General features: G+C 47.2%; 73 protein-coding genes (1 of these 73 only partly in view). 49 read left to right on the top strand and 24 right to left on the bottom strand.

Features of this window, described 5'->3' with window-relative positions; genetic code table 11:
- From OCU21_RS03260 to OCU21_RS03240, 5 genes are all read left to right on the top strand, one after another.
- Positions 1 to 206: hypothetical protein (locus OCU21_RS03260; RefSeq protein WP_261806076.1), on the top strand; the 206-nt coding region annotated here is incomplete at its 5' end.
- A gap of 408 nt (positions 207 to 614) precedes the next feature.
- Positions 615 to 1901, top strand: a complete 1287-nt coding sequence (locus OCU21_RS03255; protein WP_261806075.1) for a replication initiation factor domain-containing protein — start codon at positions 615 to 617, stop codon at positions 1899 to 1901.
- Entirely contained in the window at positions 1898 to 2242 is a 345-nt protein-coding gene (locus OCU21_RS03250) for a DUF3173 family protein (protein WP_261806074.1), read from the top strand. The genes OCU21_RS03255 and OCU21_RS03250 overlap by 4 nt, the downstream gene beginning before the upstream one ends.
- A complete protein-coding gene (locus OCU21_RS03245; protein ID WP_261806073.1) occupies positions 2239 to 3372 on the top strand; it encodes a site-specific integrase in 1134 nt (377 codons plus the stop codon). Before OCU21_RS03250 ends, OCU21_RS03245 begins: the two co-directional genes overlap by 4 nt.
- Positions 3373 to 3988: 616 nt before the next feature.
- On the top strand, positions 3989 to 5278 hold the full coding sequence (locus tag OCU21_RS03240; RefSeq protein ID WP_261806072.1) for an adenylosuccinate synthase: 1290 nt from the start codon (positions 3989 to 3991) through the stop codon (positions 5276 to 5278).
- Between the two features lie 131 nt (positions 5279 to 5409).
- Here OCU21_RS03240 and OCU21_RS03235 read toward each other — a convergent pair whose 3' ends face one another.
- Complete coding sequence (locus tag OCU21_RS03235; protein WP_261806071.1) at positions 5410 to 5574, bottom strand: hypothetical protein; 165 nt, start codon at positions 5572 to 5574, stop codon at positions 5410 to 5412.
- 610 nt (positions 5575 to 6184) lie between these two features.
- Here OCU21_RS03235 and OCU21_RS03230 point away from each other — a divergent pair.
- Positions 6185 to 7258, top strand: coding sequence for a M42 family metallopeptidase (locus OCU21_RS03230; RefSeq protein ID WP_261806070.1), 1074 nt, complete (start codon positions 6185 to 6187; stop codon positions 7256 to 7258).
- 54 nt (positions 7259 to 7312) lie between these two features.
- On the opposite strand, the gene OCU21_RS03225 is transcribed toward OCU21_RS03230, so the two are convergent.
- On the bottom strand, positions 7313 to 8758 hold the full coding sequence (locus OCU21_RS03225; RefSeq protein ID WP_261806069.1) for an APC family permease: 1446 nt from the start codon (positions 8756 to 8758) through the stop codon (positions 7313 to 7315).
- A 403-nt stretch (positions 8759 to 9161) separates the two neighbouring features.
- Positions 9162 to 11003, bottom strand: coding sequence for a type 1 glycerol-3-phosphate oxidase (gene glpO, locus OCU21_RS03220; RefSeq protein ID WP_261806068.1), 1842 nt, complete (start codon positions 11001 to 11003; stop codon positions 9162 to 9164).
- 221 nt (positions 11004 to 11224) lie between these two features.
- On the opposite strand from glpO, the gene OCU21_RS03215 reads away from it, so the two are divergent.
- Positions 11225 to 12271 carry an oxidoreductase gene (locus OCU21_RS03215; protein WP_261806067.1) on the top strand — a complete coding sequence of 349 codons (1047 nt, stop codon included), beginning with the start codon at positions 11225 to 11227 and terminating at the stop codon, positions 12269 to 12271.
- A gap of 177 nt (positions 12272 to 12448) precedes the next feature.
- On the opposite strand, the gene OCU21_RS03210 is transcribed toward OCU21_RS03215, so the two are convergent.
- The 4 genes from OCU21_RS03210 to OCU21_RS03195 all read right to left on the bottom strand — a co-directional run bounded on the left by OCU21_RS03210 (position 12449) and on the right by OCU21_RS03195 (position 16399).
- Positions 12449 to 13582: a site-specific integrase gene (locus OCU21_RS03210; protein WP_261806066.1), complete on the bottom strand. Its 1134-nt coding sequence runs from the start codon at positions 13580 to 13582 to the stop codon at positions 12449 to 12451.
- On the bottom strand, positions 13579 to 13821 hold the full coding sequence (locus OCU21_RS03205) for a DUF3173 family protein (RefSeq protein WP_261806065.1): 243 nt from the start codon (positions 13819 to 13821) through the stop codon (positions 13579 to 13581). Before OCU21_RS03205 ends, OCU21_RS03210 begins: the two co-directional genes overlap by 4 nt.
- 182 nt (positions 13822 to 14003) lie before the next feature.
- A complete protein-coding gene (locus OCU21_RS03200) occupies positions 14004 to 15020 on the bottom strand; it encodes an IS30 family transposase (protein WP_125766670.1) in 1017 nt (338 codons plus the stop codon).
- A 47-nt stretch (positions 15021 to 15067) separates the two neighbouring features.
- Positions 15068 to 16399 carry a replication initiation factor domain-containing protein gene (locus OCU21_RS03195; RefSeq protein ID WP_261806064.1) on the bottom strand — a complete coding sequence of 444 codons (1332 nt, stop codon included), beginning with the start codon at positions 16397 to 16399 and terminating at the stop codon, positions 15068 to 15070.
- A 618-nt stretch (positions 16400 to 17017) separates the two neighbouring features.
- On the opposite strand from OCU21_RS03195, the gene OCU21_RS03190 reads away from it, so the two are divergent.
- Positions 17018 to 18070 carry an IS30 family transposase gene (locus OCU21_RS03190; protein WP_010620018.1) on the top strand — a complete coding sequence of 351 codons (1053 nt, stop codon included), beginning with the start codon at positions 17018 to 17020 and terminating at the stop codon, positions 18068 to 18070.
- 355 nt (positions 18071 to 18425) lie between these two features.
- Here the strand turns inward: OCU21_RS03190 and OCU21_RS03185 are convergent, their stop codons facing one another.
- Positions 18426 to 23189: a SpaA isopeptide-forming pilin-related protein gene (locus OCU21_RS03185; protein WP_261806063.1), complete on the bottom strand. Its 4764-nt coding sequence runs from the start codon at positions 23187 to 23189 to the stop codon at positions 18426 to 18428.
- A gap of 381 nt (positions 23190 to 23570) precedes the next feature.
- Positions 23571 to 25013: an ISLre2 family transposase gene (locus tag OCU21_RS03180; protein ID WP_261806062.1), complete on the bottom strand. Its 1443-nt coding sequence runs from the start codon at positions 25011 to 25013 to the stop codon at positions 23571 to 23573.
- Positions 25014 to 25986: 973 nt separating this feature from the next.
- On the opposite strand from OCU21_RS03180, the gene istA reads away from it, so the two are divergent.
- From istA to OCU21_RS03155, 5 genes are all read left to right on the top strand, one after another.
- The gene (istA, locus tag OCU21_RS03175) at positions 25987 to 27222 is read left to right on the top strand and encodes an IS21 family transposase (RefSeq protein WP_261806061.1); all 1236 of its coding nucleotides are present in this window, start codon (positions 25987 to 25989) and stop codon (positions 27220 to 27222) included.
- A gap of 11 nt (positions 27223 to 27233) precedes the next feature.
- The gene (istB, locus tag OCU21_RS03170) at positions 27234 to 27956 is read left to right on the top strand and encodes an IS21-like element helper ATPase IstB (RefSeq protein ID WP_261806060.1); all 723 of its coding nucleotides are present in this window, start codon (positions 27234 to 27236) and stop codon (positions 27954 to 27956) included.
- A 562-nt stretch (positions 27957 to 28518) separates the two neighbouring features.
- Entirely contained in the window at positions 28519 to 30183 is a 1665-nt protein-coding gene (locus OCU21_RS03165) for a peptide ABC transporter substrate-binding protein (RefSeq protein ID WP_261806059.1), read from the top strand.
- A gap of 171 nt (positions 30184 to 30354) precedes the next feature.
- Positions 30355 to 31023 carry a PAQR family membrane homeostasis protein TrhA gene (trhA, locus tag OCU21_RS03160; protein WP_261806058.1) on the top strand — a complete coding sequence of 223 codons (669 nt, stop codon included), beginning with the start codon at positions 30355 to 30357 and terminating at the stop codon, positions 31021 to 31023.
- A gap of 213 nt (positions 31024 to 31236) precedes the next feature.
- Positions 31237 to 31830 carry a lipoprotein BA_5634 family protein gene (locus OCU21_RS03155; RefSeq protein ID WP_261806057.1) on the top strand — a complete coding sequence of 198 codons (594 nt, stop codon included), beginning with the start codon at positions 31237 to 31239 and terminating at the stop codon, positions 31828 to 31830.
- Between the two features lie 185 nt (positions 31831 to 32015).
- On the opposite strand, the gene OCU21_RS03150 is transcribed toward OCU21_RS03155, so the two are convergent.
- Positions 32016 to 32399, bottom strand: a complete 384-nt coding sequence (locus OCU21_RS03150; RefSeq protein WP_261806056.1) for an OsmC family protein — start codon at positions 32397 to 32399, stop codon at positions 32016 to 32018.
- A gap of 423 nt (positions 32400 to 32822) precedes the next feature.
- On the opposite strand from OCU21_RS03150, the gene OCU21_RS03145 reads away from it, so the two are divergent.
- The 3 genes from OCU21_RS03145 to OCU21_RS03135 all read left to right on the top strand — a co-directional run bounded on the left by OCU21_RS03145 (position 32823) and on the right by OCU21_RS03135 (position 39587).
- Positions 32823 to 34490, top strand: coding sequence for a glycoside hydrolase family 13 protein (locus tag OCU21_RS03145; RefSeq protein WP_261806055.1), 1668 nt, complete (start codon positions 32823 to 32825; stop codon positions 34488 to 34490).
- A 409-nt stretch (positions 34491 to 34899) separates the two neighbouring features.
- Positions 34900 to 37242: a glycoside hydrolase family 65 protein gene (locus tag OCU21_RS03140; protein WP_261806054.1), complete on the top strand. Its 2343-nt coding sequence runs from the start codon at positions 34900 to 34902 to the stop codon at positions 37240 to 37242.
- 170 nt (positions 37243 to 37412) lie between these two features.
- Positions 37413 to 39587, top strand: a complete 2175-nt coding sequence (locus OCU21_RS03135) for a glycoside hydrolase family 65 protein (protein WP_261806053.1) — start codon at positions 37413 to 37415, stop codon at positions 39585 to 39587.
- Between the two features lie 458 nt (positions 39588 to 40045).
- Here the strand turns inward: OCU21_RS03135 and OCU21_RS03130 are convergent, their stop codons facing one another.
- Positions 40046 to 40453 carry a hypothetical protein gene (locus tag OCU21_RS03130; RefSeq protein ID WP_261806052.1) on the bottom strand — a complete coding sequence of 136 codons (408 nt, stop codon included), beginning with the start codon at positions 40451 to 40453 and terminating at the stop codon, positions 40046 to 40048.
- 274 nt (positions 40454 to 40727) lie between these two features.
- Between OCU21_RS03130 and OCU21_RS03125 the strand changes: the two genes are divergently transcribed.
- The 6 genes from OCU21_RS03125 (at position 40728) to OCU21_RS03100 (ending at position 48469) form a co-directional block, all read left to right on the top strand.
- Positions 40728 to 40973 carry a hypothetical protein gene (locus OCU21_RS03125; protein ID WP_261806051.1) on the top strand — a complete coding sequence of 82 codons (246 nt, stop codon included), beginning with the start codon at positions 40728 to 40730 and terminating at the stop codon, positions 40971 to 40973.
- A 944-nt stretch (positions 40974 to 41917) separates the two neighbouring features.
- Positions 41918 to 42814 carry an ABC transporter ATP-binding protein gene (locus tag OCU21_RS03120; RefSeq protein WP_261806050.1) on the top strand — a complete coding sequence of 299 codons (897 nt, stop codon included), beginning with the start codon at positions 41918 to 41920 and terminating at the stop codon, positions 42812 to 42814.
- Entirely contained in the window at positions 42807 to 44099 is a 1293-nt protein-coding gene (locus tag OCU21_RS03115; protein ID WP_261806049.1) for an ABC transporter permease, read from the top strand. The genes OCU21_RS03120 and OCU21_RS03115 overlap by 8 nt, the downstream gene beginning before the upstream one ends.
- A 1056-nt stretch (positions 44100 to 45155) precedes the next feature.
- Entirely contained in the window at positions 45156 to 46085 is a 930-nt protein-coding gene (locus tag OCU21_RS03110) for an alpha/beta hydrolase (protein ID WP_261806048.1), read from the top strand.
- Between the two features lie 254 nt (positions 46086 to 46339).
- Positions 46340 to 47398, top strand: coding sequence for an AEC family transporter (locus tag OCU21_RS03105; protein ID WP_261806047.1), 1059 nt, complete (start codon positions 46340 to 46342; stop codon positions 47396 to 47398).
- A gap of 69 nt (positions 47399 to 47467) precedes the next feature.
- Positions 47468 to 48469, top strand: coding sequence for an NAD(P)-dependent oxidoreductase (locus OCU21_RS03100; protein ID WP_125599603.1), 1002 nt, complete (start codon positions 47468 to 47470; stop codon positions 48467 to 48469).
- 1640 nt (positions 48470 to 50109) lie between these two features.
- Here the strand turns inward: OCU21_RS03100 and OCU21_RS03095 are convergent.
- A complete protein-coding gene (locus tag OCU21_RS03095) occupies positions 50110 to 51120 on the bottom strand; it encodes a zinc-binding alcohol dehydrogenase family protein (protein WP_261806046.1) in 1011 nt (336 codons plus the stop codon).
- Between the two features lie 170 nt (positions 51121 to 51290).
- Between OCU21_RS03095 and OCU21_RS03090 the strand changes: the two genes are divergently transcribed.
- The 9 genes from OCU21_RS03090 to OCU21_RS03050 all read left to right on the top strand — a co-directional run bounded on the left by OCU21_RS03090 (position 51291) and on the right by OCU21_RS03050 (position 62420).
- Positions 51291 to 51488 (top strand): hypothetical protein, encoded by a 198-nt coding sequence (locus tag OCU21_RS03090; RefSeq protein WP_261806045.1) that lies wholly within the window; start codon positions 51291 to 51293, stop codon positions 51486 to 51488.
- Between the two features lie 305 nt (positions 51489 to 51793).
- Positions 51794 to 53773 (top strand): peptide ABC transporter substrate-binding protein, encoded by a 1980-nt coding sequence (locus OCU21_RS03085; protein WP_261806044.1) that lies wholly within the window; start codon positions 51794 to 51796, stop codon positions 53771 to 53773.
- An 89-nt stretch (positions 53774 to 53862) separates the two neighbouring features.
- The gene (locus OCU21_RS03080) at positions 53863 to 55353 is read left to right on the top strand and encodes an ABC transporter permease (RefSeq protein ID WP_261806043.1); all 1491 of its coding nucleotides are present in this window, start codon (positions 53863 to 53865) and stop codon (positions 55351 to 55353) included.
- A gap of 3 nt (positions 55354 to 55356) precedes the next feature.
- Entirely contained in the window at positions 55357 to 56328 is a 972-nt protein-coding gene (gene oppC, locus OCU21_RS03075; protein ID WP_261806042.1) for an oligopeptide ABC transporter permease OppC, read from the top strand.
- 11 nt (positions 56329 to 56339) lie between these two features.
- A complete protein-coding gene (locus OCU21_RS03070) occupies positions 56340 to 57449 on the top strand; it encodes an ABC transporter ATP-binding protein (RefSeq protein ID WP_261806041.1) in 1110 nt (369 codons plus the stop codon).
- Positions 57436 to 58395: an ATP-binding cassette domain-containing protein gene (locus tag OCU21_RS03065; RefSeq protein ID WP_261806040.1), complete on the top strand. Its 960-nt coding sequence runs from the start codon at positions 57436 to 57438 to the stop codon at positions 58393 to 58395. Before OCU21_RS03070 ends, OCU21_RS03065 begins: the two co-directional genes overlap by 14 nt.
- Before the next feature lie 587 nt (positions 58396 to 58982).
- Positions 58983 to 59816: a MetQ/NlpA family ABC transporter substrate-binding protein gene (locus tag OCU21_RS03060; protein WP_261806039.1), complete on the top strand. Its 834-nt coding sequence runs from the start codon at positions 58983 to 58985 to the stop codon at positions 59814 to 59816.
- Positions 59817 to 60655: 839 nt separating this feature from the next.
- Positions 60656 to 61735, top strand: a complete 1080-nt coding sequence (locus OCU21_RS03055) for a methionine ABC transporter ATP-binding protein (protein WP_261806038.1) — start codon at positions 60656 to 60658, stop codon at positions 61733 to 61735.
- Positions 61728 to 62420, top strand: a complete 693-nt coding sequence (locus tag OCU21_RS03050; RefSeq protein ID WP_125599644.1) for a methionine ABC transporter permease — start codon at positions 61728 to 61730, stop codon at positions 62418 to 62420. The genes OCU21_RS03055 and OCU21_RS03050 overlap by 8 nt, the downstream gene beginning before the upstream one ends.
- Before the next feature lie 171 nt (positions 62421 to 62591).
- Here OCU21_RS03050 and OCU21_RS03045 read toward each other — a convergent pair whose 3' ends face one another.
- The 5 genes from OCU21_RS03045 to OCU21_RS03025 form a co-directional block, all read right to left on the bottom strand.
- Positions 62592 to 63260 carry a YdeI/OmpD-associated family protein gene (locus OCU21_RS03045; RefSeq protein WP_261806037.1) on the bottom strand — a complete coding sequence of 223 codons (669 nt, stop codon included), beginning with the start codon at positions 63258 to 63260 and terminating at the stop codon, positions 62592 to 62594.
- Between the two features lie 22 nt (positions 63261 to 63282).
- Positions 63283 to 63636 (bottom strand): iron chaperone, encoded by a 354-nt coding sequence (locus tag OCU21_RS03040; RefSeq protein ID WP_125599664.1) that lies wholly within the window; start codon positions 63634 to 63636, stop codon positions 63283 to 63285.
- Positions 63637 to 64243: 607 nt separating this feature from the next.
- Positions 64244 to 64981: an endonuclease III domain-containing protein gene (locus OCU21_RS03035; RefSeq protein WP_261806036.1), complete on the bottom strand. Its 738-nt coding sequence runs from the start codon at positions 64979 to 64981 to the stop codon at positions 64244 to 64246.
- Complete coding sequence (locus OCU21_RS03030) at positions 64974 to 65654, bottom strand: type 1 glutamine amidotransferase (RefSeq protein WP_261806035.1); 681 nt, start codon at positions 65652 to 65654, stop codon at positions 64974 to 64976. Before OCU21_RS03030 ends, OCU21_RS03035 begins: the two co-directional genes overlap by 8 nt.
- Positions 65655 to 65666: 12 nt before the next feature.
- Complete coding sequence (locus tag OCU21_RS03025) at positions 65667 to 66593, bottom strand: AAA family ATPase (RefSeq protein ID WP_261806034.1); 927 nt, start codon at positions 66591 to 66593, stop codon at positions 65667 to 65669.
- Positions 66594 to 66918: 325 nt separating this feature from the next.
- Between OCU21_RS03025 and OCU21_RS03020 the strand changes: the two genes are divergently transcribed.
- The 4 genes from OCU21_RS03020 to OCU21_RS03005 all read left to right on the top strand — a co-directional run bounded on the left by OCU21_RS03020 (position 66919) and on the right by OCU21_RS03005 (position 72669).
- Complete coding sequence (locus OCU21_RS03020) at positions 66919 to 68292, top strand: glycoside hydrolase family 1 protein (RefSeq protein ID WP_261806033.1); 1374 nt, start codon at positions 66919 to 66921, stop codon at positions 68290 to 68292.
- 841 nt (positions 68293 to 69133) lie between these two features.
- Positions 69134 to 70102: a mannose-6-phosphate isomerase, class I gene (gene manA / locus OCU21_RS03015; RefSeq protein ID WP_261806032.1), complete on the top strand. Its 969-nt coding sequence runs from the start codon at positions 69134 to 69136 to the stop codon at positions 70100 to 70102.
- Positions 70103 to 70468: 366 nt separating this feature from the next.
- Positions 70469 to 71014 (top strand): hypothetical protein, encoded by a 546-nt coding sequence (locus tag OCU21_RS03010; protein ID WP_261806031.1) that lies wholly within the window; start codon positions 70469 to 70471, stop codon positions 71012 to 71014.
- Positions 71015 to 72132: 1118 nt separating this feature from the next.
- Positions 72133 to 72669: a CvpA family protein gene (locus tag OCU21_RS03005; RefSeq protein ID WP_261806030.1), complete on the top strand. Its 537-nt coding sequence runs from the start codon at positions 72133 to 72135 to the stop codon at positions 72667 to 72669.
- Between the two features lie 119 nt (positions 72670 to 72788).
- On the opposite strand, the gene OCU21_RS03000 is transcribed toward OCU21_RS03005, so the two are convergent.
- Positions 72789 to 73103 carry a hypothetical protein gene (locus OCU21_RS03000; protein WP_261806029.1) on the bottom strand — a complete coding sequence of 105 codons (315 nt, stop codon included), beginning with the start codon at positions 73101 to 73103 and terminating at the stop codon, positions 72789 to 72791.
- Positions 73104 to 73888: 785 nt separating this feature from the next.
- On the opposite strand from OCU21_RS03000, the gene OCU21_RS02995 reads away from it, so the two are divergent.
- Both OCU21_RS02995 and OCU21_RS02990 read left to right on the top strand, forming a co-directional pair.
- Complete coding sequence (locus OCU21_RS02995) at positions 73889 to 74752, top strand: AraC family transcriptional regulator (protein WP_261806078.1); 864 nt, start codon at positions 73889 to 73891, stop codon at positions 74750 to 74752.
- A 351-nt stretch (positions 74753 to 75103) separates the two neighbouring features.
- Positions 75104 to 75922 (top strand): Cof-type HAD-IIB family hydrolase, encoded by an 819-nt coding sequence (locus OCU21_RS02990; RefSeq protein ID WP_261806028.1) that lies wholly within the window; start codon positions 75104 to 75106, stop codon positions 75920 to 75922.
- A gap of 268 nt (positions 75923 to 76190) precedes the next feature.
- On the opposite strand, the gene OCU21_RS02985 is transcribed toward OCU21_RS02990, so the two are convergent.
- Genes OCU21_RS02985 through OCU21_RS02970 form a run of 4 tightly spaced genes read right to left on the bottom strand, consistent with a single transcriptional unit; the run spans position 76191 to position 79604 of the window.
- The gene (locus tag OCU21_RS02985; RefSeq protein ID WP_261806027.1) at positions 76191 to 76388 is read right to left on the bottom strand and encodes a hypothetical protein; all 198 of its coding nucleotides are present in this window, start codon (positions 76386 to 76388) and stop codon (positions 76191 to 76193) included.
- An 18-nt stretch (positions 76389 to 76406) separates the two neighbouring features.
- Positions 76407 to 77054: a TetR/AcrR family transcriptional regulator gene (locus OCU21_RS02980; protein ID WP_261806026.1), complete on the bottom strand. Its 648-nt coding sequence runs from the start codon at positions 77052 to 77054 to the stop codon at positions 76407 to 76409.
- Positions 77055 to 77068: 14 nt separating this feature from the next.
- The gene (locus OCU21_RS02975; RefSeq protein WP_261806025.1) at positions 77069 to 78685 is read right to left on the bottom strand and encodes an ABC transporter permease; all 1617 of its coding nucleotides are present in this window, start codon (positions 78683 to 78685) and stop codon (positions 77069 to 77071) included.
- Positions 78672 to 79604 (bottom strand): ABC transporter ATP-binding protein, encoded by a 933-nt coding sequence (locus tag OCU21_RS02970; RefSeq protein WP_261806024.1) that lies wholly within the window; start codon positions 79602 to 79604, stop codon positions 78672 to 78674. The genes OCU21_RS02975 and OCU21_RS02970 overlap by 14 nt, the downstream gene beginning before the upstream one ends.
- A gap of 812 nt (positions 79605 to 80416) precedes the next feature.
- Here OCU21_RS02970 and OCU21_RS02965 point away from each other — a divergent pair.
- A complete protein-coding gene (locus tag OCU21_RS02965; RefSeq protein ID WP_261806023.1) occupies positions 80417 to 82750 on the top strand; it encodes an ABC transporter ATP-binding protein/permease in 2334 nt (777 codons plus the stop codon).
- A 358-nt stretch (positions 82751 to 83108) separates the two neighbouring features.
- On the opposite strand, the gene OCU21_RS02960 is transcribed toward OCU21_RS02965, so the two are convergent.
- Positions 83109 to 84767, bottom strand: a complete 1659-nt coding sequence (locus OCU21_RS02960) for an ABC transporter ATP-binding protein (RefSeq protein ID WP_261806022.1) — start codon at positions 84765 to 84767, stop codon at positions 83109 to 83111.
- Positions 84768 to 85771: 1004 nt separating this feature from the next.
- Between OCU21_RS02960 and OCU21_RS02955 the strand changes: the two genes are divergently transcribed.
- From OCU21_RS02955 to OCU21_RS02935, 5 genes are all read left to right on the top strand, one after another.
- A complete protein-coding gene (locus OCU21_RS02955) occupies positions 85772 to 86236 on the top strand; it encodes a hypothetical protein (protein ID WP_261806021.1) in 465 nt (154 codons plus the stop codon).
- A gap of 132 nt (positions 86237 to 86368) precedes the next feature.
- Positions 86369 to 87724: a TPM domain-containing protein gene (locus OCU21_RS02950; protein ID WP_261806020.1), complete on the top strand. Its 1356-nt coding sequence runs from the start codon at positions 86369 to 86371 to the stop codon at positions 87722 to 87724.
- Between the two features lie 53 nt (positions 87725 to 87777).
- The gene (locus OCU21_RS02945; RefSeq protein WP_261806019.1) at positions 87778 to 88461 is read left to right on the top strand and encodes a hypothetical protein; all 684 of its coding nucleotides are present in this window, start codon (positions 87778 to 87780) and stop codon (positions 88459 to 88461) included.
- A gap of 224 nt (positions 88462 to 88685) precedes the next feature.
- The gene (locus tag OCU21_RS02940) at positions 88686 to 89504 is read left to right on the top strand and encodes a ZIP family metal transporter (RefSeq protein ID WP_261806018.1); all 819 of its coding nucleotides are present in this window, start codon (positions 88686 to 88688) and stop codon (positions 89502 to 89504) included.
- A 63-nt stretch (positions 89505 to 89567) separates the two neighbouring features.
- A complete protein-coding gene (locus OCU21_RS02935) occupies positions 89568 to 90386 on the top strand; it encodes an AraC family transcriptional regulator (RefSeq protein ID WP_261806017.1) in 819 nt (272 codons plus the stop codon).
- Positions 90387 to 90441: 55 nt separating this feature from the next.
- Here the strand turns inward: OCU21_RS02935 and OCU21_RS02930 are convergent, their stop codons facing one another.
- Entirely contained in the window at positions 90442 to 91254 is an 813-nt protein-coding gene (locus tag OCU21_RS02930) for an alkaline phosphatase family protein (RefSeq protein WP_261806016.1), read from the bottom strand.
- Positions 91255 to 91550: 296 nt separating this feature from the next.
- Here OCU21_RS02930 and OCU21_RS02925 point away from each other — a divergent pair, with 296 nt between their 5' ends.
- From OCU21_RS02925 to OCU21_RS02900, 6 genes are all read left to right on the top strand, one after another.
- Positions 91551 to 92900: an ABC transporter substrate-binding protein gene (locus tag OCU21_RS02925; protein ID WP_261806015.1), complete on the top strand. Its 1350-nt coding sequence runs from the start codon at positions 91551 to 91553 to the stop codon at positions 92898 to 92900.
- Between the two features lie 80 nt (positions 92901 to 92980).
- Positions 92981 to 93865: a carbohydrate ABC transporter permease gene (locus tag OCU21_RS02920; RefSeq protein ID WP_261806014.1), complete on the top strand. Its 885-nt coding sequence runs from the start codon at positions 92981 to 92983 to the stop codon at positions 93863 to 93865.
- Positions 93855 to 94682 (top strand): carbohydrate ABC transporter permease, encoded by an 828-nt coding sequence (locus tag OCU21_RS02915; protein ID WP_261806013.1) that lies wholly within the window; start codon positions 93855 to 93857, stop codon positions 94680 to 94682. Before OCU21_RS02920 ends, OCU21_RS02915 begins: the two co-directional genes overlap by 11 nt.
- 76 nt (positions 94683 to 94758) lie before the next feature.
- Positions 94759 to 96537: a glycoside hydrolase family 35 protein gene (locus OCU21_RS02910; protein ID WP_261806012.1), complete on the top strand. Its 1779-nt coding sequence runs from the start codon at positions 94759 to 94761 to the stop codon at positions 96535 to 96537.
- Positions 96538 to 96542: 5 nt separating this feature from the next.
- Positions 96543 to 97157, top strand: coding sequence for a YitT family protein (locus tag OCU21_RS02905; protein WP_261806011.1), 615 nt, complete (start codon positions 96543 to 96545; stop codon positions 97155 to 97157).
- Positions 97150 to 98186, top strand: the 5' portion of a protein-coding gene (locus tag OCU21_RS02900; protein ID WP_261806010.1) for a glycoside hydrolase family 88 protein. The gene runs 106 nt beyond the window's last position; only the first 1037 of its 1143 coding nucleotides appear in the window; it begins with the start codon at positions 97150 to 97152; its stop codon lies beyond the right edge, outside the window. Before OCU21_RS02905 ends, OCU21_RS02900 begins: the two co-directional genes overlap by 8 nt.

Below are 98186 nucleotides of genomic sequence, written 5' to 3'. Positions count from 1 at the left end.
GGTGCCTTTTTTGTTATTCAAAAAGGTCTAGAACTTCTAGTGTGGAAGTATCTTCCAACACCAAAAATTCTAGACCCAGTTTTAGAGCCCATATCGCGACTTTCCTTGTTGATGGTATGGGCTTTTTTGCGGGGACGGAGAAAAGACAAATTTCTCCAGCAAATTATTTATGGTATCAGCTAGCAACAAATCAAATTGTTGCATAGTCGTCCAAAAATATGGAGGCAACGCGAATGCAGCAGTGGTCGCAGGGTAATCATGTTCAAGCAATGGGAGAAGTCTTCATGTTAAGATCCTGTTAAAGTTCAACTTTCAGTTTCAAAATACGTCCTACAAACAGTCTGTATATGTTGAGAGCGAAAGTTCTCACAGACCTTCCGGAGGGGTCTTGCAACGCATCGCCGCCGTGCGCGGCGTGCCGCGCGAAAGCCGATAGCGCGAGCGGCGGCGGTCGGCGTTAGTCGGCCGCCTCAAGCCCCCAGTGTCTAATAGGGGGGCGATAGTATGACAGGATAAACCTTCTAGGCAGAAATAAACCGCGTAAGACCGGCGTTTTGCCAGAAATATGACGCAGAATTGACGCCCGATTAGTTTACATCGAAAGGAATGACAAAATGAAAAATGATCTAACGCTTGCTAATCCACAGAACTACTCGTGGCTAGACGAGCTGAAAGAATTCCAAGATGCCTATGGCATCACACAGCAACAATTAGCCGATACAACAGGATATAGTCGCGAGTACATCAACGCCTTGCTTAAAAGCCGAAAACAGCTCACAGCGCAAGCTAGGGCCAAATTAACGACTGCGATGCGCGTGTTGACCAAGCGGAACAATCTAGACTTCTGCATCGACTACTTCCGCGTCACCTTCAAGTCACACGATGCCGAAAATATCATTCAGAAGGTATTTCAGATTAAGCCCGGACACTTCCGCCGTGAAAATTGGGCATTTTACGGCTATACGCAGAAACTGCTCTGTGGTGAGCTAACGGTAATGCTCTCAAAACAGCCAACTCGCCGCCGCGATGAATCAGAAGACGACTGGTTAAAGCGGGATAAGGGCACGATGATTGAGCTTAGCGGCAAAGGTTGTCGCTACCTAGAAAACTACCTTAGAGGGCAAAAACGCTCGTGGTATGACGTCTTCATGATCTGCCAAGAACTAGGTGGCCACTTCAAGCGCATTGACCTCGCTATCAATGACCGTCACGGTGTCCTCGATATTCCAGAATTGATTGAGAAGTATCGAAACGGTGAATACCGCTCACGGTTCAAAGGTGGCAAAATTCATCGCTCAGATCGCGATCACAAAGAGGGAAACACGCTCGAGCTTGGCTCGCGTCAAAGTGGTGTCCACATGGTGATTTACGAAAAGGACTTTGAGCAGTGGCGGAAACAAAACGGGTTGCTGGAAGACAAATTGCCGATTGAAGAACAGCCGATCAAGAATCGCTTTGAAGTGCGGCTGACGAATGAACGAGCTGATTCAGGCATTGATGCGCTGCTGGCAACTCGCGATCCAGAAAAGGTCATCTTTGGCATCATCAACCACTATATTTGCTTTCTCACCCCGACCAAAAGCAAAAGTAAACAAAGCTGGCCGATTGACCCAAGGTGGGCAACCTTTATTGGTGCCAATCGGGACAAGTTGGCGCTGACCGTTGATCCCCAACCTCTTGATTTCAAGACGACTGTGGCTTGGCTCAAGAAACAAGTGAGTTCCTCACTGAAACTGATCGTGACTTTGGACAAGATGTTAAAAACAAACAAACTCGGCGAAATCATTGACGCTGGTGTGCTAAGCCCGCAACAAATCGATCTGATTCTTCATTACAAAGACGGCAACCAAGGTGCTTTCCTAGACGCTTTTGAGCCAAAAGAAAAACAAAGCAACGAATGAACGCGATTGCCGCGCTGACCCGAAACTTTGCCCTAGACAAGCTAAGTATATCATGGTCAGCAAATGGCGGCGATCTCCAATTTGAAAAGGAGAATATTATGCCAGCATATCTGACCCTGACACGGGCTGATTTGGTGAAGCTGGGATATAGTCCATCGCAAGCAAGTCGTATCATCAAAATGACCAAAGAGTTGTTGCTCAAACAAGGCCTCGGATGGTACGGTAAGAAAGGCGTAGACCGTGTTCCAGTGGAAGCAGTAGACGCAGTATTAGGCTTGAAACTAAGCCAACTTGAGGGTGCACCAAGTGGCCTTTCCGCAGTTAAGGAGGAACTATCTTGACTACGAAAGACCATATTACCAAGCAAGCGGACGGCACTTTTAGCTTCCGTGTAAGCTTAGGAACTGACAAACGGACTGGCAAGCGAATTCAAAAGCGTGCCAGCGGCTTCAAAACGAAAACGGAGGCGAAAAAAGCAAGACTAGCCATGTTGGCGGCTGGCGTTACTGATGACCAAGACATCAAGCAGACCCGCTTCGGAACATTCATGATCGACGTGTTCAAACCTTGGTACAAAACCCAAGTCAAGCCACGGACTTACCGGCAACGCGTAAACATGATGGGCAGTGAGCATCTCAAGATGTTTACCGAGATCTCGATTGACCAAATTCGCCCGATCGATATTCAAAGATGGCAAGTGCAGATTCTAAAAGTCTGCAAGCAATCTTATGCGCGAACCGTCAATATTCTGATTGGTCAAGTGTTAGAACGTGCCAAAACCTTAGGCATCATCTCCGAGAATGCAGTGCGCATCGTCGGTTTGATTCCTAAGAAGAAAGCGAAGATCAAGTTCTGGACACGGGAAGACTTCCAAAAAGTGATCGCAAAAACTAGCACGGACACCTATGAGAAACACTTTCAGCGCACAATGTTATGGTTCATGTTCATGTCAGGCTTACGAAGCGGTGAAGCAAGGGCGTTAAAGTGGACAGACGTTGATCTCAAAGCTAAGACTGTGAACATCAACAAGACCATGGACTATCACAATCGCAACTGGTTTGAAACGCCAGAGCCAAAGACTGCGGCTAGTCGCCGAACAGTCGCGCTTGATGATGATACGGTTGCGTGTCTAAGCGTGTGGCAAGCCGCACAAGCGACGATGGTGCAATCCGAGTGGGTATTCTCACTCAATGGGATTCCCTGTCCTGACCGGCGTTTCTTGAGTATCGTGAGCGCTTATAGCACACTCGCAGAAGTTGAGCGAATTACTGTGCACGGCCTCCGCCACTCGCATGTGTCGCTGTTGATCAGCCTCGGTGAAAATCCGCTCCAGATCAAAGAACGTCTGGGGCATGAGGACATCGAAACGACGCTCGGCACTTACGGTCATCTCTACCCCAACAGTAACTTTGAAGTCGCAAAAAAGCTCAACGGGATCTTCTCCAAGGAGGCGCCCGATGAGCCAAAATAATTTGAAAAGGGTCAAAACTGTGCCACCGTAAAATCGGTGGTGCTAGAAACGTTGATATTACGGGACATGCACGAGATGTGTCATTGTTCCCGGGAAATAATTTGCCTCAATCAGTTTTCCTAACCAAACGGATCAAGTTACTGCGATTTTTTTGTTCAACGACCTTTTAATGAAGGGACGAGTCAAGCGCGCGGTAACAATTAAGTTGAAAAAAGTCTATTCGCTGAAAATAACGAATAGACTTTTTTGTTAAGATTACTGGATCAGTGCGGGTTACTTAACCGATCCTCGCGCCGATTCGATTGAGCAACCTTGTTTGACTCAAAACAGCTTTACTTTTGCGATAATGAGGATGCAGTGATTCCTAAAATCTTGAACGTAAAAATAAGGACTGCCCACCCGTAAAACGTTAGCTAGCTGCGGCTTAACCTAAGTAAGAGCATAAAATGATGATCTGTGGGCGGACACGACTTTGTTGACCGTCGAATAATGTTCGCTTATGAAACGCTTACTTATCGTATTGACTGCTGATCGTTTGATTTTTTCGTTGTAAATGACTATCAAACATGATAACATATGTTCTGTTGTTAACGTTTATGAAAGAGGAGCTGCTGGTATGACGGGTGTAATCGTTGTTGGAACACAATGGGGTGATGAAGGAAAGGGGAAGATTACCGATTTCCTGAGTCAGAAGGCCGAAATGATCGTTCGTTATCAAGGCGGCGATAATGCTGGCCATACGATCAAGTCAGAGGGTCAGGTTTACAAGCTTCGTTTGATTCCTTCAGGGATCCTTTATTCAGAAAAGACGTCGGTTCTGGGAAATGGGGTCGTTGTTAACCCGCAATCATTGGTTGCGGAGATCGACCGCGTTCATCAGCAGGGGTTATCGACCGCTAACTTGCGGATCTCGAACCGCTGCCATCTGATCCTTCCTTATCATATTGCCATGGATCATGCTCTGGAACAATATCGGGGCAGCGAAAAAATCGGCACCACTAATCGGGGGATCGGACCTGCGTACACAGATAAGGCGACGCGTTCGGGGATCCGCATGGCCGATTTGTTAGAAAAAGATGTTTTTGCGGAGAAACTTCAGCAAAATCTTGAGTTAAAAAATGAGATCCTAACTAAAATCTACCATCAAGAGCCTTTAAAGTTTGACGATATTTTTGAACCATTCTACGAGTACGGTCAAAAGCTAGCAAAATATGTTTGTGATACTTCCGTATTGATCGATGAAGTCGTTCAAAAAAAAGGGCACGTTCTTTTTGAAGGAGCGCAAGGTGTGATGTTGGATCTTGATCAAGGGACCTATCCGTATGTGACCTCGTCTAATCCTGCTGGCGGCGTGAGTGTAGGCGCTGGTGTGGGCCCGACAGCGATCGATCGGGTGGTTGGCGTTGCTAAGGCGTACACGTCACGCGTGGGTGACGGTCCTTTTCCTACAGAACTTCTGAATGAAACAGGCGACTTTATTCGCGAGGCTGGTCATGAATATGGGGTTGTTACTAAGCGTCCCCGGCGAATTGGCTGGTTTGATTCCGTAGTGGTGCGGCATGCGAAACGGGTGGCGGGGTTAACCGATATCTGCTTGAACTCGATCGATGTCTTGACTGGTTTAGATGTGGTCAAGATCTGTGTTGCCTACCAATTAAATGGCGCCACGATCGATCGTTACCCGGCTAGTCTCAAAGAACTTGATCAGTGTGAACCGGTCTATGAAGAATTGCCTGGTTGGCATGAAGATATCACCCAGGCCCAAAGTTGGTCAGACCTGCCATTAAACGCTCAAAATTATTTAAAACGAATTGCGGAATTGACCGGGGTTTCCTTGGCAACCTTTGCAGTTGGCCCGGATCGCCAACAAACCGTGATCTTAAATGATGTTTGGATCGATAACTAAGTAATTGTCCACTTAAAAAACGGATCTCACAGTCTTTTTGACTGAAAGATCCGTTTTTTTGGTCTCACTGTTGAGTGCCCAGAGCCAGCTTGTAAAAAGGCCAGCTGAACTATCAAAAGGTCGTTGTAAATTTATTTAGACTGATGCCAGTTACTGATCAACCCGTAAACTGCCTCACCGAGCATGCCGAAGCCCATCAAATACATTGATAACATACTCTTTCCGACCAACAAGCAAATAACTACCAGCGCGTAAACGATCACTAGCAAAATACTTAACCAACGTGGATTATTCATCACGATCATCTCCAATTAGAGCTTAGCATGTCTTGACTGGAAAGACTAACGATAGCGCTTTTTCAAGCGCAGATTGATCGAACGAATTTTGCCGTATCCGTAATCAGAAATCTGCAGACGAGAGCCACTTTAGAAACTTATCGTGGCTAAATACAGGCGCCAAATCGAGAAACCGTGTTTCAAAACTCATACATTTTATCAACGAGTGGTAAAAAAAGAGAACACAAGACTGTTTTCAAAACGTTTTGCAACGCCAGCAGTCTCTGTTCTCAGGGTTTGGCACCCGAAAACATTATAGCATTTCTGGGGCCTCTTGGGTAGTAATGATTTCGTTTAAAGGAAATCATTACTAACTACCTAATCATGAAAACAGTCTTGCTTGAGCGGACAAGCACTGATTCTGGGGTCTTCTGTGCCGCCAAATCAGCAGCCATCAGCTTGAAAATGTTCCACATGAAACATTTTGTACGCACTGCTGGATCACGAGTAAATACAGATAAAGTCGAGAAAGACAAAACCGTTCATTTAGCCTATAATAATAGAGGTAAGCAACGTGGGCCAGCGCTTCAGCAAGTTGTTCCACATGAAACAATTGGAAGGAATGAAATTAATGGAGAAAAAAAGTTCGATCGAATTGATTCAAAAACTCTCAAATGTTTATGGTATCTCGGCTTTTGAAGATGATGTCACGCGTCTGTTCCGTGAAGAAGTTGCCGGGACAGGTAAGATCACCGAGGACCATATGCGTAATGTTTTCGTTGAACATCACCATAACAATGGGCAACGTCCTATTGTTGAACTGGACGCGCATTCTGATGAAGTTGGCTTTATGATCCGGGCAATCAAACCTGACGGACAAATGCTTTTCGTTCAGGTCGGTGGTTGGGCGTTGGTCACGATCCCTGCACAAAAAGTAAAAGTTCGCAATCGAAATGGTGAATGGATCTCAGGAATCATTAGTAGCACACCACCGCACTTCATGACTGCAGAAGAGCGGACACGGCTACCAAAAATGGATGAGCTGAAGATCGATGTCGGTGCAAGCTCGGCGCAAGAAATAAAAGAAGATTATCAAATCGAAGTCGGCGCGCCTGTGGTTCCTGATGTCACCTGTGAATATAATGAACGGACCGGGCTATTTTTAGGCAAGGCCTTTGACAATCGTATCGGGACAGCTTTGCTGGCGGCGACGATGAAAGATCTGGCGCAAACAAGCTTAGATATTGATTTGATTGCTGGCTTATCCGCTCAAGAGGAAGTCGGTGATCGCGGTGCTGAAGTCGTTGTCCGTAAAATCAAGCCGGATTTGGCGATCGTTTTTGAAGGTGCGCCAGCAGATGATACGGTCATGCCAGACTATCTGATCCAAGCTGGCTTGGGTCGGGGCCCAATGCTACGTGATTTTGATTCAACGATCGTCACGAACCCACATTTCCAACGCTATGCTTTGGATGTTGCCAAAGAAAATGAAATCCCAGTGCAACGGTCAGTTCGGACTGGTGGCGGTCAAGACGGCGCGATCATCAACCGGTATAATGGTGCCCCAACGATCGTGATCAGCGTACCCGTTCGTTATGCGCACACACCTTATTGCTTTATCGCGTATCAAGATTACGCACACGCTCTCGACTTGGCTAAGAAAATCATCTGTCAGTTAACTGCCGATGTGATCAGTAACTTTTAAAAAATGGTCCAAAGAAAAAAGCCGCGATTTGCGGCTTTTTTTGTGTGGTCAGGCTTATGCTTTCTCTTGGCGATTGCGTCGAGCTAAAGCGGGAAGGATGAAGCCAATGCCAATCAGTACGATCGGAGTCAAGATGTTGAGGATCAATTGGAATAACCAAGCGCTGGGACTCTGGGCAAAATCAATTTTCGGTACCATGCCCAGGATGCAGGCAAAAGCCGTAAAGAGAAAACACCAGAGGCCAAAACCAAAGCCGACTTTAGCATTCTTAACGAACATATAATCGGAATGAAACTTATCCAGGTGGCGATTGAGCATCATGAAGGCGAAGAATACCCAAAGATAGCGAAGTGGCATGACGACAGAATTTAAATTCAGGAGCCAATTGTATAGACTGTTGGTCCCACCGATCCCTAACGCGGGGATAATAATGATCAGACTAACTAAGATCCCGGTTAAACGATAACCATTGATCGGAGTTCCTTTTTTATTGCGTTTCCGTAATGCGGCGGGAATGTAATCAGGATCAGCATCATCTAACAAAATTCGTAAAGGCGCGTCAATGGAGACTGCTAAGGCCGCGATCGAGGCCATCGCATTAGCGATAGCATAGATCCAAAGCAAGAAATTACCCATGTGGAAATAATGACCTAATTGTTGGAAGGCGATATAAGCGCCATTAGCCATTAAATCATCAGGTAGGTTGTTGGCATCGAAGATCATTCCCATCGCAAACGACCCCATAATTGCGGAGACTGCGACCATGATCGCTAGGGCGATCATGCCTTTAGGAAAATTCTTGCTGGGATTTTTCGTAGAATTAACATAGGGAGAGATTTTTTCGGAACCACCAACGGCGAAGACTAACATGGAGATGGTGGTGAAATATTTAAAATCAAACTTAGGGATATAATTGCTCAGATGATCCATGTTTTGCGTCGCAATCCCTGACCCAGTCATTGCAGGCGCGGCCAATCCAAGGACAATAAAAAGTAGTGACATGATGAACATTGACATCCCAGCAATCGTACCGATCCGGTTCAACGTTGTGATCCCACGAGAAGCCAGATAGAGAAAAATCAGAAAGAGGATCAAGCAAAGCGACTGGACGATAATCGAAGGCATCGTCTTAACGAAGTTACCATTGCTTTGGAAGAGCCAACTACCAGCAATCATGATCGCTTGCGGTTTCTGCGCCAAATAGGGAATATGCACGACCCAGTAAGTCCAAGCCGCGAAATAAGCTAATCTTCGCGTTGAGACCTCTTTGATCCAGCTAGAAACACCGCCTTCCGCGTCCTTAAACGTGGCGCCCATTTGTCCAACCATCAACGTATATGGTACGAAGTAGAAAATCATGATCAAGATCCAAGAGACAACAACGACCAAGCCCTGCTGCGCAAAGTTATTGACGACGTTTCCTAAGCCCCAAACACTGACAAATCCAAGTAAGGCAATGTTATACCAAAAAAGTTGTTTTGATTTATTTTCATCTGCCATGATGAACCCCCTTGTTTATTATGAAAACTAATATCGTTACTATAACGCCTTTTTAAAGCTTCTGCATGAGATATAAATGAGGATAGAGCGTAAAAGACGGACAGCTTATCAACCCACACATGGCAAAGAATACCAGTACAATTAGCCGAAATTAAATGAGAATATGTTCTTAAAGCTCATTCTTTGTTCATAAAAAACCTGAATTTTTTTTGAAAAAAACGACTTTTTGCCGAGCCTAAACGAGTGTTGTCAATAGTGCCGATTATATTTCTGTTAATGTAGTCAAATCGAGTCAGACAATCGGCTCGTGATTTTAAGGTAATCAAAAAGCCTAGCCAACTATGTGAGTTAAACATAGTTGGCTAGGCTTGCTTTCATTTAAGGTAGGGAGGTCCATAGGTGCTTAGGCGTGGCTTTGGCCCGCTTTGAGATAGATCAAGTCGCTTTCTTGGCAGACTTGATCGAGATGCTGGCGCATCCGTTTAGTTTGACCCTCGTCCCAGTTGAGCTGACGTGCCATTTCTTGGATGATCGGCTCACGGATCGCGGCCAATTTATCTGCCGCAAATAAAATGTGATTGGTGCGACGTAGTAGATAGTCAACGGGGGTCAAAACCATTTCCTCACTCAGGCAATAGTTTAACATCAAGGTCTCTGCTAAGCTGAGTCCTGGCGCCGGTTGAGTGGTCCGCGTCAAAGTGAAGATCTGAAGCGCATTGGAGCCAAAAAGGTGCGCGATCAGACGGGCGGAGTTTGCGTCCAGACCTAAGGCTTCACCTTGGTCGCTGATCATTTGCAATTCAACAGGAACATTGCTGGGATTGATATCGCCTCCAGAGACGCGTAGTTTAGTGGAGTCGACTGGTTGAAATCGTTGGTGGAACAGTTCTTTCATTTGTTGAATGATCAACTCTAAAGCGCCGGCGGCCATTCGACGATAGTCCGTGATTTTTCCACCAGAGAGGACGATCAGACCATCCTCTTTAAGATGCAGCGAGCTACCCCGAGAAACTTGGGACGGTTTCAGGATCTTTTCGGAAAGTGTTTGTTCACTGGCAACGATCGCTTCAGCAATATCATCACGAGTCGCCCGACCTTGATTGTAGTTGTTGACGCTGCCGATCACTTGGTCGACGCTTTGATCCGTGATATGACCGCCACCGCCGCCGTTATAATCAGAGCTCCCGTTTGAGGCGATCAACGGTCGGATCCCTGCCCAACTGGCCTCGATATCGGCCAAGGTTATTTTTACCGCGGGGAAGCGTTGATTGATCGAAGTCAAAAGATAATCCAGATCAGATTGGGTGATCTGCGGATGGCGTAGATCACTGCGATAGTCTGTATCGGTCGTGCCAAAGTAGGTTTTGCCATCTCGCGGAATGACAAAAATCATGCGATCATCATGGTGCTGACTATCAAAATAAAGGGGCTGGGGCACAGGTAACCGCTGCCAATCAACCACAACATGGATCCCCTTCGTTGGCCGAAGTTGTTTCATGAAGGGGACTTGATCGTCCAGACTGTCAATATTATCGACCCAAGGCCCTGCTGCGTTAAGCACGATCTTCGCGTGGATCGTTAGACTTTCATCGCTAAGTAGATCATCGGCGGTCACACCGCAGACTTTACCAGCATGATCGTGAAGAAAATTCGTGACTTTGATCCGACTAGTCATCACCCCACCAAAGGCCGCCGCCTTTTTGATATTCTCGATCACTAGGCGGGCGTCGTTGTTGGTGTAATCCAAATAGGAACCAGCGCCAAGGAGGTGCTCAGGGTTCAGATCGGGGACTTGGGCCAGGACTTCTTCTCGCGTCATGGTGAAACTGGTCAGTCGGGGATCATGGATCCGCGCTAATTGGTCATAAAGCTTCATGGCAACATTGACCGAGAACATATCGTAAGTCGCGTCAGGTTCTTGATAAATAGGAAGTAGCATTCTGATCGGTTGCGGAATATGTGGGGCGATCTGTTGGACTTTAGCCCGCTCTTGGACCGTATCAGCGACCACACCGACATCAAAATTCTTTAAGTAGCGGATCCCGCCATGGACCATCTTGGTTGAGCGCGAAGAAGTGCCCTCTGCGAAATCCTGCATTTCTAGCAGGGCGGTTTTGAGCCCAGAAGCAGCGGCCTGTAGAGCCACACCAGCTCCAGTGATCCCGCCACCAATGATGACGAGATCGAACATCTCGTTGGCAAGTTTTTCTAAGTTATCTTGTCGTGTTTGTGCGGAAAACGTCATCGTAATGCCCCCAAATGTTTTTTTGTCTACTTTAATTCTAAGTCACTAGGGAAAAATTGCAAGCAACCTTTTAAGTTTTTAAGGAAGAGAGTTAGCCGAGTCCGGCGAGTTTTGGAAAATAAGGCTGTAAAAAACAGTTGAGCCTTTTTTTCTACGGGTTGAAAACGTACAATGGAGGTAGCGTTAAATGAAATCAAAATCTGATGAAGTGGGTGGCGGAGATGCAATTAACGATCGCGATGGTAGGCTTTGGCAAAAGTGCGAATCGGTATCATTTACCTTATTTGAAAATACGGTCTGAGATCACAGTGAAAGCGATCTACGATCATGGCTTTCGACATTATCCTGAGGCGCAACAAGAGTGGCGCCAGCGCGGTGCGGTGTTGACGACAGACTATCAACAGATTTTGGCTGATCCGGAGATCCAAATGGTCACGATCACCACCCCAGCGGCGACCCATTATCAATTGGCAAAAGCCGCTTTAAATCAGGGCAAGCACGTTTTGGTGGAAAAGCCTTTTTGCCAAACCAAGGCTGAGGCGCGCGAACTATTGGATCTAGCGCGGAGTAAAGGCTTAGTCGCGATGCCTTTTCAAAATCGGCGTTTTGATAGTGATTACTTGGCTCTGAAGCAAGTGTTGACGATCGGTTATTTAGGCCGCCCTTTGGAGATCGAGTCCCACATGGATCATTATCGTTTGCAGGAGACGGTGGTCAATAGTGCGCCGATCAATGGCCAATTTTATGGGCTGGGGATCCATACGATCGATCAGATGATCGCACTTTTCGGCGCGCCGCAACAAGTCTACTATGATATCCGACCGCAACAAAACCAAGGAAACATGGATGATTACTATGAGGTGGATCTATTCTATGAAGGATTCAAAGCCAAGGTCAAATCCAGTAATCTGGTGGCGCGACCTTATCCTAAATTCCTATTACTAGGGACTTTGGGTAGTTTCGTCAAGGCGGAGATCGATCAGCAAGAAAACGATTTGAAGGCGCAGATCATGCCGGGGACATGGGGCTTCGGCCAAGATACGGCCGATGCTTATGGGCAGCTGCATTATCAAAATGGGAACGGCGATTGGATCGAAAAAAGTCTACCGACTCCTTTGGGAGACTATGGCCGGGTCTATGACGCGATGGCTGCGACGATTTTGCGCGGCGAACCTAAATTAGTCAGTGATGAGGAGTTATTGACGGCCTTGGCGATTCTTGAAGCCGGAGTTGCGACTAAGGGCCCACATGTGGTCGATTTTCGCTGAAAAGCAGGTGCCAAAGTTGGCTGGACCGTGTTCAGGGGATCAGCAAAACGAAATCAACCCAAAAAATTGATGAGAAATTATTTCCCGGGAACAATGGCACATCTCGCGCCCGTCCCGTGGTATCAAGGTTTCTAGCACCACCGATTTTATGGTGGCACAATTTTGACCCTTTTCAAATTATTTTGGCTCATCGGGTACCTCCTTGGAGAAGATCCCGTTGAGCTTTTTTGCGACTTCAAAGTTACTGTTGGGGTAAAGATGACCGTAAGTGCCGAGCGTCGTTTCGATGTCTTCATGCCCCAGACGTTCTTTAATCTGGAGTGGATTTTCACCGAGGCTGATCAACAGCGACACATGCGAGTGGCGGAGGCCGTGCACGGTAATTCGCTGAACTTTAGCGAGTGTGCTGTACGCGTCCACAATATCAATGAATTGCTGGTCAGAGCACGGAATCCCATCACGTGAGAATACCCACTCGGAATTCACCATCGCCGCTTGTGCGGTCTGCCACGCGCCTAAGCACGCAACGGTATCATCATCAAGTGCCACAGTACGGCGACTAGCGGCGGTCTTTGGCGCTGGTGTTTCAAACCAGTTGCGGTTGTGATAGTCCATCGTCTTATTGACGTTCACGGTCTTAGCTTCGAGATCAACGTCTGTCCACTTCAACGCTCGTGCTTCACCACTACGCAAGCCAGACATAAACATGAACCACAACATCGTGTAATCAAAGCGGCCCGAGTACGTGTCGGTATTTGTCTTAGCGAGCACCTTTTGGAAGTCAGCTTGTGTCCAGAACTGGATCTTCGCTTTCTTCTTTTTGATGAGGCCAACAACACGCACTGGATTCTCGGTGATGATGCCCAGCGCCTTAGCACGTTCTAGCACTTGACCTAACATAATGTTGATAGTACGCGCATAAGATTGCTTACAGTCTTTGAGTACGCTGACTTGCCAATGTTGCACATCAATCGGCCGAATTTGGTCAATGATGATGTCGTTGAACCTAGTCAGATACTCACTGTTCATCAAGACTAGCCGCTGACGGTAGGTGCGTGGCTTTACTTGGGTTTTGTACCAAGGCTTGAACACGTCTTCCATAAAGTCGCCAAACTTAGTCTGCTTGATGTCCTCATCATCGGCGATCCCCGCCGCCAACATTGCAACTCTTGCTTTTTTCGCCTCCGTTTTCGTTTTGAAGCCGCTGGCACGCTTTTGAATTCGCTTGCCAGTCCGTTTGTCAGTTCCTAAGCTTACGCGGAAGCTGAAAGTGCCGTCCGCTTGTTTTGTAATTGGGTCTTTCGTAGTCAAGATAGTTCCTCCTTAACTGCGGAAAGGCCACTTGGTGCACCCTCAAGTTGGCTTAGTTTCAAGCCTAATACTGCGTCTACTGCTTCCACCGGAACACGGTCTACGCCTTTCTTACCGTACCATCCAAAGCCTTGTTTGAGCAACTGTTCTTTGGTCAATTTGACGATACGGCTTGCTTGCGATAGACTGTATCCCAGCTTCACTAAATCAGCCCGTGTCAGGGTCAGATATGCTGGCATAAAATTCTCCTTTTTCAGATTGGAGATCGCCGCGATTTGCTGACCGTGATATACTTAGCTTGTCTAGGGCAAAGTTTCGGGTCAGCGCGGCAATCGCGTTCATTCGTTGCTTTGTTTTTCTTTCCTCAATTTTCAAGTCAAGTGCAACGATGATAACGAATTCTTGATAGTGGTCTAGGCTGTTACGCCATGCATCGGTAGTAATCGCATGGGCGAAGATAGTTCAGAATACGTCTGGGACGATGGTTCAGTGCGGATTGGACTGCTTGAATTTCAACCAGGGTAACTGCTCTGAGAGACTTCCCTTTCGGGAAGAATTCCCTAAGCAGTCCATTGGCGTTCTCGTTTGTGCCACGCTCCCAAGGCGAGTACGGATGTGCGAAGTAAATCTGGGTTCCAACAATCTCTGATAACTTGGCAAACTCGGAACCATTGTCAAAAGTGATACTCTCAAATTCCTTGGCCCCGTAGTCGTCGATCGTGTCTTGCAAGGCTTTAAGGCAGGTGCCCGCATGATAGTCAGGAATCTTGACGATGATCTCAGTCCGGCTGTACCGTTCTGTGAGCGTCATTAATGCTGGCTCATCAGCTAAGCGAATACCTTTGACCAAGTCGCCTTCCCAATGTCCCACGCCTGTGCGGTCATTCACGGCCGCAGGACGCAACTCGATTGAGTCGCCGTATATCTTCTTATTCTTGCGCTTGTGGGCGTTCTTATAGCCTTTGATGCGGCGTCGGAGCTTCTTGGGAAGTGTCATGTTGTCTAGCTCAAGCAGCCCGGCGTCGATGTAGCGATACACAGTTGTCGTTGAAGGGCAAGCCTTGCCCTGGTCGCGATAGAAGTGTACGAAGCTATCAACGCTGTGTACGCGCGGCTTACGAGTAAGCTCCCTGGCGAGAGCCTTGAAGAACGCACGGCCAGTCTTAAGAAAGGCGTAGTGACCGGTTCTATCGCGTTTACGGTCGTGCATGGCTTGGGCAGTTTCCGCAAGATAGACTTGATGCGAGTGACGCTTCGAGTCGAGCTGAGTTACAGATCCACGCGTGATTTCTCGTGAGATTGTCGCTTTACTGCGATGAAGCTTCTGTGCAATCACGGTCGCGGTGTCACTAGCAGCCCGAAGGGCCTGAATTGTAGCACGGTCGCTAAAACTGAGTTGTTGGTAATGCTTGTGGGTGTTAGTCTGAGAGTGGGTCATGAAGATTCCTGCTTTCTTGTTTAGCTAGTACTAACAAGAATAGGTCTTCATGGCCTTTTTGGTCTAGTCGTCAGGGTGTTGCACTTGAATTGTAAACTGGGGCTTTGTTTTTCTTTTGCTTCAAAATTGTCTAGGTAGGCGCCACAGTTGCCATTTTGATAATGCTGGATCAAATCAACTTGCCGTGGACTTAGTTTGCCAGCGTCAATAATTTCATCAAGCGTGTGCGTTCCTAACATCTCATCTAAAATCACGATCAGTTTCAGCGAGGAACTCACTTGCTTCTTGAGCCAGCCAACAGTTGTCGTAAAGTCGAAGGGTTGCGGGTCAACGGTTAGGGATAACTTATCCCGATTAGCACCAATAAAGGTTGCCCATCGTGGGTCAATCGGCCAGCTTTGCTTACTCTTGCTTTTGGTAGGGGTGAGAAAGCAAATATAATGGTTGATGATGCCGAAGATAACTTTTTCAGGGTCGCGAGTTGACAGTAATGCATCAATACCTGAATCAGCCCGTTCATCAGTTAGCCGCACTTCAAAACGATTCTTAATGGGTTGTTCTTCAATCGGTAACTTGTCTTCCAATAATACGTTTTGCTTTTGCCACTGCTCAAAGTCCTTTTCATAAATCACCATGTGGACACCACTTTGGCGCGAGCCTAACTCTAAGGTATTTCCCTCCTTGTGGTCACGATCCGAGCGATGAATTTTGCCACCTTTGAAACGCGAACGGTATTCGTCGTTTCGATACTTCTCAATCAATTCTGGAATGTCGAGGACGCCATGACGGTCATTGATAGCGAGGTCAATTCGCTTGAAGCGACCATGCAATTCTTGGCAAGCTATGAAGACGTCATACCATGAGCGCTTTTGCCCGCTAAGGTATTTTTCCAAATAGCGACAGCCTTGACCGCTCAACTCAATCATTGTGCCCTTGTCCCGTTTTAGCCACGCTTCTTCTGATTCACCGTGACGGCGTTCTGGTTGTTGTGAGAGCATCACCGTTAGCTCACCACAGACCAGCTTATGCGTGTAGCCGTAAAACGCCCAGTCCTCACGATAGAAATGTTCTGGACTAATCTGAAATATCTTTTGAATGATGTTTTCGGCATCGTGTGATTTAAAGGTGACGCGGAAGTAGTCGATACAGCAATCTAGGTTGTTCCGTTTGGTCAGTACGCGCATTGCGGTCGTCAATTTGGCCTTAGCTTGCGCTGTGAGCTGTTTTCGGCCTCTGATTAAGGCGTTGATGTACTCGCGACGATATCCCGTTGTATCGGCTAATTGTTGCTGTGTGATGCCATAGGCATCTTTGAATTCTTCCAGCTCGTCTAACCACGAGTAGTTTTGTGGATTAACAAGCGTTAAATCCTTTTGCATTTTGTCATTCCTTTCGATGTGAACTAATCGGGCGCTAATGTTGCGTCATATTTCTAGCAAAACGCCGGTCTTACGCGGTTTATTTCTGTCTAGCAGGTTTATTCTGTCATACTATCGCCCCCCTATTAGATACTGGGGGGCTTGAGGCGGCCGGCTAACGCCGACCGCCGCCGCTCGCGCTAGCGGCTTTCGCGCTGCACGCCGCGCACGGCGGCGATGCGTTGCAAGACCCCTCCAGAAGGTCTGTGAGAACTTTCGCTCTCAACATATACAGACTGTTTGTAGGACGTATTTTGAAACTGAAAGTTGAACTGTAACAGGATCTTAACATGAAGACTTCTCCCATTGCTTGAACATGATTACCCTGCGACCACTGCTGTATTCGCGTTGCCTCCATATTTTTGGACGACTATGCAACAATTTGATTTGTTGCTAGCTGATACCATAAATAATTTACTGGAGAAATTTGTCTTTTCTCCGCCCTACATAAAAAAGCCGCGCATTTTAGAATCAAGTTAGCCACTGTCTCAAAATTTTTTGGACAATAAAAAACATCAAGAACAGATATCCTGTATCATTGAAGTTCCTACACAAACAATGGAAGAGGATATTGTCTTGATGCAGAAACAGGATAGCACACACCGCCAAAAAGGTCAGCACTTAACATCACTCGAGCGCGGAAAAGTGGCCGGATTCCGCCAAGCTGGGAAGTCCAATCGTTGGATTGCTGCTGAAATTGGCGTCTGCCCGCAGACCATTAATAATGAAATCAAGCGAGGTACAGTAGATCAGGTCAAGAAGAGTAATGGCAAGCGCGTCTACCATCGACAATACCTGCCAGAGGCTGCTCAGGCACGTTACGAGACTGCACGCTTGAGCTGCCATCGTCCTGACAAGTTCGCCAGCGTACAGGTCTTCTTAGCCTGGTACGTACAGCGAGCTAAGCAGGACAAATGGTCGCCGGATGCTTCAATCGGCTATGCCAAGCGACACAAGCTGTTTACTCCTGAAGAGCTTGTTTGTGCCTCGACTTTGTACCAGTACATTGACGACCAACGCCTAGAGATTCGAAATATCGACCTGTTGGAGAAGACTAAGCGGAAGACCTCTCACCAGCACCACACCAAGGCTAAGCGCCTGGCTGGCCGCAGTATCGAGGAACGGCCTAAGGTCGTTGAACGACGCAGGCAGTTCGGTCACTGGGAGATGGATACCATTGTCGGTAAACGCAATGGCAAGGAGAGCGTCATCTTGACTCTGATTGAGCGCAAGACCCGTTGCCAACTTCTCCGCTTGATCGAAGGACGAGATGCAGACTCTGTGAGCTATGCATTGCGTGGAATCAAGCGCGAATGGGGAGCTTGCATCAAGACCATCACAGCCGACAACGGACCCGAGTTCACCGCCTTAAATACTGCTTTTGCTGGGACGGAAACTGAGATTTTCTACGCCCATCCTTACACGTCCTGCGACCGTGGCACCAACGAGGCACATAACCGGATGATCCGCCAGGACTTCCCTAAGGGCATGTCCCTAGATGACATTAGCCCTAGTCAAGTGCAGGCCACGCAAGACCGCTTGAATCAGTTGCCTCGCAAACAACAGGGCTACTGCACACCCCAGCAAAACTTTGAGGCCGAAGCTCGGCGCGTTCGCCGCATGGCCCAGTAGTCTCTCTAGCGCCACAACTTCTATTTGATAACGGCCTGTTCTGGGATTGTCCTCAACGACTGGCTAACTTGTTCTTGCAATTTACGTACATAAAAAAGCTCTGAGAATCCGAAATATTCGGATTCTCAGAGCTTTTTACTTGGGCCGAGAATTATGTCTCGGTCTCGCTTCTGAAAAATTCTATCAATTCTACTTGACGAAGAGCCATTTTTTGAGATTGTGGGGTTCCTTCGTGTGGTTGATTATTAGGTGCAGACTGATCATTAGCGGTTTACTGACGCTCTAAAAATTTGAGTCGAAGTTCTTTTACTTCACTGAATAATCATTTGGCACCAGAGACCAGCATTCTCTATCTCTACTGGCGTTCTCGTCTGTAAAGATTGAAAAGACCGTAGGTGAACATACTGAGCAACAAAACTACTCCCATCAGTGTCGTTACTGAACTATTGGCATCTCCTGTAGCAGGCATGTTTTGGTCGCCTTTGTGCTTATCGTTGTTAGTTTGTGATGAACTCTTCTTAAAATTCTTGACCATAACCACAGCCTGTTTTCCAATAACTTGTAGGTCAACAGTAAATGAAAGCTTACCATCATTCAGTTCATAACCAGCAGGGGCAGCAGTTTCAACAAAGTAGTAGTCGCCTGGCTTTAGGTCATCAACTTTAATCTGACCCTTGGCATCGGTGGTCAAGCCACTAGCAACTTTCGTCCCGTCCTTCTTATGAAGATCAAACACAGCGCCCGCCAGGGCTTTACCTGTATCACCATCGGTCTTATTCAGGACAACGGAACCGGTCTTTTCGGCATTTGTGGCCGAGACGGTCGCGACCTTGGTGGTTGTTTGTAGTTCAACCGTGAAGCTCAGCTGACTGTCATTTAGTTCATAACCAGCAGGGGTGGCAGTTTCAACAAAGTAGTAGTCGCCTGGCTTCAGGTCATCAACCTTAATTTGACCCTTGGCATCAGTGGTCAACCCACTGGCAATCTTTGTCCCGTCCTTCTTATGAAGATCAAACACAGCGCCCGCCAGGGCTTTACCTGTATCACCGTCGGTCTTATTCAGGACAACGGAACCGGTCTTTTGAGCATTCGTAGCTGAAACGGTCGCAACTTTGGTGGTTGTTTGCAATTCAACCGTGAAGCTCAGATGGCTGTCATTCAATTCATAACCAGCAGGGGCGGCAGTTTCAACAAAGTAGTAGTCGCCTGGCTTCAGGTCATCAACCTTAATTTGACCCTTGGCATCGGTGGTCAAGCCACTGACAACCTTCGTCCCGTCCTTCTTATACAGATTGAACACGGCGCCTGCCAGGACTTTATCTGTATCACCATCAGTCTTCGTTAGAAGAACGCTTCCCAATGCTTTCTCATCCGTTATTGAAACCTTTAATTGGATATTGTTTCTATTGATAGTAAAAGCATGCTGTGTTGCATCTAGCTTATATCCAGCAGGTGCCTTTGTCTCAATAACATAATAGTCACCAGAATTAAGACCAGTGTAACTTACAGTGCCATCTGATTCTGTCTTAAGATCTGAAGCAACCTTAGTCCCATCTTTCTTGTAAAGATCAAATACCGCTCCAGCTAAAGGGCCTGAGCCATCAGCATCAGACTTCTCAACCGTAACTTTTCCTTTTTGATTAGTTTCCGAAATAGAAACGTTATTATCATCGTTTGCATCACTATACTGAAGGTTAATTTCCTTACCATTGGCCAAAATGGTAGAGATTACATACCCATCTGGGGCCTTTGTTTCAACTAAAATATACTTCCCAGATTTAAGATTGTTCCAAGTAATACTGCCAGATGCATCTGTTGTGCCTTTGCGAAGCAACTGTCCCTTTTGTCCAGAAACATCAGACCAAAGTTCAAAAGAAGCTCCAGAAATTGACTTTTTGGTATCAGCATCACTCTTGGTGAGAACAAGATTGGTGTTCTTACCAGTTGCCGACCCGCTATTGTTTACTACTGCCGTCGATCCACTGGTATTGTTATCAACATCTTTTTCACCCTTACCGGATATCGATGCTGTATTGGTCAACGTATCATTAATCTTTGACGAGTTAATCAATGAACGATAATGAATTGAGTAAGCCGAACTGATTTCGTTTGCAAAAGAAATCTTCAATGTCTGCTTACCCGTCGCATTATCAGTTTGTAGGTCCAGCGAGTAGTCCTTATCAAGTACTAATGGATTGCTCGTATCTTCAGTAAAGGTCCCATTAGAAGATACCTTTCCTGGATAGACTACAATTGAACTTTCATCGATGATCTGGTTGTCAGAAGGCTCATCGGTAACAACCGCATTACTGAAGGTTGACTGTGCCTTGTTGACCCATAAAGTCCATAAAGCATAAGCAGAGTTTGCTGGATCTTGTTTACCGCTTTTATCCAGAACATTGCCACTGTTCGGCACTGTCACCTTAGCCGTCAAATCACTAGACTTCCCGCTGTTTGTGTAGGTTGCTGTATTGTCATAGGACTTCTGATCAATCACCTTACCTGAAAGGCTAGTCTGGTAAGTCAATACATAAGCTTTAGCGCTATCCTCTGGTAATTTTGCACTAAGTTGTTTCTTATTATTGTCAAAGGAAATATTAGCAGAAGTAACTTGTGCACCTAAAACATATGAACCATCTACCTTAATAGAAGCTTCGTATAGCTTGGCACTATCTGCAACATAGTCTTGGTCACCAATGATTGGATCAGTGATGGAAGCGTTGCTAAGTTTACGTTGATTGTAGTTAACAACCACAGTCCAAGTAATTTGTTTTGAAACGGCATTGTAACTTCCGGACTTGGTACCATCATTTTTAAACTCAGTCTTAGGAGTAAAGTGGCCTTTCCCTTCATTAGTGTGTTTGCCACCATCTTTGTCTTTCCAAGTCGCCTTAGCAGTATTAGTCCATGTACCACTAGCTGGAAGGCTATTCGTTTCAAAGGTAGTTTTATAGCTCAACGTATACCAATTTTTAGCATGGTCTTTGAGCGCGCCTTCAAAAGTAACTTTAAACCCGTTACCATCGGGGTTAACAGTATAGTCTTCGCCTTCTTTCAGAACCTTTTTAGTATCTTTGTCTGTTAGAACAAAAGAGCTATAGTCCACAGTCAGTCCATCCGGAACCGGATCAGTCATCGTCCAGTCACTCATATCCTGACGAGCCTTATTGATATCGAAATTCCACGTTACAGTCTTGGCGTTATAATCAACGGCTCCACGAGACTTAGTTAGGCCCTGCTGGTCGGCTTGCTTTTCCCCAGGATTCGAAGTTTTGCCATTGCTTTCTACAGAGTTACTAATTTTTTCTCCATCAGCGTCTATTGATTTTGTGACTTGCGATTGATATGAAATCTTGACTCCCATGTTGAGCCCATTGGGGAAGGTAATCGTCATTTCGGTTCTAGCTTCGTTGTAAGCTACCTGATATTGATCGGAACTGATAGCATTACCAGCCTCATCAACTATTGAAAGCTTGTTGTCAGTAGGGAATATTTGACCTTCAGATAACTTATCTACTAATTTGGTGTTGGCAGGCAGTGCCTTCTCACCATAATTGTAGTCAATATGCCAGTTATACTTCTGACTGCCATTGCTATCCGGACCATCATAGCTCTTACTTAAAAGTTTACCGTAGTTTGCATTGACAGTCGCACTTGCTGGATAGTCTTTACCGTTATTAGTTAAAGTAGCCTTGTTCGTAAAGGTTACTTTTCCACCATCATCAGGCAACTTGCTCGAGTCAATGTCGCTAGTGTATTCGATCTTGAAAGCCTGATAGGTATCCGCATATGCACCAATAAACGTAATTTTTCCATTTTCAACCTTGTAATCTGTACCTTCTTTAAGAGGATCGCCAGTTTTAGTCACATTCCCATTCAGATCAACTGTTAAGGGATATACACTAACCGATTTCAGCGTGGTTGGCACAGTGTTGGTAGTATCACTTGGCATAGGATCAGAAATCGTTGCATTCTCTAGCTCTTGACCATTGGTATTAATTGTAACGTTCCACGTAATCCCAGTCGGATTATTTCCAGATGTGTTAGCGCCAGTTAGTTGACCAGTCTTTGCGATGTCGTTACCACCTGATGGCTGAACAACAATTGGTATCGTTACCGGCCCAGTAGTCGTGTCAATGACAATGTCTTCTTTGCCAGACGATGAATCACTGCTGATGGTAGAAGTATAACTAAATGTCCCTTCAATGTGGTTCACGTTTTCAACATCACTGTTAAAGGTGAACTTAACTGTGCCATCAGCAGTTATGCTATAAGTTCCATAGTCACCGAGGGTTCCCGTACCTGGTTTATAGGTAACTCCTTCAGGTAACTTAAATGAGAAATAGTCACCATCTTTTACTTGGTATCCGTCTTTCAGCTCATCCGGAATTGCCCACGTATATTGAAAATTAAGATTGGTATCTTTTCTCACTTGTGTGGGATCAACAGTATTACCTTTGCTATCTGTGAATTCAATATTTGCTCCGGTAATGATTGTTCCTTTGGAGTCATCTGGCAAATATTGTGAGATATCATTGCCCTCAGCACTCTCAGAAATTGTCTTTGCGGTTTGGCTCTTCGACGCAACACTAGATGCAGCCTTGCTGCTAACATTGGCTGAAGGTTTATCATCTTTTGCTACTGAGGTAGTATCAGACAGTTTTGCAGTAACGTTTTGACCATCCGTTGAGAAATTGACAGATCCTTCTAAGGATGAAGTGTCTGTGAGGCCTAGTTGGATCGTTGCTGTTCCAGAAATATTGCCAGCCAAATATAGCTGTAAGTGGCTGTTTGAATAGGAGTATTGTCCAACAACCCTATGCGCATCATCAACAATGTTGGCATCGGCGGTCTCTTGTAGTTGCTGATCACCTGAGAAGGATACTGAAACTTGCTCTTGAACAATTTCATCCGTTGAGTTGTTTAGCGAAAGTTTCAGTCCAATTGTTCGCAATCCAGGTGTTTCCTGAGTAGCCTCTAAAAGTTGAACAGTCTTGGGATCATTAGTACCGCTAGAGCTAGCCGTCACCGCCCCTACAACTTGTGCCGAGGATTGTAAGAACAGCAGAAGCACTAAAACTAAAGCATATATTTGCTGTCCAATTTTCCTTTTATCCATGTTTTTTACCTCTTTCCATGATTGAGTTTCTACTCCTCAATTTATACGTGATAATGTGAACACCCCACTTTCTTGAAATTCGAGTTTCCGCGTCTAACCATATGTTAATTTATATTACTAACCTGATGTGGTTTTGATTACGGTTACACACTTTAAATATACCAGGCTTCCACCGTTTATTCCACTTGTATAACAATGCGTTCAAACGTAACCTAAAAACAGACGCTCCATGTGTTCGACTGAAAAACTGGTTATTCAGTATAAGTCCAAAAGGCGCAACAGCACCCAAGACTTAAACGGCATCGATTGAAAGCTGCAAACCAAACACGTATGTGTCAAGTTTTTCTCGGTTCCAGTTAATTGAGTTTGTAATGATAAGTTCTAGCCAATCAGATTTAGGTTGTTCAACGAGTGCGCCATCCGACCGAATGAGGTTCCGCTCAACCCTTGCGCGTCAATCACACCACGTCGTGCGCCAACGTGTTCCGCGTGTTCGCCATCTGCTCGAGCGAAACCTCCAAATAATGTCTTCAAGCTGAAGTCTTTGGGGATCTGAACGCCGTCTGAATCAACGCTTGGAAGCGGTGTGTCGAAGACGGTGGTTTGGCTTAACGATTCGGCGAGTTCGTGATTTTGAACGGCATCGATGATCTCAAGCATTGCGGTTAGCCCGGGCACGCTCCAACTACGACCTTGTTTCTTCAAGCGGTAAGTATAGGCGCGGTGATTGCTCTCGCAGCTCCCCAAACCTGTATGGTGCCAATCTACGGTCGCTAAAGGCGCAATGCTGGTCCAATTACAATCAAGGTAGTTACGCAAGCTCTCGACGTTCTCAACGTCGTCTTGGTCGTATTCGTTACCGCCGGTCACGATTGCTTCGACGGTGTCCATCACTGTATTCACTCGTTTATGATCACCGGTGAAAATCGCCTTGCGGAGACGTTGTTTAAGCTCAACTGGCATCATGTTGAAACGTTCTTTGAGCTTGCTGTTCAAATGGTAAACGTCCAAGATGTGCGTGTGTTGCTTCCGAGTCTTGGCAAACACCTGAAAAACATTGGGTTCATAACCGCTACCGTTGTCGCTGCCTGTGATGATCTCGGTGATTCTGTTGTCGTAGTGCGCATCCAAATAAGCTGACATCTGATCAAAGACCTTCTCGCGATCAAGACCGCTGAATACCTTGCGATTGATCAACTGATGTCGCTTGCCATTTTTTTCGACACCTTCGCTGACCTGTAGGCGATGCACGTAGATTCGCCGGCCACCTTTGAGCTTGATCTGGAAGGCGTCGCCTTCAATAAACAAGCGCGATACAACGCGTTTGGGTTCATTGCTCGTCGCTGCGGCGGCCGCTTTGGCAGCTTCAACTTCCTTCAGGTCAGCGCCTACTTGTTGGTAAATTTTGTCGACGGTCTGAAAGCTGATTGAGCCTGGGGTGAAAGCATCCACGGCCATTGAGACTGTGCGCAATACCGCATGCGAAGCGAGGTTGGCGACCTGTGCCATCATCATCGGTGAATAACGTCGTCCGCAGGCTAAGCCAAGCAACGTGTCCAGTGGATAACTTTGTTTTCCATCTTTGCTTCGAACTAACCGGCGGTGAAATTGTAACGTGCCAAACAAACACTGCACTGTTCGCTTATCCCGCCTGAGAATCTCCCAATCTTTTCCCAGACACAGCTGATCATCAAGTTCTTCGAATGCCTCGGCAACTTGAGTACAAACTAGCTCCGCCAACACAGGAATAAACTTAGCTTCGAACTGAATAAACGATTCTGTTTTCTTCAAAATATCACGAGTTACTGCTACAATAGATTCCATGGAAGACTGCTTCTCTCTACTTGTTGTGTGGTAACTCAATTAGAGGACTAGCAGTCTTCTTTTGTCAATTTTGTCTTGTGGACAATTTATTCTTTTGACTTTGACCTCCCGAGGAAAACTTTACACTAAGACCAAACACGCTTACGGCCATCTAACAATTTAAAGACCTGCTTCAAAAAATCAAAACTATAGACATTCGCAAAGGATAAAGAACTGGAAGCTTGTTTGCCACGAAATTTAATTCACAAAGAGTAGCCATGTTACGGATAGCGCATACAAAAATGCCGCAAAGCATCCGAAAAGGTTTGGCTCCATCCTAATTTTGGAAAATGATGGGTGGCTTCATCGGTAGATCACCGTTAAGCACCTCTAAGAGGCTCTTGTCGATGTCGCGCTAAACCGGCATGGCAGTTCTGGATGTACCCGCTTATATCTGTGCACAAAGCTATCAACGCTGCGGATTCGAGGAGACACTCTGAGCACCACCATAAGCTCTGCGTAGAATTCTGAGCACTGCTCTAAGTGTGTGCCTGGGCAACACGAAGCACTGTTCTTCTCGTATACGGTAACACCGATTTCGGCAAAGTAACGCCGGTAGTGTCTGCCAGCACCACGGATCTGTTCGGTATTGCCACGCCTGAGTTCACGGCTAACCGTAAACTTGTTGCGATAAATCTGCTCGGCGGTTTGAACGATGACAAAAGCAGCTTGATGGAGTGCTTAAAGCTTCCCCCCGTTCGTCTAAACTGAGTTATTGATGTTGTCCTGTCGTGCTAATCTGAGAGTGGGTCATGATGACTCCTTGCTTATATGCATAAGGTGCTTATAAGCAAGGTTATCATGGCCTTTTTGGCCTAGTCTATCAGCTTTTGCACTTCAAGTGTAAATGGCAATCGAAAATGGCATTTCAAAAATGTCGGTTTTCCTACATTTTTTAGTATGATTAGTCTCATGTATTTGAGGAGGAACCAGCATGAGACTAGATGTATACGGAAAGGTTTCAATAATAGTGAAGGATGAAATCAAGCCGAATTTTGCGGCTATTGCCAGGGAGATGGGGTGTGATTATCGGACAGCGAAACGCCATTACGAGCAATCACTTTTAACACAATCAGGTAAGCAGGTCGCACACGCGCCCACAACACAACGAGTAAGCATTCTGGAAGAATATAAGCCACTCATTCAAGACAAGGTGGAGCGGTTTAACGCGTCGGCGATGAGTATCCTCAAATTCATACAGAAGCGCGGGTACACCGGCCAGTACGGCCTCGTCAAGCGATTCTGTGGTCAATTTAGAGAGGAACAGATTCACAAAGCGACAATCCGTGTCGAGCATACACCTGGCCTATCGGCGCAAATTGATTGGAAAGAAGATCTGCGCATGGTTAACAGCGACGGAGAGGAATTCAAATTCAATATCTATCTCTACGTGTTGCCATATTCAAAACTGAAGTACATGACCCTCACCTACGACCGTTCGCAGGACACAATTCTTGAATGCTTGAACAATGCGTTCAAAGCAACAGGTGGTGTTCCCGAAGAGATATGGTGTGACAACGCGAAAACACTCATCAATCATGCCAAGTCCAACTTTGGTCACGCGGTGTTTAACGAACGATTCTGGAGATTCGCAAAAGATGCGGGACTCAATCCAATTGCGTGTCGACCGTTTAGGCCACAGACAAAGGACTGCGTAGAGGCTTTATCTCGCACCACAAAGCGTCTGGCACCCTACAACATGGAATTTACCGCACGAGAGGAATTAATCACATTGGTCAATGATTTGAATGACGAGTTGAATCATGAGGTCTCGCAAGCAACCGACGAAGTACCACAAGATAAATGGCTTTACCAAGAAAAAGAGTACCTACACTCCGTTGCGGAAAACCTATTACGACCGTACTTTAGCAACGATATTCACCGTATCGTGACCAAGGAGGCAATGGTTAACTTTCGGAAGAGTAGGTACTCAGTAAATCCCCGCTACATCGGACGCACCGTCGACATCGAAGTGTCCAATGATGAGCAGTCAATTCATATTTATTATAACGGAGAAAAAATCAGTAAGCACGTCCTTAGTGCTAAACGTCTCAACTACCATCCAAATGACATGATGGAAATTCTAAAGTCAGATTTACTCAGCGACTATTCCAACGACGAAATCCGTGAATATGTGAAGCGACATCTTCAAGAATATGATCAACTTTAGGAGGAACCAAAATGACAAGCCTGAGCCAAACCCTTTTTAGCAACTTGGAAAAATTGGAATTAACCAGAATGAGTGCCTTCTTGCCTAACTTCATGACTGAGATTGAACAAAAGCAACTAACATTCACGGAAGCGATGGTGACCCTAACCAACGAAGAGATTCGTTTCCGCCAGCAACAAGCAGTAGCTCGTCTGATTGAGCGCGCTCATTTTCCTGTATTACGCCGACTAGGCGAATTCAACTTTGACTTCCAACCAAACCTGAATCGAACCCAGATAATGGAGTTCAAGAATCTGGTCTTCCTTGATAACCGCGAAAACATTGTCTTAATTGGGAATCCTGGGGTGGGTAAGACCCACCTTGCGATTGGGATTGGGATTGGCATTGAAGCTTGTGAGCAAGGCAAGCGGGTGTTCTTCACCGCCTGCCACAATCTCCTCGCACAGCTTCGCACTGCGTACGAGAAGGGCTACATCGAGCGGATTATGCGCCGATTTGCCCGGTACGATCTGTTAATCATTGACGAAATTAGCTACTTACCAATCGAACATGACGAAGCCAACCTGTTGTTCCAACTCATTAATGCGAGATATGAACAAAAATCGACCATCATCACTAGCAACAGTGAGTTCTCTAGCTGGGTAGATATTTTCCAGAATCCGACCGTCACAACGGCAATCCTTGATCGCCTGGTTCATCATGTGAGCGTAGTAAAAATCACCGGGAAATCATAACGACTAAATGGTCCTCGGTGAGTGCCAAACACAAGAAGCCCGAACTCAGTATAACGTTTTGCTAGTAAAAAAAAGAAGCCAACACGCTTCTCTTTTTTCGTGGGGTGGCACGTTTGTGGCACATTCCATCAGCACATTATATAATATTGATTTAGCAAAGTGTCCTAAAGGGCAGTTTACACCGCGATTCTGAATTTCATTCGTTTGAGACGTTTATTTCCCGGGAAATAATTTGCAGTTAAAGATGGTTATCGGTTGACAGGCTTACTATTACCAAGTATGATAAAGTCAATTATGAAACGGGAGGTCCTTACTATGACAAATCAACAAAATAATTCAGTTGAATGTTGCGCATGTTGTTGCTTGAACGCGAACTGGATGCATAGTTGGGACCGCAGTAAATCGGTTCGGCGGTGATGTTGCTGAACACAACTGATTTAGTCTGGGATGAACTGTGCATGAAACCATTTCGTGCACAGTTTTTTTAACGCAATTTTTTGTTTTATGTTTCAATTTTATGTTTCAATAGATTGATTGAAGATTTTTAAAAGGTGGAGAAAAAATGACAGGGCGAAAATTAAAAGCAGTAGTCGGTAGTTTGATCGTGGTACTCGGGATCGCGGGGTTAGCTGCTTGCGGGCAAAAACAAGACACTAAGACTAGTAAGACTGCAGAGCAGGTCTTGCGTTTACCCGTAGCATCGCAAATGAATACGATCGATATTTCGGCTTCCAGTGGTTATGGTCAGACAGGGAATATTTTTGAGAGTTTCTATCGTCTGGGCAAGAATGGTCAAGTAGCGCCAGGTTTGGCCAAGTCAGTTAAGACTAGCGCTGATGGTTTGACTTATACATTCACATTGCGCAATGCTAAATGGAGTAACGGTGACCAGATCACGGCGCAGGATTTTGTTTATTCTTGGCGGCGAACGGTGACCCCAGCAACTAAGTCACAGTACGCTTATCTATTTGAAGGTATCAAGAATGCGGCGGAGATCAACGCAGGGAAGAAAGAACCAGCGACGCTGGGGATCGCGGCGCCTGATGATAAAACCGTTGTGGTGCAACTGGATAAAGAGATCCCTTATTTTAAAGTGCTGATGGCTTACCCTTTATTTGGGCCACAAAGTGAAAAAATCGTCAAAAAATATGGTAAGAAATACGGAACGAATTCTAAATATATGGTTTATAGTGGTCCCTTCAAGATGACTGGCTGGAGGGGGACGAACAATAGTTGGCAATTTGTCCGTAATGACCAATATTGGGACGCTGACAAAGTTAAATTAGATAAAATCACTTACGCGGTGGTTACCAACGCTCAAACTAGTTTGGATCTGTACCAAAGCGATAAATTGGATCTTAGTAAATTGTCGAATGAACAAGTTCCTACCTATGAGAATGACCCTGAGTATACCCAATATCCGTACTCTTACGTTAGCTATTTAAGTTATAACTATGAAAGTAGCGATGCTGCGAAGCGGGAATTATTGAGTAATCGTGATGCGCGGTTGGCGATCTCCTTGGCGATCGATCGTAAGCAGTTGACCAAGAAAGTTTTAGGAAATGGTTCCTTGGTCCCAACAGGATTTGTTTCAACGGATCTTGCTAAGAGCCCTAGTGATGGTTCGGATTTCTCTAAGGATCAGCAAACAGCGGGAACGATCGACTATGATCTTAGCGCCGCTAAAGAACACTGGGCCGCAGCTCAAAAGGCGACCGGCACCAAGAAGATCACCTTAACGTTATTGGCAGGAAATGATAATGGTGATGATCCTTCGACCAATATCGTGATCCAGTATCTAAAGGGGCAACTCGAAAAAGAATTGTCAGGGTTAACGATCAAGATCCGCGCCGTGCCATCGACCGTTGCATCAAGCGAACGCGAAGCTGGTAATTTTGATATCGCCTTAGCTGGTTGGGGCGCCGATTTCAACGATCCAATCTCATTCTTGCAGATCCCCGAAACAGGGACCCCATATAACTATGGCAAGTATAGCAATTCAGCCTATGATGCTTTGGTTGCCAAAGCATCGAACGCGGATGCTAATGACGCTGAAAAACGGTGGCAAGATCTGGTGGACGCTAGTCAGTTATTAATGAAAGAGCAAGGCGTTACGCCGTTATATCAAAGCGTCTATTCCTACTTGCAGAAATCGCAGGTCAAAGGGATCATTCATAACACGGCCGGTACGCAATGGAACTATAAGTATGCATCTATCAGTAAATAAAGCATTGACTGTTTAAAAAATAATCTTACGATAATCAATAAACCCGCAAGTGGCTGATCACTTGTGGGTTTATTTTTTGACACTATCTAGTTTTAAAAACTAGATAGTATGCTATAATAACTTTTGACAGAATACTTATAATTATTTCTAAACTGAATCGAGGTTGAGTTCATGTCAACAGCAAAAAAATTATTTACAGCGCCCCAACATCCAACCCGACGCTATCTGGTCTTAAATGAAATCTTTTCGGCGATCACTCATGGTATCGGCGTGGGATTGGCAATTACAGCATTGGTTTTACTGGTGCTCAAGGCTGGTGGGACTCATGATACGTTGAGGATCGTCACGTTTTCAGTCTATGGCGCCTCGCTGGTCGTTTTATACCTTTGTTCGACGCTTTACCATAGTTTGATTTTCACCCGAGCCCGGCACGTTTTTCAAATTTTTGACCATAGTTCGATCTTTATTTTGATCGCAGGGACTTACACCCCGTATACATTGGTCGCGATCGGCGGGTGGCAAGGTTGGACGATGTTTGGCGCGATCTGGGGATTGGCCTTATTAGGTATCTTATATAAGATCTTTGTTGTGGGTAAGCATCCCATTTTTGAGACGGTCCTTTATGTCGTGATGGGCTGGATCGTGATTATTTCCGCGAAGCCTTTAGCAGCAACGATCGGCCAGACAGGACTTTGGTTATTGATCGCTGGTGGGATTGCCTACACCTTTGGCGCCTTGCTTTATAGCATGCGTGGGATCAAATTCATTCATGTGATCTGGCATTTGTTCGTGTTGCTGGGTTCGATCCTAATGTTTTTCTCCGTTTATCTATATGTTTGATCAGTTTAAATCAGGCGCGCTCATGAATTAGCCGGCCTAAAAGCCAGTCATCAGCGGGTTTAAGTGCTAGAGGGTCAAGCGGATCATCTAGTTGACTGGTTGGGATAAGTTGATCATCTAACAATTTTGTTCGTGACTTGTTAGTCAGGTCAATGGCTGAACGGTTGATTTTCCGGTTTAATAGAGACAACAAAGCTCAGCTGGAGGTCTCTAATGAAAAAACTTTTGACTTTGATCGTCACGATAACCGCGGCGGTCGTGGGTGGCTACTTCCTTTATGCCAAATTTGGTCATCAACCTGTTCATGGATTAGTGATCGTGGATCCACAACAAGAACGCTTAAATACGACTTTAAAAACACAACAGCAGGAGATCGCGACTAAGCTGATCTTGACTGCAAAATATCAAAAATCAACCGATACTTTGGTGATCTCGGCGCAACAGGCACAACAGTTGGTAGCTCGAAAAGGCTTGAAAAAGGTCACGAAGAAAGGTAAAGATGATTATCGATTCAAGGCGTTGACGCAAGCGCCGGCGACACTACCGGTGATCTATTCGAAAAACGGCAGCACCGATAAACTCATTGATCAACAGGGTGTTATTTATCGAGCTAAAGTCCGTGATTATGTTGTTTTAGGACAAACATCTGCGTTTACTAAAAATATCTTGATCTTGACCAATTCAGATTTTCAACAGTTCCATGGCACGAAGACTCAAGTAGCGGTGTTGACTTTGAAAGATGATGCGGCAAAGAAAATCAGTAGTTTTGACGGTGAATCACTGCAGATTTTTGATCAAGACTTGTAGGTGATCGGCACGTTTCAAAAAAGACCGGCCAGTGATGATAATGCCTCGGGATTAAATTTAGTTGTTTAATCTGCAGAGAGGATTATCAAAACTGGTCGGTCTTTTTTGCTGGGGTCATCTGGTGGGGGCTAACGTTAAATTATTTATGGAGCTAAGGGTATGCCGCCTTGTTCAGATGGTGTCGATCAGATCAATTGCAACTGTTCACTGAGCTTGATCGCGGGGTCCAAGGATTGCGTGACCGGACAATTGGCTTGTACTAAGCGTAAAGCACGGGTCGCTAAGCCTTGTTTGGCTTCAGGGATCTGGACATAGAAAGTGACGGTCACTGTTTTGAGCGGGTTGACGGAACCGGTGGTAACGCGTTCATAACTGACCGTCGTTTTTTGAAAAGTGAAGGGGATTTTTGAATTAGTGAGGATTTCTTGATAAACATAACTTTCGCAGACAGCAATTGCCGAAACCAGTGCTTGGACTGGGGCATAACCAATGCCCCGCCTAAACGTCCAAGTTTCTGTTTGCGTATTCTGTAATCCTTGTTCGGTTTGATTGAAGGTCAAAGTCTCCATGTTAAAAATCAGATCCTTTCATTAGATGAAATGAGAATTAATGGTGCTGAGAATTAGTAGCTACGGATTCGCTACTCGAGAGGTACCTGAGCCTTGACTTAGCTATGATTGGGGAAGTGGGCTCTTGCTTCTAGGAGAATAGCGCCAGCACAGTTTGCCACGAGATGTTGGGCCATGACGAATACGAATCACTTCTCTATTTTAGCAGGTTTGCGCAGGAAAAGGGCGGTATTCTGATCAAGGACTGTGTGACGCTATAACGGCGTTGTAGAAATTGATTTTGGCTTTCATTAAGCGTAACGCTGGACTGGAGGATCCACCGGATTTTCTTAGGCGAAAGCCACAGTTTTGGCTTGCAAAGCCGTACCAATTCAACTAATCTTAAGATAACGAACACTTAGAATTCGACATGGAGGTTTTTGTATGCAAAAGCATTGGTGGCAAGAGGCTGTCGTTTATCAGGTTTATCCCCGTAGTTTTCAGGATACGAACCGCGATGGCATTGGTGACTTGCAAGGGATCATTCAACATTTGGATTACATCAAGACGCTTGGAGTCGATGTGATCTGGCTCAACCCAATTTACAAATCTCCGAATGATGATAATGGTTATGATATTTCGGATTATCAAGCGATCATGCAGGATTTTGGCACGATGGCTGACTTTGAAGAACTGTTGAAAAAGGCTCATCACCGCGGTTTGAAGATCATGATGGATCTGGTGGTCAATCATACTTCCGATGAGCATCATTGGTTTGCTGAAAGCAAAAAGGGCCGCGACAATAAGTATCGGGATTACTATATTTGGCATGATCCGGTCGATGGGCATGAACCCAATGATTGGCAGTCATCTTTCAGTGGTTCGGCCTGGCAGTTTGATGAGGCTAGTGGTCAATACTATTTGCATCTATTCTCGAAGAAACAGCCCGACTTGAATTGGAAAAATCCTGATGTGCGCCAATCGATTTTCACGATGATGGCGTGGTGGTTGAACAAGGGAATCGATGGCTTCCGGATGGACGTGATCAACTTGATCTCGAAACCGGATAGCTTCTTGCCAGACAGCGCCGGCTATTTGCCGCCAGTGGCCAATGGTCCCTATGTCCACGATTATTTATTGGAAATGAACAAGAAAGTATTATCGAAATATGACATCATTACTGTTGGCGAAACGCCTGATGTGAAGCCTTATGACGCGATCAATTACGCTGGGTTCGATCGGCATGAGTTGGAGATGGTTTTCCAATTCGAGCATATGGGTGTGGATCAGGATCCGAAATTTGGTAAATGGAAGCCACGGCAGTTTAGTTTACCTGAATTGAAACGGATCATGAGTAAGTGGCAGATGGAGTTGAACAATAAGGCTTGGAATTCACTTTATTGGAATAATCATGACCAGCCCCGGGTGGTTTCCCGCTTCGGCGATGATTCCACGCCCGAATATCGGGTGTTATCCGCGAAGATGTTGGCGATCGCGCTACATTTTCTCCAAGGAACGCCGTATATTTATCAAGGCGAAGAACTGGGCATGACCAACGATTATGACTTTAATTCGATCTCAGATTATCGGGATATCGAAGTGGTCAACGCTTATCGCGATTTGGTTGAGCAACGTCATGAATTGACCAATCAGGAGTTCATCACGGCCGCTCACAAAATGTCGCGAGATAACGCGCGGACACCAATGCAGTGGGATGGCTCGCTGAACGCTGGTTTTACTGGCGAAGGCGTCGATCCATGGATCGCAGTCAATTCCAACTATACCGAAATCAATGCGGAGAAGGCGTTGGCTGACCCCAATTCGATCTATTATTTCTACCAACGGATCAATGGATTGCGTCATCAGTATCCTGTGATCGTTTATGGAAACTATCAACTATTGTTGCCTGACGATGAGCGGATCTGGGCTTATCACCGTCATGACAGTAAGCAATCCCTGTTGGTCGTGACGAACTTTAGCGCCGACACGGTTCAGGTTGATTTGCCTGATTTGAAGAATGAAGCGAATATTTGTTTGATCAAGAACTATCCGGATGATCAAGGACAGACGTTACGACCGTATGAAGCCAAGGCTTATTTGTTGGTAAAATAGGTGCTGTGGTAGCAGGTTGATCATTGGTGGTCAACCGACTGCGACCATGAACGTTAGAGTGGATAATTAAAAATTTTTGAAACGCGTGTGCCAGCCAAGGCTAATGCTTGGAAGCTATCCGGGCTAGTTCACACGCTGTTTCTTTGAGAGACTTGCTGATTGTAAGAGCAAGTCTCTTTTGCTATGCGTTCATGGACTTACGTAGCTAATCCTGTGCCGACTTTTGGGAGTAGGCGACATTGCGAGTGTTTAAAAAAACTTGTCTGGTTTTGGGACCGCTTTATTTGAAGGTCGGCTGATCTGCGCCGTATGATGAAACAAAGAGCAGGTGCCGGCGTTATGTCTAGACGTAGCGTTATAACGCAAACGGCGTCGGTGAACACGTTTCAAAACAAATGAGGCGAACGCAATGCATAGCACGATCAAATATTATCCCGATGATCCTTGGCGGCTGTCAGAGGCTTGTTTTGACCCCCGTAATCTAAATAAATATGAATCGATTTTTGCGCTAGGCAATGGCTACTTGGGGACCCGCGCGGCCACGGAAGAATCCTATTTGGGTGAGCAGCGCGACACCTTTATTGCAGGTAGCTTTGATAAGTTTGGCAGTGAAGCCAGCGAATTGCCTAATCTGGCCGATATTTTCCAATTGAAGATCCTCTTGAATGGGCAATTGCTGGATCTGACTAGTGGGACCGTGACCGCCTATTTGCGGACGCTGAACTTGAAGACAGGAGAGCTGACCCGGGAATTCGTGTGGACGATCGGCGGTGCAGCTTATCAGTTCCATTTTTCCCGCTTCGTTTCTTTGGCGAATCGGCATCTTTTGGGAGAAAAGGTCCAGATCACGCCCTTAACAGCGGCGGCGCAACTGAAAATGACGGTGGGGATCGATGGGCAGGTGACCAATCGGGGGACGCAGCATTTCAATGACGATATCAAGCGGCTTTATCCGGAGCACACGTTGCAATTGCTGACCCAGACCAACACCTCGCAGATCAATTTCGTGATCACTTCTAGTCATCGCTTCGACGGCGAAGACTCGCAGATGATCGATGCCAAAACGGCGATGCTCCGGCGGAAACTGGTCTCCACCTACCATTTGACCTTGGCGGCCAAGCAGACCTTGAATTTTGAAAACATTTCGACGATCTACACGTCGCGAGACAATGATTGCGTTTATCATGATCGCCAAAGTTTGCAGCAGCGGGGGCTGGATCAGGCCAAGAGCTTGCGGGACCAAAACTATGATCAACTTGTTCAAGCGTCAGCCCAGGCTTGGCATGATCAAGTTTGGGGGCCATTGCCGTTGGTGATCACCTCCACGGATTTCCGGGATCAGTTAGCGCTAAATTTCGCGCGCTATCACTTGCAGATCATGACACCGGCTCATGACGCCCGGATGAATATCGGCGCGAAAGGCTTGTCTGGCGAAGGTTATAAGGGTCATACCTTTTGGGATACTGATCTATTTATGCTGCCCTATTTTATTTTCACGGCGCCGGCTGTGGCCCGCAGTTTGGTCACTTATCGGTACTTGACCTTGCCTGGCGCCCGACAAAAAGCGGCGGCGGATGGTTACACGGGCGCCCAGTATCCTTGGGAGTCTGCCTGGATCACGGAGGGCGAAACCGCGTCGGTGTGGGGCGCCACCGACATTGTCACGGGCAAGGCGACGAAGATCTGGTCAGGTTTCATTGAGCAACACATTACCGCCGACGTGGCTTTTGGCGTGAATGAATATATCGAAGCGACCCAAGATCAACAATTCGCCCAGGAGATGGGAACGGAGATCATTTTGGATACGGGGCGGTTTTGGGCCAGTCGGCTGGATTGGCAGGGGGCCAAGCAGCGTTATGAGATCCGCGATGTGATCGGGCCTGACGAGTACAAGGAGCACGCCAACAATAATGCCTTCACCAATTACATGGCTCACTGGAATATGGCGTTGGCCTTGGACTTGGTCAAAAAATTGCCGCAAACGGATCCGGCGTTGTACGCTCGCTTGGATCAGCAAATGAATCTGCATAAGTTGCATGAGGATTTGGGGACCAAGTTGCCTTTGCTGTACGTACCGGAGCCTAATCAAGACGAGATTATTCCGCAAGATGACGCTTATTTAAGCAAGCAAAAGATCGACCTGAGTAAATACTTGACTTTGGGCACGGTGGATGAATTGTTTGATCATTTCAGTTTGGATCAGATCAATGAATTGCAGGTGACCAAGCAAGCCGATGTGATCTTATTGCTGTACATGTTCGAGGACAAATTCGCCAAGTCGGTCAAACAGAAGAATTGGGATTATTATGAGCCGCGCACCACCCATGATTCTTCGCTGTCCCGGTGCACCTACACGGATTTCGCCGCCGATCTGGGGTTGGACGATAAGGCCTATTGGTATTACCAACAAGCACGCGATATCGATTTGGGTCCCAATATGAAAAGCAGCGATGCCGGCGTTCATGCCGCTTCGCTCGCCGGGATCTGGTTGATGACGATCTTCGGCTTCGGCGGCGTGCGTTACCTTAACGGCAAGTTGCGGGTCGCGCCGAATTTACCGGCCGCCTGGCAACGGCTGGATTTCTACCTCTGGTGGCATGGCCAAAAGCTACATTTCGTTGAAGACGCCAACCAAGTCACGGTGCTCAACGTCACCGCGACAGCCAACGTTTCCATCTGCGCCAACGAACAAAATTATCCCGTGCCCACCGACCAACCTTTGGTGATCAAGCGGCGTGGGATCAACGAGTAGGGGCACATCGACGCGCGATAGGAATAGGCTTATCACAGACTAATGAAAGCGGTGTCAATAATTGCCAGGTGGGAACCTAAATGCTATGCTGAAAGAGCATTAATCGCCGTACAAATTCGACTCATTTGAATGTGTGCGGGCGTGATCAAGAATTTTGGGAGGGCGAGCAAGTGGCAAATCCATTTGTATTGAAATTGCAGGATCTGAAGAATCAGTCGGCGGCGAATGTGGCGACGATTTTCTCACAGGGGAATGGGAGTTTTGGCGTGCAGGCGACGGATCCGTTGGTGGCCAGCGCGGGCACGATCATCAATGGGTTCTACGAGCAGGCGCCGATCACTTATGGCGAGACGGCTTACGGCTACGCCAAAAATCACCAAACGATCATCGCGTTACCGTCATTGCGGCAATTACAACTTGAAGATCAGGCGGGACGTCCGGCGGTCAGTTTAGGCGCGCAGAGTGTGGCGTTGGATATGGCCACTGGGATTTTGACGGCGGTTTATGGCGTGAGCTTCGCGGCGGCTGAACCGGCGGCGTTGACGTTAACGGTGCGCTCGCTAATTGGTGAGGCGGATGCTGATCTATCCGCTTATTTATTGGATTATCAGGTGAAATCGTTGACTTACCAAGGCGAACTGACGTTGACCAAACCAGGGTTGTCCTTGGCTGCGGCAGCGGCGGCCGCTGTGGATCCTGACGATCCGCGGGTGGTCGATCGGGGTAGCCAATTGACCAGCGCAACTTTGGCGTCGACTGCGCAGACGCTCACGCAGACTGTCACGACGCAAACCAGTCAGTTAACGGCCCAGGTGCAAATGGCGGGGATCGGGACCGACTTGCGCCGGGTGGTGCAATTATTGCCTGGGGCGCAGCTTGAGCTGACTTATTTGGCCCAACTTGATTTCGGTCCGCACCGGGAGTTACTACCCGCGACGGCTGCGACAGTCACAGCGTTGCGGCAACGAACGGCGACGTACTGGCGTGATTTCTGGGCGGCGGGTGAAGTCAAGATCAGCGGCGATGAGCAATTGGATCGCGGCCTCCATTTCAATTTGTATCAACTGTGTCAGTCGGCGAATCGGACCGGCGCGTACAGTATTGCCGCAAAGGGCGTTTCTGGACCAGGTTACGAGGGTCACTTCTTCTGGGATACGGAAATGTACATGCTGCCCTTCTTCACCTACACCCAGCCGAAAATCGCTCGGGCCTTGCTGAAGTTTCGCTATCAACAACTGCCTCAAGCGCGCCAACGTGCTCGGGAGTTGGGTGTGTCAGCTGGGGCGTTGTTCCCTTGGCGGTCGATCAACGGGCAAGAGGCTAGCGCCTTTTTCCCAGCGGGGACGGCGCAATATCATTTGGACGCGGACATCGCTTATGCGGTGGGACTTTATTATGAAACGACCTTAGACGACCCCTTCATGGCGAAATACGGCTTACCGATCCTTTGGGAGACGGCTCGCTTTTGGCAAAACTTCGGGGCTTGGGGCGAACGCAACGGACAACGGTGCTTCATGTTCCATGATGTGACCGGGCCTGATGAATACACGGCGCTGGTGGACAACAATTATTACACCAACCGCTTGGCGAAACATAATCTGGAATTGTTCCTCAAATACTATCCCCAGTTTCAAGCCTGTGCCCAACTGCCAGTGACGGCAGCCGATATGACGGCCTTGCAGGAGATCGCCGCGGGCATTTATTTGGGCTTTGATCAACAACGGCAGTTAACGCCTCAGGATGACACCTTCTTGAACAAGCCGCTGTGGCCGCTGGCAAGTACGCCTGCCGCCAACTTCCCCTTGCTGCTGCATTATCACCCGTTAACGATCTACCGCTACCAAGTCAATAAGCAGCCGGACATGTTGCTGACCAACTTGCTCTTCCCGGGTGAGAAGTCACCGGCGCAACAGGCCCGCGATTACGCCTATTATGAAAAAGTCACCACCCATGACTCCTCGTTGTCCCGTAGCGTCTTCGCCGTTTTAGCGGCGCAGTTAGGTTATGATGACGCGGCTTACCAATACTTCTTAGATTCAGCGCTGCTAGATCTGACCGACTTGCAGGGCAACACCAAGGACGGCCTGCATATGGCCAATCTAGGCGGCAGCTGGCTAAGTGTGATCTACGGTTTTGCCGGAGTTTCGCTGCAAGACGGCCTGCTCCACATCAATAATCATTTGCCGCAGAAGTGGTCCGGGCTGACCTTCCGCTTGAAGATCGCCGGCCGCCAGTTACAAGTCCAGCTAACCAAGGACCAAACAACCGTGGAACTTCTCAGCGGCGCGCCATTAGAAGTCGTGATCGCCGGTCAACCAACGACGCTGGCGGCGCAAGTCGAGTAAGAACAACAGAACAACTGGCGGTCCAGGCTTGATTGAAATTTGTTTCCCTGGGCCTAGGATTTTTGGTGTTGAAAGATGATTTCACACTAGGAGTTCTAGATCTTTTCCTAAGCCGGTTCTTTTCAGAAAAAATAGTCGAAACACTCACACTGTTTTCTGAAAGAAATCAAACCAATCGCACACAAAAACACACCAGCGGGCAACTGGTGTGTTTTCTTATCTATGGGGTTTGTAGAGGAGAAACTCTACGCTCATTCTTGTCTTTGGAGGAGTAAGAATGAAATGAAAAAGTTGGGTTATTACTATGGGCTAGCTTCAAAGGAGGGGTAAGTCCTTCGAAGCTATGAGTACAATATAACCGCAAAATGTGAAGAAAGTTTGACGTTAGCCTTAAGGAAAGGTAAATCAGACCTAGGACTGAGACGGTTTCCGTACAATGACCGATATGAAAATAGCTGTTAATCCAAATTGGTTTTATCTAATAGGTCAACTAAGGTCAAAGCGGTCGTTGGCGCTTCAGTGAGTTTTGCGATCAGCGGCCGTTTGTCCCAAATCCGCGTTTTACTTTGTCTAAATCGTAAAGGGGGTCCTTGGGGCAAGCTGATCAACTCAAGCGTGCGAAAATGGTCGTCCTCATTTGGCTCGTCAAGGGTAAAACTAAGCCGGATCTCGGCAGGTGAAAGGGATCGGATCCGTTGCTGGGCCGCTTGGCTAGCCTGAGGTGTGGACCAAATCTCCTCATCAAGCAGCATGAAATGATCAGTGGTCGTGGTGACGGTCAGGTCAAGTGGTTGGCCAAGATGGTGGTAGTAATGAAAATACTGAAAAAGCGTTTCTAGCGTGTAGCTGGGTGGCATTGTTATCATCGCGCTCACTTTCATTGAGTTCACAGCCAGAGAATAAGAAAAAACACAATAAAAATGCATTGACTTCAGTATAGGTAACCTTTTTGAGAAAGACAAGCCGGGGATATTTAGTGATGCTACCCCTTTTTTCCAGTCCAATGAAGCAGTTTCACTTTTTGGAGCTGAGATCAAACAAGAAAAAACGTTCGTTGCCGCTTGATCCGCTTGAATTACCTAAGGGCTCTCAACTAAGCTGGAGTTAACGATTCTATTTTTCAAACGAAGGGGCAATAAAATGGCGGAAGTGGTTGTTGGCTTATTTGCTTTAATGACATTGGTGGTATTTTTATTAACTAAATTGGACTGGCGATCGCGCCGACGATCCTTTGAGATCGGAGCGATCGGTTACATTATGCTCGGCTTGGTCTTATTCGCAATTCTGGTGTTCTTCGCGCCGGTCGCAAAGCAACATTTGATCGCGGTGGATTTTGGTCTCTTATTGATCGGGACGTGGCGCTGTTTGCATGATCAACAACGTTAGTGGTCTAAGCGTCAGCTTGACTTGATTGAAAAAGTGCCGTTTCTATATTTGCCTGTTCCGCTTGATTGCAGATGTAGTTGGGTTTGGTGGGGACGCAACCGCCTCAGGGCGTTTGTAGTGGCTGGAACGCAGTGGGCATCGTTTGAAGCCAATCCGCAAAAGCAGCGGCTTGTCTTCAAATCGAGCCTTTGTATAAGTGGCAAAGCCACTAAGACAAATTTCACTGCTGAGCCACACGCCCTGAGGCGGTTGCTGGTCAGAATCGAGCTTATCTGCAATCTTGGCGAAGCAGTTAATAAAGTGCTTTTGCTAGTGTGGCGGTCAAAATTCTATCACTTCAATTGGTGAAAAATCTCTGGCTAGTTGTCTCGACCGATTGTCCAGACTAGTACGATACAAGTTCGGTGATACGCTATTCAGTTGCTGGTGATCATCAAGCTGATTGTTACGTTGTGACTACTAGCCATGGTCATCAACTACGTGGGAATCCGTCAATTTACACGAGCAGGTAGAGTGGCGTGGCAGCTTAGTTTGCCTAAAACGGTTGAGTGGGCGGAGTGGAGTGTGGCGGGTGAGATCGCCGTGTCGTTATTCTTAGCGGCTTTGCCGCTTAGAATAAGGCTCAGCTTTGAGATTCGCGCACTTTGCGAAGCTCAAAGTGATGCCCACAGCGAGCTCATCCGCCACACGCAACGCATCCCGCGGCCAAGATTGGAACGAAACAGCCGACCATAGCGAGTTCACACCCAAACCACGCAGTGGAAATTACGGCCAGAATACAGGCCCACAGCGAGTTCACCCGCCACACGCAACGCAGCCCGCGGCCAAGGTTGGAACGGGATAGCCTGCTAGCGGACTTGTTGACCAGTTTAAGTGCACAGTGCTTGTAAATTTCAGCTAAATCAGGTAAGCTTTTGCCATTCGAGGGAGAGGGGTTGGTGCCTGTGTTAATGGTGCATGACCTAGTAAAGAAGTTTGGTACGATGACAGCGGTGGATCATGTTGATTTCACGCTGGATCCGGGAGAGATTTTAGGCCTGATCGGGCAAAACGGCGCTGGCAAAACGACGACTTTTCGGATGATCTTGAACTTTATTGAACCTGATCAGGGTCAGATCCGCTGGCAAGGGCAGCCATTTACCCAGGCTCAGTATAATCAGTTGGGCTATTTGCCTGAGGAGCGTGGTCTGTTTCCGAAAATGACGGTGATGGATCAGATCACTTATTTCGCGGAACTGCGGGGCATGAAGCGGGCGACGATCCGAGCGGAAGTACCGCGTTGGTTGGACCGGTTCGCGGTCAAAGCTAAGCCGACGGATAAGATTCGTGATTTATCCAAGGGTAACGCGCAAAAGGTACAGTTGATCGCAACTTTGATCCATCATCCAAAGTTGATTATTTTGGATGAACCGTTTAGTGGCTTGGATCCAGTTAATGTTAGTTTGTTGCGGGAAGGCATGCTGGACATGAAACGCGAGGGCGCGGCAATCATTTACTCGGATCACAATATGACCAATGTGGAACAGGTCAGCGATCAGTTGGTGATGCTGCGTCAAGGCGAAATGGTTTTGAATGGGACCGTGGATCAGGTGCGCCAGCAATTCGGGCGCATCAAGGTTTATGTGGAAACAACGCTACCGCAAGAACAGTTAGCGGCGATCCCTGGCGTGGTTCGGATCACGCCGCGGCGTCACGATTTGGAGTTGACGCTGGCGGATGAAGCGGTGGGTCACGAGGTGTTCAAGTTAGTGACGGCGCAGGGCTATTTGCCGGAGTTTAGCCAACAACCGCCAACGCTAGAGGAGATCTTCAAGTTGAAAGCGGGTGCGGACCATGAGTAAATTTCGAATTGTTTTTCGCCAAGTTTATTTGAAGAATTTGAAAAGTGGCACTTATATTTGGATGGTTTTAGCGCCACTGGTCTTTCTGCTGATCGGCGGGGTGATCACGATCGGCATTGTCAAAACGCAGCAACCAGTGAATGTGGCCTTGGTCACGCCGCAAGCCGAGTTAGCGCCACTGGTGGCCAGTTTGCCTAAGAAAAACGACTCCTATCAGCGGGCGACTAAAATCACCACGGAAGCGCAGGCCAAACGAGCGTTGAGTCGCTCAAAAATAGATGGCTACGCGGTTTTGACCAGTCAGAATAATCAGATGAAAGTTAGCTACGTTAGTCGCGCCAGTGGGCAAGGGCTGCCATTTTCTACTCTGGACGCGCAATTCAATCAATTGAGCTTGCAGTATCAGGCCGAGCGCTTGCAACTCAGCGGGGCCGCCTTGCAGACGTTACTAGCGCCGATCAAGACCACGCAGACCACGGTCGCTTTCAATGATCGAGGCAAGGCCGAGAAACGCGACAATAACCAGCAGGTGGTCAATACGATCGTGGCGACAGCGGTCTCGGTGTTGATGATGATGTTCATTATGATGTACGCGGGAATGATCGCCAGTGAGGTCGCGGCGGAAAAGGGCACGCGGATCATGGAAATCGTCTTATCCAGCATCAACGTCAACACACAATTCATCGGCAAGATCGTGGCGATCCTGGCGCTGATCATGACTCAGCTCGGCGTTTATGTGGTTTTGGGTTTGGTGGGCAAGCCGCTAGTGACCCACTTCCTCTTCCAAGAATTTCCCGCAGTCAAAAGCATGCTGAGCAACTTTCAATTGCCAGGTTTGGCGGCGGGCCAACTGGTACTGACCGGGCTATTTCTGATCGTTGGCATTATGACCTACACGGTTTTGGCGGCGATGCTAGGGTCATTGGTCTCCTCGGTTGAGCAGGCGCAACAGGCGATCACCCCGCTGTCAATGGTGGCGGTACTCGCTTATATCTTGGGCATCATGGCCGGCAATGGCATCAACAACACTCTGATCAAGGTGACTGCCTTCGTGCCGCTACTTTCACCGATTTTGGCGCCTGCGCGCGTCTCCGCCGAGGCGATGAGCGTTAGCGCCGGTTGGCTGTCACTGCTGATCTCCGTCGTGGTGTTGATGCTGCTTTACTACGTTTCGCTGATTTTCTACCGGGCCAACGTGCTGGTTTACTCCGACAGCAATCTCTGGCAATCGTGGCGCGCATCTTGGCGGATCTTGACCAATCGTCAGCGGCAGAGTCGGCCTTGATTTGCATCCATCGTTGACAAGAACCATATTAGAAAAATAGAGCGGATCCGTTTTCCCGCTATGCATGGCGCATGGTTGGGAAAACGGGTCTTTTTTTTCTTTGCAGGTGTGGGTGGGTTTGGTGGGGACGCAACCGGCTGGGACTGCTGTTGCGGACTGGAACGTGGTGGGCGTCGTTTGAATTGATTGGAAACAACTGGTTCCTATTCTTGATCGTCCACTGGATTTCAGGTATGGGTGGGTTTGGATGTGAATGCAACCGCCTCAGGGCGTTTGTAGTGGCTGGAACGCAGTGGACGCTGTTTTGAGCCAATCCGCAAAGAGCGCGGCTTGTCTCAAAATCAGGTCTTTGTCTAAGTGGCAAAGCCACTAAGACAAATCTCACTGCTGAGCCACACGTCCTGAGGCGGTTGCTAGGCAGAATCGAGCCTATCTGCAATCAAAGTTGGGTATCTGACGAAGTGGTTTTGCGAGCTAGCGGTCAAACAATTGCCCACTTTTGTGGTGGTAAAGCAATACCAACGGATTTAGATTAGAAGGTCGGGACATTTTGTGTAGGCTGAACATCTCTACTTGTTTCCTTAACAATTCTTGGTGAAAACGACCGATTCAGCTGATTCGTCCAGAACTTGCCTAAGTTCATCAAACAGACTGCGCTGGTGTCGCCAATTTAAAGCTGGTGACCACTAACCACGGTCGTCATTTTCGTGGTTCTCCATCAATTGACCATAGCTTGTCGGTTGGCGTGAGTGCTCAAACGATTGTTATAATGTTGAGCGGCTGGAGCGGAGAAATTCGGGGGTGAGATCGCCGTGTCGTTATTCTTAGCGGCTTTGCCGCTTAGAATAAGGCTCAGCTTTGAGATTCGCGGGTTTTGCGAAGCTCAAAGTGATGCCCACAGCGAGCTCACCCCGAATTTCGCAGCGCAAGCTGCGGACATCATACTTTCAACTCGCTCAAGTGATACCAACTCAAAATCGATCTGGTGTCAATGATTTGACATCTAGTTTTAAAAACCAGATAATAACGATGAAGCGTTATTGGAGGTTGACCATCATGAAAATAGCTATTTTAATTGTGTTGATTCTGGTCGTGGTGTTCTTGGCCATCGCCGCTTGGAAAACCTATACGATTGCGATCCGCACGACACCGAAGCAAAAGCAAGCCTATATTGACCGCTCTTGGGCCCAAGTCAGCGCCGCAGATCGCCAGTGGTATCAGCAACAGGCTTGGCAAACGTGGCAGATCAAGAGCGAGGATGGCCTGCAGTTGGTGGCGCGCTTTCTCCCGCCAGCAACACCGGATCGCCCGATCGTGGTCCTAGCGCATGGCTATCACCACACTCATCAGCAAATGATCCCCTACGCCCGTTTGTATGCCCAGTGGGGTTGTGGGCTGTTGTTGCCAGACAGTCGTGGTCAAGGCCTGAGTGGCGGGTTCAACTTGGGCTTTGGCTGGTTGGATCGCCGCGATTATGTGGCTTGGAGTCGGGAGATCTTGCGGCAACGTGGGTCGGCGACAGCAATCGTGTTGGCTGGGGTCAGTATGGGTGGCGCCACTGTTTTAGCGGCCAGCGGCGAGGCCGATTTGCCGGCGAACGTTCAGGCGATCGTTGACGATTGTGGCTTCGATCATGTTTATCCGCAAATCAAATTGCGGGTCAGTGGAAAATATCATTTGCCGCAGGAGCCCACAGTTTGGTTGGCCAGTTTGTTGACGCATCATTTTGCCCACTATCGGTTGCAAGAAGGCGACATTGCTAGCCAAGTCGCGCGCAGTCACACGCCGACTTTGTTCATTCATGGTGATCAAGACGATTATGTACCAATCGCGTCAGAACGGCACATGTACAAAATTTGCCAAGCGCCGAAAGCGGCCTATATCGTTCCAAGAGCAGGTCATACTGCCGCATTTGCTACGGATTCAGCACAGTATGCTGCTCGTGTAAAAGATTTTTTAAGTCGTTATGTGAGTGATTTCTCTTAATGCCAATTTTGCTCTGACCACAGATCGTTCGTCTTTTGTGCGCAAAGTTGACCGCGAAAGCCCGTGACTGATCGCCTTATTTTAATAATTACTGAACTAATCGCACAATCAGTTAATTGTGCGATTTTTTAAAAAGTGATTATTCACAAAAAACTGTATTTTTCGCAGTTTCAGATAGTTGCTGAATGGGATTGGATGTGGAATAATGACTCGTGGTACAAAAGAAATGATTATCTTTGGGAGGATTATGAATTATGGATTTTGGCAAAGTTTTAGCTGAAACTTTCACCAACATGAGCATCATCAGCGCCATCACGTCGACGATCTTCATTATTTTGTTGGGCTTTATTCTGAGAAAACGTAATATTTTCACAGCCCAATTTGGGAAAGTTTTGACCAAGGTCGTGTTGTCAGTGTCACTGCCAGCGTTGGCCTTCAACTCATTTATGGCACCGATCGATCAGAAAACGTTACGTCAGGGCATCAACGTGTTGATCTTCGGGATCGTTGTTTATATCGTTTTGATTTTCGTGACTAAGTTAATGTATCTGCGCTATCCAAAAGAAAAGGGCGATGTGCTCAGTGTCTTGACGACATTCGGTTCGACCACGTTCTTCGGGATCCCGATCGTTTCGGCGATCTATGGCGTTAAAGGCGCGATGTACGCGTCGATCTTCAACATTGGTTACCGGATCTTCTTATATTCGTACGCGTATATCAAGATGTCTGGCTTGGAAATGGATAAGAAGAACATTAAGAAGATGTTCCTCAATCCAATCGTCATCGCGACCTTCTTAGGCTTGTTCCTGTGGATCTTGCAACCTTACATGCCACAAGTCAGCGCCATGAATGTGGCCACACAGAAAATGAGCCAAGTTGCCTTCTACCGGATCGACCAAACAGCGCTGTGGCTGTATAAGCCATTGACTTACTTGGCAGGTTTGGCGTCACCGTTAGCTTGGTTAGCGATCGGGTCGACTTTGGGCGAGATTACTTTCAAGGACGCGGCTTCCGACAAAACTTCTTGGTACTACACAGCTATGAAAGTTATTGTTGTGCCGGCGATCAACTTGGCTTTGTTGCTGATCCTGACCGTGACGCATATCTTACCTGTTGACCAAGTTGCTTTGGCGACGATCTTGATCATGATGGCCACCCCAACAGCCGCAGTCGCGTCATCTTACGCGATTGGCTTCGATCGAGAAGCGATCATGGCCTCCAACGCCTCGTTGCTGTCAACGATCGGCGCGGTGGTGATGATGCCGATCTGGATTGTGATCATTTCCATTATCAACGCGACAGGTCTATTCTAGAGATGGCTCAAGTCGCGACCAGCGCGACTGCATCTGAACTTGATTTTGATTAGCTGAAGGAGGATTTTCATGTTTAAAATCGTTGCTTATGGCGTTCGCGAAAACGAAGTCCCATTTTTCGAAAAATTGAATCGCTACAACTATGACTTGAAATTATTGCCGGAATACTTGAATCACGACAACATCGACACAGCGAAAGGCGCCGATGCCGTGCTGTTGCGGGCTAATTGTGTGGCCGACGCGACCAATCTGGCTAAAATGAAAGACTGGGGTATCAAGTACGTCTTCACCCGCACCGTCGGGTTCAACCATATCGACTTAGCGGCGGCTGACGCCAATGGCCAATTAGTGGCCCGGGTCCCTTCTTACTCACCCAACGCCGTCGCTGATTTGGCGTTGACGTTAGGCTTGACCTTGCAACGGCACGTGGCTTTCGCGGCTTATCATTCGCAGGCCAAAGACTTCCGCGTTTTGCCTGAAGAATTCAGCTCTGAGATCCGTAATTTGACCGTGGGGATCATTGGCACTGGTCATATCGGGATCGCTGAAGCGCGCTCGTATCAAGCGCTGGGCGCCAAAGTTCTAGGCTATGACATTTATCAATCTGATGAAGCCAAAGAAGTCGTGACCTTCGTTGAACAGGCTGACTTACTGGCGCAGGCTGACATCGTCTCGCTACACGTTCCTTACATCAAGGGCGAAAACGATCGTTTCATCAACGCCGATTTATTGAAATTGATGAAGCCGACCGCGATCTTGGTCAATACCGCGCGGGCGGAAGTCACTAATGTGGCTGACATCGTGGCGGCCCTGCAAGCCGGCAAGTTAGGCGGTTTCGCCGCCGACGTGATCGACGATGAGAAGGATTATTTAGGTAAAAATCTCCAAGATCAACCCATCAAAAACGCCGACTTGGCCGCTTTGATCGATTTGTATCCACGGGTGATCTTGACGCCACATATCGGTTCTTACACCAAAGAAGCCTTGACTGACATGATCAACATCAGTTATGACAATTTCAACGAAGTTTTGACCACGGGCACCAGCAAGAACTTATTGCACGCAAAATAAGCGCGGCCGCTCAGGGGCGTTGGTGGCAGGCAAGTGTAGTGGGGCTCCAGGTCGGGCTGGGGGTGGTGGAACGCTGCGGGCACGATTTTGAGCTTTTCGGAAGTGCACCGAAAATCTCAAAACTCGGCCTTATTCTAGGCGGCAGAGCCGCCAAGAATAATATCGCGGCTGACTCACCCCCAGCCCGACCTTCCGCCAACGAGTAAACAGCCCACCAACGTCAGAGTGCGGAACACTACGGGTTGACTTTGAGCATTAACCTAGCCAGGATTTTGGAGGTGGGTTTATGCCTCCAGAATTTTTGTGTGGCTAAGCGTAGAATTCAGTTGTGGTGAGTACATTTTAAATAGAGCCGGCGTTCCTTGATCCCTCAGCGTTTTGCTGAAGGTTGGGGGAGCGCCGGCTTTATATTTTCTTCACACTTAGGGTCGATCATCATTTTTTCTTCAATTTTTATTCGCGCAAGTCGCTTAATTCCATTAGAGATTCTTCGCAAAAGTTGGGTATAGTTATCAACATAGAAAGCAAGAGGTGATGCCCATGACAAACAAAACCTGCTCCGCATCCACTGGCCGCACTTCCGACCAACACTGATGCAAGAAGCAGCTGCACCACCACGATCTAGATAAAAATCCAAATTCTAAAACTTAATGTAATCGTAGTTGCCCGCTACAGATTACACCGTGTTCACGCTGGTTGCCCGCCAGCAAGAACACACCCTAAAACGCTAGGTAGCAAGTTGCCCGCTTGCGACCAACCCTTTCCAAATTTTCTTCATTTTATCATTAACGTATTCGCGCTTGCCCGCGCGAATACCCTCCTCCCCTTAAAATAATTGTCTTAAATAGGCGCCGTTCCCTTGCCCGGGGGACGGCGCTTTTTGCGTTTGAGCTTTCGCTTGATTGCAGATGTGCTGGGTTTGGGTGGGGGACGCAACCGCCTCAGGACGTTTGTCGTGGCTGGAACGCAGTGGGCACTGTTTTGAGCCAATCCGCAAAGACCGCGGCTTGTCTCAAAATCAGGCCTTTTTCTAAGTATCTGCTCCGCAGCTAAAAAGAAAAATTTCACCGCTGAGCCACACGTCCTGAGGCGGTTGCTAGGCAGAATTGAGCGTATCTGCAATTCAGGTGAAGGATTTGACGAAGCGCTTTTGCAAGATTGAGGTCAAACAATTGCCCTTTCTAGGGTGGTACGGCAATGCCAACGGATTCGGATTAGGAGGTCGGGACATTTTGCGTAGGCTGAACATCTCTACTTGTTTTCTGAACGGTTCCTGAGTGAAATCGACCGATCCGGCTGATCCATTCAGAACTTACCTTGGTTCATCAGACAGACCTCACTGGTGTCACCAATGTAAAACTTGTGACTACTAACCACGGTCGTCAACCGCGTGGTTCCCCATCAATTGACCATAGCTTGCCGGCTGGCGGGAGTGCTCAACCGGCTGTTATAACGTTGAGCGGCTGGAGCGGAGAAATTCGGGGTGAGATTGCCGTGAAATTGTCCTTGGTGGCTGTGCCACTTAGGACAAGGCTCAGCTTTGAGATTCGCGCGGGTTTCGCGAAGCTCAAAGTGACGCCCACAGCGAGCTCACCCCGAATTTCGCAGCGTAAGCCGCGGCCAATCTACTTTAGGTGGCATTAAATAACCTGCAGAACGATTTTGCCTTGCGTATGGCCAGTTTCCAGCAAGCGATGCGCGGTCAGCAGATTGTCATTGGACAGCCCGGCCAAAACCGTGGTGACATTGCTGCGCAACTCGCCGGTAGTGAATAACCGCGCGGCCCGCGCCAAAATCTGACCCTGGGTGGCCAGCTCCATTTGATAGTCTGTCTTAGTGAACATATATTCCCAATGCCAACTTGCGCTTTTGGCCTTCAACGACCCTAGGGGGAGATCATTGGTCGCTTCAACGATGCTGCCCACGTGACCCAAGGGTGCGATCACCGCCGCAGCTAAGGCGAAGTAGGCGGTTGGTTCGGTGAGGATCGCCACGGCGTCGACTGGGGGCCAACCAGCGTCCGTCAGTTGCGCGGGCAAGTTATGATGATAATCCAGGGGCAGGTCGACTTGATGTTGTTGCAACCAAGGAAAGTGCTTAGGGCTGGCGGTGGCCGCGACGGTGAAGCCGCTCCAATGGGCCAACTGGCTCATGATCGAACCGACGCCGCCTGCGCCGTTGATGATCAACAAATGCCGACCTGCGTTAGCGTTTTTGACGGCGGGAAAGCCCATCCGTTCAAAAAGTAATTCCCAGGCGGTCAGAGTGGTCAAGGGCATGGCTGCGGCGGCGGTCATCGTTAGATTTGTCGGTTTGGCCGCGACCAGGCGGCTGTCGATCAACTGGGCAGTGGCATAACTACCTTGGCGCTGGGTAGTGCCAGCGTAGTAGACTTGGTCACCAACCTGAAAATCATCGACTTGGTCGCCTTTTGCTAGGATCACGCCCGCGCCGTCGTAACCTAAAACGTGATTCTGGGGACCAGTCAAATTTTGGCGCAATTTGGTGTCCACCGGATTGACCGCAGTGGCTGCTACCTGCACCAGAAGGTCATGGGCTTGCGGTGTGGGCAATTCACGCCGTTCCGCGTTGAATTGTCCATTACCTAATTGGAAGCCGTCAGTGAAGCTGTAAACGGTTGTTTCTGTCATGATTAATGAGACCTCCCTCATGAAATCGATCAGAAGCGTATAAATATTAACAGTCGAGTATATTCTAAACCTAATTAGAGAATCACTGGGGAAAAGGCCCCTATTTTCCTCAGAAAAATGGTATGATGATAATATCATGAGATTCACGCAGAAGGGGGAGAAAAGTTGGTATGTTCAATCGGGATTCTGGTCGCGACCACACACTAACGATTCTGATTGCGATTTTGATTTGGGTCGCGGGCGGCTACTTATTACTGCGGGATTACTTTAAGACTGGGGTTCTCAACGGACCAATGGCGGTTGTTCTCATTTTGGGGATAATTTTGACGATCTTGGCGGCGATCCAGCAACTCCGCTCGAAAAAATAAACTTTTAGTTGGTTGGTCTATCTGGGTGGGTCAAGCTTAACTCTCATCATCAGTTCAGAGGAAGGCCAGATTTGATGGATTTATGACAGAAAATAAAATAATTTCTCATATTTTTTATTGGGCGCTGTAGCACTGATGCATCAACGTTGGCAGCGCTGCCTTAAGTGGGTATCTAGTCAGGAATTCCAAATTAATTGGAATTTTGGTATTGACATTAAAGTTTAATAATTGTATTATTTTATCAATTTCAGAAAGCAATTTTTAGCGTTTGACTGAGAGGGAATTTAGATTTGGAGGGTTTTTACATGAAGAATTCGAAGAAGGGGCTATTGGCAGCTGCCTTGATCAGTGTGGCACTGCTTGGCGCATGTGGCAATAAAAAGTCAGCAACGAACGGTGGCAGCAGCGTCATTCCAGAAACTAGCACGACCCAGTATAACTATGTTTACGCAACGGATCCAGACAACTTTGATTACACGGTTTCGATGCGACAAACTAATAGTGATCACTATTCTAACTTTATTGATGGCTTGTTGGAAAACGATCGTTATGGTCAACTGAAGCCTGACTTGGCGACATCTTGGAAAGTCAGCGATGACGGCTTGACTTATACTTACAAGATTCGCAAGGGTGTCAAGTGGGTCGACAGCGAAGGCAATGAATATGCCAATGTTAAAGCTGAGGACTGGGTAACTGGATTGAAACATGCCGTTGCCGCTAAGTCTGAAACATTATATGTTGTTCAAGGCAGTATCAAGGGCTTGGATGATTATGTCAATGGTAAAACCACGGACTTCTCGACCGTTGGGGTAAAAGCTGTTGATGATTATACGTTGCAATATACTTTGAACCAACCAGAAACTTATTGGAACTCGAAATTAACTTATGGGATCATGTTCCCAGTCAATGCTAAATTCTTGAAGGAAAAAGGCAGCGACTTTGGTAAACCAAAGGCTGACGCGATCCTTTACAACGGCGCTTATACGTTAGCTAACTTCACTTCGAAGTCTGTGATCGAATATACGGCTAACAAGAGCTATTGGGATAAGAAGAACGTCCACGTTAAAGACGTTAAGTTGACTTATAATGATGGTTCTAATCCTGATGGCTTGTACAAGTCCTTTAAGAAGGGCGATTACACCAAGAGTCGGGTCTACCCAAGTTCTGCAGGTTATGACCAGGTCGTTAAAGATGCTAAGAACAATATCGTTTGGCAAGACCAAGATGCCGCTGTTTATAACTTCACGTTCAACTTGGATCGTAAAGCTTACGGCGCAACTTCTAAGAAGACCGACGCTTTGAAGTCTGACACTAAGAAAGCTGTTTTGAATAAGAGCTTCCGTCAGTCGATCCAAGCAGCCTTCGACAAGGGTGCTTATAACGCTCAGTCTACTGGTAAAGAAGGCGCAACTAAGTCCTTACGTAATGAAGTCACACCACCAGCCTTTGTTTCTGTTGATGGTCAAGATTACGGCAAACAAGTTGAATCTGATTTAGCAGCATTAGACAGTAGCGCATGGGGCGCGATCAACTTGGCTGACGCTCAAGACGCAACTTATGACCCAGCTCGGGCGAAGAAATTATTCGCTAAAGCGAAGAAGGAATTACAAGCTCAAGGCGTTTCCTTCCCGATCCACTTAGATTTACCTGCTGATCAAAAAGCAACAACTACTTTGAACCAGACTAAATCATTCAAGGACTCTGTTGAAAAGAGTTTGGGAACTTCTAACGTTGTTATCGACATTCAAATGTTGAGCGAAGACAAGTACTTGGCAGCAACTTACCAAGCAACGACTGGTGCGGCAGCTGACTTTGATATCAGTAACGCTTCTGGTTGGAGCCCTGACTATGATGACCCATCAAGTTACTTGGATATCTACAGCCCAGTCGATGGGACAATGTTGACGACCCTTGGCTTAGAAGCAGGTGCTGATCAAAATGCGGCTGCTAAGAAGGCTGTTGGTTTAGATACTTACCAGACCTTATTGGAAAAGGCTGAAGCGATCACTAATGATACGAACGCGCGTTACAAGGCGTTTGCCGCTGCTGAAGCGCAATTGTTAGATAGTACCGTTCAGATCCCAGTGAAGTCATTAGGTGGGACACCATCAGTTACTAAGGTCGTTCCGTATACTCAAGCGTTTGCTTGGTCCGGGTTAGGTAACTTGAAGTTCAAGTTTATGGAAGTACAAGCAAAACCAGTTACAATTGCTCAGATGGACAAAGCTAAAAAAGCTTGGGAAAAGAAGCGTGCCGAGATTGCCAAAGAAGCAGCAAAAGAGTAAGATTTAGAGAACGGCGAAAAAGGCTAGCCTATACTAGCCTTTTTTCTGCTTTTCTCACCATGAGGTCAGCATTAAGGAGGAACTATTAGATGAAGAAGTATATTTGGGGTCGAATCCTGCGATCACTGCTCAGTATATTTCTGGTAACGACCTTGACGTACATTGTGATCTACTCCATGGTCCCCCGACGGGACGTGTTCAAGAGTGATCCAATGGTCAGTAAATTGAAGTCCGACCCAGATAAGTTAAGTGATTATGAGAATAACGCCTTTGCCAAAATGAATTACATCGAGTATCACGATACCAAATCCTTGATCGCACAGGTCAAGAAGGATAGTCCTAAGGTGACTGCCGCGGTCAACTCGACCAATGAGAAGGCAATCAAGGATTGGGCCCAGAAGAATGGGTTTACGATCAAACAGTTCAAAAAGAGCAAGGCCTATTATGCGACCCGCGAATTACCTTTATATGAACGCTTAGGACGTTTCTATGGTAATTTGATCCAATGGGACAATCCTTGGGCGATCCATGACAAGAGTAATCCTAATTTGAAGCGTTATTTGAAGTTCACTAATGATAAACTGGTTGGGTTTGCCCTAGTTGGTTCAGGAACTAAATATCGCTACCAGATCTACTTCAATAGTTCCTTCCCTTATATCCACCAAAATTTCCTGAAGTTTAATTTAGGGACCTCTTATCCGACTTATGCTGGTTTGCCGGTTTCATCTGTTATTGGCGGACGACAGGGTCGCGCGGAGATCACGCAATACACTTACCCTGATGGTAGCAAGCGGAACACGGCGGATAATGTTTATTTGCGGGCTTATCAACCGAAAAATCGGCAAGATAAGACGGAATATGAGCGTTATGGCGATGACTACACGAGTACCGCGCAAGTTCTCAGTGATCCTTCAATGATCGGGACTTCGTTTAAAGCGGGGATCTTCGCCTTGATCATCACCTACGTGATCTCGATCCCGATGGCGATCTTAATGGCCCAGTTCAAGGGTCGTTGGGTCGACAAACTCGGTACTGGGATCGTGACTATTTTGATCGCCGTACCAAGTTTAGCCTTCATCTATGCTTTCCGTTACCTCTTCACGACTTGGCTGGGCGTCCCAGATTCCTTCCCAACGTTAGGGGCGGAAGTCTTTAGTTCATGGGTCGGACCAACCTTAGTTTTAGCTGGTTTGTCTGTTTCCGGATTGGTCATTTGGTTCCGGCGTTATATGATCGATCAACAATCTTCTGATTACGTTAAGTTTGCTAAGGCCAAGGGCTTGAACGATGGCGAGATCTACCGTAAGCATATCTTCAAGAATGCTTCGATCCCGATCGTTCAAGGGATCCCTGGTTCAATTATTGGGTTGATCAGCGGCGCGACCATGACCGAAACAATTTTCGCAATGCCTGGGATGGGTAAAATGTTGCCCGATGCAATTATTACCCATAACAACCCGATCGTGATCGGCTTAGTTTTCATTTTCACCACGATTTCTGTGTTCTCGATCTTGCTTGGTGACTTATTGATGACGGCGGTCGATCCTCGTATCAAACTTTCAGCGTCAGGAGATGATTAGCAGATGGCAAAGAAAAACGCAACAGTAGCTGCTGAGGCGGTCAAGCCGAGAGCAGTAGCCAAGGATGAAGATTTCGTCCTGGTCAGTTTAGATAAAAAGGCGACCGAAATTATCGATACGCCGAAATATTCTTATTGGAAATCAGTTTGGAAAACCTTCTTTGCCAACCCAGTCACGATTTTTATGTTGGTTTTGATGGTTGTGATCTTGCTGATGTCTTATATCCAGCCGCTATTCAGTGGTTATAGTTTGATGGATGTGCGCGGTGTGAATAATTTAAACGCGCGTTACAACTGGCCCAGTGCTCAATATTGGTTTGGGACCGACGCCGATGGTAAATCGTTGTTCGATGCCGTTTGGGCTGGGGCCAAGACGTCTGTCTCCATTGGGGTGATCGCGTCATTGATCGTCACAACAGTCGGCGTGATCGTTGGGGCGTTCTGGGGTGTTTCCAAGAAGATCGACCGGATCATGTTGGAAATCTATAATGTGATCTCTAACGTGCCGATGACTTTGATCGTCATTGTCTTGTCTTATACGTTTGGTAATGGTTTCTGGAATTTGATTTTTGCGATGACGGTAACATCTTGGCTGGGGACGGCCTACTTCATTCGGGTCCAGGTCATGATCATGCGGGATCGCGAGTATAATATCGCTTCGCGGACGTTGGGTACCCCAACACGACGGATGATCTTCAGAAATATCCTTCCTTATTTGACCTCTGTTATCGTGACGCAAGTCTCGCAGTTGTTGCCAAGTTTCATTTCGATCGAAGTGTTCTTGTCCTTCTTAGGCGTCGGGTTGAGTGCTGACGTGCCTTCATTAGGCCGCTTGATTTCCCAATATTCACCGTATATGACCAGCTACCCTTACTTGTTCTGGTTGCCAGTACTTGTTTTGGCGTTGATCACCGTTTCGTTGTATATCGTTGGGCAGAACTTAGCTGACGCGTCAGATCCACGGACTCATATGTAGGAGGGAACAGCATGACTGAAAATATTTTAACTGTCAAGGATCTTTCCGTTGGGTTTCAAGTTCGTGGTAAAGAATTAAAAGCGATCCGGAACGTTTCTTTGGAATTGCACGATCAAGAGATCTTCGCGATCGTTGGCGAATCCGGTTCCGGTAAATCCGTCTTGACCAAGACGTTTACTGGAATGTTGGAACAAAACGGGAGCATCACCCATGGCACGATTGATTATAAAGGCAAACGACTTAGTGATTTAAAGAAAGATAAGCAGTGGGAAGGAATCCGCGGCAAGGAAATCGCCACGATTTTCCAGGACCCGATGACTTCCTTGGATCCCATCAAAACGATTGGTTCCCAGATCGCTGAAGTCATTATCAAGCACCAAGGTAAAAGCAAATCCGAAGCGAAGAAATTGGCGATCGAACTGATGGATCGGACCGGGATCCCTAACGCGGCGGACCGTTATGACGAATATCCTTTTGAGTATTCTGGCGGGATGCGGCAACGGATCGTGATCGCCATCGCTTTGGCTTGTCATCCGAATATCTTGATCTGTGACGAACCAACGACCGCGTTGGACGTGACGATCCAAGCGCAGATCTTGGAACTGATCAAGGAACTCCAACGCGAGTATAAGTTCACGACGATCTTCATCACCCATGACTTGGGTGTCGTCGCTTCGATCGCGGATCGGATCGCCGTCATGTATTCTGGCGAGATCATTGAAGTCGGCACGTGCGATGAGATTTTCTATAATCCACGGCATCCCTATACTTGGAGTTTATTATCTTCACTGCCACAATTGGCGCAAAAAGGCGGCGACCTGTACTCGATCCCGGGCACACCACCATCACTTTACAAGGATATTGAAGGGGATGCGTTCGCGCCCCGTAATCCTTTCGCCATGAAGGTCGACTTCGAAGCGGAACCACCAATGTTCCAAGTTTCACCGACCCATTTCGCCAAAACTTGGCTCCTCGATCCCCGGGCACCACGGGTCGAAAAGCCAGCGTTGATCCAGAACCTGCATGAACGGTTCGAACAAACTTTGGTCAAGGACAATCAACTTGATCATGACGTTAAAGTTGAGGAGAATTTGGAGGACGAAGAACATGACCGTAAATAAAAAAGACGTGTTGTTGTCGCTCCGTGACTTAGAGATTTCTTTCGGTGAAGGCAAGAACAAATTCGTTGCTGTGCAAGATGTTAATTTCGATATTTATCGCGGCGAGACTTTCTCCTTAGTTGGAGAATCTGGCTCAGGTAAAACAACGATCGGCCGCGCTGTCTTGGGGATCAACCCGACCAGCAACGGGACGATCACCTTCAATGGCACTCAGATCAATAAGAAATTGTCCCGCCATCAAGAACAGGATGTTTCGCGCAAGATCCAAATGATCTTCCAAGATCCATCTGCATCATTGAACGAACGGGCAACGATCGACTACATCATTTCTGAGGGGTTATATAACTTCAACTTGTTCGATTCTGAAGAAGATCGCTTGCAAAAAGTGACCCAGATCATCGAAGAAGTTGGCCTCTTACCTGAACATTTATACCGCTATCCCCATGAATTCTCTGGTGGTCAGCGGCAACGGATCGGGATCGCTCGTGCTTTGATCATGCAGCCAGAATTAGTCGTTGCGGATGAACCGATCTCAGCTTTAGACGTGTCGATCCGGGCCCAAGTTTTGAACCTGTTGAAGAAATTCCAGCGGGAAAGCAACTTGACCTATCTCTTTATCGCCCATGACTTGTCCGTTGTTCACTTCATTTCTGATCGGATCGCCGTTATTCGTAACGGTCGGATCTTGGAATTGGCGGAAACGGAAGAACTTTTCAACAATCCGTTACACCCATACACCCAAGCGCTTTTGTCGGCTGTGCCGATCCCCGACCCTAAATTAGCTCGGGAGAAGAAACTCTTGGTTTATGATCCGAAGATGCACGATTACAGTGTGGACAAGCCATCCTTTGTTGAAGTCAAACCAGGTCACTTCATCTACGCCAACGCGCCTGAAGAAGAACATTACCGCCAACTCCTAGACAAGCAGGCGCAAGGGGTCAACTAGTAGCGTTATCACGGCACACCGCTAATGTGTAGCACCGCTATAGCACCGTTATACCGTTATATACCCGTTATTTAAGTGAAAAAAGTTGACGCAAATGCTTGACAGCCGGAAGACCATCAGGTATTGTAGTGTCAATGTTAATTCAGTTTTCAATAACGAATGGAATGGGAAAGTAAATCCGTCAAGACTGTACAGAAAACTTACATTTGCTGAGAGTAAGGTAGTTGCGATTGATTGAAAATGGCCCACGATCGGCATCACTAAGCGTTTGCGAGGTGATGATGGCTTGGCACTCATTATCGTGCACGCGTATCGGTAGTTTATTTGCCTGTACGTTAGTGAGGTGGTAGTCCGTAAGGCTAGCACAAATTAGAATGGTAAACACGACAGCGCTCGTTTCTAGCAATAGAAACGGGCGCTTTTTATTTTACCCAGAGTTGGGTCCACAGGGGTCTAACCCATGATCAAGTCACCAGCCGCCGCAATCAGTCGGGATTTCGCTGCAGCAATCCCCCAAGATTGCCCTTCGTTAGAAAATCGCTTAACAAAAAAAGTCAAAATGAACCACCAATTCGGGAGGAAATATCATGAAAAAATTAATCAAACGTTTAAGCTTAGGATTGTTAGCGTTAGTACCTTTGTTGGTTGCCTATGGTTGCAGCAACGACAGCTCAGCCAGCGCTAAGAAAGTCACCACCGTCAAAGTCGGCATCATGAGTTCAGATGAACAGATCTGGAAACCGATCGCGACTAAATTGGCTAAAGAAAACATCAAATTGAAGTTCGTCGAATTCTCAGATTACAATCAACCGAATAAAGCGTTGAGTGATCATCAGATCGACTTGAACTCGTTCCAACACTACAACTTCTTGGATAGCTGGAACAAGGCCCATAAAACCACGCTGACCGCAATTGGTGAGACATACATCGCCCCACTGAATCTGTATTCGAAGAAGATCACCAAACTCAGCCAAATCAAAACCGGTGACAGCATCGCGATCCCTAATGACGCCACCAACGAAGGACGCGCCTTGAACATCTTGGAACAGGCCGGACTACTGAAGATCGACAAGAGCGTGACTTTACCAACTGTCAAAGACATTACTTCAAATCCCAAGAAGCTCAAAATCACCGAACTAGAAACCGCGCAAACCGCCCGGGCCTTGACCGACGTGGCAGCCGCTGTTGTTAATAATGACATTGCCGCTGACGGTGGCTTGACGACCAAAGACGCGATCTTCCAAGAAAAGATCAACAAGCGTTCGCACCAATGGATCAACGTGATCGTGGCAAACAAGGCTGATAAGGATAACGCGACTTACAAGAAGATCGTCAAAGCTTATCGGACGGCCGCCACTGAGAAGAACATCGAGAAGGTTTACAAGGGCACTGCATTTGGTGTTTGGACGCTGGATAAATAAACTTCTGCCGCGGCTGGCTATGGTATAATTTGGCCAAAGGGACTTAGTGGCAATCGTTTGGACCGATTTGGAGAAGCGTTAGCTTCTGTTCTTGGGAATTCGCTTGATGGCAGGTGTTGGTGGGTTTGGTGTGGACGCAACCGCCTCAGGACGTTTGTCGTGGCTGGAACGCGGTGGGCATCGTTTGAAGCCAATCCGCAAGCCCAGCGGCTTGTCTTCAAATCGAGCCTTATTCTAAGCGATAAATCGCTAAGAATAATCTCACCGCTGAGCCACACGTCCTGAGGCGGTTGCTAGGCAGAATTGAGCTTATCTGCAATCGAGGCGAAGGATTAGACGAAGTGCTTTTGCAAGTGCGGTGGTCAAACGATTGTCCACTTTTGAGGTGGTCCGGCAATGCCAACGGATTTGGATTAGTAGGTCGGTACAAGTTTGCATTGCTTGACATCTTTCCCTGCTTTCGTTCATCAAACAAACTGCGCTGGTGTTACCATTTTAAAGCTTGTGATCACCAGCCATGGTCGTCAATGGCGTGGCTCTCCGTCAATTGGCCATAACTTGCCAGTTGGCGTGAGTGCTCAAGCGACTGTTATAACGTTGAGCGGCTGGAGCGGAGCGATTCGGGGTGAGATCGCCGTGAAATTGTCCTTGGCGGCTCTGCCGCTTAGGACAAGGCTCAGCTTTGAGATTCGCGGGTTTTGCGAAGCTCAAAGTGACGCCCACAGCGAGCTCACCCCGAATCGCGCAGCGCAAGCTGCGCACAATCTACTTTCAGGAAACTTCAAGTAGCTCAAGCAAGTTCAACCAAAGGCATAAAGCAGTATCAAGGAGGAATCATTTTGGCAGCAGAACCAATTATTGAATTGAAAAACATCTGCGTCACGTTCAAGGAAGACAAACGCGACGTCCATGCCGTTGACCACGTTGACCTCAGCGTTGACCGCGGTGACATCTATGGCGTCGTCGGCTATTCCGGCGCCGGCAAATCAACCTTGATCCGCGTGATCAATTTGCTCCAGCGCCCGACCAACGCTGACGCCAGCGTGAAAGTCAATGGCACCGACCTATTAGGCTTAGACGCCAGTAAGTTACGGGGCGAACGGCGGAAGATCGGGATGATTTTTCAACATTTCAATTTGATGCAATCTTTATCGATCGCGGATAATGTTGATTTTGCTCTGAAAAAGGCGCACTTGAGTAAGGCTGACCGCAAGAAGCGGGTCGCGGAACTGCTGGAACTGGTGGGTTTGACTGATAAGGCTGATGACTATCCTGCGCAACTGTCTGGTGGGCAAAAGCAGCGGGTGGGGATCGCCCGCGCTTTGGCGAATCGGCCGGATATTTTGATCTCGGACGAAGCGACCAGCGCGTTAGATCCGAAAACGACCGTGGCGATCTTGGATTTGTTGGCAGATCTTAATCGGAAGTTGGGTCTGACGGTGGTGCTGATCACTCATGAAATGGATGCGGTCAAACGCATTTGTAATCGGGTCGCGGTCATGGAAGCAGGCCGTTTGGTGGAGACTGGCGATCTGTTGCAGATCTTTAGCCAGCCTGAAGCGCCGTTGACCAAGGACTTTATTGATACGACGACTCATTTAGAGTCGGCATTGGCGGCGGTCAATCAGCAGGCGGCGATCAAGCACCTGCAAGTGGGTTCGGTTTTGGTGCAGCTAGGTTATCAAGGTGAGAGCACAGATCAACCGCTGATCACCGAGCTTTATCGCCGCTTTGAAGTCAGCGCGAATATTTTGTACGGGAACTTGGAGATCTTGCAAGGGACGCCGGTGGGCAACTTGTTGGTGATCCTGTCGGGCACGCCGAAGCACACGGAACAGGCGCTGGTCTTCATGAAGGAGCAGCGCGTGTCTGTCAAAGTTTTGAAGTCGGGAACAGAGGAGGTCAGCGTTCATGATTGATTTTTTGACAAAAATTATGCCCAACGTGGTCGAGAATTGGTCGGGTGATAATGGCATCTTGCTGGGGATCGGTCAGACTTTATATATGACCTTCTGGACGACTTTGATCGGTGGGATTTTGGGTTTGATCTTGGGGATCGCCTTGGTAGTCACGGAAAAGAAGGGCATTTTAGCCAACGCGGTGGTTTACAGCATTCTCGATAAGATCGTCAATATTTTCCGTTCGATCCCCTTTGTCATTTTATTGGCAGTGGCCTTTCCGTTGACCCAATTGCTGGTGCACACGACGATCGGCCCCAAAGGCGCGTTGGTGCCCCTGATCTTGGGCTCGGCGCCATTCTACGCCCGCCAAGTCCAAAACACCTTGGTCCAAGTCGATAGCGGTGTGATCGAGTCAGCGGAAGCGCTGGGCTACGGACCGTGGACGATCGTCTTCAGCGTCTATCTTCGTGAGGGCCTGCCTGATTTGATCCGGACGTCGGTCTTGACGATCATTTCGATCATTGGCCTGACCGCGATGGCCGGCGCGGTCGGCGCGGGCGGGCTGGGCTATATTGCCATCAGCAAAGGCTACCAGCGCTATCAAAACGATATTATCTGGGTCTGTACGTTATTGATCCTCGTAATCGTCTTTATCGTCCAAGGTCTGGGCGATCTCTGGGCACGAAAGGTCGACCATTCGTAAAACCAGACGCTCAATCTCAATAACGAAAGCAAAAACACCAGCGACGGGAGTAAAATGCTCTGCGTCGCTGGTGTTTTGCTATTTCAAACTGGATTTTTCTGAATCGCGCCTACTAAGAAATAGACCGCACTGGACCCCAGCATTTACGCAAACCAAGGTGCTCTGGCCAGTTCACTGCCGCCGTCGCGCTTGCTGATACTGGGTCAGATTGCGGAAACCTTGGCGCAGGGCGTCTTGGCAAAGCGCGAGGTGTTTGTCTTGGGTGGCGGTGGTTTTGGGCGAATAGACGTAGCGGGTCCAGTCACGCTGATAGCCGGGAGTCAAGGCGGCGAACAGCTGTCCGACTTGCGGATCACTGGCGGTCAGACGAGTTTGCAAGTTGGCGACTTGATCTTGATAAGTGGCGACCCGTTGATCGGCGCTGTCACGACTGCGGGGCGCCGATTTCAACCATTTTAAACCGACGACGGTGAAATCCTGATCGAAACTGACCATTCGCGAGAACTTCAAACCGGTTTGCCCGACTTCGCCCGTGGTGTCATCCACGTTCAAAAAAGGAAAGAGATCATCACGATGGATCCCCGGATATTTTTTGCTGGCGAGTTTGGGATAGGCCAGATACAAATAACCTGTAGCGCTGAGCTGGTGGTCTTGGGCAACTTGGTCGATGGCTGTTTTCATGGCGGGCAGGTCATAGACGAAGATCAAGCGCAGATCGGTGTTGGCGGTCGGCGTCGTTTGAGTCTGCCAAGGCGCAAGTGCAGGCTGTAATTCGGCCGGCGGGTTGGCGATGTAACGTTGGGGATAATGGTCAAATTTCAATTTCTGCGGGTCAAACATTGCGGGACCTCCTCATGGGACGCTAACCTAAGCGGTCAAGCTGAAATAAGACGAGTTTGCTGATCAGTTCTGCTGGCAATGGTTGGTCATAGGCAAACTGCATCGTTCCCTTGCTGGTGCGATAGGGCGCTGTCTCCGCGCTGAAAGCGTCGATTGCTTCCGGGGTGGGATAGAAGCCTAAGTGGGTTTTGAAAGCGGCGAAATGGACCAAGTTGTGCCGTTGCCAAAAGGTCGGCATTTGGTAGCTGATTTTCTCAGTGGCCTCTGGTAATAGCGGCTTGATCAGATCATAAAGCGCTTGGGCTTGTTGCTGTTGCTGCCCGGACAAGGTCGCCAAGTAGGCAATGATGGGACTAGAATTGGGATCGGTCGACATGGGATCACTCCTTTTTAAACGTGCTGCACACAACTGACTGCTGTGCTTAACTACGCTAGGTCTTCGGAAGCGAAGTGCGCCTCCCAAATCCTAGCTAGGTTAATGCTCACAGTCAACCCGTTGTGTTCCGCACTCTGTTTTTGAAACGTGTTCGCCGCCCCAGTGCTTTCCGCTTAGCTACGCAATTGTTCCGGAAGCGAAGTGCGGCTTCCAAAACGATTGCTAGGCTATGCTCAAGCACTACCCGGGTTGGCTCACACTCTGGGTTTAAACGTGCTGCACACAACTGACTGCTGTGCTTAACTACGCTAGGCCTTCGGAAGCGAAGTGCGCCTCCCAAATCCTAGCTAGGTTAATGCTCACAGTCAACCCGTTGTGTTCCGCACTCTGTTTTTGAAACGTGTTCGCCACCCCAGCTTCTTCTGCTTAACTACGCCAGGCTTCTGGAGGCGAAGACCGCCTCCAAAATCCTGACTAGGTTAATGCTCGGAAGCTACCCGGGGTGGCTCACACTCTGTTTTTGAAACGTGTTCGCCGCCCCAGCTTCTTCCGCTTAACTACGCCAGGCTTCTGGCGGCGAAGTCCTGCCTCCAAAATCTTGGCTAGGTTAATGCTCAGAAGCTACCCAGGTTGGCTCACACTCTCCTTTGGTCAGGCGGTAGGAACTGAGGAAACTGGCTTGCCAAGCCTGCTCAGTTTTGACTTGTTGACCAAACAGAACGATGCAGGCGTGAAAGGCTTGTAAGCCACGCAGGGTCAACGGGTCGAGTTGCGGCAGGAGCAGTTGTTGCGCGGCTTGATAAGTTTTGGGTAGGGGTGCTTGGAGCCGTTGAAATAGGCGGCGCGCGTAAACATCCACGATGAAAGTCGCTTGACTCAATCCATACAACATGATCGTATCGGCGGTCTCCTCACCGACACCCTTGAGCGCCAATAATTCCCGCCGCAACTGCGCTGGTGGTAAGCGGCGTAGCTGCCCGAGATCATCTTGGTATTGGGCGAAGTAGGTGCAGAGGTTTTGGATCGTTTGGGCTTTACGCACGAAGAAGCCGGCGCTGCGGATCGTTTGCTGCAACTGCGCGGTGGTCAACTGACGGATCCGTTCTGGCAAAAAAGCGGTGGCCGCAGCCAAGTCAGCCAAGGCGTAGTCAACATTCTTCCAATTGGTGTTTTGGACCAAAACGGCGCCCCAAATGATTTGCCAATCACTGCGCGCTGGCCACCAACCGGTGCTATCGACATGGTCATACAGCAAGTCGTATAGTTCGGGCAAGTTGATCAGGGTCAGTTGTTGCGGCGTTTGTGATTGGACGGCGGCCGCGGTCAGGGCGGATTTACTAGGCATGGGTCGTCGCCAGACGCTCCTCATGGGCGGTTATGATCGTGGCGGCAACCGCTTGAGCCACGTTCAGGTTGCGCAACAAAGGGCCATGGGAATAGCTGCCAATGGTGTTCTTGTAGTGCAGACCTTCTTCGTGATCGTCAGGATTGTTACCATAGCCTTGCTCCACTTGGCCCAAGGGTTTGAGCATGTTCTTATCATCGAAATAGGTGCGGCCGCTGTGGTTTTCAAAGGCGTGGATCTGGCCCCAAGGGGTTTGGACAGTAGTGTCGCCGATCATCCGACTGTCAGCCTTGTAAACCGTGTGCAACGGTAAGATGCCGAGGCCTTTGATCGTAGTGCCGCCGCTGGTTTCGTAATAGGCGCCTAATAATTGGTAGCCGCCACAGATCGCCAATAATGGTCGGGACGCTTCGATATAAGCAGCTAAGGTGGCACGATGGCGTTGTAAGTCTTGGGCGACGATCGTTTGTTCGAAGTCTTGACCACCACCGAAAAAGACGAAATCATAGTCGAAGGCGTCAAAATCAGCACCTAAACTAACATTGGTGACCGTCACGTCAAAACCTTTTTGATTGAGCAGATAGCGCAGAATCTTGACATCGCCGCTATCACCGTAAGTATTCATCAGATCTTCATAGAGATAAGCGATTTTGATTGTTGTGGTTGCGGACATAAAGCTGCCTCCTTAGGCCAGTCGGTTGATTTGTTGCTGGGGACAGGTTTCTAAATTGATCTGCCGCTTGCCATAATGGGGCTCAGGAAATTCCTGCATCAGGTCCTGGGGATTGATCAAACCGAATTTGTAGTATTCTTTGCCATACAGTTTCTTGCTCGGCCCCATTAAATCCGCACGCAGATTGTGACTGCTGACCAAGTAGTGTTGGCCACGGAACTTAAAAGGGAAAACAGTAAACGCGTTGGCTTCATTGATCGTCGACAGATCTTGGTTGATATAAGCCACGTGATGGGATTGGCTGTGCTTCAGCGCGAAATCATGGTTAAAAGTGAAATAGAATTCGTGGGGCTTCAAAGACCCGCGAAAATTAGCTTTGGCCCCGATAATGGCGATACTGCGATAACTAGACAGGTCTGTCTCCTCTAAGTATAAGGTACGATCGAATTTATCAGGTGTGATCTGCTTGACCCAGCGCGGTAACCGGGGATGAGTCCGCGCGAATTGGTAAATTTTCTTGATGATCTCAGGATCGATCCAGCGGTAATCGACACGAGTTTCATTACGGCGCAATAGTTCGTTGAGACCGATCCCTTTAGTGAAATCAATGACGATCACTTCATAATTGAATTCCTTCTGATACTGAAGATAAGGCGCGAACGCGTCGGGATACAAATGAGTCGCGTCAACGATCACCGTTTCGCCGCGGGCCATTTTGTTGCGGATCAGTTGATCCAACAGCGTGAAAGTTTGCTCGTTATATTCCTGCGGGATCACTTGTCGGATCTGGTGCCGTTCTTCATCATAGATCGATTTAAGATTGCCATAAAGCAAACGCAAGTTATCTGTGGCGATGGTGTAGGGCTCAAGGCGATGTTGGCGAATAAAAGTGGATTTGCCCGAGCCAGGGACGCCACGGAGAACGTATAATTTTTTCAAGATAAAAACTCCTATGTGTAATTGACTGTGTGACACAAGGTCAGAATGAAGCTAATCATTATTATTTTAACCGATTATGCCTGCTGTTAAAAGGAATCTCCTGAAAAAAATGAACTTGTTCACTTTGCGTGGGCGGTCCGTTTCCCTGATTGGCGCGTCATCGGTGGTTGCCCGTCCAAATAATCAGGTCGTCGCGCTAAGTTTGTCAGCAGCACTAAATCAAATGGGTTAAAATGTCTATCTTTTTTAGACAGATTGCCCTCTTAATATTCAAAGTGTTTTAACGTATACTGAAGATGTGTGTAAATGCTTAATGGAGGTCAATATGTCAACAACAGCATTCAATAAAGATTTCTTATGGGGCAACTCAGTGTCCAGTATGCAAACTGAGGGTGCTTACAACGAAGGCGGCAAGGGCCCATCTGTCTATGATCTGGTTGAGCCCGGCGAGCATCGTTCTGATTGGAAAGTCGCCATTGATGATTACCACCGTTACCCCGAAGATTTCGATCTGATGAAGGATCTGGGAATGAACTGTTACCGTTTTCAGATTTCTTGGAGTCGGGTCCAGCCGGATGGTGAAGGCGCGTTTAATCCAGAAGGGATCCAATTCTATCACGAGTTCATCGATGGCTTACTGGCGCGGGGGATCACGCCGATGATCTGTCTCTACCATTTTGACATGCCTTTAGCGCTGGCTCAGAAGTATCAGGGCTTCATGAGTCGCGAAGTCGTGGCTGCCTTCGTGCGTTATGGTAAAAAAATGATCGATGAGTTCGGCGCTAAGGTCCCTTACTGGTTGACTTTCAATGAACAAAATCTATATTCGATGCCTGGCGCGGCTAAGATCGCTGGTGCTCTGGATACAGCGGATACACTAGAAAATATTCTGACGATCAGTCATCACGTCATGTTGGCTCACGCCCAGGTCACCAATTACTTGCATCAAACGACCAACGATCAGATCGGCGGCATGTTGGCCTATACCGAACTCTATCCAGCTACCGCAAAACCAGCTGATAATTTGTATACGGAACAAATCAACCAATTTTATAATTATAATCTTCTTGACGCCTTTACTGGCCGCGGTTACGTTCCTGCTTTTCTCAATGTGATCAAACAACACGGTTTCACCATGATCAAGGCAGGTGATTTGGCTCTGATCAAGCAACAGCATAGCGACTTCTTACCTTTCAGCTATTACCGTTCGACCACCTTGAATGCTGACCAGATCAAGGACTTGTCTGATCTTTTAGAAAACTCAGGCGCTTATTTGCAAAGTAATCCATATCTAGACACTACTGAGTGGGATTGGCAGATCGATCCGCTGGGCTTCCGCAATATCATCGTTAAAATGTGGAATCGCTACCGCCTACCGATCTTCCCGATTGAAAATGGTATTGGTGTTATCGAGACCTGGGACGGCCACGATGAGATCCAAGATGATTATCGGATCGTTTATCACCGCGAACATATCCAAGCTATCAAAGACGCGGTCTGCATCGACGGCGCCGACGTGATCGGCTACTTAGGTTGGGGCCTGATCGATATCCTTAGCTCTCAAGGCGATATGCGTAAGCGCTATGGTGTGGTCTACGTCAATCGCACCAACCACGATCTACGCGATATGAAGCGAGTACCTAAGAAGAGTTACCACTGGCTGAAAAAAGTTATTGCTAGTAACGGCGCGGAAATGTAGGGTTTGCTTGATGGCAGTTTTTGTGGGTGTTGCACGTGAGCGCAACCGCCTCAGGACGTTTGTCGTGGCTGGAACGCAGTGGACACTGTTTTGAGCCAATCCGCAAAGTGCGCGGCTTGTCTCAAAATCAGGTCTTTGTCTAAGTGGCAAAGCCACTAAGACAAATTTCACCGCTGAGCCACACGTCCTGAGGCGGTTGCTAGGCAGAATTGAGCCTATCTGCAATCGGAACGAAGGATTTAACGAAGTGGTTTTGCGAGCTAGAGGTCAAACGATTGCTCACTTTTGGTGTGGTACCGCTATAACAACTGATGAAAATAGTTGGCCGGAACAGTTTGTGCAAGGTAAACAAAGCTATATTTGCCGCTAAATGAATGCTTATTGGAAACCGACCGATTCAGCTAGCTTATCCAGAATTTGACCTAGTTGAGCAGATAAATTATGCCGGTGTTACCAATACCAAGTTAGCAACTACTAATCAAGGCCGTCAATTGCGTTGGAGCACATTTGTAAGACATAACTTGTCAGCCGGCGTGATCGCTTAAGATGGAAAGTACGACTGAGCAGGTGGAGCGGAGCGATTCGGGGTGAGCTCGCCGTGAAATTGTCCTTGGCGGTTTACCGCTTAGGACAAGGCCTGATTTTAAGACGCGCGGGTCTGGTGCGGCTTAAAACAGCGCCCACAGCGAGCTCGCCCCGAATCGCGCAGCGCAAGCTACGACCAATCTGTTTTCAGTCAGCCAAAGTCACAAATTTAAAAAACTTACACAATAGCCAAGATAGCTTTTATTACAAAATCAGAGTACGATTTGAAATGAAAAGATCAAGGGAGCTGAATTTAATGGAACCATTATTTTTGAAACCATATTTTCAAGAGAAAATCTGGGGCGGCCGTAAATTAGCCACAGACTGGGGTTATCAGATCCCCGACGGTGATATTGGCGAATGTTGGGCCATCTCCGCTCATCCCCACGGCCCGAGCACCGTGGAAAATGGCCCGTATAAAGGCTTGAATGTCGCTGAATTGTGGGATCAACATAAAGAATTATTTGGCAACGCTCCGGGCAAGGTCTTCCCGCTTTTGACAAAAATCTTGGACGCGGAAGCCAGTTTATCTGTTCAAGTCCATCCTGATGACGCTTATGCGGAGGAACATGAGCATGAATTGGGCAAGACCGAATGTTGGTACGTCTTAAGCGCGGAACCAAATTCTTATTTGATTTACGGGCATCACGCACAAACGCGGGCACAGTTGCAAGAAATGATCGATCAAGGCGATTGGGACCACCTTTTGCGGAAATACCCGGTTAAAACTGGCGATTTCGTTTACGTTCCCAGTGGCACGATCCACGCCTTAAATAAAGGCATCGTTGTTTTGGAAACGCAACAAAGTAGCGACACGACTTATCGGCTTTATGATTACGATCGGGTCGACGCCAAAACTGGTAAACAACGAGATCTGCATTTAAAGCAATCGATCGACGTGACCACGGTACCTTCTCACGATCCTGAATTGCACATCACCGAGAAGAAATATGGTGATTCTTATGTTAAAACCTTCGTTCAAGCACCATTATCACCTTTCTTCAGTGTTTACGAATGGCGCGTCAACGGCGAATTGGCCTTACACCGCGGCGCGGCACCGTACACACTGGTTTCCGTCGTCGCCGGCTCCGGGAGTATCACCTGTGATGGCCAGACCTACGACCTGAAAAAAGGCGAACACTTCATTCTGCCTTTCCAAATCAAGGAGTGGCAACTGAATGGCGATTTGCAGATCATCGCCTCTGAAGCAGGGTTGACCGAATAATCGGTCACCGGACCAGCAGTTACTTAGCGCTGATTTGAATGAAAGACCCAGCTAATCTTTGCGTTGAATCGGCGCAATGGTTTGCTGGGGCTTTTTTGTATTGGGGAGCGTACCAATGAAAATCGCTTTACAAGCGGTCGGGGCAAGCAGTATGATATTTGTTGGCTTATTTTTTAGCATTGCGGATCACCACGGGCCAAATCGCGGAGCGGGGCAGCTCACGTTGATAAGGCTTTCAAAAAATTGGGACTTTAGCCCCGTGGTTAATCGCGAGCAATGTGCTAAGGTAAAGTTAGTCGAAACATAGGTCGAAATTTATGACCTGTGCTCAGGTAGAACTGTGATAGCAGAGAAAGGGCGAGGATAATGTCACAGCAAGGGCGAAACAAATTAGTTAAAAGAATCATGGTCAGTCTCGCGATTATCTGCGGCCTGACTTTAACGTTACAACCATGGCGGCAACCACGTGTTGTTGAAAGTACGGTCAATGTACCGAAAAGCGCAGCCGTGGCGTCAGGTAAAGGCTCGATCGCGGTGACCGATCAGCCGATGGATTCTGTCATACCCGTGGTCAATGTCACTGAAAAAGTTGAAGGCTATTTATATCCTGTTGGTCAACGGATCGTTTTCATCAGTGGGGTCAAATGCCCTGATTTTCGGTCGGCGGCCGATGTCGCCAGCTTCTTCGCTGAAGGCGTGCGCTTAGATCAGCCAGATCACTTGACTGGGAACGCGAAGCTCAGCGTAATCGTCTTACCGCGATCAACTGATGTGCAGGCGCACTTCGCACCAGCGGAAGTGGTGACCAGCCACGTTCCAGGGGTGGCTAAGGTGACCACGATCACTCATTTCGATTTGACCGACACCACAACTTTGCCACAGGCTGATGTGGTCAGCCTTAATCTAAAATAGTGATCAGATAACACGACACAAAAAGCCGCCGAGCAGAAATCTCGGTGGCTTTTTTGCCAGTGTTACATCTGGAGAAGCAACGTTAGTCATCGGAGTTTGGCCTTGAACAGAAATCAAAATGGCAACTGCCAATTCAATCAAATGGTTCAGGTGGTTTGGACAATTGCCCCGATGCAACACTGGGCTTAACGATCCGTTGGGCAGGATCGCGACGTGCTTCTCTTCTTAAGTTCATCATAGCAAAGACTGAAAGCGGTTGCAAAAAATGTGCTTGCTGGGAAAAATAGTTTGACCGCGGCTTGCGCTGCGAAATTCGGGGTGAGCTCGCTGTGGGCGTCACTTTGAGCTTTTCGGAAGAGCGCCGAAAATCTCAAAGCTGAGCCTTGTCCTAAGCGGCAGAGCCGCCAAGGACAATTTCACGGCGATCTCACCCCGAATTTCTCCGCTCCAGCCGCTCAACGTTATAACAGCCGTTTGAGCACTCACGCCAATTGGCAAGCTCTGGCCAATTGGCTCGGGAACCACGCAGTTGACGACCATGCCTAATGATTACAAGCTTTAAATTGGTGACACCAGAATAGTTTGCCTGATGAACTAAGGCAAGTTCTTGATGAATCTGCTGAATCGGTCGGTTTCCACCCGTGGATTATTTATGGAGCGGGTAAAGATGTTCAACCGATGCAAAGTAGACCAATCTCCTGATCCAAATAAGTTGATATTTCCGTACCACCTCAAAAGTGGGCCATCGTTTTGACCTCTAGCTCGCAAAACCACTTCGTCAAATACTTCGCTTCGATTGCAGATAGGCTCAATTCTGTTCAGCAACCGGCTGGGACTGCGCGGCTCAGTGGTGAAATTGTCCTTGGCGGCTTTGCCGCTTAGGACAAGGCCTGATTTTGAGACAAGCCGCGGGTTTTGCGGATTGGCTCAAAACAGCGCCCACCACGTTCCAGTCCGCAACAGCAGTCCCAGCCGGTTGCGTCCCCACCCCACCCCACCGGCAATCAAGCGAAGAATCCAGAATCAGTAACTCTGCGTAGTAAAGTCCGTCTCTAGCATGATGCTTCAGCGCCAATTTCTTGCTAAACTAAGAGTATCAAATAAGGAAAGTGGCAATTATGATTCTAACAATCGTGCTAATCACCACGCTGTTATCGGCGTGGTATCGCGGCTACAAACGTGGCCTGATCAAGGAATTACTTTATAGTGTGGGAACGTTGCTGGTGTTTCTACTGGCGCTTTTTTATGATAAACAATTGGGGAGTTTGTTGGTCAAAGTAGCGACTAATTATGACCTGAGTAACGAAATGACGGCGTTTATCGGTCAATCAGTCGGCTTCTGGGTGATCATGTTCGTCGGCCATCTGGTGATTCGCTGGATCGGTCGCTTGTCGCAATCGGTCACATGGCTCCCCGTGATCAAGCAAGCTAATGGTCTTGGTGGCGCGCTGTTGGCGGGGTTGATGATGTACTTAGGGATCTTCTTGGCGTTGGCGATCTTGAACGTGATCCAGCCAGAATGGTACATGAACCAGTACATCAATTCACCGGTCGCTCAATTTGTCGTGGAGAAAACCCCGATCGTCAGTCAAAAAGTGATCGACTGGCTCTTCCATACCGATACGAATAGCTTTGTAAATGCTCTGTCGTTCTAAAATAGTAGTTTAGGCGGATATAAAAGGGAAAGTTGCAACATTCAACTTTCCCTTTTTGCGTTCTTTTGATAATTAAAGTGTACTATTTGGATAAAATCCGACTTGCTTAGTTGCCATGATCAATCTTTTGTTCGTAACTCTCTCAGCTCGTAGTAACCCGTTTTGTCTGTTCGATTAAAAATAATCACGCACAGCCGCTTTTTCGGGTTGGGGAAAGTATGAGTAGCGATGATGTTATCATGTTTAGGCTCTGTGTACGAAATCTTGGTTTTACGCGTTGGTGGCACGACGATTTCATAAGTTGGTCTAGCCTGTTTGGCGATCCGCGTTCGAATAAGGTGGTCGCCACGCGCGCCCAGTAAAATTCCAAGAAATAAAGTTAAAATAATCATGATGATCCGGTTCTCTTTGGCCATGTTTCTTTTTTTAACCATTTTTTTAACAACCTCCCTGTGATCAGCGCCACATAGAAAGCCAATGTGCTCTGAAATTGCCCTACCATTAATCTTTGCCCAATTGCCAGCTATACTGATTTCAAGCTTATTATATCATAATCTCACTGTGATGAAGCAGAGATGAATTTTTTTGATATTCTCAATATAATTTTTGCGATCCGAGGGAATTGACGGGGATGCGCTATGAAAAAATGATTCACCGGTTGCGTTGTGAACGGGATCGACACCAGCCAGTTTGTTGTCGCTAGCCCTTTTACACTGCGGTTTGCTTCGTCAGGCTAATTTCCGTTTCTTTAATCTGTAAAATTTGAACCATAGTTGTAAAAATCAGTTCAAGATAGCAACGAAATTGACAGGACGACGTTTTTTAGATTTGCTATACTCAATCTTGAAAGAGTGCGAGCCGACCCGGTCAGCTTCTGAGCATTAGCTTAGCCATTGTTTTGGAAGCTGGGCTTTGCTTCCAGAACAATGGCGTAGCTAAGCGGAAGAAGCTAGGTCGGTGAGCACGTTTTGAAAGAGAGTGCGAGCCGACCCGGGTAGTGCTTGAACATTAGCCTAGTCACTGTTTTGGGAGCCGATTTTAGCTCCCGGAACAGCGACGTAGCTAAGCGGAAAGCACTAGGTCGGCGAACACGTTTTGACAGTGCGGAGAGGTGCGGTTAGACCGTGAGTATTAATTTATCAGATTGACTAAGCTGCGCAGCACGTTTCAAACAGAAAGCGCAGAGGGCGCATTTAGAAAGGAGGCCGGGTATTTGAATATGATCAAGCAATTCAATGCCGCCATGGCTTATATCGAAGCAAACTTGACGCGGGAGCTCGATTCGGAACAAATCGCGCGGATCGCAGGCTGTTCTGAATATCATTTTCGCCGGATGTTTTCCTTTATGGCGGGCATGCCATTGGGCGAGTACATTCGCCGGCGCAAATTGGCTCTTGCGGCTGAAGTTTTGAGTTCCACGAACAAAAAAGTGAGCGATGTGGCGTATGATTTTGGTTACGAAACACCGGAATCTTTCAGTAAGGCGTTTCAGAAAGTTCACGGCGTCAACCCATCACAAATGAAACGCGCTGATGCTAGTTTTAAAAATCTTTTACCGCTGACTTTTCAATTAACGATCAAAGGAGGAACAACTATGGATTATCGCATTGTCCAAAAAGAGCCGTTTAAGATCGTCGGCTTTAAAAAACGGATCACCTTGCAATATAACGGGGTCAATCATCAAATAGAGGCCTTGACCGCCCGATTGACTCCCAAGATCATCGCTGAGCTCAAGTCATTTTGTGATCTGGAGCCGCGGGGAATGCTGAATGTTTCAGCGAACTTTGCTGGAGATCGCAGCGAAGGGTCTGAGCTGGATCAATATTTAGGGGTCGCCACCACGCAGGCTGTTACTGCTGATTACGATATTTTAGCCGTTCCGGCGGCAACTTGGGTCGTTTTCAATGTGGTGGGCAAGTTTCCCGAAGCCTTGCAAGCGACATGGGCGCAAATTTATAGCGAGTGGTTTCCCACCACAGATTATCAATTGACAGGTGGGCCAGAAATGTTGTGGAATGAGGTTCCGGATACAACCAAACCTGATTATCACAGCCAAATCTGGATCCCCGTGCAGAAAAAATAATGTAGTTGCCGCTCCCCGTCAACGTAATTTGCAAGGATCGTGGTTGAAACAACGTGATCGGGGCGCGCAAACAGATAGTTTTTGGCTCAATAAAGGAAGACGAAAGTGAGTGCCATGCACTTTTCGCCTTCTTTTTCAATTTTGTTAGAAAAACAGTCGTCTTCGGTAGTGACAGGATATATCGCAGAGGATCAGCTGCGTCAGCAAAGCCTAAGCTATCTCTCAGACAAGATCGTCATCCGGTCCAGCGTTCAAGCGCCTATCCTTAACGCTGAGGTGTCTAAGGGCAAACGCGGCTTTCCCAGTCTGGTGATTTCACGTATAATGAATAAGCTAAGGAAAGGTGATTTTATGTATAAAATGATTGTCAGCGATTTGGACGAGTCTTTGTTGAATGACGCCGGCCAGGTTTCGGAGCGGGATCGAGCGACGATTTTACGCTTGCAGGCGCAACAAATTAAATTCGTTCCCAACACTGGCCGTGGATTCGCGTCAGTGCAGGCCTTATTGAAAACGATCGGGACTTATCAACAACCAGATCAGTATGTGATTTCTTATAATGGCGGCGTGGTCGTAGCCAATCAAGCGAATCAAATTTTGCGCCATCACTATTTGCCCTTTGCCGTGGCCGACCAGCTTTATCGGTTGGCTTTGGCTGAGCCTGATTTGGGAATCCATTTGTACACGGTCCACCATGTTTACGTGCGCAATCTAGATGCCAATGAAGTGAGTTATATCAAATCTCGGGGCGTGGATGTTTTGCCCCTGACTGGCGCGGACCTGAGCGCCTTTGCAAAACGCCCGATCGTCAAGATCATTATGAAGAATCTAGATCCAGAAAAATTGGCCGCTTTTCGCGCCCGGGCGGAGCGCCAAGTCGCGGAACCTTTAACGGTGACCTATTCATCGAATCGCTATGTCGAGTTCAATCCGGCCAACGTTAATAAAGGCAGCGCCACCTTGGAGCTGGGGCAAGCGTTGGGGATCAAGCCTGAAGAGATCATTGCTTTAGGCGATAATGACAACGACTTCAGTATGATCCAAGCGGCCGGCTGTGGTGTCGCCGTGCAAAACGCCGTGCCCCATATCAAAGAAGCCGCTAATCTGATTTTGACCGCCAACAATAACCAAGATCCCATCACGGAGATCTATCAACGCCTATTTCAATAAAGAGATTGAAAATCACGCAGGTATGGGGTCAAGATAAGTTCGCGGAGCTCAGGAAACGATTTGTAGAATCAAAGTGTCACAGTTTCTTCAAATTTTATTCCCGCAAGAACCATAATTTGAACAAGAGCTTTTCAAACATTCAGGTTATAGTTATTAACATAGAAAGCAAAGGAAATGCAAGAGCACTTGCCCGGTGCGCTACAAGACCTTGTGATCTATAAACTCCAAACAAAACCCTAAACCTAAATAAGTCAGAATTGATTGCCCGTCAATGCTGACGATGTGCATAGTGGTTGCCCGCCACGAAGCACAAGTTCGTCACAATTGCCCGTTGTGATGAATAACCAATTAGTCGCACTTGCCCGGTGTGGCTAACAACCAAGTTTTTCTTCATTTTTACTCCTCCCCTTAAATAAAAGACGGCCAACATCTTGCCCGGATGTTGGTCGTCTTCTTGTTTTAACATGTTCGCTTCAGGAAAAAGTCAATCTGGGGCGACAAAACCATATTCGACGATCCGCAAATAGCGGGTCAGATCGGCCAACAGTGGTTCCATTTCCGCCACCGTGGTCACTTCTGGGTGGCTCAACAAATACTGTTGAAATTTCTCCAGATAACCGCTGGTGACATAATTCAAAACAGTTAGGGCATCGGTAGCTGTGATGCCTGGCTTGAAGGTCATTTTCGCAAAGACGGGCAGGACGAGCCGTTGGGTCAGATCCTGGTTCGCGACCATCATCTGCTCAACATACTGGCGACCACTGGCGGGTAATTGCTTGAGATGAATGAACCCATTCAATAATAATTGGAATTCCTGCGGGTATTGTAATTGCAGGCTGATTTTGTAGCGGGTGGCATTGGTGACCATCGCGACTAGATCGTCGGATTCCTGCCAAACCGTCTCGTCCATGATTGCCATCAGTCGGTCGTAAGCTTGTCGTAGCGTGGCCAAATAGAGTTGCTCTTTATTACCGAAGTATTTGAAGATCAGGCCTTTGGAGACCTGAGCTTTGGCGGCGATCGCGTCGACTTTGGTGGCTTGGTAGCCCGCACTGGCGAACAACGCTAACGCGGCCGCTTGCATGCGGGCTTTTTTGACCGGATCTTCTGGTAATCTTGTTCGTTTCATCATGTCTGCACTCATTTCTAATTGAAAATTTGATCGCGGCGACGGTAACCCCAAGCAGCTACGGCCAAAAGAATCACGCTGAGCCCGATCATCACGCCTAAGACTGACCAATCCAAGGGCTGCTGGGGGATGTTTTTGAACCAACCATAGGGCACGACTTTGACGACTTGGTCAGATAGTTGGAAAATATTCCGGAAGTACATCAGGACGAAACCAATGCCAGCGTAAGCCAACAAAAGGTGTCGCCACTTCGGCGCGAAAGCCAGCAAGACAGCGGCCACGGCGACGAACACTAAAACCGCGACACTGTTGGCGCCGAACATCTGCCAGAAATACTTCGCCGCCACTGGCTGGGGCAAAACCGCCACATTCCCTAAGTATAACCCGCAAACACCCGCGCCCAATGTTAGCCAGCCATTGATCAAGGCATAACCTACATAAGTGGCGCCTAGCCGGATGCGCCCGATCGGCTTTGCGGCGAACAATTCAATGTAACCCAATTGGCCGTCGCCGTAAAGACGATTGGTGAGAAAAAGCGCACGGATCACCGCGATCGTGACTAAAACGATACTCAAGGTGGCCATGAAAGTGACCACCACTTGATTGCCCGCCTGTTGGCGAGTTTGGTTGCCAATAGTTTGTTTGATCATCGGATTGCTGTCGATCATGTCGGCTAATGTGTTGAAAATCGAACCGTACATTAGGCCAATGATCAGCGCGCCAATCAGCCAACTCCAGAAGCTGCGGGCGTCTGTTTTGATCAAAGCAGTCAACGGTCCGCGTAAGAGCCGACTTTTGACCCGACCATTGCGCACGGCGATCAAGCCGGCGCCGAGATCACGGGCATCACTGGCCCAAAAAGCCCCAGCGAAAAGAACACCACTACTAAGCACCAATAAGCCCAAGGGCCACCAGTTATTCTGATAATAAGCGCCGGCCCGCTCCAGCCAGCCAAACGGCGACCACCAGTTGGCGCTGGGCTGGCTAACGTCGATCGACATCCGGACCAAGTAGGCCAAGCCCAGTAACGCTAGCGAGCTAGCCATTGCCGAGCGAGTTTCCGCCACGACTTGGGCCAGCAATAACCCGACCACGCCGAATAATAAACCGAAGGCAGCTGGTAACGTGGCCGTCAGCCAATCACCGCTCAAGTTGGCGCCAGTCATGTGGATCACCGACAGGCCGCCACCGACGAGCAGTAAGGTTGCCAAATTGAATAGCAAAACCTCCCAAAATCCGGCTAGCAAGAAAGCGTGCCGGCCAACGTTCTTGGCTTGGAGCAGTTCAACTAAGCCTGCTTCCTCCTCACCGCGAGTGGCGCTGATGGCGATCAAGAGGCTGGCCAAGCCGTACATCAAGCTCATGAACACCAACATTTCGCCGCTGAACATCACCGCGTCCGTCATCGCCACGTGCTCGGGAAAGTAGCCCAGAAAGGCGACCATCGCCGGCGTTTTCAAAGTGGCAATCAGCGATTCCCGCGCCGCTTCGTCTGGAAAAATCGTCCCGATCGCTGCCGCGTAACCAACCATCAAGCCTACTAGCCCTAGCAGCCAAAGGGTCAGTTTCAACCAGTCCCGGCGCAAGTTGAGCTGCAGCAAGCGCCCCGTTTGCGCAAAGTTATTTTTGAACATCGCCGGTCACCTCTGGTTCTGCCGCCTGATCGTAGTAGCGCATAAATAAGTCTTCTAAAGCGGGTGGGGCGATTTGCAAGTTCGTCACTGTCAAGGCGGCCACCGCTTGAAGCACCGGGGACAACGCCTCTGAATCCACGGCGAAAGTTGCCCGGGTCGTTTGGTGAGCGCTCAAGTGGAAATTGTGCACGCCGGTCAACTTAGCTAAGCTAGCGAGGTCACCCTGAGTGGTCACCGTCACGTTGGTCCGCGTCAAGTGCCGCATTTGCGTCAAGGAACCAACCTCGATGATTTTACCTTGACGAATGATGGCGATGGTATCGCCCATTTTCTCGACTTCGGAAAGAATGTGACTGGAGAGTAAGATTGCCTTACCCGCCGCTTTCAAGCGCGCCACCTCTTGCTGGAAGATGTTCTCATTCAAAGGATCCAGACCGGAAGTCGGCTCGTCGAAAATATAAAAGTCTACATCACTGGATAAGGCCGCGATCAACGCCACCTTTTGACGATTGCCCTTGGAATAAGTGCTGTTCTTCTTCGCCGGATCCAAATCGAAGGCTTGGATCAAAGCATCGGTTCGGGGCGTGTGCTGCTGACCACTCATTTTCAATAATAGGTCGATGGTTTGTCCGCCAGTGAAATTCGGCCACAAGTAAACATCCCCCGGCACGTAGGCCAAGCGTTCATGAATATTGACGGCGTCTTGCCAAGCATCTTGGCCGAAAACGGTCACGGTGCCACCATCCGCCTTGAGCATACCTAAGATCGTTCGAATCGTGGTCGATTTGCCGGCGCCATTGGGACCGATGAAACCCACGACTTCACCAGGGTTTACCTGTAAACTAACGTCACTAAGCGCGGTGAACTTGCCAAAGTTCTTGCGCAAGTGCTTGACTTGCAAAATCGGTTGAGCTGTCATGTTGTATCCTCCCCCAATCAGGTGGTTCTGGCCGCCTGATTTTCTAAAAACAGGATGATTATAATTCTTGATGACTGGCAAGTCAATGACTTTGCAGTCAATTTGATTTTGATGGAGGTTCTGACTGTCAATACTGAGTTGGGCAAGTTAGGAGATTGGCCGCAGCTTGCGCGGAACGTGGCGTTGGTGGTTGGCAGATGTGGTGGGGCTCCAGGTCGGGCTGGGGGTGGTGGAACGCTGCGGGCGTCACTTTGAGCTTTTCGGAAACCCGCCGAAAATCTCAAAGCTGAGCCTTATTCTAGGCGGCAGAGCCGCCAAGAATAATATCGCGGCTGACTCACCCCCAGCCCGGCCTTCCGCCGGCAAGCAAACGAACCACCAACGCCACGCTCCGCTCCAGCCGCTCAATGTTATAACAGCCGTTCGAGCACTCACGCCAATTGGCAAGCTATGGCTAATTGATGGGGAGCCACGCAATTGATGGCCATGGTTAGTGGTCACAATCTTTAAATTGGTGACACCAGCGCAGTCCGTCTGATGAACCAAGGTAGGTTTTTGATGAATCACCTGAATCAGTCGGCTTCCACCTATGGATTGTTACGGAAATGAGTAAAGATGTTCAACCTACACAAATGTCCCAGCCGGTTGCGCTCACGCGCAACACCCACCAAAAACTGCAATCAAGCGAGTAATCAAGAATAGCAGCTACATTTTCAAGAAAAGTCAGACCTGCGCCCGCTTTGTTGCGGCGGTTGTTATGCTATAATCAAATAAACACTTTGTCACTTGTGGAAGGATTTGGGAGGGTTATTGTGCTCGAATTAAAAGATATTAAAAAGTACTACCGCGTTGGTGAGACCGTTACAAAAGCGCTGGATGGCGTTTCGGTTGCTTTTCGTAAGCAGGAATTTGTGGCGATCTTAGGGCCTAGTGGTTCTGGGAAAACGACGCTGTTGAATATGATCGGCGGCTTGGATCAGTATGATTCTGGCGATATGGTCATCAACGGGAAATCGACGAAGAGCTTTAAACCGACGGATTGGGATGCTTACCGCAATAACTCGATCGGGTTTGTGTTCCAAAGCTACAATTTGATCGGTCATTTAGGCATTCTGGAGAACGTTGAATTAGGCATGACCTTAAGTGGGGTCAGTGGCGCGGAGAAGCGGCATCGCGCTGAGGACGCCTTGATTCGGGTCGGTCTGAAAGATCATTTGCATAAGAAGCCAAACCAACTTTCTGGTGGGCAGATGCAGCGGGTCGCGATCGCGCGAGCTTTGGCCAATGATCCGGATATTTTATTGTGCGACGAGCCGACGGGGGCCTTGGATACCGAAACTAGCGTGCAGATCATGGAATTGATTCGCGAGCTTTCCAGTGAGAAATTAGTGATCATGGTCACTCATAATCCGGAATTGGCAAAGCAGTACGCGGATCGGATCATTGAATTCTCTGACGGGAAGATTCGGCATGACTCTAATCCTCATCAGGAACGGCCAAAATCGGATCAGTTCCAATTGAAGCGGACGAAAATGAGTTTCTGGACGGCGCTTAATTTGTCGTTCAATAATATTCGGACGAAAAAAGGGCGGACATTTTTGACGGCGTTCGCTTCTAGTATTGGGATCATTAGTATTGGTGTTGTGCTGGCGTTATCTGGTGGTTTCCAGAAACAGATCGATCAGACCCAGACGAAAACGTTGGCGAAATATCCGATCACGATCTCGCAGCAGGCGACCGACTTGCAGGCGGCTTCGGCGGAGCAGCAGAAGGAAACCAAGCAGCTCAGTGGCAAGGGTACCGCGGTCACTGCCAAGATCAGCATGCAGCAAAAGGCGATGAAGACCAACAAGATCACCACAAAATACCTGAACTATGTCAAAGATATCGATCCGGCTTTGAGCAACAACATTGGTTATACCCGTTTGGTCGGCATGAACTTGTTGCGCAAAGTCGATGGCAAGGTCGAAACGGTGACTTTTTCCAGCGCTAGTAGCAGTAACTCTGGCGCCGCGGCGATGTCGGCCTCAACTGGTTTAGGCAGTTCCTCGTTTCCGGAGCAACTGGATCAAACCAAGGAGAATTTCCTGAAGAAGAATTATCGGTTGTTGTCAGGGAGCTATCCTGCCGCCGCCACTGACCTGGTGCTGGTGGTCAATTCGGATAACACGATCAATATCAACGCTTTGAAGAATCTCGGTTTTGACATCAACGATGGTGAGAAAATCGATTTCGATCAGCTAGTGGGCACCGAGATCCAATTGGTCGGCAATGATGACTATTACACGGCGTTGCCTACGGGGAACTACATTCCTAATACAGACGTCAGTTCTTTATATGACAAGAGTGGCAACCTCAAGCTCAAGATTGTCGGCGTGATCCGCGCGCGCAGCAATTCCAACATGGATCTATTATCCACTGGCGTTGCTTACAGCGACAAATTGGCGCGGCAGATCATTGATTTGAACCAAGACTCCGCGATCGTCAAAGCGCAAAAAGCGACCGACGTCAACGTGATGACCAACCAGAAGATGGACGCCACCACGAAGCAGACTTTCTTGGCCACATTAGGCGGCAGCAGTATGCCTTATAGCATCATGATCTATCCGAATAATTTCAAAGATAAAGATGCTGTTTTGAAGTATTTGGATAAATGGAACAAGGGCAAGAGCAAGGCGGATAAAATCACCTACTTAGACCTCGCTGGTACCGTGACCAATTTAACCGGTGGTTTGATGGACGCGATCACCTATGTGCTGGTCGCTTTCGCCGCGATCTCGCTGATCACCAGCATGATCATGATCGGGATCCTGACCTATACGTCAGTGCTGGAGCGGACCAAGGAGATCGGGGTGCTGCGTGCTTTAGGGGCCCGGAGCAAAGACGTGACCCGAGTATTCGACGCCGAAACCTTTATCTTAGGCGTTTCTTCCGGACTATTAGGGATCCTGATCGCCGAATTATTGACTTTCCCGATCAATTCCCTCTTGTATAATCTGACTGATTTGAAAAATGTCGCGATCCTCGATCCTGTCCAAGCGTTGATCCTTGTTGTGGTCAGCACCATCTTGACCATGTTAGGCGGGCACATTCCAGCTAGAATGGCCGCCAAGAAAGACGCCGCGATCGCGTTGCGCGCAGAATAGTTTGCGGCTTTCAATCGACCCAGAATAGTTTGTAGCTTTCAATAAACAGAACGGTTTGCAGCTTTTAATGAAAATAGACTCTTGCCAGTTTCGTTGGCAGGAGTCTATTTTTTAGGTCAACTTGGGTTGAAACGTGCTCACCGACCTAGCGTCTTCCGCTTAGCTACGCAATTGTTCCGGAAGCAAAGTGCGGCTTCCAAAACAATTGTTAGGCTAATGCTCAGAAGCTACCCAGGTCGGTTCGCACTCTGGTTTTGAAACGTGTTCGCCATCTTCGGATTTCCCACTTAGTTACGCAATTGTTCCGGAAGCAAAGTCCGCGCTGTCAAACCCATTGCTGGCCGTTTGATAATGATTTTCATTTTTTATCAGCTGCTAAATCAGTGCCTTGTGCCTGAACGGTTTGGTCGGCAAAGCGCCAGATTTGATCGTAGTAGTCCAGGTTGGTATAGTGATGGGCCACTTCGATCACGGTGACCGGTAATCTCAGTAAGAGGTCGCGAATCGTTTTGGCGCTGTCTGGGTCAAGACTGGCGGTGATCTCGTCGGCCAAAATAATCTGTTTACGATCGGCTAAGGCGCGGGCAATTTCGATTTTCAAGCGTTGCCCGCCGCTGATATTGGCGCCGTTTTGTTGGATAAGGAAGTCTAAAGGCGCTTCGCCCAACTGCTGGCTCAAGTCAACTTGCTTTAAAATCGCCGTCAGTTCAGCGTCAGCGATGGGCTTGCCCAAGCAGATATTGTCACGGATACTCAAATTGAAGAGGTGGGGCTGTTGGGCGATCAGACTGATATTCTGCTGGAAATCAGTTATATTCTGGGGCTGCTTACCACCGGTGCGCAGATAAATCGTTCCTGAATCCGGCTGTTGATTTTGCATCAATAGGTCGAGAAAGGTACTCTTGCCCACGCCGCTTTTGCCGGTGATCAGAACTTTCTGTCCGGCGCTAAGGGATAGGTCGACGTGCGCAAACAGTAAATGGTCCGCGAATTTTTTACTGACATCGCTAAGCGTTAAACCCACAAAATCGCTTAACGCTGGTGTCGCAGCTACACGCTGAGGTGTTGGTTGATGCAGAAAAGTGCCGATTTTCGCGCGCACGGCTTTGGTTTCCAACAAGTCACCAGATAAATAAATGATTTCTTGGAACTGATTTTTCAAACTGCCGGCGGTGCCCAACATCGCGACGAGCAGAACGATGGTGATCCGCGGATCAAAACGCATCAAATAGATACCTAAAGCGAAGGGAACTACGTCAGCGATACCTTTCAGCGGCCCGGATAAGGAGAACATCAACGCTTGTGTGTTGTGCAGATGTTGTTCAGCACGCTCCGTTTGTTCAAACTTACGCCGGGTCAGTTTCAGGAAAAAAGGTTGGGCTTGATGATTGTTGATCACTGTTTTTCCTTTGGCCAAATCAATAGCAGCGCTCAAAGAATACTCCCGTTGTTGGGAGAAGTGATTGCCTAGATCCGCCAACCCATGAGCCATGAAATGTTGCGGTAGCATCATCAGCCCGGCGCCCACCGCAAAACAAATTCCTACGGATAAATTCTGTGTCAGTAAGTAAATAATTGGGATCAAAGAGCGACAAAGGTATGTGGGCAAGGTCAGAATCGGAATGTAATAGTTCTCGCGAATCATCCGGACATCTTGAGAAACGATCGAAACGATTTCGTCTTCAGAATGGTTCGGCGTTGCCAAATATTTACGCAAACAGTCGACTTCAAGCGAAACACAGGCCTCTTTAAGGATGCTGTTGGTGACGACTTCGGTCAAGTAAAGCCCAAGGTAAACGATCAAATAGAGCAAGAGCCCCTTAACGCAGAACCAGAGGACGTCTGATAAACTGCTGTGGGCATTCATTCGACCGGCCCAAGTGGTGACCAAGGCAAAAGTTAAGGAAATAAATGAGTTAATCAGGGTGACAACGGCCAGCAAGCCCAGCTTATAATTGTGGATCCGACTGGCTAGATCAGCCAGACCAAGTTTTGGTGCCGATGTTGTATTCATCATTGCTCCTCATCTAGAAGTGTTATTGCGAAATCGTTCTCGGTTATTAGTAAGTCAAAGTATTTAAGAATATCACTTTTTCACTCGCGACCGCTCGCCGCAGAATAGCAATTTTTCTCTTTTAAGAAAGGGTATTGCGGTAAGATCTCGATCAATTGTGATTAGGTTATTTGCTTTTATGCCGTATTTTATCCAGCACAGACGATAGATTGTTTTAATTAAAAAAGAATTTTTAATAATACGATTTTTGAAAATAAGGACCTGCCCATGTGGGACCCTGCTAGCTATTCCTCACACATGAATCGGTGAAATCGAAGCTGGTATTATTAGAAAATGAGAAAGAATCAAATAATGCGCTATAATACATTATAATACAATAATTTTATTTTGCTTCATTTTTTCATATTATTAAAAAAATTGTCTAAATGCTGGGAAAGCTCGATGATCGATAGTGCAATGACAGATGAGCCGCAACATTCAATTGGCGAAATCTTCAAAAGATTTGCTAAGATCGCGGAGCTGGTTATTTTCGCGATTGGTTGCCGAAAGATAAAGTCCAGCTGTTTCCCTAAGAAAAGTGACACTGAATTTGGGCGGTCATCAATTTTCAATTGAAAATGGTTCCATTCTTGGCGGACTGCGGTATGATAGAGAGGAAAGAACAATTGTTTTGGGAAACGAAGTGTGGGTTCCAAAATCCTTGCTAGGCTAATGCTCAGGAGCTAACCGGGTCGGCTCGCACTCTATCAAAACGTGCTCACCACCCCAGTGCTTTCCGCTTAGCTACGTCACTGTTCCGGGAGCTGAAACCGGCTCCCAAAACAGTGACTAGGCTAATGCTCAAGCACTACCCGGGGTGGCTCGCACTCTATCAAAACGTGCTGCGAGGTGCAGACCGTTGCGCCTTAAAGTATCAGATTGCCCAATCTGCTTCGCAGCTTAGTCAATCTGATAAGTTAATGCTCACGGTCTAACCGCACCTCTCCGCACTCTATCTAATGGGGGTAATGAATGTGTTTGAATCTGATGCTAAATTGATTGTGACTGGTTGGTTGGTGCAGGAGGATGTTGATTTTTTGGCTGAGACTGATCGGTTGTCGTTTTTCTTGTATCTTTATGAGTTGTTGGCGAAGAATGATGGGTTGCCTAGTGATTTCAGTGGGTTTACTTTAGAGCCGTTGTTGAACCAACCGCAATTATTGAAGTATCGCGATGCTTATCGCGCTGATCCGGCGGCTTTCACCAAGGCGGCGGTGGCGGCGTATCAGCGGCAGCCGAAGCAAGTCAATGAGAGTTTGGCGACAATGGCCTATGTACTGGTCAAGAATAATTCGCTGGAATTCTTGCAAGATTTCGTCCATGGGTTTGATTTTTGGCAGGGTTGGCAACGGAATCATCAACCGAGTCAGACATGGGCGTTGACGCAACATGATCAGGAACGGATCGCCAAATATTTTGATCGGCAGGCTTAGTTTTTCAGAAGTTTAATGAGTATAGTCGGGCAAGTTAACGAGTTGGAAAATTGGATCAGTCTGGAGAGGCCGGTCCTTTTTTCGTCAGAGCGATTCTGGCAGATCAAGGATAAAAGGGTAGGGGTAATGTTCATGAAGAAGAAATGGATTGTGGCGTTGGGTTGGTTATTGGGTTTGGTGCTGCTCGCTGTGGGCGGTGTTGAGGCGCAACCGGTGGCGGCGACGAATTCCGCTTGGGTCGCCGATCACGCTGAGGTGCTTTCCCACAAAACGGTCACTCAGATCGATCGGCTCAATGACCAGACGTTCAAAAAAATCACAGGGCAGCCGCAATTAGCGGTGGTGACGCTTCAGCGATTGCCGAAAGGTGAAGATGACATCCATGATTATGCGGTTGATTTGTTCACGAAAATGGGGATCGGGCACAAAGGTTGGGATAATGGGTTGTTGCTCACGGTGGCGGTCAAGGATCGCAAGTACGATTTGACCGTGGGGTACGGTTTGGAAAATGTGATTCCTGATGGCGCGAAGAAGAAAGTGGTGACGAAGGCGGTCACGAAGCAGTTGAAAGCGGGTCAGTATGATTTGGCAATCAGACAAATGACCGCGAATCTGGGTACTTATTTGGTGCAGCGGAAAGGCAGTATTTTAACGCCAACGCAAATGGCCGCCAAGCAGGCTGCCAGTAAGCGGCGCAAACAAATTATTTGGACGATCGTCTTGATCGTGCTGGGCCTCTTGGCATGCTTGGGAATCTATGCTTGGGTCCAATACGCGCGCAAGCAACGGGTTTGGCGGCAATATGCCCGTGACCGCGTGACCGCGGCTGATTTCGTAGAGGCGTATCCTTTGGCGACGGCGGTTTCCGCTGCGGGTATTCAGAAAGAATTGGAGCTCCTGGATCACCTCAATTCGGCGCCGAAGCAGAACACAGATTACCAGGTGATGCTACAAGTGGTCTATCCAGTGTTAACCAAGGAACTCACCACGATTTTACAAACCAATTCGGTGTCTTTGACCAATCCAATCAGCGACTACACCTTGGTGTTGACGCAACCCGCCAAAGCCAAGTTATTTGCGGTGCGGACCTTGGATGATTTATTAGATTTATTGACGCCGTTTGCCCAGGCTTACGCGGCGACGGAAACGCTCTATCAGGAAATTTGGCAACAATATTGCCAAGAGAATGGTCTGGATGTTGAACGTCAGAAACAACTGTGGGAATTTATTCGGGGCCACGCCAATTATAATGAAGCCGTGGGCGCCGAGCAGGTCAAAAGAATGATCCGTCAAGTCGATAAAGTGATGGACGCCCATGGGAAAGTCACGATCACCGAAGGCAGCAAAGGCAGTGACTGGCCGACTTGGTGGGTCGTTTACAGCGTTGCCAGTAGTCAAAGCAGTAGTTCCTCCGGTTCTGACGATAGTTTTGGCGGCGGCTTTGGCGGTGGCAGCACCGGTGGCGGCGGCTTTTCCGGCGGTTGGTAGAACCAGGTCAGCGGTTATTTGGGGTCAACCATGTTAGAAGATGAAAGTAAACAATGCGGGAGAACTTTAAATTGGGTCCATTTGTGTTAGGCCTCGGGATATTACTGTTGGCACTATTGATTGTGGGCCTGCTTTTATATCATCACCACCAACGGGTCTGGCAACGATTTGGCCGCCAGCGGTTATTAGCAACTGATTTTCGTCAACGGTATCCTTTGGTCCGCTTTCTCGATCAGGGACAGTGGCAGCCATTTTTGCAGGGGACCAATGCGCCGAGTACTCTAACCGACCGCCAACTGCTCCGGTTGGTTTGCTACCCGGCGCTTTGCTTAAAAATCAGTTGGCTCCTTGAGCATAATCCAGTCGCGCACGCCTATCCCAGCGCTGATTATCGCCTTGTGATCGCGCAAGTTCCGGCGCAACAAATTTTTAGGGCGCTGACGTTGCCGCAACTGGTCCACCAACTGGATCCATTGATCGGTCGGATCAAGCCGACGATGATCCTTTATCAGGATGTGCTTTGGCAGTATCGTCAGGATCAAGGGTTGTCAGAGCGGCGGCTGGACCAACTGACCAGTTATGTTTGGCAACGGGTGGATTTTCGCCAAGAACCGACCTTGGCCCAGGCCCAGCTATTGATCGCATCGCTAGATCAACAGCTGGATCAGGCAGGCGCTGAGCAGACGACGAAACAGGGCAACTCTTTATTAGCGGCGCAAGCACGATTTCTTAAGTAAACCTACCAGCCAAGGTCAGTCAACACACTAAATTGGTCACGTTCTGATTTGGCGGCGGTTGCTTCTTTACTGGATAAAAGTAACGATCACGTTGAAATAGCGGGATCGTTTTTTATTGGGCAGTATTTATGTTAGCTCTTCCTAATAGATACTTTTATAAATGCTAAATATTTGTTTAACTTTTCCTTCAAACATGATAAAGTAAGTGTGAAGGAGTGAATATGATGATCGAGTTTTTTGTAGGGCTGCAACCGTGGCAGCAGGCTCTATTGGGGACCCTCTTTACCTATTTCATGACCGCGTTGGGTGCGGCCTTGGTTTTCTTTTTTAAGGAAATCAAGAAGGAAGTACTTAATTACATGCTGGGTTTTGCGTCTGGAGTCATGATTGCGGCAAGCTTCTGGTCGTTACTTGACCCCGCTATCGCCCGCGCAGAGGAGAACGGCGATATCGCCTGGCTGGCCGTCGCAATCGGCTTTGCGTTTGGCGGCCTGTTTCTGTATGGTGCCGATCGTTTATTGCCTCATATCGACAGCGGCCGTAAGAGCACCAAAAAAGGCTTTCCTGATTACCTCAAGAAAACCTTCTTGTTGGTCTTTTCGATCACGCTTCATAATATTCCAGAAGGATTAGCTGTTGGGGTCGCGTTTGGTGCGGTCAATCAGGCCGCCGATCCAAAAATCGCCGCTTTGGCTGCGATCTCAGTGACCTTGGGCATTGGGATCCAAAACTTCCCTGAAGGCGCTGCCGTTTCGATCCCTATGCGCCAAGCTGGTACGAGCCGGACCAAAGCCTTTTTCTATGGGCAAGCTTCAGGCTTTGTTGAACCGATCGCCGGTGTATTGGGCGCACTTCTCGTCAGTGCCATGACCCAGATCCTCCCCTATGCCTTGGCCTTTGCCGCTGGCGCGATGATCTATGTCGTGGTGGAAGAATTGATCCCTGAAGCGCAACAGTCCCACAAAGAACACAGTCATATGGCCGTTTTCGGCGTTATGACCGGCTTTGTGATCATGATGATCTTGGATGTAGCGCTGGGATAATTCGCGAGTCTTTCTTGTACATGATATGATGCCATTGATCATGTAGTGAGCGAGGTGATTGGCGTGACATTTGAAGAATTTAAATATCAAGCCGTAAATAATGAACGCTTTGAGGCGGATATCAATTATATCAATCGTAGTCGGGCAGACCAGGGGTGGGTCAGTCAGAAACACAGTCATCCATTTACTGAGTTGTTTTATGTAACTGCAGGGCGAGGTTTATTCGAGATAAATGATGAAATAGTGACCGTAGTAAAAAATGAATTGATTTTGATTTCACCATTCGTCAGACACACCGAACGCGCCATGGCACAACAGTCATTCGAGTACATCGTTCTAGGCATTTCGAACCTAAAATCTTCTGTTGATCAAATAAATAGTTATCAAAAGTTTTATGATTATGATTTGGTATTTCAGAATTACTTACGGCGGCTGATCGAGGAACTAAGTGTCAAGCGATCTGCTTACCAGATAGCTAGTAAGTGTTTGATCTCGTTATTGTTGATCGATTTAGAGCGCTTGACGGATATCTCGCCAATGCCACAGGTAGAGCAAGCTCAAAATGGGTATGCGTATTTATTGAAACAAGATATCGATACTAATTTCAATCACCCCTTGAGTATTGATCAATTGGCTAAGCGACAAAATATTAGCTCCTATTATGCCTGTCGATTGTTTAAAAAGGCTTATCAGCGAACGATCTACTCATATATTCTTGAACGTAGATTATCGGAAAGCATTGCCTTAATGAAAAGTTCAGATTTCACTATTTCGGAAATAGCGCGACAAGTCGGCTTTGCTTCAGAATCGAGTTTTGCTTTAGCCTTTAAAAAGGTCCACGGGATCGCCCCAATGCAATATAAAAAAGGGTTATTAAAATAAAACGATATGAAAAAATCGACATCACTTTGCCTAGGTGATGTCGATTTTTCGTATTCTATTTGTCAGGCAAAGCCAGCTCGATCATTGCCGGACTTACGGGCAAATCAAGTAAATTACAAACCAATGGGGCAATCATTAACTGCGGGATTGATTGTGATGAAAAATCGCCCGGTTGAACGTTACTTGATATTAGGAATAAAGGAACATCACGAACCTCATGCCGAGTCCCGCCGTGATGACCAAACTCATCCATACCATGATCGGCCGTGAGAAGGATGTCGTAGCCTTCAGCTTGTAATAAAGGGATGAACTGGGCTAAAGCTGAGTCGGCCTTGGCAATCATTTCTCGATATTCAGAAGAATCTGAGGTGTAACGATGACCATAGTCATCAACTGACATTGGCAGTGTGAATAAAAAATTTGGTTGATATTTTCTTGCTAAGTAATAGGAATCTGCCAGTAAACATTTATCGGGGTAAATATCATCATAATAGATACCATATTGGATTGCTTGGTTTAAATCGGTTTGGAAACGATCAGAGGCCAAATTGAAATCAGGATTATTATAAAGCTGACTGATCCAATGGTAAGAGGCAGCCGCCGAAATGCCGCCGTGAGCTTTCACTAAGTCAAAAATACTGATCTGATTAGAGCGTCGAACGATACTGTTATCAGTGATTCCGTTGATATAGGCAGGGGTCCCGGTCAATAATACTTCATAGCAAGGTCTTGATAGACTAGGTAACTCTGATTCGACTTTAAATAACGATGCCTGATGTTTTTCGACTAGGTGCATCATGTAGCCTAGATTCTCACAGCCTAAGTCATAGCGACAGCCATCTAACATGATCATAGCGACTTTCTTCATAATATCTTGATCTCCTTTTACTTAATAAGCGTAGTATAGATTGTTTACTGAACTTAAAAGGCTATTTTCTTGTGCAAATTCCTATATAAGTTGTCATTCAATTTTTTAGATTTATAATTATTAAAACCTGATAGATTGATCTATCAGCAATGGTTGCGTTATCTCGAAAATTGACATCGGTCACCGTCTGGTAAACTTTATCGAAAAAGTTTACTGAACTATGTTGACAAAGTTTACTTAACGGTATAATATCAGTGGTGAGGTAGACAGCGCTTACATTTTAAGGAGGAGTAATAATGAAACTTAGTAAGTTTTTAGGCGGGGTAGCTGTAGTTGCAGCAGTATTAACGTTAGCGGGTTGTAGTGGTGGTACCAGTAGCAAGGACAGTAAGTCTGGTAATAAAACAGAAGCTGATTTGGCCAAGGCCGAGCGTGTTAAAACAGGAACGCTGGAAGTATATGCTCCAAAAGGAAAAAACACGGACTATCTACAGGAATCTTTAAAAATCTATAACAAAAAATATAAGACAAGTTTAAAAATAAAGGCAGTAGATGTGGCACCAAACGTTCCGATGGTTCAGAAAATCACCCCTAAATTGGTTGCAGGCGAGAAAATGCCAGATTTGATTTTCTTGCAAGATAGTAATGCCGGCTCTATTTTTAACAAATTTGAGAAGAACTTCTATTCATCTGAAGACTATGGTTTTGTAAAGAAGTATGGTTCTAACTTCTATAGCGCCAAAATGAATATGCTGGCAAATGTTGCGCCAAGTAAGAAAACATATGGTTTCCCAAATGATTGGGGTAACGCAGCGATGTTCTATAACGATAAAGCCTTCAAATCGGCTGGGATCGATATGGACGATATCAAGACATGGGACGAGTTCATTGAAGCAGGGAAACAGCTAAAAGCCAAGACTGGCAAGAACTTGCTTTTCATGCGTGATACTGGTGAGCTGGACTTAGTCAACTATTTGACTGAGGAACAGGGACTTTCAATGTTCGATAAATCAGGTAATTTAAATCTGCTAAAGCCTGAAGTAAAGAAAGCATATCAAATTATCAAAAAAATCCAGGATGCTGATTTAGTTTCATATGGTAACTCAAAGGACTATACAGCTATTGGTCAAAAATGTGGCGCGATCTTTGCTGGTGGTTGGCTAGCTTCATACCAAGCGAATGATTATCCAGATGACAGTGGCGATTGGAGAATTGGTAAGGTTCCTGCAATTAGTGAAAGCGCGAAAAGCTATTCACCAATGAGTGGCGGTTCAAGTTATTATGTACCAAAGAAATCAAATAATCCGACAGCAGCATTACAATTTATTTCATTCGCATTGACTAACCAAGATTGTTTAGCGTCCTATATGGATCTAAGTGGTTTGCCTGCGAATACGAAAGCATATGACACCGAAGCAAGTCATAAGAAATTTGCTTATTATGGTGATCAGGAAATTTTACAAACTCTGAACGAAATCAGTAAGGATAGTATTGAAGGCTATGCATTCCCATATACAGCAGACCTAGGTAACTATATTGAAGCAGCAAGTTATGATATTAAGAAGAATGGAACTTCTGTTGATAAAGCGTTACAAAAGCAGGCCGATGAATTTGTAGCTAAGTACAGCATCAAAGTAAATAAATAACTTTTTAGATTAGGTGAGGACACTATGGGAGACGTGCGATTTCCTATAGTGTTTTCTCTTTGAAGGGGGCTCTCCGAGCGATGAATAAGCGTAGGAAAAAAATCACGAACTTTAGTAAAGCTGCCTATAGCATGATGCTGCCGTTTTTAATCTTTTTTATCATTACAATTTTGATACCAACTATTATGTCGCTGTGGTTTAGTTTTTCACAGGTCTCAGATTCAATCGATTTCGTTGGACTGAGTAATTTTAAGGCTATTTTTAAGGACCCGTTATTCTTTAAGTCATACTATAACGTCTTTATTTTTATGTTTTTCTCGATTCCGATCACAGTTTTGTTAGCTTTGATTTTTGCAGTCCTTCTGAATAAACCAACGATCAAGGGCAGGGGCTTTTTTAGAACAGTTTATTATTTGCCAGCAGTAACATCGATAGTTGCTGTTTCATCAGTGTTTTTAACTTTCTATAATCCTACCGGTCTATTCAATGCTGTTGTTACAGCCTTTGGCGGCCAGCCTATTCCCTGGTTGACGGATCCATTCTGGGCGCGAGTATCGATCATCATTATTAGTATTTGGTTAAATGTTGGTTACTATACAGTACTGTTTTTAGCTGGACTTCAGAATATCTCCGGAGAAATATACGAAAGTGCTGATATCGATGGCGCCAACAGTTTTCAGCAGTTCTTTAAAATCACGATACCGATGCTGAAGCCAGTGATCCTTATGGGCATGATATTATCAACGATCAATGGATTAGGGGCTTTCGAAGTGCCTAATATCTTGTTTAAAAATGGTTTTGGTCCAGAGTCGTCGGCCGTCACAGTTGGTGTCAACTTATATAAGACTAGTTTTGAGATGGTTGATTTTGGTAAAGCATCTGCGATCTCTTGGACGATGGTGATCGTAGCGGCAATTCTCTCAGTTATTCAGTTCATTATTGGAGGTAAAGACAATGAAGCGTAAAATTTTTCGGCCAACGATTATCTACCTTGTTTTGATTGTTGGGTTGGTCGTCTTTGCACTACCATATGTCTACATGATTATTGCAGCGACCCAGAATAATGCAACGATCCTTGGTGAAAAAATCAATTTTACACCGGGACCGTACTTCATGAAAAACCTAAAAGAAATTCAAGAGAAATATAATTATGTTAAGGTCCTGTGGAATTCAGCGTTTATTACAATCGTGGGAACGATCCTATCCACCTTTATTACGACATTAGCTGGTTATGTTATGGCTAAATATCGCTTTAAGGGCAGTAACTTGATTTTTAATTTGGTGATGATCTCACGGATGGTTCCTGGATTTGCAGTGTTGATCCCAACTTTCTATATTTTAAGTAAAGTTGGATTGACGAACACTTATGCCGGTGTCATTATTCCTGGATTGGCCTCAACGACCTCGGTTTTCATGATGCGACAATATGCCCAGAAATTTCCGACAGAGTTGATGGAGGCCGCGCGAATTGATGGCGCTGGAGAGTGGACGATTTTTCTGAAGATCGCAATGCCAGTTTTGACGCCAAGTATTATCACGACAGCGTTGCTAACATTTATGGGTTATTGGAATTCTTACTTGATGCCATTAGTAATCTTATCTGATTCCAGCAAATTCACGATACCATTAGTCATTCAGAATATGACACAAAACAGTTATGATCCACTAAATTATGGTGCTTTGATGGCGATCTTAGCGACTTCAGTTGTGCCTGTTGTGCTGATTTATATGTGGTTACAGACAAAATTCAAGTCAAATGGCATTGATTCCGCAATCAAGTAAAAAGAACTATAGATATGTCCACCGTAATACGATCATGGACAATAAAAGCTAGAGGAAGAAATAATGAGGTCAGAATATGAAGTTTAAGATAGGCGATGAGTTTTATTTAAATAATCACCCAATTAAAATTATTTCTGGAGCGGTTCATTATTTTAGAATCGTTCCAGAAGAATGGGAACAGACACTTTATAATTTAAAGGCGATGGGCTGTAATACCGTTGAAACTTATGTGCCATGGAATTTACATGAGCCCCAAGCAGGGACCTTTGACTTCACTGGATTAGCAGATGTTGAATCGTTTCTAAAATTAGCCCAATCAATGGGATTATTGATTATACTGCGTCCGTCACCCTATATTTGTGCAGAATGGGAATTTGGCGGACTGCCTGCTTGGTTACTGAAGAATCGCAATATCCAGATCAGGAGTCAGGATCCTGACTTTTTAGCGGCCGTTTCTGCGTACTATGATAAATTATTACCTAAACTGGTTCCTTTCCAGACGACGCATGGTGGTAATGTTATCATGATGCAGATCGAGAATGAATATGGCTCATTCAGTAATGATCATGAATATCTTCGGAAATTGAAAAAGATGATGATCGATCGCGGTGTTGATGTACCGTTGTGCACATCAGATGGTGGTTGGGAGGCGGCACTGGATTCAGGATCATTGATGGTCGATGACGTCCTAGCAACAGCTAATTTTGGCTCGGATCCAGATGAAAATTTCGGGGCGTTAAAAAAGCATTTTTCTGAACATCAAGTTAAGCGCCCCTTGATGTGTATGGAATTTTGGGATGGTTGGTTCAATAATTGGGGTAAGAAAATCATTCGACGTTCAGCGGTGGAAACAGCGAATGAGGTCAAGAAGACGCTGGAAATGGGTAGCATCAATTTCTACATGTTTCGTGGCGGAACCAATTTTGGTTTCATGAATGGTAAGTCGGATTTTGAGACTGAGGATCTTGCGCAGATCACGTCATATGACTATGATGCACCATTGACTGAATGGGGAGCACCTACTGAGAAGTTCTTTGCAATTCAAAAAGTAATCAAAGAAGTATATCCGCAGGCCCAGATCAAAGCGCCTATTTATCCGAGTACTGGTCAACTGGATAGTGTCGATTTAAAAGAAAAGGTATCGCTATTTTCTGTATTATCAGAATTGAGTCAGCCTGTTATTAACGATTATCCGCTAACGATGGAGCAACTAGATCAATCAACTGGCTATTTATTGTATCGAACTACGCTAAAACGACAACGAGAAATAGATGACTTACGCGCCGTTGACGCAGGTGATCGGCTACAATTCTTTTTGAATGAGCAAGCGATCGCAACACAGGATCAACAAGAAATCGGCACAGCTATTAATGTTAAGCTAGAAAAAGAGATCAATACTCTTGATATTCTAGTTGAGAATACGGCCAGAAATAATTATGGGCCCAAGCTTATCTCGACGCGGCAACGAAAAGGGATCCGTGGTGGAATCAGAGAGGATATTCATTACCTGTCTGGCTACGAACACTTTGCGTTACCATTAACTAATTTGGAAAAGTTAGATTTCACGAAAGATGAAAAAAAGGGTACACCAACCTTTTATCGTGGATTCTTCGACTTGACCGCACCGAAGAGTACGTTTGTTGATTGCCGCAGTTGGGGAAAAGGCGTGGTCATTGTTAACGGACATAATTTGGGTCGATATTGGCAAATCGGACCGACTGCCTCACTATATTTACCAGCATCATTTTTAAAGTGTGGACAAAATGAGATCATTGTTTTTGAAACAGAGGGAATCCAGCTCGAGAAGGTCGAATTTAGTAGTCAGCCTTGTTATATTGATGTGGAGAGTAATTAGATTTGATGAATAAACAAAAGTGGCAAGCCATCATCAAAATCATTGGAGGAAATATTTTGATGGGTTTTGCTTATGCTAAGTGGATGAAGCCACATACCATTATTAATGGTGGAGTAACAAGCGTTGCTATGATCGGCAATAAAGCATTGGGGATCCCGATCCTCTATTTAACGAATGGCATCACGCTTTTATTGTTGGTGATCTGCTGGTTTTTCTTGGGTAGACAGAATTTCTTCCGCTCTATTTTGAGTAGTATTTGTTACAACCTCTTTTTTAGTGTGTTCTATTTAGCGCCATTCTCCGCGCGCATCAATTTTCCCATAGATTTTATTTTGGCCAGTATTTTGATCGCAATAGGTTATTATTGCTGCATTACAGCTAATGCTTCTACTGTTGGTATGGATGTACTGGCCTTAGTTGCCCATAAAAAAAATAATCGCATCAATATTGCCCATGCGATTCGTTGGATCAATTTTTCAGTTTTATTACTGGGATTTTTCGTTTATGGTTGGCAGTCAGTGTTGGTTGGCGTGCTCTTTAGTTTTCTCAATTCATGGTTACTGAGCAAATTGTTAAATCGAGAGAGTGACCGCAAACAGTTGGAGGAACAGAATGATTAACAAAATGACACGTGAGTTGCTTAAAGATGAATTAGATTTTGCCTACGAACGTATTTTTGAGAGCCTTGATGAATTTGAGGTGTTGGTGCCATCTGCTGTATCTACGGATTATCATTACGCTGCAGTTGAGAATAGAGATTGGACGGATGGTTTTTGGACCGGGATGCTTCACTTAGCGAATGAATATCGTAATAGTGCCAAAATACAAATGGTCATCTCAAAGCAGTTAACAGTTTTCCAAAAAAGGTTAGATCATGAGATCGTTTTAAATCATCATGACCTAGGATTTCTATACTCACCTTCGGCAGTAGCCGAATATCGAACTAATTTCGATCAAGATGCCAAGCAGATGGCAATACAGGCAGCCGAGGTTTTGATGCGAAGATATCAGCCACAGGCAAAAATCATTCAGGCTTGGGGTGAGTTAAGTGATCCTGATCAGCAAGGAAGAATGATCATTGATTGTAATATGAATTTGCCACTCTTGTTTTTTTCAAGTCAAGTAACTGGTAACCTGGCCTATTATCAGGCGGCGAAAAATCACTTGAAACGTGCTCAGAAATTCTTAGTTCGTCATGACGGTTCTACATATCATACTTTCTATATGGACACCAAGACTGGAGCACCACGTTTTGGAAGAACGGCTCAAGGATATTCGGATGAGTCATGTTGGGCTCGTGGGCAGTCGTGGGCAATTTATGGGTTTGCATTAGGCTATCGTTATTTAAAAGATGCCAGTCTTCTCGAGACGGCTAAGGTAGTGGCCGATTACTTTATTTCGAAATGTCCAGCAGACTTTGTTTGTTATTGGGACCTATCGTTTGGGACCGACTCTTCTGAAGAACGGGATACTTCTGCGGCCGCGGTTGCAGCAAGTGGGCTTTTGGAACTTGCACAACAATTGCCGGTTACGGATCCTAAGAAATCTCAGTATGAAAACTTTGCACTTGAAATCATTCGATCATTAGCTCAAAATTATACTACAAGAGGGATAGCGGGTTCGAATGGTATATTAACTCAAGGTGTATA

The sequence above is a fragment of the Lapidilactobacillus luobeiensis genome (assembly GCF_024345205.1).
Taxonomy (GTDB): Bacteria; Bacillota; Bacilli; order Lactobacillales; family Lactobacillaceae; genus Lapidilactobacillus; species Lapidilactobacillus luobeiensis.
This window is presented reverse-complemented; position numbering and strand designations above follow the sequence as displayed.

What these genes read in the sequence shown, in the direction of transcription:
- OCU21_RS03255 (WP_261806075.1), top strand. Translation starts at nt 615, where the DNA reads ATGAAAAATGATCTAACGCTTGCTAATCCACAGAACTACTCGTGGCTA.
- OCU21_RS03250 (WP_261806074.1), top strand. Translation starts at nt 1,898, where the DNA reads ATGAACGCGATTGCCGCGCTGACCCGAAACTTTGCCCTAGACAAGCTA.
- OCU21_RS03240 (WP_261806072.1), top strand. Translation starts at nt 3,989, where the DNA reads ATGACGGGTGTAATCGTTGTTGGAACACAATGGGGTGATGAAGGAAAG.
- OCU21_RS03235 (WP_261806071.1), bottom strand. Translation starts at nt 5,574, where the DNA reads ATGAATAATCCACGTTGGTTAAGTATTTTGCTAGTGATCGTTTACGCG.
- OCU21_RS03230 (WP_261806070.1), top strand. Translation starts at nt 6,185, where the DNA reads ATGGAGAAAAAAAGTTCGATCGAATTGATTCAAAAACTCTCAAATGTT.
- OCU21_RS03225 (WP_261806069.1), bottom strand. Translation starts at nt 8,758, where the DNA reads ATGGCAGATGAAAATAAATCAAAACAACTTTTTTGGTATAACATTGCC.
- glpO (WP_261806068.1), bottom strand. Translation starts at nt 11,003, where the DNA reads ATGACGTTTTCCGCACAAACACGACAAGATAACTTAGAAAAACTTGCC.
- OCU21_RS03215 (WP_261806067.1), top strand. Translation starts at nt 11,225, where the DNA reads ATGCAATTAACGATCGCGATGGTAGGCTTTGGCAAAAGTGCGAATCGG.
- OCU21_RS03205 (WP_261806065.1), bottom strand. Translation starts at nt 13,821, where the DNA reads ATGCCAGCATATCTGACCCTGACACGGGCTGATTTAGTGAAGCTGGGA.
- OCU21_RS03200 (WP_125766670.1), bottom strand. Translation starts at nt 15,020, where the DNA reads ATGACCCACTCTCAGACTAACACCCACAAGCATTACCAACAACTCAGT.
- OCU21_RS03195 (WP_261806064.1), bottom strand. Translation starts at nt 16,399, where the DNA reads ATGCAAAAGGATTTAACGCTTGTTAATCCACAAAACTACTCGTGGTTA.
- OCU21_RS03190 (WP_010620018.1), top strand. Translation starts at nt 17,018, where the DNA reads ATGCAGAAACAGGATAGCACACACCGCCAAAAAGGTCAGCACTTAACA.
- OCU21_RS03185 (WP_261806063.1), bottom strand. Translation starts at nt 23,189, where the DNA reads ATGGATAAAAGGAAAATTGGACAGCAAATATATGCTTTAGTTTTAGTG.
- OCU21_RS03180 (WP_261806062.1), bottom strand. Translation starts at nt 25,013, where the DNA reads ATGGAATCTATTGTAGCAGTAACTCGTGATATTTTGAAGAAAACAGAA.
- istA (WP_261806061.1), top strand. Translation starts at nt 25,987, where the DNA reads ATGAGACTAGATGTATACGGAAAGGTTTCAATAATAGTGAAGGATGAA.
- istB (WP_261806060.1), top strand. Translation starts at nt 27,234, where the DNA reads ATGACAAGCCTGAGCCAAACCCTTTTTAGCAACTTGGAAAAATTGGAA.
- OCU21_RS03165 (WP_261806059.1), top strand. Translation starts at nt 28,519, where the DNA reads ATGACAGGGCGAAAATTAAAAGCAGTAGTCGGTAGTTTGATCGTGGTA.
- trhA (WP_261806058.1), top strand. Translation starts at nt 30,355, where the DNA reads ATGTCAACAGCAAAAAAATTATTTACAGCGCCCCAACATCCAACCCGA.
- OCU21_RS03155 (WP_261806057.1), top strand. Translation starts at nt 31,237, where the DNA reads ATGAAAAAACTTTTGACTTTGATCGTCACGATAACCGCGGCGGTCGTG.
- OCU21_RS03150 (WP_261806056.1), bottom strand. Translation starts at nt 32,399, where the DNA reads ATGGAGACTTTGACCTTCAATCAAACCGAACAAGGATTACAGAATACG.
- OCU21_RS03145 (WP_261806055.1), top strand. Translation starts at nt 32,823, where the DNA reads ATGCAAAAGCATTGGTGGCAAGAGGCTGTCGTTTATCAGGTTTATCCC.
- OCU21_RS03140 (WP_261806054.1), top strand. Translation starts at nt 34,900, where the DNA reads ATGCATAGCACGATCAAATATTATCCCGATGATCCTTGGCGGCTGTCA.
- OCU21_RS03130 (WP_261806052.1), bottom strand. Translation starts at nt 40,453, where the DNA reads ATGATAACAATGCCACCCAGCTACACGCTAGAAACGCTTTTTCAGTAT.
- OCU21_RS03125 (WP_261806051.1), top strand. Translation starts at nt 40,728, where the DNA reads ATGGCGGAAGTGGTTGTTGGCTTATTTGCTTTAATGACATTGGTGGTA.
- OCU21_RS03115 (WP_261806049.1), top strand. Translation starts at nt 42,807, where the DNA reads ATGAGTAAATTTCGAATTGTTTTTCGCCAAGTTTATTTGAAGAATTTG.
- OCU21_RS03110 (WP_261806048.1), top strand. Translation starts at nt 45,156, where the DNA reads ATGAAAATAGCTATTTTAATTGTGTTGATTCTGGTCGTGGTGTTCTTG.
- OCU21_RS03105 (WP_261806047.1), top strand. Translation starts at nt 46,340, where the DNA reads ATGGATTTTGGCAAAGTTTTAGCTGAAACTTTCACCAACATGAGCATC.
- OCU21_RS03100 (WP_125599603.1), top strand. Translation starts at nt 47,468, where the DNA reads ATGTTTAAAATCGTTGCTTATGGCGTTCGCGAAAACGAAGTCCCATTT.
- OCU21_RS03095 (WP_261806046.1), bottom strand. Translation starts at nt 51,120, where the DNA reads ATGACAGAAACAACCGTTTACAGCTTCACTGACGGCTTCCAATTAGGT.
- OCU21_RS03090 (WP_261806045.1), top strand. Translation starts at nt 51,291, where the DNA reads ATGTTCAATCGGGATTCTGGTCGCGACCACACACTAACGATTCTGATT.
- OCU21_RS03085 (WP_261806044.1), top strand. Translation starts at nt 51,794, where the DNA reads ATGAAGAATTCGAAGAAGGGGCTATTGGCAGCTGCCTTGATCAGTGTG.
- OCU21_RS03080 (WP_261806043.1), top strand. Translation starts at nt 53,863, where the DNA reads ATGAAGAAGTATATTTGGGGTCGAATCCTGCGATCACTGCTCAGTATA.
- oppC (WP_261806042.1), top strand. Translation starts at nt 55,357, where the DNA reads ATGGCAAAGAAAAACGCAACAGTAGCTGCTGAGGCGGTCAAGCCGAGA.
- OCU21_RS03070 (WP_261806041.1), top strand. Translation starts at nt 56,340, where the DNA reads ATGACTGAAAATATTTTAACTGTCAAGGATCTTTCCGTTGGGTTTCAA.
- OCU21_RS03065 (WP_261806040.1), top strand. Translation starts at nt 57,436, where the DNA reads ATGACCGTAAATAAAAAAGACGTGTTGTTGTCGCTCCGTGACTTAGAG.
- OCU21_RS03060 (WP_261806039.1), top strand. Translation starts at nt 58,983, where the DNA reads ATGAAAAAATTAATCAAACGTTTAAGCTTAGGATTGTTAGCGTTAGTA.
- OCU21_RS03050 (WP_125599644.1), top strand. Translation starts at nt 61,728, where the DNA reads ATGATTGATTTTTTGACAAAAATTATGCCCAACGTGGTCGAGAATTGG.
- OCU21_RS03045 (WP_261806037.1), bottom strand. Translation starts at nt 63,260, where the DNA reads ATGTTTGACCCGCAGAAATTGAAATTTGACCATTATCCCCAACGTTAC.
- OCU21_RS03040 (WP_125599664.1), bottom strand. Translation starts at nt 63,636, where the DNA reads ATGTCGACCGATCCCAATTCTAGTCCCATCATTGCCTACTTGGCGACC.
- OCU21_RS03035 (WP_261806036.1), bottom strand. Translation starts at nt 64,981, where the DNA reads ATGCCTAGTAAATCCGCCCTGACCGCGGCCGCCGTCCAATCACAAACG.
- OCU21_RS03030 (WP_261806035.1), bottom strand. Translation starts at nt 65,654, where the DNA reads ATGTCCGCAACCACAACAATCAAAATCGCTTATCTCTATGAAGATCTG.
- OCU21_RS03020 (WP_261806033.1), top strand. Translation starts at nt 66,919, where the DNA reads ATGTCAACAACAGCATTCAATAAAGATTTCTTATGGGGCAACTCAGTG.
- manA (WP_261806032.1), top strand. Translation starts at nt 69,134, where the DNA reads ATGGAACCATTATTTTTGAAACCATATTTTCAAGAGAAAATCTGGGGC.
- OCU21_RS03010 (WP_261806031.1), top strand. Translation starts at nt 70,469, where the DNA reads ATGTCACAGCAAGGGCGAAACAAATTAGTTAAAAGAATCATGGTCAGT.
- OCU21_RS03005 (WP_261806030.1), top strand. Translation starts at nt 72,133, where the DNA reads ATGATTCTAACAATCGTGCTAATCACCACGCTGTTATCGGCGTGGTAT.
- OCU21_RS03000 (WP_261806029.1), bottom strand. Translation starts at nt 73,103, where the DNA reads ATGGTTAAAAAAAGAAACATGGCCAAAGAGAACCGGATCATCATGATT.
- OCU21_RS02995 (WP_261806078.1), top strand. Translation starts at nt 73,889, where the DNA reads ATGATCAAGCAATTCAATGCCGCCATGGCTTATATCGAAGCAAACTTG.
- OCU21_RS02990 (WP_261806028.1), top strand. Translation starts at nt 75,104, where the DNA reads ATGTATAAAATGATTGTCAGCGATTTGGACGAGTCTTTGTTGAATGAC.
- OCU21_RS02985 (WP_261806027.1), bottom strand. Translation starts at nt 76,388, where the DNA reads ATGTTAAAACAAGAAGACGACCAACATCCGGGCAAGATGTTGGCCGTC.
- OCU21_RS02980 (WP_261806026.1), bottom strand. Translation starts at nt 77,054, where the DNA reads ATGATGAAACGAACAAGATTACCAGAAGATCCGGTCAAAAAAGCCCGC.
- OCU21_RS02975 (WP_261806025.1), bottom strand. Translation starts at nt 78,685, where the DNA reads ATGTTCAAAAATAACTTTGCGCAAACGGGGCGCTTGCTGCAGCTCAAC.
- OCU21_RS02970 (WP_261806024.1), bottom strand. Translation starts at nt 79,604, where the DNA reads ATGACAGCTCAACCGATTTTGCAAGTCAAGCACTTGCGCAAGAACTTT.
- OCU21_RS02960 (WP_261806022.1), bottom strand. Translation starts at nt 84,767, where the DNA reads ATGATGAATACAACATCGGCACCAAAACTTGGTCTGGCTGATCTAGCC.
- OCU21_RS02955 (WP_261806021.1), top strand. Translation starts at nt 85,772, where the DNA reads ATGAATGTGTTTGAATCTGATGCTAAATTGATTGTGACTGGTTGGTTG.
- OCU21_RS02950 (WP_261806020.1), top strand. Translation starts at nt 86,369, where the DNA reads ATGAAGAAGAAATGGATTGTGGCGTTGGGTTGGTTATTGGGTTTGGTG.
- OCU21_RS02945 (WP_261806019.1), top strand. Translation starts at nt 87,778, where the DNA reads ATGCGGGAGAACTTTAAATTGGGTCCATTTGTGTTAGGCCTCGGGATA.
- OCU21_RS02940 (WP_261806018.1), top strand. Translation starts at nt 88,686, where the DNA reads ATGATCGAGTTTTTTGTAGGGCTGCAACCGTGGCAGCAGGCTCTATTG.
- OCU21_RS02930 (WP_261806016.1), bottom strand. Translation starts at nt 91,254, where the DNA reads ATGAAGAAAGTCGCTATGATCATGTTAGATGGCTGTCGCTATGACTTA.
- OCU21_RS02925 (WP_261806015.1), top strand. Translation starts at nt 91,551, where the DNA reads ATGAAACTTAGTAAGTTTTTAGGCGGGGTAGCTGTAGTTGCAGCAGTA.
- OCU21_RS02920 (WP_261806014.1), top strand. Translation starts at nt 92,981, where the DNA reads ATGAATAAGCGTAGGAAAAAAATCACGAACTTTAGTAAAGCTGCCTAT.
- OCU21_RS02915 (WP_261806013.1), top strand. Translation starts at nt 93,855, where the DNA reads ATGAAGCGTAAAATTTTTCGGCCAACGATTATCTACCTTGTTTTGATT.
- OCU21_RS02910 (WP_261806012.1), top strand. Translation starts at nt 94,759, where the DNA reads ATGAAGTTTAAGATAGGCGATGAGTTTTATTTAAATAATCACCCAATT.
- OCU21_RS02905 (WP_261806011.1), top strand. Translation starts at nt 96,543, where the DNA reads ATGAATAAACAAAAGTGGCAAGCCATCATCAAAATCATTGGAGGAAAT.